General features: G+C 62.5%; 94 protein-coding genes, 2 tRNA genes, 3 rRNA genes and 4 pseudogenes (2 of these 103 only partly in view). 44 read left to right on the plus strand and 59 right to left on the minus strand.

Annotated features, from left to right (window positions below; genetic code table 11):
* From P7C00_RS03835 to P7C00_RS03890, 12 genes and pseudogenes are all read right to left on the minus strand, one after another.
* Positions 1–390, minus strand: partial view of a response regulator gene (locus P7C00_RS03835; protein ID WP_346636314.1) — the 5' portion only. Its footprint begins 2397 nt before the window's first position; only the first 390 of its 2787 coding nucleotides appear in the window; its start codon is at positions 388–390; the stop codon falls past the left edge of the window.
* A gap of 100 nt (positions 391–490) precedes the next feature.
* On the minus strand, positions 491–1780 hold the full coding sequence (gene purD / locus P7C00_RS03840; protein WP_346636313.1) for a phosphoribosylamine--glycine ligase: 1290 nt from the start codon (positions 1778–1780) through the stop codon (positions 491–493).
* Between the two features lie 189 nt (positions 1781–1969).
* Entirely contained in the window at positions 1970–3577 is a 1608-nt protein-coding gene (gene purH, locus P7C00_RS03845; RefSeq protein ID WP_346636312.1) for a bifunctional phosphoribosylaminoimidazolecarboxamide formyltransferase/IMP cyclohydrolase, read from the minus strand.
* 82 nt (positions 3578–3659) lie between these two features.
* The gene (fis, locus tag P7C00_RS03850) at positions 3660–3980 is read right to left on the minus strand and encodes a DNA-binding transcriptional regulator Fis (RefSeq protein WP_003186237.1); all 321 of its coding nucleotides are present in this window, start codon (positions 3978–3980) and stop codon (positions 3660–3662) included.
* Complete coding sequence (gene dusB, locus P7C00_RS03855; RefSeq protein WP_346636311.1) at positions 3977–4990, minus strand: tRNA dihydrouridine synthase DusB; 1014 nt, start codon at positions 4988–4990, stop codon at positions 3977–3979. The genes fis and dusB overlap by 4 nt, the downstream gene beginning before the upstream one ends.
* 196 nt (positions 4991–5186) lie before the next feature.
* On the minus strand, positions 5187–6494 hold the full coding sequence (locus tag P7C00_RS03860; RefSeq protein ID WP_404938161.1) for a DUF3426 domain-containing protein: 1308 nt from the start codon (positions 6492–6494) through the stop codon (positions 5187–5189).
* Between the two features lie 30 nt (positions 6495–6524).
* The gene (gene prmA / locus P7C00_RS03865) at positions 6525–7403 is read right to left on the minus strand and encodes a 50S ribosomal protein L11 methyltransferase (RefSeq protein WP_102862993.1); all 879 of its coding nucleotides are present in this window, start codon (positions 7401–7403) and stop codon (positions 6525–6527) included.
* A 233-nt stretch (positions 7404–7636) separates the two neighbouring features.
* Complete coding sequence (accC, locus tag P7C00_RS03870) at positions 7637–8998, minus strand: acetyl-CoA carboxylase biotin carboxylase subunit (RefSeq protein WP_123726009.1); 1362 nt, start codon at positions 8996–8998, stop codon at positions 7637–7639.
* A gap of 17 nt (positions 8999–9015) precedes the next feature.
* Positions 9016–9471, minus strand: coding sequence for an acetyl-CoA carboxylase biotin carboxyl carrier protein (gene accB / locus P7C00_RS03875; RefSeq protein ID WP_152685916.1), 456 nt, complete (start codon positions 9469–9471; stop codon positions 9016–9018).
* Between the two features lie 24 nt (positions 9472–9495).
* Entirely contained in the window at positions 9496–9951 is a 456-nt protein-coding gene (aroQ, locus tag P7C00_RS03880) for a type II 3-dehydroquinate dehydratase (RefSeq protein ID WP_025130565.1), read from the minus strand.
* A 235-nt stretch (positions 9952–10186) separates the two neighbouring features.
* Positions 10187–10702, minus strand: a pseudogene (locus P7C00_RS03885) (methyl-accepting chemotaxis protein); the annotation flags it as partial.
* Positions 10703–12201: 1499 nt separating this feature from the next.
* The gene (locus P7C00_RS03890; RefSeq protein WP_404938162.1) at positions 12202–13872 is read right to left on the minus strand and encodes a diguanylate cyclase; all 1671 of its coding nucleotides are present in this window, start codon (positions 13870–13872) and stop codon (positions 12202–12204) included.
* Between the two features lie 288 nt (positions 13873–14160).
* On the opposite strand from P7C00_RS03890, the gene P7C00_RS03895 reads away from it, so the two are divergent.
* The 5 genes from P7C00_RS03895 to P7C00_RS03915 all read left to right on the plus strand — a co-directional run bounded on the left by P7C00_RS03895 (position 14161) and on the right by P7C00_RS03915 (position 19525).
* Positions 14161–15228 (plus strand): DUF2333 family protein, encoded by a 1068-nt coding sequence (locus P7C00_RS03895; RefSeq protein ID WP_123726007.1) that lies wholly within the window; start codon positions 14161–14163, stop codon positions 15226–15228.
* A gap of 3 nt (positions 15229–15231) precedes the next feature.
* A complete protein-coding gene (locus tag P7C00_RS03900) occupies positions 15232–15768 on the plus strand; it encodes an NUDIX hydrolase (RefSeq protein ID WP_346636307.1) in 537 nt (178 codons plus the stop codon).
* A gap of 198 nt (positions 15769–15966) precedes the next feature.
* Positions 15967–16338 carry a translation initiation factor Sui1 gene (locus tag P7C00_RS03905; protein WP_346636306.1) on the plus strand — a complete coding sequence of 124 codons (372 nt, stop codon included), beginning with the start codon at positions 15967–15969 and terminating at the stop codon, positions 16336–16338.
* A gap of 222 nt (positions 16339–16560) precedes the next feature.
* On the plus strand, positions 16561–18474 hold the full coding sequence (gene speA / locus P7C00_RS03910) for an arginine decarboxylase (RefSeq protein WP_053148866.1): 1914 nt from the start codon (positions 16561–16563) through the stop codon (positions 18472–18474).
* A gap of 175 nt (positions 18475–18649) precedes the next feature.
* Positions 18650–19525 carry an alpha/beta hydrolase gene (locus P7C00_RS03915; protein ID WP_404938163.1) on the plus strand — a complete coding sequence of 292 codons (876 nt, stop codon included), beginning with the start codon at positions 18650–18652 and terminating at the stop codon, positions 19523–19525.
* Here the strand turns inward: P7C00_RS03915 and P7C00_RS03920 are convergent.
* Entirely contained in the window at positions 19519–20865 is a 1347-nt protein-coding gene (locus P7C00_RS03920; RefSeq protein WP_346636304.1) for an MATE family efflux transporter, read from the minus strand. The genes P7C00_RS03915 and P7C00_RS03920 overlap by 7 nt on opposite strands.
* A 154-nt stretch (positions 20866–21019) precedes the next feature.
* Positions 21020–21313: a hypothetical protein gene (locus tag P7C00_RS03925; protein ID WP_102863000.1), complete on the minus strand. Its 294-nt coding sequence runs from the start codon at positions 21311–21313 to the stop codon at positions 21020–21022.
* A 189-nt stretch (positions 21314–21502) separates the two neighbouring features.
* Here P7C00_RS03925 and P7C00_RS03930 point away from each other — a divergent pair, with 189 nt between their 5' ends.
* From P7C00_RS03930 to P7C00_RS03950, 5 genes are all read left to right on the plus strand, one after another.
* A complete protein-coding gene (locus P7C00_RS03930; RefSeq protein ID WP_123726003.1) occupies positions 21503–21808 on the plus strand; it encodes a MazG-like family protein in 306 nt (101 codons plus the stop codon).
* On the plus strand, positions 21805–22554 hold the full coding sequence (locus P7C00_RS03935; RefSeq protein WP_123726002.1) for a methyltransferase: 750 nt from the start codon (positions 21805–21807) through the stop codon (positions 22552–22554). Before P7C00_RS03930 ends, P7C00_RS03935 begins: the two co-directional genes overlap by 4 nt.
* A gap of 11 nt (positions 22555–22565) precedes the next feature.
* Positions 22566–23174 carry a DUF4136 domain-containing protein gene (locus tag P7C00_RS03940; protein WP_404938164.1) on the plus strand — a complete coding sequence of 203 codons (609 nt, stop codon included), beginning with the start codon at positions 22566–22568 and terminating at the stop codon, positions 23172–23174.
* A gap of 41 nt (positions 23175–23215) precedes the next feature.
* The gene (locus tag P7C00_RS03945; RefSeq protein ID WP_346636302.1) at positions 23216–23773 is read left to right on the plus strand and encodes a DUF4136 domain-containing protein; all 558 of its coding nucleotides are present in this window, start codon (positions 23216–23218) and stop codon (positions 23771–23773) included.
* A gap of 179 nt (positions 23774–23952) precedes the next feature.
* Complete coding sequence (locus P7C00_RS03950; protein ID WP_404938165.1) at positions 23953–25971, plus strand: pilus assembly protein TadG-related protein; 2019 nt, start codon at positions 23953–23955, stop codon at positions 25969–25971.
* Here the strand turns inward: P7C00_RS03950 and P7C00_RS03955 are convergent.
* Together P7C00_RS03955 and P7C00_RS03960 are read right to left on the minus strand one after the other, a co-directional pair.
* Positions 25956–28718 carry an ATP-binding protein gene (locus tag P7C00_RS03955; RefSeq protein WP_404938166.1) on the minus strand — a complete coding sequence of 921 codons (2763 nt, stop codon included), beginning with the start codon at positions 28716–28718 and terminating at the stop codon, positions 25956–25958. The genes P7C00_RS03950 and P7C00_RS03955 overlap by 16 nt on opposite strands.
* Positions 28715–29152 (minus strand): TadE/TadG family type IV pilus assembly protein, encoded by a 438-nt coding sequence (locus P7C00_RS03960; protein WP_346636299.1) that lies wholly within the window; start codon positions 29150–29152, stop codon positions 28715–28717. Before P7C00_RS03960 ends, P7C00_RS03955 begins: the two co-directional genes overlap by 4 nt.
* Positions 29153–29225: 73 nt before the next feature.
* On the opposite strand from P7C00_RS03960, the gene P7C00_RS03965 reads away from it, so the two are divergent.
* Positions 29226–29696 (plus strand): prepilin peptidase, encoded by a 471-nt coding sequence (locus P7C00_RS03965; protein WP_346636298.1) that lies wholly within the window; start codon positions 29226–29228, stop codon positions 29694–29696.
* A 126-nt stretch (positions 29697–29822) separates the two neighbouring features.
* Positions 29823–30611: a response regulator transcription factor gene (locus P7C00_RS03970; RefSeq protein ID WP_346636297.1), complete on the plus strand. Its 789-nt coding sequence runs from the start codon at positions 29823–29825 to the stop codon at positions 30609–30611.
* Positions 30612–30667: 56 nt separating this feature from the next.
* Here P7C00_RS03970 and P7C00_RS03975 read toward each other — a convergent pair whose 3' ends face one another.
* From P7C00_RS03975 to cpaB, 8 genes are read right to left on the minus strand one after another with little or no spacing between them, the layout of a single operon-like run.
* Positions 30668–30934, minus strand: coding sequence for a DUF3613 domain-containing protein (locus tag P7C00_RS03975; RefSeq protein ID WP_346636296.1), 267 nt, complete (start codon positions 30932–30934; stop codon positions 30668–30670).
* A 1-nt stretch (position 30935) separates the two neighbouring features.
* Positions 30936–31670, minus strand: a complete 735-nt coding sequence (locus P7C00_RS03980) for a tetratricopeptide repeat protein (RefSeq protein WP_346636295.1) — start codon at positions 31668–31670, stop codon at positions 30936–30938.
* Positions 31671–31680: 10 nt separating this feature from the next.
* Positions 31681–32565, minus strand: a complete 885-nt coding sequence (locus P7C00_RS03985; RefSeq protein ID WP_346636294.1) for a type II secretion system F family protein — start codon at positions 32563–32565, stop codon at positions 31681–31683.
* 1 nt (position 32566) lies between these two features.
* Complete coding sequence (locus P7C00_RS03990; RefSeq protein ID WP_404938167.1) at positions 32567–33448, minus strand: type II secretion system F family protein; 882 nt, start codon at positions 33446–33448, stop codon at positions 32567–32569.
* A gap of 16 nt (positions 33449–33464) precedes the next feature.
* Positions 33465–34745 (minus strand): CpaF family protein, encoded by a 1281-nt coding sequence (locus P7C00_RS03995; protein ID WP_404938168.1) that lies wholly within the window; start codon positions 34743–34745, stop codon positions 33465–33467.
* Positions 34742–35935: a CpaE family protein gene (locus P7C00_RS04000; RefSeq protein WP_404938169.1), complete on the minus strand. Its 1194-nt coding sequence runs from the start codon at positions 35933–35935 to the stop codon at positions 34742–34744. Before P7C00_RS04000 ends, P7C00_RS03995 begins: the two co-directional genes overlap by 4 nt.
* Entirely contained in the window at positions 35932–37185 is a 1254-nt protein-coding gene (locus tag P7C00_RS04005; RefSeq protein WP_346636290.1) for a type II and III secretion system protein family protein, read from the minus strand. Before P7C00_RS04005 ends, P7C00_RS04000 begins: the two co-directional genes overlap by 4 nt.
* 19 nt (positions 37186–37204) lie before the next feature.
* Positions 37205–38140 carry a Flp pilus assembly protein CpaB gene (gene cpaB / locus P7C00_RS04010; protein WP_404938170.1) on the minus strand — a complete coding sequence of 312 codons (936 nt, stop codon included), beginning with the start codon at positions 38138–38140 and terminating at the stop codon, positions 37205–37207.
* A 330-nt stretch (positions 38141–38470) separates the two neighbouring features.
* Here cpaB and P7C00_RS04015 point away from each other — a divergent pair, with 330 nt between their 5' ends.
* Genes P7C00_RS04015 through P7C00_RS04025 form a run of 3 tightly spaced genes read left to right on the plus strand, consistent with a single transcriptional unit; the run spans position 38471 to position 39412 of the window.
* Positions 38471–38677 (plus strand): Flp family type IVb pilin, encoded by a 207-nt coding sequence (locus tag P7C00_RS04015; protein WP_346636288.1) that lies wholly within the window; start codon positions 38471–38473, stop codon positions 38675–38677.
* Positions 38678–38734: 57 nt separating this feature from the next.
* Complete coding sequence (locus P7C00_RS04020) at positions 38735–38941, plus strand: Flp family type IVb pilin (RefSeq protein ID WP_346636287.1); 207 nt, start codon at positions 38735–38737, stop codon at positions 38939–38941.
* Positions 38942–38998: 57 nt separating this feature from the next.
* Positions 38999–39412, plus strand: coding sequence for a response regulator (locus P7C00_RS04025; RefSeq protein ID WP_346636286.1), 414 nt, complete (start codon positions 38999–39001; stop codon positions 39410–39412).
* 161 nt (positions 39413–39573) lie between these two features.
* On the opposite strand, the gene P7C00_RS04030 is transcribed toward P7C00_RS04025, so the two are convergent.
* From P7C00_RS04030 to P7C00_RS04045, 4 genes are all read right to left on the minus strand, one after another.
* The gene (locus P7C00_RS04030; RefSeq protein ID WP_346636285.1) at positions 39574–41250 is read right to left on the minus strand and encodes a POTRA domain-containing protein; all 1677 of its coding nucleotides are present in this window, start codon (positions 41248–41250) and stop codon (positions 39574–39576) included.
* Between the two features lie 192 nt (positions 41251–41442).
* The gene (locus P7C00_RS04035; protein WP_346636284.1) at positions 41443–42975 is read right to left on the minus strand and encodes a collagen-like triple helix repeat-containing protein; all 1533 of its coding nucleotides are present in this window, start codon (positions 42973–42975) and stop codon (positions 41443–41445) included.
* Positions 42976–43506: 531 nt separating this feature from the next.
* Positions 43507–44361: a MaoC/PaaZ C-terminal domain-containing protein gene (locus P7C00_RS04040; protein ID WP_404938171.1), complete on the minus strand. Its 855-nt coding sequence runs from the start codon at positions 44359–44361 to the stop codon at positions 43507–43509.
* Between the two features lie 2 nt (positions 44362–44363).
* Complete coding sequence (locus P7C00_RS04045; RefSeq protein WP_404938172.1) at positions 44364–45716, minus strand: 3-oxoacyl-ACP reductase; 1353 nt, start codon at positions 45714–45716, stop codon at positions 44364–44366.
* Between the two features lie 133 nt (positions 45717–45849).
* Here P7C00_RS04045 and P7C00_RS04050 point away from each other — a divergent pair, with 133 nt between their 5' ends.
* A complete protein-coding gene (locus tag P7C00_RS04050; RefSeq protein ID WP_346636281.1) occupies positions 45850–47127 on the plus strand; it encodes an acetyl-CoA C-acetyltransferase in 1278 nt (425 codons plus the stop codon).
* An 84-nt stretch (positions 47128–47211) separates the two neighbouring features.
* On the opposite strand, the gene P7C00_RS04055 is transcribed toward P7C00_RS04050, so the two are convergent.
* Together P7C00_RS04055 and P7C00_RS04060 are read right to left on the minus strand one after the other, a co-directional pair.
* Positions 47212–47979 carry a methyl-accepting chemotaxis protein gene (locus tag P7C00_RS04055; protein ID WP_404939905.1) on the minus strand — a complete coding sequence of 256 codons (768 nt, stop codon included), beginning with the start codon at positions 47977–47979 and terminating at the stop codon, positions 47212–47214.
* 138 nt (positions 47980–48117) lie between these two features.
* Positions 48118–49158: pseudogene (locus P7C00_RS04060) on the minus strand (cache domain-containing protein); the annotation flags it as partial.
* A 456-nt stretch (positions 49159–49614) separates the two neighbouring features.
* Here P7C00_RS04060 and P7C00_RS04065 point away from each other — a divergent pair.
* Positions 49615–50511: a PA4780 family RIO1-like protein kinase gene (locus P7C00_RS04065; RefSeq protein ID WP_346636279.1), complete on the plus strand. Its 897-nt coding sequence runs from the start codon at positions 49615–49617 to the stop codon at positions 50509–50511.
* Positions 50512–50558: 47 nt separating this feature from the next.
* Here P7C00_RS04065 and cueR read toward each other — a convergent pair whose 3' ends face one another.
* The 3 genes from cueR to P7C00_RS04080 form a co-directional block, all read right to left on the minus strand.
* Positions 50559–50963, minus strand: a complete 405-nt coding sequence (gene cueR / locus P7C00_RS04070) for a Cu(I)-responsive transcriptional regulator (protein WP_346636278.1) — start codon at positions 50961–50963, stop codon at positions 50559–50561.
* Positions 50960–53356 carry a heavy metal translocating P-type ATPase gene (locus P7C00_RS04075; protein ID WP_404938173.1) on the minus strand — a complete coding sequence of 799 codons (2397 nt, stop codon included), beginning with the start codon at positions 53354–53356 and terminating at the stop codon, positions 50960–50962. The genes cueR and P7C00_RS04075 overlap by 4 nt, the downstream gene beginning before the upstream one ends.
* 151 nt (positions 53357–53507) lie before the next feature.
* Positions 53508–53891: a hypothetical protein gene (locus P7C00_RS04080; RefSeq protein ID WP_123725977.1), complete on the minus strand. Its 384-nt coding sequence runs from the start codon at positions 53889–53891 to the stop codon at positions 53508–53510.
* A 145-nt stretch (positions 53892–54036) separates the two neighbouring features.
* Between P7C00_RS04080 and P7C00_RS04085 the strand changes: the two genes are divergently transcribed.
* Together P7C00_RS04085 and P7C00_RS04090 are read left to right on the plus strand one after the other, a co-directional pair.
* Positions 54037–54234: a heavy-metal-associated domain-containing protein gene (locus tag P7C00_RS04085; protein ID WP_102863030.1), complete on the plus strand. Its 198-nt coding sequence runs from the start codon at positions 54037–54039 to the stop codon at positions 54232–54234.
* Positions 54235–54326: 92 nt separating this feature from the next.
* Positions 54327–55523: a multidrug effflux MFS transporter gene (locus tag P7C00_RS04090; RefSeq protein WP_346636276.1), complete on the plus strand. Its 1197-nt coding sequence runs from the start codon at positions 54327–54329 to the stop codon at positions 55521–55523.
* A 1-nt stretch (position 55524) separates the two neighbouring features.
* On the opposite strand, the gene P7C00_RS04095 is transcribed toward P7C00_RS04090, so the two are convergent.
* From P7C00_RS04095 to P7C00_RS04105, 3 genes are all read right to left on the minus strand, one after another.
* A complete protein-coding gene (locus tag P7C00_RS04095; RefSeq protein ID WP_185073655.1) occupies positions 55525–55701 on the minus strand; it encodes a hypothetical protein in 177 nt (58 codons plus the stop codon).
* A 144-nt stretch (positions 55702–55845) separates the two neighbouring features.
* Positions 55846–56859, minus strand: coding sequence for a zinc-binding alcohol dehydrogenase family protein (locus tag P7C00_RS04100; RefSeq protein WP_404938174.1), 1014 nt, complete (start codon positions 56857–56859; stop codon positions 55846–55848).
* Between the two features lie 30 nt (positions 56860–56889).
* Positions 56890–57183, minus strand: coding sequence for a putative quinol monooxygenase (locus P7C00_RS04105; protein ID WP_346636274.1), 294 nt, complete (start codon positions 57181–57183; stop codon positions 56890–56892).
* A gap of 118 nt (positions 57184–57301) precedes the next feature.
* Between P7C00_RS04105 and P7C00_RS04110 the strand changes: the two genes are divergently transcribed.
* Together P7C00_RS04110 and P7C00_RS04115 are read left to right on the plus strand one after the other, a co-directional pair.
* Complete coding sequence (locus P7C00_RS04110) at positions 57302–58210, plus strand: LysR family transcriptional regulator (protein ID WP_346636273.1); 909 nt, start codon at positions 57302–57304, stop codon at positions 58208–58210.
* Positions 58211–58332: 122 nt separating this feature from the next.
* Positions 58333–59709, plus strand: coding sequence for an MFS transporter (locus P7C00_RS04115; RefSeq protein WP_346636272.1), 1377 nt, complete (start codon positions 58333–58335; stop codon positions 59707–59709).
* Positions 59710–59789: 80 nt separating this feature from the next.
* Here P7C00_RS04115 and P7C00_RS04120 read toward each other — a convergent pair whose 3' ends face one another.
* The 3 genes from P7C00_RS04120 to P7C00_RS04130 form a co-directional block, all read right to left on the minus strand.
* On the minus strand, positions 59790–60743 hold the full coding sequence (locus P7C00_RS04120) for an adenosine deaminase (protein WP_346636271.1): 954 nt from the start codon (positions 60741–60743) through the stop codon (positions 59790–59792).
* A gap of 180 nt (positions 60744–60923) precedes the next feature.
* The gene (locus P7C00_RS04125; RefSeq protein WP_346636270.1) at positions 60924–61889 is read right to left on the minus strand and encodes a 2-oxoglutarate and iron-dependent oxygenase domain-containing protein; all 966 of its coding nucleotides are present in this window, start codon (positions 61887–61889) and stop codon (positions 60924–60926) included.
* A 65-nt stretch (positions 61890–61954) separates the two neighbouring features.
* Positions 61955–63037, minus strand: coding sequence for a BMP family ABC transporter substrate-binding protein (locus P7C00_RS04130; protein ID WP_346636269.1), 1083 nt, complete (start codon positions 63035–63037; stop codon positions 61955–61957).
* A gap of 325 nt (positions 63038–63362) precedes the next feature.
* Between P7C00_RS04130 and P7C00_RS04135 the strand changes: the two genes are divergently transcribed.
* Entirely contained in the window at positions 63363–64451 is a 1089-nt protein-coding gene (locus tag P7C00_RS04135; RefSeq protein ID WP_404938175.1) for a calcium:proton antiporter, read from the plus strand.
* Here P7C00_RS04135 and P7C00_RS04140 read toward each other — a convergent pair.
* The 4 genes and pseudogenes from P7C00_RS04140 to P7C00_RS04155 form a co-directional block, all read right to left on the minus strand.
* Positions 64448–65455: a formylglycine-generating enzyme family protein gene (locus tag P7C00_RS04140; protein WP_404938176.1), complete on the minus strand. Its 1008-nt coding sequence runs from the start codon at positions 65453–65455 to the stop codon at positions 64448–64450. The genes P7C00_RS04135 and P7C00_RS04140 overlap by 4 nt on opposite strands.
* Before the next feature lie 112 nt (positions 65456–65567).
* The gene (locus P7C00_RS04145; RefSeq protein ID WP_404938177.1) at positions 65568–66926 is read right to left on the minus strand and encodes an 8-oxoguanine deaminase; all 1359 of its coding nucleotides are present in this window, start codon (positions 66924–66926) and stop codon (positions 65568–65570) included.
* Positions 66927–67130: 204 nt separating this feature from the next.
* On the minus strand, positions 67131–67814 hold the full coding sequence (locus P7C00_RS04150) for an SDR family oxidoreductase (RefSeq protein ID WP_404938178.1): 684 nt from the start codon (positions 67812–67814) through the stop codon (positions 67131–67133).
* A 25-nt stretch (positions 67815–67839) separates the two neighbouring features.
* Positions 67840–68031 (minus strand): annotated as a pseudogene (locus tag P7C00_RS04155) (MerR family DNA-binding protein); the annotation flags it as partial.
* Positions 68032–68124: 93 nt separating this feature from the next.
* Here P7C00_RS04155 and P7C00_RS04160 point away from each other — a divergent pair.
* The gene (locus P7C00_RS04160) at positions 68125–68562 is read left to right on the plus strand and encodes a hypothetical protein (RefSeq protein WP_346636264.1); all 438 of its coding nucleotides are present in this window, start codon (positions 68125–68127) and stop codon (positions 68560–68562) included.
* Here P7C00_RS04160 and P7C00_RS04165 read toward each other — a convergent pair.
* The 6 genes from P7C00_RS04165 to P7C00_RS04190 all read right to left on the minus strand — a co-directional run bounded on the left by P7C00_RS04165 (position 68559) and on the right by P7C00_RS04190 (position 75085).
* Complete coding sequence (locus P7C00_RS04165; RefSeq protein WP_404938179.1) at positions 68559–69485, minus strand: ABC transporter permease; 927 nt, start codon at positions 69483–69485, stop codon at positions 68559–68561. The two genes, P7C00_RS04160 and P7C00_RS04165, sit on opposite strands and share 4 nt — an antisense overlap.
* Positions 69485–70591 carry an ABC transporter permease gene (locus P7C00_RS04170; protein WP_404938180.1) on the minus strand — a complete coding sequence of 369 codons (1107 nt, stop codon included), beginning with the start codon at positions 70589–70591 and terminating at the stop codon, positions 69485–69487. The genes P7C00_RS04165 and P7C00_RS04170 overlap by 1 nt, the downstream gene beginning before the upstream one ends.
* An 11-nt stretch (positions 70592–70602) precedes the next feature.
* Positions 70603–72168 carry an ABC transporter ATP-binding protein gene (locus tag P7C00_RS04175; protein WP_404938181.1) on the minus strand — a complete coding sequence of 522 codons (1566 nt, stop codon included), beginning with the start codon at positions 72166–72168 and terminating at the stop codon, positions 70603–70605.
* Positions 72169–72700: 532 nt separating this feature from the next.
* Complete coding sequence (locus P7C00_RS04180; RefSeq protein ID WP_404938182.1) at positions 72701–73282, minus strand: IMPACT family protein; 582 nt, start codon at positions 73280–73282, stop codon at positions 72701–72703.
* 5 nt (positions 73283–73287) lie between these two features.
* Positions 73288–73956 (minus strand): TetR/AcrR family transcriptional regulator, encoded by a 669-nt coding sequence (locus P7C00_RS04185; protein WP_404938183.1) that lies wholly within the window; start codon positions 73954–73956, stop codon positions 73288–73290.
* 208 nt (positions 73957–74164) lie between these two features.
* Positions 74165–75085, minus strand: a complete 921-nt coding sequence (locus P7C00_RS04190; protein WP_346636258.1) for a LysR family transcriptional regulator — start codon at positions 75083–75085, stop codon at positions 74165–74167.
* Between the two features lie 124 nt (positions 75086–75209).
* Between P7C00_RS04190 and P7C00_RS04195 the strand changes: the two genes are divergently transcribed.
* From P7C00_RS04195 to P7C00_RS04255, 13 genes are all read left to right on the plus strand, one after another.
* Positions 75210–76559, plus strand: coding sequence for an aspartate aminotransferase family protein (locus P7C00_RS04195; protein WP_346636257.1), 1350 nt, complete (start codon positions 75210–75212; stop codon positions 76557–76559).
* Between the two features lie 73 nt (positions 76560–76632).
* Complete coding sequence (locus tag P7C00_RS04200) at positions 76633–78126, plus strand: CoA-acylating methylmalonate-semialdehyde dehydrogenase (protein WP_346636256.1); 1494 nt, start codon at positions 76633–76635, stop codon at positions 78124–78126.
* A 627-nt stretch (positions 78127–78753) separates the two neighbouring features.
* Positions 78754–80292 (plus strand): 16S ribosomal RNA (locus P7C00_RS04205).
* Positions 80293–80415: 123 nt separating this feature from the next.
* Positions 80416–80492: transfer RNA gene (locus tag P7C00_RS04210), tRNA-Ile, on the plus strand.
* 10 nt (positions 80493–80502) lie between these two features.
* Positions 80503–80578, plus strand: a tRNA-Ala gene (locus P7C00_RS04215).
* 235 nt (positions 80579–80813) lie between these two features.
* Positions 80814–83705, plus strand: a 23S ribosomal RNA gene (locus tag P7C00_RS04220).
* Between the two features lie 148 nt (positions 83706–83853).
* Positions 83854–83969 (plus strand): 5S ribosomal RNA (rrf, locus tag P7C00_RS04225).
* The 16S, 23S and 5S rRNA genes sit together here with 2 tRNA genes alongside, the layout of an rRNA operon.
* Positions 83970–84133: 164 nt before the next feature.
* Complete coding sequence (recC, locus tag P7C00_RS04230; protein WP_404938184.1) at positions 84134–87586, plus strand: exodeoxyribonuclease V subunit gamma; 3453 nt, start codon at positions 84134–84136, stop codon at positions 87584–87586.
* Positions 87583–91275, plus strand: coding sequence for an exodeoxyribonuclease V subunit beta (gene recB, locus P7C00_RS04235; protein ID WP_404938185.1), 3693 nt, complete (start codon positions 87583–87585; stop codon positions 91273–91275). Before recC ends, recB begins: the two co-directional genes overlap by 4 nt.
* Positions 91272–93353 carry an exodeoxyribonuclease V subunit alpha gene (gene recD, locus P7C00_RS04240; protein ID WP_404938186.1) on the plus strand — a complete coding sequence of 694 codons (2082 nt, stop codon included), beginning with the start codon at positions 91272–91274 and terminating at the stop codon, positions 93351–93353. The genes recB and recD overlap by 4 nt, the downstream gene beginning before the upstream one ends.
* Before the next feature lie 116 nt (positions 93354–93469).
* Positions 93470–94051 carry a YfiR family protein gene (locus tag P7C00_RS04245; protein WP_404939907.1) on the plus strand — a complete coding sequence of 194 codons (582 nt, stop codon included), beginning with the start codon at positions 93470–93472 and terminating at the stop codon, positions 94049–94051.
* A complete protein-coding gene (locus P7C00_RS04250) occupies positions 94048–95316 on the plus strand; it encodes a diguanylate cyclase domain-containing protein (protein ID WP_346633727.1) in 1269 nt (422 codons plus the stop codon). Before P7C00_RS04245 ends, P7C00_RS04250 begins: the two co-directional genes overlap by 4 nt.
* 14 nt (positions 95317–95330) lie before the next feature.
* The gene (locus P7C00_RS04255; RefSeq protein WP_015634043.1) at positions 95331–95825 is read left to right on the plus strand and encodes an OmpA family protein; all 495 of its coding nucleotides are present in this window, start codon (positions 95331–95333) and stop codon (positions 95823–95825) included.
* A gap of 44 nt (positions 95826–95869) precedes the next feature.
* Here P7C00_RS04255 and P7C00_RS04260 read toward each other — a convergent pair whose 3' ends face one another.
* Positions 95870–96820, minus strand: a complete 951-nt coding sequence (locus P7C00_RS04260) for a LysR family transcriptional regulator (RefSeq protein ID WP_337154236.1) — start codon at positions 96818–96820, stop codon at positions 95870–95872.
* 148 nt (positions 96821–96968) lie between these two features.
* Here P7C00_RS04260 and P7C00_RS04265 point away from each other — a divergent pair, with 148 nt between their 5' ends.
* Both P7C00_RS04265 and mmsB read left to right on the plus strand, forming a co-directional pair.
* Positions 96969–98495, plus strand: coding sequence for a CoA-acylating methylmalonate-semialdehyde dehydrogenase (locus tag P7C00_RS04265; RefSeq protein ID WP_346633725.1), 1527 nt, complete (start codon positions 96969–96971; stop codon positions 98493–98495).
* Positions 98496–98505: 10 nt separating this feature from the next.
* Positions 98506–99399, plus strand: coding sequence for a 3-hydroxyisobutyrate dehydrogenase (mmsB, locus tag P7C00_RS04270; RefSeq protein WP_404938187.1), 894 nt, complete (start codon positions 98506–98508; stop codon positions 99397–99399).
* A gap of 116 nt (positions 99400–99515) precedes the next feature.
* Here the strand turns inward: mmsB and P7C00_RS04275 are convergent, their stop codons facing one another.
* From P7C00_RS04275 to P7C00_RS04285, 3 genes are all read right to left on the minus strand, one after another.
* Positions 99516–100034, minus strand: a complete 519-nt coding sequence (locus P7C00_RS04275) for an RES domain-containing protein (protein ID WP_346633723.1) — start codon at positions 100032–100034, stop codon at positions 99516–99518.
* Complete coding sequence (locus P7C00_RS04280) at positions 100031–100516, minus strand: antitoxin Xre/MbcA/ParS toxin-binding domain-containing protein (RefSeq protein WP_346633722.1); 486 nt, start codon at positions 100514–100516, stop codon at positions 100031–100033. Before P7C00_RS04280 ends, P7C00_RS04275 begins: the two co-directional genes overlap by 4 nt.
* 125 nt (positions 100517–100641) lie before the next feature.
* A complete protein-coding gene (locus P7C00_RS04285) occupies positions 100642–100986 on the minus strand; it encodes a cupin domain-containing protein (RefSeq protein ID WP_102861021.1) in 345 nt (114 codons plus the stop codon).
* Positions 100987–101261: 275 nt separating this feature from the next.
* On the opposite strand from P7C00_RS04285, the gene kynB reads away from it, so the two are divergent.
* The 3 genes from kynB (at position 101262) to P7C00_RS04300 (ending at position 104545) form a co-directional block, all read left to right on the plus strand.
* The gene (kynB, locus tag P7C00_RS04290) at positions 101262–101903 is read left to right on the plus strand and encodes an arylformamidase (RefSeq protein WP_346633721.1); all 642 of its coding nucleotides are present in this window, start codon (positions 101262–101264) and stop codon (positions 101901–101903) included.
* 105 nt (positions 101904–102008) lie between these two features.
* Complete coding sequence (kynA, locus tag P7C00_RS04295; protein WP_123723289.1) at positions 102009–102860, plus strand: tryptophan 2,3-dioxygenase; 852 nt, start codon at positions 102009–102011, stop codon at positions 102858–102860.
* A gap of 185 nt (positions 102861–103045) precedes the next feature.
* The gene (locus P7C00_RS04300; RefSeq protein WP_346633720.1) at positions 103046–104545 is read left to right on the plus strand and encodes a PLP-dependent aminotransferase family protein; all 1500 of its coding nucleotides are present in this window, start codon (positions 103046–103048) and stop codon (positions 104543–104545) included.
* A 14-nt stretch (positions 104546–104559) separates the two neighbouring features.
* On the opposite strand, the gene P7C00_RS04305 is transcribed toward P7C00_RS04300, so the two are convergent.
* From P7C00_RS04305 to antA, 5 genes are all read right to left on the minus strand, one after another.
* On the minus strand, positions 104560–105768 hold the full coding sequence (locus tag P7C00_RS04305; RefSeq protein ID WP_404938188.1) for a benzoate/H(+) symporter BenE family transporter: 1209 nt from the start codon (positions 105766–105768) through the stop codon (positions 104560–104562).
* Positions 105769–105951: 183 nt separating this feature from the next.
* The gene (locus tag P7C00_RS04310; RefSeq protein WP_233323814.1) at positions 105952–107352 is read right to left on the minus strand and encodes an amino acid permease; all 1401 of its coding nucleotides are present in this window, start codon (positions 107350–107352) and stop codon (positions 105952–105954) included.
* Between the two features lie 79 nt (positions 107353–107431).
* A complete protein-coding gene (gene antC / locus P7C00_RS04315) occupies positions 107432–108454 on the minus strand; it encodes an anthranilate 1,2-dioxygenase electron transfer component AntC (protein WP_346633718.1) in 1023 nt (340 codons plus the stop codon).
* An 18-nt stretch (positions 108455–108472) separates the two neighbouring features.
* A complete protein-coding gene (gene antB, locus P7C00_RS04320; RefSeq protein WP_404938189.1) occupies positions 108473–108964 on the minus strand; it encodes an anthranilate 1,2-dioxygenase small subunit in 492 nt (163 codons plus the stop codon).
* Positions 108965–108966: 2 nt separating this feature from the next.
* Positions 108967–110355, minus strand: a complete 1389-nt coding sequence (antA, locus tag P7C00_RS04325; protein ID WP_404938190.1) for an anthranilate 1,2-dioxygenase large subunit — start codon at positions 110353–110355, stop codon at positions 108967–108969.
* A 336-nt stretch (positions 110356–110691) separates the two neighbouring features.
* Here antA and P7C00_RS04330 point away from each other — a divergent pair, with 336 nt between their 5' ends.
* Positions 110692–111705: an AraC family transcriptional regulator gene (locus P7C00_RS04330; protein ID WP_404938191.1), complete on the plus strand. Its 1014-nt coding sequence runs from the start codon at positions 110692–110694 to the stop codon at positions 111703–111705.
* 208 nt (positions 111706–111913) lie between these two features.
* On the opposite strand, the gene P7C00_RS04335 is transcribed toward P7C00_RS04330, so the two are convergent.
* Entirely contained in the window at positions 111914–112387 is a 474-nt protein-coding gene (locus tag P7C00_RS04335) for an Lrp/AsnC family transcriptional regulator (protein ID WP_102878281.1), read from the minus strand.
* A 188-nt stretch (positions 112388–112575) separates the two neighbouring features.
* Here P7C00_RS04335 and kynU point away from each other — a divergent pair, with 188 nt between their 5' ends.
* Both kynU and P7C00_RS04345 read left to right on the plus strand, forming a co-directional pair.
* Positions 112576–113826, plus strand: a complete 1251-nt coding sequence (kynU, locus tag P7C00_RS04340) for a kynureninase (protein ID WP_404938192.1) — start codon at positions 112576–112578, stop codon at positions 113824–113826.
* Positions 113827–113936: 110 nt separating this feature from the next.
* Positions 113937–114067, plus strand: a pseudogene (locus P7C00_RS04345) (amino acid permease); its annotated part runs 1283 nt beyond the window's last position; the annotation flags it as partial.

Below are 114067 nucleotides of genomic sequence, written 5' to 3' on the forward strand. Positions count from 1 at the left end.
TATGAAGTCGCTGCTGGGCAGGGGCTTTTGGGCTTGCGACTGGCTGGAGCCGGTGTTCACTTGTTCGATCAGCTTGTCGCCGTCGAGCACGTAGAGATTCAGGTGGGACAGGTCGGGGGCGAAGATCCGCAGGATCTGCTCGTGGGTCCCCGGTTGGAGCTTGAAGCGCAACCACAGGGCGCCATCGGGTTCGGCAGCGGTCAGCTTGTCCAGCTCGATGGGGCTGAACTGGTTGGTGTAGCGCGGGGAGCGGATGTCACTGAGCTGCAGGTCGGCCTGTTCGTCGAGCAAAACCGCCCAGCCACTGCCTTGAGCGGCCAGGGCCGAATTCAAGCAGAGCAGGGTCAGCAATGTGACGGTGAAGCCTAGGGCAGTCCTGAGCCAGCGCACGGCGAAATCCCTTCATTGGTTGATGCCTGATTATAACTATGCGCGGCGTAATGACCGCACGGCAAGGGCGCAAGGCCCTTGCCGGGGGGCACTGGCAGCTTTACTCCTGGCCGCGCTCACGAGCAATGGCACGGTAGCCGATGTCGTTGCGGTAGAAGCAGCCCTGCCAGTCGATCTTGGCCGCCAGGCGGTAGGCTTGCTGCTGGGCTGCATCGACGCTGTCGCCCATGGCGGTGGCGCAGAGTACCCGGCCGCCGGAAGTCACGACCTGACCGTCCTTGAGTGCGGTGCCGGCGTGGAACACTTTGCCTTCCAGTGCAGCGGCGGCGTCCAGGCCAGTGATGGCCGCGCCCTTGGCATAGTCACCAGGATAGCCGCCGGCGGCCAGGACGATGCCCAGGCTTGGGCGTGGGTCCCACTGGGCTTCGACCTTGTCCAGGGCCTGGGCCAGGGCGGCTTCCACCAACAGCACCAGGCTCGATTGCAGGCGCAGCATCACCGGCTGGGTTTCCGGGTCGCCGAAGCGGCAGTTGAACTCGATGACTTTCGGGTTGCCAGCCTTGTCGATCATCAGGCCGGCATAGAGGAAGCCGGTGTAGACGTTGCCTTCCTCGGCCATGCCGCGCACGGTGGGCCAGATCACCAGATCCATCACCCGCTGGTGCACTTCGGAAGTGACCACCGGTGCCGGCGAGTAAGCGCCCATGCCACCGGTATTGGGGCCAGTGTCGCCGTCGCCGACGCGTTTGTGGTCCTGGCTGGTGGCCATGGGCAGCACGTTCTTGCCATCGACCATGACGATGAAGCTGGCTTCCTCGCCGTCGAGGAACTCCTCGATGACGACGCGGGAACCGGCATCACCGAAGGCATTGCCAGCGAGCATGTCGCGCACGGCTTCCTCGGCTTCGGCCAGGGTCATGGCGACGATCACGCCTTTGCCGGCGGCCAGGCCGTCGGCCTTGATCACGATCGGCGCACCTTTTTCCTGCAGATAGGCCAGGGCCGGCTCGATCTCGGTGAAGTTCTGGTAGTCGGCAGTCGGGATCTTGTGGCGTGCGAGGAAGTCCTTGGTGAAGGCTTTCGAACCTTCCAGCTGCGCGGCGCCGGCGGTTGGGCCGAAGCAGTCCAGGCCACGGGAGCGGAACAGATCCACCACGCCGGCCACCAGCGGCACTTCTGGACCGACGATGGTCAGGGAGACGTTTTTCTCGGCGAAATCCGCCAACTGTTCCAGGGCCAGGACGTCAATGGCGACGTTCTCGCACTTGGCTTCGATGGCGGTACCGGCGTTGCCCGGGGCGACAAACACTTTCTGAACCCGTGGGTCCTGAGCGACTTTCCAGGCCAGAGCGTGTTCACGACCGCCGCTACCAATGATCAGTACATTCATTTCAAAAACCTCGGATGACGCTAATTCTGTTTTGGAACCTGAAGAGCTGCACGCCTCAGGAGGTTGCAATGGCAGTGGTAGATGCAAGGCGGAGCCCACCTCGATGAGCGCAGTTGCCTGTTGGCAATGAGCATCATCGAGGTGGGCTCCAACGCAGCAGATGCCGGTGTCAGTGCGACCGTTGTCGTATCAGTGACGGAAGTGGCGCATGCCGGTGAAGACCATGGCAATGCCCGCTTCGTCGGCTGCGGCAATCACTTCGTTGTCACGCATCGAGCCACCGGGCTGGATCACCGCGGTGATGCCGACCTTGGCGGCGTTGTCCAAGCCGTCGCGGAACGGGAAGAACGCGTCAGAGGCCATTACCGAGCCCGCTACTTGCAAACCGGCGTGCTCGGCCTTGATGGCGGCGATCCGCGCCGAGTTCACACGGCTCATCTGGCCGGCGCCGACACCGATGGTCTGGCGGTTCTTGGCGTAGACGATGGCGTTGGACTTGACGAATTTGGCGACTTTCCAGGCAAAGATCAGGTCGTGGACTTCCTGTTCGGTCGGGGCGCGCTTGGTCACTACTTTCAGGTCGTCGGCACCGATCATGCCGATGTCGCGGCTCTGCACCAGCAGGCCACCGTTGACGCGCTTGTAGTCCCAGGCCGGTACGCGGTCTGCCGACCACTCGCCGCAGGCCAGCAGGCGCACATTGGCCTTGGCGGCGACGATGGCGCGGGCTTCTTCGCTGACGCTCGGGGCAATGATCACTTCGACGAACTGACGCTCGACGATGGCCTTGGCGGTGGCTGCATCCAGTTCGCGGTTGAAGGCGATGATGCCGCCGAAGGCCGATTCGGTGTCGGTGGCGTAGGCCAGTTCGTAGGCCTGGCGGATGCCGCCTTCAGCGTCCGGGCTCACCGCCACGCCACAGGGGTTGGCGTGCTTGACGATGACGCAGGCCGGCTTGACGAAGCTCTTCACGCATTCCAGGGCCGCGTCGGTGTCGGCTACGTTGTTGTAGGACAGCTCCTTGCCTTGCAGTTGGGTGGCGGTGGCGATGCCGACTTCGGCAGGCTTGGCTTCCACGTAGAACGCCGCGCTCTGGTGCGGGTTCTCGCCGTAGCGCATTTCCTGGGCCTTGATGAACTGGCTGTTGAAGGTGCGCGGGAATTCGCTGCGACCTTCTGTGCTGAGGGTCTCGGCAGCCTGGTTCACGGTGCCCATGTAGTTGGCGATCATGCCGTCGTAGGCGGCGGTGTGTTCGAAGGCCTTGAGCATCAGGTCGAACCGCTGGGCGTAGGTCAGGCCACCGGCCTTGAGGCTTTCCAGGATGCCGGCGTAGTCGCTGGCGTTGACCACGATGGCCACGTCCTTATGGTTCTTGGCCGCCGAGCGGACCATGGTCGGGCCGCCGATGTCGATGTTCTCGATGGCGGTCGGCAGGTCGCAGCCGGGCTTGGAAATGGTGGCTTCGAAGGGGTAGAGGTTGACCGCTACCAGATCGATGGGCTTGATCCCGTGCTCGTTCATGATGGCGTCGTCGATACCGCGACGACCGAGGATACCGCCGTGGATTTTCGGGTGCAGGGTCTTGACCCGGCCGTCCATCATTTCCGCGAAACCGGTGTAATCCGCGACTTCCACTGCGGCCACGCCGTTGTCCTGCAGCAGTTTGAAGGTCCCGCCGGTGGAGAGGATCTCCACACCGAGGGCTTCCAGCTCCTTGGCGAATTCGAGGATCCCGGTCTTGTCGGAAACACTGATCAAGGCGCGGCGGATCGGCAGGCGGGTAGTCTGGTCGGTCATCTCAATTTCCATCAAAAGCAAAGGAGTCAGCAAAAAAGGCGACCGTTTTTTACGCGGGCGCCTTTCTGGTTTGATTGAATGCTTACAACAAATCGTACTGCTTGAGTTTCTTGCGCAGGGTGCCGCGGTTCAGGCCCAGGAGTTCGCTGGCCTTGGTCTGGTTGCCCTTGACGTAGTTCATCACGCTTTCGAGCAACGGAGCCTCGACTTCGGAGAGCACCAGGTTGTACACGTCCGTGACGGCAGCGCCCTCAAGGTGGGCGAAATAATTGTGCAGCGCCTTCTCGACACTCCCGCGAAGGGTCTGGCCTTCTTCGCTGGGTGTATTGAGGTGCTGTTTCAAATTCACGTTGTCGCTCACGGGTGTAGTTCCACTCACTAAAGTCTCGGTCATCATCGTCATGCGGCCACCCCCTCTCCGTCCCCTGTTTCCAGGCTCTTGTAACGTCCGGCAAAGAACTCACGAACGTTGGCGCATTGTGCTTCCGTATCTTCCAAACGATTGAAGTGGGCGCGAAACTCCCTGGCGCCCGGCAGGGTTGCGAGATACCAGCCCACATGCTTGCGCGCAATGCGGACGCCCATGACCTCCCCATAGAAGGCATGCAGCGCGGCCAGGTGCTCTAGCAGAATACGTTCCACTTCGAACAGCTCCGGTGCCGGGAGGGTTTCACCGGTACGCAGGTAGTGTTCGATTTCACGAAAAATCCATGGCCGCCCCTGGGCGGCCCGGCCGATCAACAACCCGTCGGCCCCGGTGGCGTGCAATACCTGCCGGGCCTTCTCGGGCGAGTCGATGTCGCCGTTGGCAAAGACCGGAATCGACACCGCCTGCTTGATCGCGGCAATGGTGTCGTACTCGGCTTCACCGGTGTACAGATCGGCCCGGGTCCGACCGTGGACCGCCAGTGCCGTGATGCCCGCCTGCTCGGCGATCTTCGCCACCGTCAGGCCGTTCTTGTTCTGCCGGTCCCAGCCGGTGCGGATCTTCAGGGTGACCGGTACGTCCACCGCGGCCACCACCGCCTGGAGAATCTCGTTGACCAGGGCTTCGTCTTTCAGCAATGCGGAGCCGGCAGCCTTGTTGCAGACCTTCTTCGCCGGACAACCCATGTTGATATCAATAATCTGTGCGCCCAACTCGACGTTGGCGCGGGCGGCGTCTGCCAGCATCTGTGCATCGCCACCGGCAATCTGTACCGAGCGTGGCTCGGGATCGCCTTCGTGGATCATGCGCAACCGCGATTTGCGGCTGTTCCACAAGCTCATGTCGCTGGTGACCATTTCCGAGACTACAAGGCCCGCGCCCAACTGCTTGCAAAGCTGACGAAAGGGCTGGTCGGTGACACCCGCCATCGGGGCGAGAATCAAGCCGTTGTGCAATGTATATGGGCCGATGCGTACCGCCGACATAGGACTTCCCTGTTGTGGGGCCGGATCATGAGAGTTCGAAAAAGGGTTGGCATGATACCCGCTCTCGATGACTGGATAAAGGCTGAATTGGATAAAATCTGAACAGTTCTTCCGTTATCGCCCGGGGATCAATCTGAGCGATGCAGTCATAAATCTGTCGTCAATCCAGAGTTGTCCGTTAGTCTGATCAGCCGATTCACTCGGGCGAGTGGAAACTCAGACTGTAGTTCACGGCTTTCGGTCCGGGGTCGAGAATATCCAGGGCGATGTGAATCGGCGTCTGCGGCGGCATTTCCGCCACATCCTGCATCTCGCCGCCCAGATATTCCCCGGGTTTGAAGCTGCGGCTGGCAATCAGATGGCCGTTGAGGTCGGCGAAGCGCAGCTCCAGCAGTGGGAAGGGTTGGGAGAAGGGCGCGCGGTTATAGATGATGGCGTCCACCACCAGTGCTCCGCTGAATTCCGGGTGGCTGCGCACCACCAGGTTGCTGCTCTTGATTCGGGCGATATCCACGCGGGACGGTACCGTACAGCCAAATTCCGGGCACAACTCCTGGAACCACGGGCGGTACTGATCCTGGCGTGCGAGCTCGTCGAAGTGATACGCGACGTATTGCCCCACCAGGCCGCCGGCGGCCAGCAGGATCAGCAGCAGCCAGAGCAGGTGCCGGCCCCAGGGGGAGCGGCGTTTCTGCCAATCGAGGTGGATTGGGTCGTCCACAAGGTCCAGCAGTACATCTTCCTGGACTCCGGGCTCGCTGCGTTCGCGGCGTTTCTTGCCGGGGGTGGCGGCTGGTGATGGTTCGTCGTGTTCGGCGGCGTCTGTGTGAGCCTGGGCCTCGAAGGGTTCCAGGTCGTCGTCCTGGCGCAGTTTCGGCGCCTTTGGTTCGTCATCCAGATCCGCCAGGTTGAAGGACAGCGACGGCTCGGTGCGGCTGGGGCGGGCCGGCTCGGGTTCAACGTCGTCCTGATGTGCCTGGGCCTTGAGGGGGGCCGGCTCTGACTCGTCGTGCTCGCCGGCGCTGCCGAACAGGCCGTCGGGCCAGTGGGTTTCATCGGCGTCCTGAGGGTCGCGACGGGCGCTGAGGCTGTCTTCCTGGTGTTCGCGTTCCTGGCCAAAGGCCTTGGCCGGCTGAATCTCCCGCTGCTCGAGCTTGGCCAATTCCTCGTCGAGGTCCAGGTGATCCAGGTCCATTTCGGCAGCCGACCATTGTTTCTGGCTGATGGCGCGCTGGGGAGGTGCCGCCGCAGGCGTAGGTACGGGGGCGGGCTGCTGTTCGGGTTTTGGCGTCGCTGCTACCGCAGGCGCGGTTGCCGGTTTCGCCGCCGGCCTGGATGTTGCGCTTTCCTTGGCGGCGCGCTGCTCAAGCAACTGCCGCGCGGCGTTGAACACCTGCAGGCAGGAGCCGCAGCGAACCACCCCGCGAGCCACGCTCAACTGAGCATGGCTGACACGGAACCTGGTTTGGCAATGCGGGCATTGGGTGACGAAACTGTCGGTCATGCGGCCATCCGGATTATGCAGGCGGCCATTCTAGCGCCGACGGCCGGTGATGCGCACCCAGCCATCGAGGGTGGCGATCGGGTCCAGATCGAAGTCCTGGGCATAGGCGGCAGCCACTTCCTCACCTTGTTCGGCGAGGATGCCAGAGAGTGCCAGGCGTCCTCCGGACTTCACCAGACCCGACAGCTGCGGGGCCAGGGAGACCAGCGGGCCGGCCAGGATGTTGGCCACCAGCACATCGGCCTGGACCTGGGGCAGTTGCTCGGGCAGGTACAGTGGGAACAGTTCGTCGGCAATACCGTTGCGCCCGGCGTTGTCGCGGGAGGCTTCCAGTGCCTGCACGTCGATATCGGTGCCGACCGCTTGCTTGGCGCCCAGCAACAGGGCTGCGATGGCGAGGATTCCCGAGCCGCAGCCGAAGTCCAGCACGTTGCAGTCCTTCAGGTCCTGGCCGTCCAGCCACTCCAGGCACAGCGCGGTGGTCGGGTGGGTGCCGGTGCCGAAGGCCAGGCCCGGGTCTAGCAGCAGGTTGACCGCGTCAGGCTCCGGTGCAGCGTGCCAGCTTGGAACTATCCACAGGCGCTGGCCGAAACGCATCGGCTGGAAGTTGTCCATCCAGCTGCGTTCCCAGTCCTGGTCCTCGATGACTTCGCTATGGTGCTCGGGCAGCGGGCTGCCGGTCAGCAGTTCCAGGTGAGCGAGCACGCTGGCGGCTTCGGTGCCGCCCTCGAACAGGGCCAGCAAGTGAGTGTGGGACCACAGCGGGGTGGTGTTCAGTTCGGGTTCGAAGATCGGCTGATCCTCGGCGTCCATAAAGGTGACCGAGACGGCACCGACTTCAAGAAAAGCGTCTTCATAGGTTTCGGCTTGTTCTGGGCTGATGGCGAGACGGACTTGCAGCCAAGGCATGGCGGGCACCTTTGAAAATATGTGATGTGCAGCCTAGCGGGCCGCGAGAAGCGCGCAAGTTTACGCGAGACGACCCGCAGGAGCGAGGGGGGATGCCGAGTGCTTGGTCGCGATGACGATTGATCAGGGAATGGCCGCTGCGCGGTTCGCGAGCAAGCTCGCTCCTACAGGGCTGTGGGGGCGGATACGACAAGGCCGCTCGAAAGCGGCCTTGTCGGTGTGGCGAGTGCCGATCAGTGTTGCTCGGCCAGCTTGTGCTCGAGGTAGTGAATGTTCACGCCCCCTTTGCAGAAGCCTTCGTCACGGGTCAGATCGCGGTGCAGCGGGATGTTGGTCTTGATCCCGTCGACGACGATTTCGTCCAGCGCATTGCGCATGCGCGCCATGGCTTCGTCACGGGTCGCCCCGTAGGTGATCAGCTTGCCGATCAACGAATCGTAGTTCGGTGGAACCGCGTAACCGCTGTACAGGTGCGAGTCGACGCGCACGCCGTTGCCGCCCGGAGCATGGAAATGCTTGACCGTGCCTGGGCTTGGCATGAAGGTTTTCGGGTCTTCGGCGTTGATCCGGCATTCCAGGGCGTGACCGCGGATAACCACGTCATCCTGGGTGAACGACAGCTTGTTGCCGGCGGCGATGCTGAGCATCTCCTTGACGATGTCGATACCGGTCACCATTTCCGAAACCGGGTGCTCTACCTGTACGCGAGTGTTCATCTCGATGAAGTAGAAGCGGCCGTTCTCGTAAAGGAACTCGAACGTACCGGCACCGCGGTAGCCGATGTCGATGCACGCCTTGACGCAGCGGGCGAAGACTTCCTGGCGCGCAGTCTCGTCGATGCCCGGTGCCGGCGCTTCTTCGAGGACTTTCTGGTGACGACGCTGCAGCGAGCAGTCGCGGTCGCCCAGGTGGATGGCGTTGCCCTGGCCGTCGGACAGCACCTGAACTTCCACGTGACGTGGGTTGGTCAGGAACTTCTCCAGGTAGACCATCGGGTTGCCAAACGCTGCGCCGGCTTCGGAGCGGGTCAGCTTCGCCGAGGCGATCAGGTCTTCTTCCTTGTGCACCACGCGCATGCCGCGACCACCGCCGCCGCCAGCGGCCTTGATGATCACCGGGTAGCCGACTTCACGGCCAATGCGCAGGGCAGTTTCTTCGTCTTCCGGCAGTGGGCCGTCGGAACCTGGAACCGTAGGAACACCGGCCGCGATCATGGCGTGCTTGGCGGAAACCTTGTCGCCCATCAGGCGGATGGTGTCAGCTTTCGGGCCGATGAAGGCGAAGCCGGAGTTTTCCACCTGTTCGGCGAAGTCGGCGTTTTCCGCCAGGAAGCCGTAGCCGGGGTGGATTGCCGTAGCGCCAGTGACTTCAGCGGCCGCGATGATGGCCGGGATGTGCAGGTAGGACTGCGCGGCTTGCGCAGGCCCGATGCAGACGGATTCGTCCGCCAGGCCCAGGTGCATCAGCTCCTTGTCGGCCTTGGAGTAGACGGCGACGGTCTTGATCCCCATTTCCTTGCAGGCACGCAGGATCCGCAGGGCGATTTCGCCGCGGTTGGCGATCAGGACTTTTTCCAACTTCGCAGGCTTCAACATCAAAGACTCTCCGCGGTTCAAACGATGGTGAACAGCGGTTGGTCGTACTCAACCGGCTGGCCGTCTTCGACAAGAATGGATTCGATCACACCGCTGGTTTCAGCTTCGATGTGGTTCATCATCTTCATCGCTTCGACGATGCACAGGGTGTCGCCTTTCTTCACGCTCTGGCCGACTTCAACGAAGGCTGGCGAGGTAGGCGAAGATTTGCGGTAGAAAGTACCGACCATTGGCGAGCGGGCTACGGTGCCGTTCAGCGCAGGTGCGGCGGGTGCGGCAGGAGCGGCGGCCGGTGCGGCTGCGGCAGGTGCAGCTACGGGTGCGGCAACGGGAGCCGGTGCGTAGTACTGCTGGGCTGGAGTCTTGCTGTGGCGGCTGATGCGTACGGACTCTTCGCCTTCCTTGATCTCCAGCTCGTCGATGCCGGACTCTTCCAGCAGTTCGATCAGTTTCTTAACTTTACGGATATCCATGAATCATCAACTCCCAAGGGTCGGTCAGGGGCGTTTAGCTTGTTGTTCAAGCTGCTCTAGTGCGGCCTCCAGGGCCAGTCGGTAACCGCTGGCGCCAAGGCCGCAGATCACTCCCACCGCAACGTCGGAGAAGTAGGAGTGATGGCGGAAAGGTTCGCGTTTGTGCACGTTGGACAAATGCACTTCGATGAATGGGATGCTCACCGCCAGCAGCGCGTCACGTAATGCGACGCTTGTATGCGTAAAAGCTGCTGGATTGATCAAAATGAAGTCCACGCCTTCATCGCGGGCAGCATGGATACGTTCGATCAATTCGTACTCGGCATTGCTCTGCAGATACTGCAGATGATGCCCGGCATCACGGGCCCGCTGCTCCAGATCCTGGTTGATCTGGGCCAGGGTGGTTGCACCGTAGACCCCCGGTTCACGGGTGCCGAGCAGGTTCAGGTTGGGTCCGTGAAGAACCAGTAGGGTGGCCATCGGTTGTTCCTTGTTATCGGGGTGCTGTTGTCAGAACCCGGCGACTATGCCGGAAAGACTTTATGACTGTCCAGTTCTCGGCAATAGCCAGCACGATGACCGATGTTTGCGCAAAATATGTGACCAAGCAGTTAAATCCGGTCATTTGCCTGCAGGGTAAGAGCACTGAACTCCCGGCCAGCCGTTTCACCGATGATCAGGCGTTTGTCGGGGAAAGCCGGGGCAGATGCACAGCTTAGACGCGGAAGGCTTGCACCGCTGTATGCAATTGTCCCCCAAGGTCCAGCAGGTTATCGCCCTGGGCCCGGCCTTCGCCAATGCGCAGCAGGTTGTCGCCGCCCAGTTGATGGATGCGCTCGCTGTGATCGCGGATCTCGCTGACCGCACCGCTTTGCTGGGCCGTGACGTCGGCGATGCGCACGGCGGTGTCGGCAATGGTCTGGATCGCCCCGACGATTTCGTCCAGGGCGCCGTCGGCAGCCTGGGCCTGGCTGGCGGTGGCTTCGGCGTGTTCCACCTGGGCGCGCATGCCTTGCACCGATTGTTGCGCGGCGGTCTGCAGGCCGGCGATCAAGGTCTGGATCTGCGCCGTGGCCCCGGCGGTACGCTGGGCCAGGGAGCGCACCTCTTCGGCGACCACGGCAAAGCCGCGGCCCATTTCTCCAGCACGGGCAGCTTCGATGGCGGCGTTGAGGGCCAGCAGGTTGGTCTGTTCGGCAATGGAGCGGATCACTGTCAGCACGCCGCCGATGGTGGCGGACTCCTGGGCCAGGTGCTCGATCATTTGCGCGTTGCCCTGTACCTCGCCCACCAGGGCGTGCAGCCCGGTCAGGCTCAGGCCTATGACTTTCTGCCCCTGTTGCACCGCAAGGCCAGCGCTGCGGCTGGCATCGGCGGCCTGGCTGGCGTCACCGGCAACCTGCTGGATGGTGGCTTCCAGCTCCCCCAGGGCATCGCGGATCTGGGCGGTGTCGCCGGCCTGGCGCTCGGCGCCGCTGTGCAGGCCGCTGCTGAGGTCGGCCAGGGCGCGGCTGCTGCCGGCCACTTGCTCGGCGTTCTGGCGAATGGTGCCCACCAGGTCCACCAGATAGGCTCGAAGGCGGTTCAGGGACTCTTCGATGGCGTGCAGTTCGCGGTTGGTCTTGCCCAACTGGATCGGCCGGCTGAAGTCGCCTTCGGCCCAGGTCGATAGCGCCGGGGCCAGGTTGGTCAGGACTCGGGCCAGCTTGCGCTGCAAGGTGTCGATGACCAGGGCGATCAGCAGGATCAGGCCAATCATCAGCCCCTGCATCAAGCGCACTTCGCCCTGGATCTGGCCGTGCTGGGCCCGTACCGCGGGTTCCAGCTCGGCGATGGCCTGGCGCACAGCGGTGATCTTCAACAGGGTCGCGGCGCTCAGGTCGGCGCGTTTCTGGATCTGTTGCCGGGTGCGTTCGAGTTCTGCCGGATAACGGTTGAGCAGGCTGTGGAGTTCGCGCTTGAGGCCGACGCCGGCGTCTTCTGCGGCGGCTTTCTGGGTGTTTTCCAGGCCCATCAGGGCAGCAAAATCATCGGTGCCCGATTCGCTGCTGGCGGTTACCCCTAATAAAGGCAGGGCTTCGAGCCGGTCGGCCTGGGCCTTGATATTGTTCACTTCGCGTTCGACATCGGCGGCCAGTTCGCTGCGGCCGCTGCTCACCAGCTTGTCCCGGGCCAGGGACAGTTTGCCCAGGTGCTGTGCAGCGGTGAGCAGCAAGGGCAGGTAAGTGGCGCCTTCTGTGGACTGGGTCCTGCTGGCGTACTGGCTGAGCTGTTCCAGGTTGGCGCCCAGCTCCCGCTCGGCCTGCAACAGCAGGGCCTGGGGATCGCCGGCCAGCTTGCCCGCGGCCAGCAGGTCGGTCCTGCTGAAGTCGTCCAGGCTGGCCAGGCTCGGGCGCAGGCTTTGCGCGAGCTGCGGCGGCAGCTCGGTCAGTTCGCCTTGCAGGGCCTCGATGGCCTGCGCCGCGCTACTCAGGCGCAGAGCGTCACCGCTGGCCAGGTAGTCTTCGATGTTGCGCGCCACCTGGTTTTGAAACTGCTGGGACAGTCCCAGGTAGCGCTCCATCAGCAGATAGGGGCGTTCCAGGGCTCGTTGCGACCACCAGAGCGTGGCCCCCAGGGCCAGGCAGACGGCAACTAACAGCAGGGTATTGAGATTGGTCAGCAGCTTCAGGCGCATCAGGGCTCTACCAACGGCAAAAATGGTAAGCGCCTGAATTTATTGCGTTTGTATTACAAGGTTATGACCGAATCTGTGGATTCGGATGAAAAGATGGCACTTTGACTTGATTGCCGTGCGGCCTGCACCCGGTTGCGTCCGCTGTGCTTGGCGCGGTACAGCGCCTCGTCCGCCTGACTGGCCATCATCAGGCTGTCGGAGTCTTCCTGCATCTCAACCACGCCGGCGCTGAAGGTGCACCACAGGTCCTGGGGCTGGGCCGGGTAATGGATCTCGGCAAAGCGCTGGCGGATTTCGTCCAGCACTTTGCAGGCGGCGTCCTGATCGGTGTCGGGCATGACGATGGCGAACTCTTCGCCGCCGTAGCGGCCGATGAAGTCGGTCTTGCGCAGGCGCTGCTTGAGGAACAGGGCCAGGCTCTTGATTACCCGGTCGCCCATGGGGTGGCCATGGCTGTCATTAACCCGTTTGAAATGGTCGATGTCGAGCATGGCGAAGCTCAGTGGCTTGCTCTCGCGGCGAGCGCGGAAGCTGCAGTCTTCCAGCAGTTGCAGGATGTGGGTGTGGTTGTACAGGCCGGTGAGGCTGTCACGGACCATTCGCGCCTTGAGGTTGCGGGCCCGGGCCGCGCGGTTGCGCACGGTGGTGATCAGGTGCCGCGGCTTGATGGGCTTGGTGAGGAAGTCGTCGCCGCCTTCGCTCATGGCGTCCAGTTGCTTGTCCAGGTCGTCTTCGGCGGACAGGTAGATGATGGGCACACTGACATAGCGGTCGTTGTGGCGGATCACCTTGGCCAGCTCGGTCCCGGTGCAGGCCGGCATGTACATGTCGAGGATGATCAGGTCCGGCTGAAAGTCCGCCAGCTCGGCCATGGCCTGGATTGGCTCGATCAGGGTGCGGGTGACGATTCCGGCGCTGTTGAGCAGGCGCTCGGTATGCAGGGCCTGGGCCCGGGAGTCGTCGATGATCAGCACTTTATAAGGTTCGTACTGGGCGACGCAGGTCAGCACTTCGATCTTTTCCAGCAGGCTGGAGGCTTCCAGGGTGCCGGTGAGGAACTCCTGGCCGCCGGCGCGTACTGCCGCCAGGCGAGTCGGGGTGTCGGTTTCATGCAGGCTGAAGAACAGCAGCGGTAGTTTCTGTTCCAGGCCGACCTGGGCTTCGGCTGCCAGGGTCAGGCCCATGCCGGGGCCGCAGAAGTCTACGTCGATGACGATGGCCGCCGGCAAGCGCTCGACCATGGACGAACGAAAGGCGGCGATGCTGTCCAGGGACTGGGCCGTGAGGCCAAAGAATTCCAGTTGCTTGGCCAGGCGTTCGGCCCGGTCGTGATCCTGCAACATCACGTAGATAGGTTTGCGCAACGGTGGTAGGAAGGTCTGTTCCAACTGGTCGCCGTGGCGCAGGCCGGTGCGCGACAGGCGCTGCATCAAGCGATTGAGATCGGTGATCAGGTTGCTGCTCAGGCGACCGCGATTGGCATCGACCGCTTCCAGCGATTGGCCGATGCTGCGGGCCAGTTGGGTATGTTCGGGCTGTTCGAAGCGTTCAGCGAAACGCAGCAGGCGCAGGTTGGCTTCACACAGTTCCGACATGTCGTTGGTGGACCATTCGCTGCGCTGCAGACGCTGCCATATCTCAAGAATCTGACGTGCCTGATGAATTACCCGCTGGGCAAAGTGGTGCTTGAGGCGCTCACGGCTGGGGTCTTCTGGCTCGGTCATATCCTGACTACTAGTTAGGGTGCATGCTGAGATCGACTGGTGGCTCTATGCTAGCACCACTTTTGTATCCCATGAGTGTCGTACGTCAATAATGTGCAAGGCGGCGTTATTCAGTTCCTGACTGCCTGGTCGCATAGGCTCTGGAGTGTGCTTCATTTATAGTGACCGCCTGATTCGCAATCATTGCGCGGCGCGCATTTGCCGGAAGATTTATCCCGTCAAGGCAAGGCACGATGGAGTAGGGTTGTGGTCGAACCGATGAACCCAAGTGATTGAAAGGACATAGCCATGCTGGATTGGAAGAATCGCGCAGGCAGCGCGCCGGATCGTGCTGCCGAACCCAAGTCGGCGACACGCAGCTATTTCGGTGGCCTGCTGTTCAGTCGTGCCCTGGCCACCTTGCTGGGCCTGTATCTGTTGGTCACTGGCGGCCTGGGCTGGTACTGGAGTCAGGAACCTGCGCTGTTCCCGGTCCAGCAGAACGCCCAGATCGCTGCCGAGAAGGAAGGCCGGCAGATGGTGGTGGGCTACACCACCGTGGAAACCCTGAAGACCGTGGTCGGTACCTTGCTGGACAAGCCGGGTGGCTATATCTCCAACGACCGTTTTCCACCGGGCCTGTGGATGGACAACATGCCAAGCTGGGAATACGGCGTGCTGGTCCAGGTCCGCGACCTGACCCGAGCCTTGCGCAAGGACTTCGCCCGCTCCCAGTCGCAGTCCGCTGAAGACGCCGACCTGGCCAAGGCCGAACCGCGCTTCAACTTCGACAACAAGAGCTGGGTGCTGCCATCCAGCGAGTCGGAGTATCAGGAAGGCATCAATTCCCTTAGCCGCTACCAGGCTCGCCTTTCCGATCCAAACCAGAAGACCGCACAGTTCTATGCCCGTGCCGACAACCTCAACAACTGGCTGGGTGATGTAGGGACGCGCCTGGGCTCTCTGTCCCAACGGCTGTCGGCCAGTGTGGGCCGGGTCAAGCTCAACACCGCACTGAAAACCGAAGTGCCGGCCCCGGGCCAGGGTCCGCAGGTGGATGAAGAAGTGGTGGAAACCCCATGGATGCAGATCGACAACGTCTTCTACGAGGCCCGTGGCCAGGCCTGGGCGCTGTCGCACCTGCTGCGCGCGATTGAAGTGGACTTCGCCGACGTGCTGGCGAAAAAGAACGCCACGGTCAGTGTGCGTCAGATCATCCGTGAGCTGGAGGCATCCCAGGAGCCGGTCTGGAGCCCGATGATTCTCAATGGCAGCGGCTTCGGCGTCCTGGCCAACCACTCGCTGGTCATGGCCAACTATATTTCCCGGGCCAACGCGGCGGTCATCGACTTGCGCCAACTGCTCAATCAAGGCTGATCCATGGTTGCAACCACCAATGAGGCGGCCCATCGCGCCGCCTCCGACGCTGAAGAAATTGCCTGGGTCGATGGCGAAGACCAACTGTTGGGTGCCATGGTCCGCTCGGAGCTGCGCCAGCGCGGCCTGATCGGGCGTGGCACCTACATCATGCTGTTCAATTCCGCCGGTGAGCTGTGCGTGCACCGGCGCACCCTGAGCAAGGCCATCTATCCGGGCTATTGGGATGTCGCCGCAGGCGGCATGGTCCTGGCGACTGAAAGCTATGCCGAATCCGCCGCCCGGGAGCTGGAAGAGGAGCTGGGGGTGAGCGGGGTCGAACTGACCGCCCATGATCACTTCTTTTTCGAGGACACCGGCAACCGTCTCTGGTGTTCGGCGTTCTCTGCCGTGTGGGACGGTCCTCTGCGCCTGCAGCCGGAAGAAGTCCTGGAAGCGCACTTCATTCCCCTGGATCAGGTGCTGCGGGAAATCCACGAAAAGCCCTATTGCCCGGACTCCCTGGCCGCCTTGCAACGCTATCTGGCGCGTCGTCGTTAAAGTTGCATAAATTGACGCTGATTGGCTCTTAGCAACCGGGCTTTTTGCCGTTACACTGCGCGACTTTTCAAGCTGAACCGGCGGCGCTTGTTGCAAGCGCGCCGGGTCAGTAGCGCTGCCCCTGCCTGAGTGGGGCTTCGCGGTCGATGGCAGCGCCATATGCTTCGACCAGTCTTTGTCCTCCCAAGAGGATTGCCGGTGGCCAAAAAAGCCGCATCCTTCGCCGCCCTTGGTGGCCTGGTGTTTTCCACCGACGCAGGTCGACATTGCCCGGACTGTAGCCAGCCGGTGGCCGCCTGTATCTGCAAACAAACCGTGATTCCGGCCGGCGACGGCATTGCCCGCGTGCGTCGCGAGAGCAAGGGCCGTGGCGGCAAGACGGTGACCACCATCACCGGCGTGCCCCTGGCCGAAGACGCCCTCAGGGAGCTTGCCACGACGTTGAAGAAACGCTGTGGCACCGGTGGCGCCTTGAAGGACGGCGTCATTGAAATCCAGGGTGACCATGTCGAGCTACTCTTGGCGGAACTGGTCAAGCACGGTTTCAAGGCGAAGAAGTCCGGCGGCTAGCAGCCTCTGTGAAAACCACCTCTGACTGGACGCTGTCTTGATTGGCTCAGGACGCTGGCGTCGTCTCCATGGTTTTCACAGAGCCTGTTCATGAACGGTTTCTAAACTCAGCACGGCATGCGCGGTCTATTGCGCTTGCAGGCTAATCGTCATTTTCATTCTTTAGACTGCGCCGACCCCGGATTGGGGCGGCGCTCTATGACTTCTTTATAGGGGACTTCGATGTCCGTACGACGCACACGTAAAGACGATGGCAGCCAATGGACAGTTGCGGACAGCCGCAGTGTTTACGGGATTCGCCATTGGGGGGCCGGGTATTTCGCGATCAATGACGCCGGTCGCGTCGAAGTTCGTCCGAACGGCCCGAGCAGTTTGCCCATCGATCTGTTCGAACAAGTCGAGGAGCTGCGCAAGAGCGGCTTGTCCCTGCCTTTGCTGGTGCGCTTCCCGGACATCCTCCAGGACCGCGTGCGCCAGCTGACCGGCGCTTTCGACGCCAACATCGGCCGCCTGGAATACCAGAGCAAGTACACCGCCCTGTACCCGATCAAGGTTAACCAGCAGGAAGCGGTGATCGAGAACATCATCGCCACCCAGAATGTCTCCATCGGCCTGGAAGCCGGCTCCAAGCCGGAGCTGCTGGCGGTCCTGGCCCTGGCGCCCAAGGGCGGCACCATCGTTTGCAACGGCTACAAGGATCGCGAGTTCATCCGCCTGGCGCTGATGGGCCAGAAGCTCGGTCACAACGTGTTCATCGTCATCGAGAAAGAGTCCGAAGTGGGCCTGGTGATCGAGGAAGCGGCGTCCCTCAAGGTCAAGCCACAAGTGGGCCTGCGGGTACGCCTGTCGTCCCTGGCTTCGAGCAAATGGGCCGACACCGGTGGTGAAAAGTCCAAGTTCGGCCTGTCGGCGGCGCAACTGCTGTCGGTGGTGGAGCGTTTCCGCGCCGCCGGCCTGGACCAGGGCATCCGCCTGCTGCACTTCCACATGGGCTCGCAGATCGCCAACCTGGCGGACTACCAGCACGGCTTCAAGGAAGCCATCCGCTACTACGGCGAATTGCGCAACCTCGGCCTGCCGGTGGACCACATCGACGTCGGTGGCGGCCTCGGCGTGGACTACGACGGTACCCACTCGCGCAATGCCAGCTCGATCAACTACGACATGGACGACTACGCCGGCGTGGTGGTGGGCATGCTCAAGGAATTCTGCGATGCGCAGAACCTGCCGCATCCGCACATTTTCTCCGAGAGCGGTCGTTCCCTGACTGCCCACCACGCCATGCTGGTGGTGCAGGTCACCGACGTCGAGAAACACAACGACGACGTGCCGAAGATCGAAAACAAGGAAGAGCTGCCGGAAACCGTGCAATGGCTGGTGGACCTGCTGGGTCCGACCGACATCGAGATGGTCACCGAAACTTACTGGCGCGCCACTCACTACATGAGCGACGTGGCGGCCCAGTATGCCGATGGCAAGCTGACCCTGGCCGAAAAAGCCCTGGCCGAGCAGTGCTACTTCGCGGTATGCCGTCGCCTGCACAACTCCCTCAAGGCGCGTCAGCGTTCCCACCGCCAGGTGCTGGACGAACTCAACGACAAGCTGGCCGACAAGTACATCTGCAACTTCTCGGTGTTCCAGAGCCTGCCGGACACCTGGGCCATCGGCCAGGTGCTGCCGATCCTGCCGCTGCACCGTCTCGACGAAGAGCCCCTGCGCCGTGCCGTGTTGCAGGACCTGACCTGCGACTCCGACGGCAAGATCAAGCAGTACGTCGACGAGCAGAGCATCGAGACCAGCCTGCCGGTACACGGCCTCAATGAGGGTGAGGACTACCTGTTGGGGATCTTCCTGGTGGGCGCCTACCAGGAAATTCTTGGCGACATGCACAACCTGTTCGGCGACACCGACTCGGTGAACATCTACCAGCGGGCCAATGGCAGCGTGTACCACGCCGGGATCGAGACCCACGACACCATCGAGGACATGCTGCGCTACGTGCACCTGTCGCCGGAGGAGTTGATGACCCACTACCGCGACAAGGTGGCCAGCGCCAAGATCAGCGCCGCCGAGCGCACCCAGTTCCTCGACGCCTTGCGTCTGGGCCTGACCCGCTCGTCCTACCTGTCGTCCTGAGGGCCCGGGCATCCCCGGTGATGCCCGTCCCGCCCCCGCACAAAGCCGCGCCCTGCGATGGAGGGCGCGGTTTTTTTTTGCGCGGCTTTCACGTTTGTCACAGAAGAGGGGCCTCCGTCCCATTTGCAGCTAGCCTGCGAAGAGGCGTCCATGATGGGCGCAACGAGGCTTGCTGATGCTCAATACATCCAAGGGCGCCTGGCGTCTGTTGTTCAGCACCCTGGTGCTCAGCCTGCTGGCGGCGTGCTCACCGCTCAAAGTGCTCAATTCCCTGACACCCGGCAGCACCTTTATCAAGACTCGGGACATTGCCTACGGCAGCGATCCCCGGCAGAAGCTGGATGTCTATCAGCCCCGGCAGGTGGTTCCCGGTGCGCCGGTGGTGGTGTTCTTTTATGGCGGCAGTTGGAACAGTGGCTCGCGCAGCGACTACGACTTCGTCGGCGAGGCCCTGGCCTCTCGGGGCATGGTGGTGGTCCTGGCGGACTACCGGCTGTATCCACAGGTGCGCTACCCGGCCTTTCTCGAAGACGCGGCCCGCGCCGTGGCCTGGACCCATGAACATATTGGTGAATTTGGCGCCGACCCGCGGCGGCTGTATCTGATGGGGCACAGTTCCGGCGCCTACAACGTGGCCATGCTCGCCCTGGACTCGCGCTTGCTGGGGCAAGTCGGGCTGACGCCGCAGATCATCAAGGGCTGGATCGGCCTGGCCGGGCCCTATGACTTTCTGCCGATCCGCAACCCCGAGGTGCGCCCGGTGTTTTTCTACCCCGACTCGCCGCCGGACTCGCAGCCCATCAACCATGTCAGCCGGGGCGCGCCACCGGCACTGTTGATCGCGTCCAGCGAAGACTCCCTGGTCAACCCGCAGCGCAATACCGGTGGTCTGGCCAGCAAGCTGCGAGCGGCAGGCGTGCCGGTGCAGGAGTTCTACTTCTCCCGCACGGGCCACGCCACTCTGGTAGCGGCCTTGTCCCGGCCCTTGCGCGGCCTGGCTCCGGTACTGGATCGGGTCAGTGGTTTTGTCGAGTCGACGCCGACTCAGTGAGTTCCGGCAAACCAGCCGTCGCGTCGCTCCAGGTGCCAGGCGAAGGCTGCCAGAGTCAGGCTGCGCAGGAGCATGAACAGCAGAAAGGTCAGCCACAGGCCGTGGTTGCCGAAGCCTTGCAGTGCCCAGGCGAAAGGTAGCAGCAGGAGCACGGTGAGGAGCATGCCGTTGCGCATTTCCCGGGCTCGGGTGGCACCGATGAACAGACCGTCCAGCAGGTAGCTCCAGACGGCGATCAGGGGCAGCACGGCAAGGTAGGGCAAATAGGTGAAGGCGGTCTGGCGGACCTCGGGAATGTTGGTCTGCATTTCGATGAACAGGTGGCCTCCCAGCAGGAACAGCACGGCAAAACCCAGGCTGGCCAACAGCGACCAGCCGCCGGCCACCACCAGCGAACGGCGCAGGGCCTGGCGATCGTGGGCGCCGATGGCGTGGCCGCACAGGGCCTCTACCGCGTGGGCCAGTCCGTCCAGCGCGTGGGCGGTGAGCAGCAGGCCGTTGAGCAGCAGGGCATTGGCTGCCACCGTGGCATCCCCGAGGCGCGCACCTTGTACGGTAATCAGGAAAAACACCGATTGCAGGGCCAGGCTGCGGATGAAGATGTCACGGTTCACTGCCAACAGTGGGCGCCAGCTTTGCCAGCGGCGCAGCGTGGCCCAGACGATCTGCCCCGGGTAGGCGCGCAGGGCCGGACGAGTCATGGCCAGGCCGATCAGGGCGCCGGTCCATTCGGCGATCACCGAGGCCCGGGCCGAGCCCACCACGCCCCAGTCCAGGCCCAGGACGAACCACAGGTTGAGAGCGATGTTCACCAGGTTGGTGCTGAGCAGGATGGTCAGCGGCGCCCGGGCGTTCTGGGTGCCGAGAAACCAGCCCACCAGGGCGAAGCTGGCCAGGGCCGCGGGCAGGCCCAGCAGGCGTGTGTGGAAGAATGCCCGGGTCATCTGGTCCAGGTCCGCCGAGGGCTGCATCAGATGCAAGGCGGCGCCGCTGAGGGGGACACCGATGGCGCCCAGCACCAGTGCCAGGCCCAACGCCAGCAGCAGCCCCTGGAGCAGGATCTGGCGCAGGGCTGCGCCGTCGCCACGGCCGGCGGCCTGGGCAGCGAACCCGGTGGCCCCCATGCGCAGGAAGCCCATGGCCCAGGCCAGGAAGGTGTAGAGGCTGGCGCCAACCGCCACCGCGCCCAGTTGATGGGCGTGGGGCAGGTGACCGATCACCGTGCTGTCCACCAGAGCCACCAGGGGCACGGAAATATTCGACAGAATCATCGGCGCGGCCAGGGCCCAGACGCGACGATGGGTGGGGCGATGACGCCAATCGGTGATCAGGGGGGACATGCAGGCTCCTTGCGAGAGCCGGCATTGTAGCCTCGGCGCCAGGATGCGCCGAGGTTTAAGTCGCGGTTGAGGATCTGCCGCGCTTCGGTGATGCCGCGTTGCAAATCGCTGACCGGCGCTTGCGAGTGGGTGAGCAGGTTCTGACGCCAGCGGATCAGTGGATGATCCAGCTCAGCAGCCAGAGGCCGAGCACCAGCCAGATGATGCCGAGGATGATCGAGGCGCGCATGAAGGCACGGATCGCCGAGTAGAGGAACATCAGGCCGATGATCAGGCCGATGATGCTGACGATGGAGGTGTCCATTCCCAGTGCCCGGGACAGCCCGTCGACGAAGTTGCCACCGGCATGGGTCAGGGTATTGAACAACCCGCTGAGCAGGTCGACGATAAACCGGATGACCGAACCTATGGCCTGGCCAAGCCACTCGAAGAAGCTTTCTACCTGCATGTGTGTGTCCTGATGAAAGAGGGGGCGGGTGCCGAGCTCAACCTTGGGCCATGAATGCCCGCAGCGAGTTCCCTGTTAAGCATAGAAGCTGCCAGGGGCTGCACATTCTGTAGGAGCCGGCTTGCCGGCGAAAGCGCTCTTGCGTCCCACGCCCAACCCCCGGAAGCTATACGCCTTCAGGAGACCCCGATGAACCTAGAGCAACTGACCCAACGCCTGCACGCCATTCGTGACCGTAACGACTGGCAGCAATTTCACAGCCCGAAGAACCTGGCCATGGCTGCCAGTGTCGAGATGGCGGAGCTGGTGGAAATCTTCCAGTGGCTGACCGAGGACCAGTCGCGGCAATTGCCCGCGGACAAGCTGGCTCACGCCGGACAGGAGGTGGGCGATATCGTCCTCTACCTGCTGTTGCTGTGCAGCGAGCTGGGGCTGGACATGGACCAGGTGGTGCGCAGCAAGCTGGCGGACAGTGAACGGCGGTTCTGCTCATGAGCGACCGGCATTTCGACCAGTTGGCGACCCGTTTCGCCGAGAAGATCTATGGCGGCGCCAAGGGTGCGATCCGCCTGGCGGTGCTCCAGGCCGACCTCAAGGAAAGCCTGCCCGAGCGGCCGCTGCGGGTGTTGGATATCGGCGCCGGCTTGGGGCACATGTCCCTGTGGCTGGCTCAGCGTGGGCACCAGGTGACCCTGGCCGAGCCTGCGGCGCCCATGCTTGAGGGGGCTCGCCAGCGCTTTGCCGACGCCGGGCAGCAGGCGACCTTCATCCAGGCACCCTGGCAGGAATTGCTGGGGCAGCTCACCGAACCCTATGACCTGGTGCTCTGTCATGCGGTGCTGGAATGGCTGGCCGAACCCCACGCGATCCTGCCGGTTCTGCACCAACTGACCAGCGCCGACGGCTGGCTGTCCCTGGCGTTCTATAACCGCGATGCCCTGGTTTATCGCAATCTGCTCAAGGGCCACTTCCGCAAGCTGCGCAAGAACGACATGGCCGGTGAGAAGCAGAGCCTGACCCCGCAACAACCGCTTGATCCTCGTGAGCTGGCGGCGCAACTTGAGGGCTTGTGGCGAGTCGAAACCCAGAGCGGAGTGCGGGTTTTCCACGATTACATGCCGGTGGAATTCCAGGCTCGCGCCGAGCTGACGGATCTGCTGGAGATGGAGCTGGCTCACCGCCGACACCCAAGCTTTGCCGGCCTTGGGCGTTATCTGCATTGGCTGTGCCGGCCGGTCTAACGGAGTGCGCAATGAAACGCCGCCTGGGTCTGATCTTCCTGTGTTCCGGGCTTGCCGCCTGTCAGGGCAGCAACCCCTACGTCGCCAGTAGCAACCCGCTGCCACCGGCGCCGCCGCAAGCGGTCAACACCTTCGACCGCAGCGCCTATCCTGCGCCGCAACGGGACTATGGACGCTACCGCAACTGGGCCTGGCTCAATGGGCGCCTGCCCAACGGCTCGGCCTGGGCCGACTCGGCGCAGATCGCCGAGGCGGTCAGCAATGCCCTGGATCAGCAGGGTTTGCGCCCCGTGCATGACTCGCGGCCGGCGGACCTATGGGTCAGCGCCGACCTGCACCTTGAGAAGCGCCTGCGCCAGGTCCAGGACGACTATGGTTATGGCGGCTACGGCGGTTACAACCGCTACGGACCGGGCTACGGCATGTACGGCAGCGTGCCGGTGGTGCGCACCTACGAGGTGGAGGTCGTGGTGGTCCGGGTCAATCTGTTCGACGGCGCCAGCGGCCAGCCGGTATGGAGTGCCAGCGCCGAGACCAGCAGCAGGGGCAGCCTGAGTGAACGTGCCGATTCGCTGCGCGAGGCGGTGCAAAAGGCCATGGCCGCCTATCCTCCCAGTTAGTTGAACGGCGCCCGTTTTTTGTCTTCACGCGGAGAAACAGCATGTTCCATCGAATCGCGTTACTGGTGTGTGCCGCCTTGCTCAGTGCCTGCGCCGCCGACCAGGTCAATCATGACTTTGACGCCAGCCGGGACTTTGGCGCCTACCGCAGCTGGAGCTGGAAAGAACCCGCCCTGCAATATCGCCCCGACGACCCGCGCATCAAGAGTGACCTGACCGAGCAGCGCATCCGTCAGGCGGTGGCCGAGCAGTTGGACCAGCGTGGCCTGCGCCCGGCCCAGGGCGGGAATCGGGCTGATCTGAATGTCCAGGCGTATCTGATCGTCGAGGACCGCCAGCAGCAGGTCACCACCAACTATGGTGGAGGCTGGGGTGGCCCATGGAATGGCTACTGGGGCGGCCCGATGTACAACGAGACCCGTAACATCACCTATAAAGTGGCGACCATCCAGATCGATTTTCTGGACGGCAAGGACGGCAAGCTGGTTTGGCGTGGCAGTGATGAGCAGATGCTCAGCAGTTCGCCCAATCCCGCCGAACGCAGTGCAGCGGTGCGTACCACGGTGATGCGTATCCTGCAGAACTATCCGCCGCACTGAAGCTGCTCCTGAGTTTTTGCGAGGCTCATCGGGAACGCCGCATGAGGGGCTCCCGATGACCCCGCTCACCGCCAGTCAGCCGGGCTATCACCCTGCCAGCATGCCCCTCAAGCGTTGTCTACACTGCCTCATATTCTTGGAGGTAGCGCTCGGCTGCGAGCCGGTAAAGGAGTGCCCCGATGTCTCCCCTGAAGCGGTTTTCCGGCCCGGCTCGACAACGCGGGGCCATTGGCCTGATGGCGGCGGCGACCCTGGGTCTGGCGCTGTTGCTCATGTTGCTGGTGGTGGACAGCGGTCGGCTCTACATGGAGCAGCGCAAGTTGCAACGGGTCGCGGACAACGCGGCGCTGGAAGCCGTCAGCCGTGGCGGCAATTGCCAGGCCGGCCTGACTGCCGCCACCTATGCCGGGCAGAGTGCAGTGCGCAATGGTTTCGTCATCGCCACCGGCAGTACCCTCACCACCACCTGTGGCTCCCTGACCACCGCAGCCAACAGCTTGCGTACCTTCAATGCCAACCCAGCGCAGTCGGCGGCCGTGCGGGTGATTGCCACCAACACCGTACCCATCAGCGTGGCGTCGGGGGTGGGGGCGCTGTTCTCGCCAGGCCCGATCAACCTCACCACTCAGCTCAGCGCCACGGCCGTGGCTGCTGCGCCGACGCCACCGCTGGCGCAACTGAGCATTCGCAGCACCATAGGCACCGTCAACAGCACCAACTCACCGATACTCAATGCCGTGGTGGGCAACATGCTCGGCGGCAGTGTGAACATCAGTGCTGTGGGCTGGAATGGCCTGCTCAACAGCGATATCAATTTACTGCGCTACCTCGATCAACTGGCGATCGACCTGGGCGTCGCCGCCGGCAACTACACCCAGTTGCTCAACACCCAGGCCAGCCTGACCCGGCTGATCCAGACCGCCGCCACCGTGGTCCAGGCCAATGGCGCGACCGCCGACATACTGGCGGCCCTGGGGGCTCTACAAGTAGCGGTGAGTGCCCAGATACCGCAGTTGAAACTGGGGGACATCCTGAAACTGCAGACCGGTGCTGCATCCACCGCGCTGGATGCCAACCTGCAGCTCTTCCAACTGCTGCAAGCGATGATTCAACTGGCCAACAGCAAGAGCGCAGTGGCAGCGGTGATACCGGCCAACCTGCTGGGCCTGGCCAGTGTGACGGTCCGGGTCAAGGTCATTGAGCCGCCTCAGTTCTCCGCTGTCGGTGACCCTCGGCTGGCCATCCTCGATCCGTTGGGGGCCAATCGCATCTACGTGCGCACAGCTCAGGTACGGACGCTGATTTCGGTCAACCTCACAGGCCTGTCCGGGGTGACCGGCCTGGCCAACGCCTTGCTGGGGCTGGTGGGCTCGCTGACTCCGACCCTCAACAGTGTCCTGAGCCTGAATCTGGCCGATACCATCAACTCCTTGGGCTGCCTGCTGGGCGCCGGGTGCCAGCAAGTGGACCCGCAAGTGCTGCCTTCTCCGCGAATCGATATCAACCTGGAGCTGGGGGGCGCCAAGGCCTACGTCACCAACTACAGCTGTCCGACGGGCAACACCGGAACCAAAAGCCTCACGGCGCACAGCGAGTCGTCCCTGGCCGACATCAAGGTGGGGCAGATTGATCCCAACACCGCGTTCTCTTCCTCGACGGAACCTGTGGTGACGCCGCTGCCGATCATCGACCTGGGTATCTGGACCTGTCACAAGATTCTGGGGATCGGCAGTTGCGGGCCGGCGCGCACGGCCTTCGCCGCAGGGGGCATCGGCATCAAGGTCGATAGTTCGCTGGGGCTCAGCCAGACCGGACCGAACGTGGGGCGGGATCTGATCTACTCAAGCGGTGCGCCGGATTTTTCCGTACCGCGCAATGTCAACCAGGCGCCGACCTACCAGAACGCCGCCCCGACCAACAACCTCGTCAACAGCCTGTCGGGCACTATTGCCGGGATCAGCCTGCAGGTTTACCAGCCGGTCAGCGCCAACCTCCTTGGCTCGGTGGTGGCAGTAGCGGGAGGAGTGATCAACGGTGTCACCAGCCTGATCATGCCGTTGATCAGCAACCTGCTGAGCCCCCTGCTCGATCCGCTGTTGAACAACTTGCTGACGGCGCTGGGGATCAACCTGATGGATGTGGAAGTAGGCGCCAACCTCACCTGTGGGCAGACGGGCAGGGCCTATCTGGTGATCTGATCCGCCTGGGCGATCGGCAGCTCGATGCAAAAACGTGCGCCGTCCTGACCGTTGCTGACACTCAGGCGACCGCCCATGTTCTGGATTATGCCGTAGCTCACCGACAGACCGAGCCCGGTGCCGACGCCCACCGGCTTAGTGGTGAAGAAGGGCTCGAAGATTCGCTCCAGCAGCCGCGGGTCGATGCCACCGGCGTTGTCCTCGACCCACAGGCGCACCCACTGTTCGTCACGCTGGCCGTGTATGGCAATCCAGGGTTTGAAATCCTTCTGCTGGCCCAGCTTGCCCAGCAGGGCGTCCCGGGCATTCACCAAAAGGTTGATCAGCACCTGTTCCAACTGGTCGACAAAGCCCAGCACCTGGACCTCGAAACCCAGCTCGCTGATACGCAGTTCCAGTCCCTTGCCGCGTATGCCTTCGGCCAGCAGTGACAGGGTACCCTCGATGGCATTGGCTGGATTGAAGGGCTGTTGCTCCACCTCCGAACGTCGGCCGAATACCCGCATGTGATCCACCACTCGGGCGGCCCGCTGGACCTGAGCGTCGATGCGATTGAGTTTGTCGGTGAGGTAGTCGACCTGGATATCGCCATTGCTCAGGCGCTTTAGCGCATTGACGATGGCCATGCGCATCACGTTGAGCGGCTGGTTGATTTCATGGGCCAGGCCGGTGGCCATTTCCCCCAGGGTGGCCATTTTCGCGCTTTGCGTCAGTTGCTGCTGGGAGCGCCGCACCTCGGTGTTGTCACGGCCCACGGCCTGGATTTCCAGCAACTGCCCCTGGTCATCGAATACCCCGCGATCCGACCAGACCCACCAGGCGTGTTCACGTCCTGGCAGTTGCAGGTTGATCTCTGCGGTGCTGACCGGAAACTCCGGGCTCAGCAACTTGAGCCGCCGTTCGAACCCCTCGCGCTGTTCGGCGGACAGCCACTGTCCCAGATTGCTCCCCGGCAGATCCTCGGCGGCGCACTCCAGGTAGGCTGCCAGCGGCCGGTTGCCGAAGGTCAGGGTCAGGTCCGGGCGGTAGCGGCAGATCATCGCCGGCGAGTCTTCCACCAGAATCCGGTAGCGCTCCTCGCTCTGGCGCACCTGTTCGGCGGCCAGGGTGGCTTCGGTGACGTCCAGCCACAGGCCAACGGCTTCCACCGGCAGGCCCAGGTCATCGCGCAGCAGCCGGGCTTCGTCCAGGACCCAGTGGAAGTTTCCCTGGCGATCCCGGAGTCGGTAGCGGGCGTGGACATTGCCTTCGCGCAGCAGTTGGCGGCAGCGCTGGAAGTACAGGTCGCGGTCCTCGGGGTGGACCCACTCCGCCAGGGTTGCTTCGCGGCAGTCTTCCAGGGTCCAGCCCAGCAGGGGTTGCAGGCTGGCGCTGAAAAAACTCGGTTGCAGGGCGCCTTCCTGGTAGCGCTGGACATAGATCACCGCCGGCGAGCTGGCGATCAGGTTATCCAGGCGGGCATGGGCCGCGGCGGCTTGTTGCTGTTGGTTCTTGATGTCGCTGATATCCAGCATGAACCCCACCAGCCGTTGCTGTTCCCCGCGTCCCAGGGCCTGGCCCTGCAAGCGGTACCAGCGCGGTGGCGCGCTCGGGTCAGCTTCATGCAGGCGTACGCAGAGCAGCAGCGGCTTGCCCAGTTTCAGGGCCTGCAGGCGGCTGCTGAGTTCGGCGCGGTCGGCGGGGTGAATCAGTTCCAGCCAGTCCTGGACGCTGAGTCTGTTGCTGGGGGCGGGCAGTTGCAGGCTGGCGGCCAGTTGGCTGGCCAGCAGCACCTGCGCCGTGTCGGCGCAGAGCTCCCACCAGCCGGCGCCCAGCAGTCCTTGCAGGGCTTCCAGGCGTTCCAGGTGCAGATGATGACGATGTTCCCGCAGGCGGCTGAGCAGTGGTCCGGCCAGGGCCGCGGTGAGCATCAGCCAGTCGCGATCCAGCAGGTTGGGCGCATGTTGCTGCACGGTGTAACAGCCGCACAGGAGCCAGGCGGCAACACCATGGTCGTCCCGGTAGGGCACCAGGAAACCTTCGCGATGACCGAAGATACCCTGCAGCCGCGGGTGTTCATTCAGGCCCTGGATATGATTCAGATGCAGCGGTGTGTTGCCGCTCAGGCTGTCCAGGCCGGTGCCCAGCTCTTGGTCGTTATGCCACAGCCGGGGCGCGTCATGGGCGCTGTAGCAGCTGTGGATGACCCAGCTTTGCTCCTGTTCGTCGAGCAAGGCCAGGCCCAGGCAGGGGATGTGCCAGTAGCGGGCCAGGTCGGCGAGCTGGTCGTGCAGTACGTCCGACAGACGGGTCAGGTTGCACAGGCGGATCTGTTCGCTGATCTGCGCGGCGAAGATCCGACATTGCTCACGGCTCAGGGCCTGCTGGCGTTGTTGAATCAGGTCGCCGATGTCCAGCAGATGCAGCGACCATTGCGAACCCCAGGGCTGGAGCCAGCCGCGCAGGTGCAAGGTCTTGCCACCCAGCCCGCGCAGGTCCAGGTCCAGCACCTGTCCACTCCAATCGGCGGGACGGCCTTCGAGGGCCAGGGTGCTGTCGGGCAGGATGTAGTCCAGCAGATGTGGTGGCTCGGCGGAGGGGGGCAATTGGGCCAGCCCATGGCGCAACGGCCCGCTACTGCTGAGGACTCTGCCCTGCTGGTCCAGTATCAGTTGCAGGCCGACAGCCTGGGGCGTTACCTGGGGCTCGTCGGCGGGAAGTGGCTGGCGACCCAGCAAGCGCCCGAGAAGCTTGTCCCCAGAGGTCAAAACTGCACACTCGAGATAGCGGTCAGGGTGGTGGGCAGGTTGGGCACCGGGCCGACCACCGGCAATACCAGGCTTGGTAGCACCTGGGTGAGTTTCTGGGTGGGGTAGTCGACCCGCACGGTGAGCACGCCGTTGGCGTATACAGCGCTGTAGTCGGTAGCGGCGAAGTTGAAGGCCGGCGGAATCCAGCTGGTCTGGGTCTGCACCACGGTGTTGGCCAGGTTCTGCACCGTAGTGGCGTAGTTGGCAGTATTGGGGTCGACCGCCACGGCCCGACGCACCGCTTCGGCGGTCGCCTGGTTGAAGGATTGCATCATCAGCAGCGGCAGGCTGTAGCTGACCAGGCCGTAAAACACCGCGAAGAAGATCACGAACACCGCAGCGAACTCGATCGCCACAGCACCTTTCTGCTTTCTAGGGAGGCCCGGTTTCATGAGTGCGTCTACCCTGACAACCACTATGTCCATTGAGCATAGGATCAATCCGGCAAAAGGAACGTTCAAGCCGATGCATTTCTGGGTTTTGTGGATCTGGTTGGCAATCTGTGCGCTGCAGGATCTGCATCAGCGGCATATCGCCAACACCTTGACTCTGGGCGCGGCACTGCTGGCCGCCTTCTACCTGTTGTGGACCGGCAGTACCTGGCTGGGTGCCAGTGCCGCACAGGGCGGCTGGGCATTGTTGCTGGCTCTGCTGTTCACCCTGCCCGGGTATGCCATGGGCCGGATGGGGGCGGGGGACGTCAAGTTGATGGCGGCCCTGGGGCTGCTCTCCGACCCTGAGCATCTGCTGGGGGCCTTTATTGGCGCCGGGCTCTGTAGCCTGGTGTGGTTGCTGATTGTCCCCAGGTTCTGGCTGCAGCAGAAACAAGGACTTGAGCCCCAAGGGCGAGTGTCCGGCACAGGCTTGTCAAAAAAATACCCATTTGCCCCCTTTGTACTGGCTGGAATGGTCTTAACTGTGAGCGTGATCCACTAGTCGCCGGACGGATTAATGCTATGTACATAGTCGGAAAGTGGGTCTAGGTTTTAAGTTGTAGCTGCCCGGATCATGCGGGGCAGGACAGGAGTGGCCCGTCGACGATTGGCCAGCACGGAGTAGCACGTGAACAAGCTCACCTCACAGATGAAAGTGCTCGTGGTCGATGATCAGCCACTGATTGTCGAAGAACTTTGCGAGTTTCTTGAAAGCAGTGGTTACCGTTGTGTTCCTTGCGAGTCCAGCCGCCAGGCTGTGGATTGCTTCAACAAGGACGCGGAAATCTCCCTGGTGCTCTGCGATCTGCACATGCCCGATATGGACGGTATCCAGCTGGTGCAGGAGCTGCAGCGCCTGGCCGGCAAGCATCGGGTGTTCGAAGCCATCATGCTCACCGGGCAGGCGGACAAACAGGACGTGATCAAGGCCCTGCGCGCCGGCATTGCCGACTACTATCAGAAACCCATCGACCTGGACGAACTCCTCGAAGGCCTGCAGCGTCAGGAAATCGCCTTGCAGGAGCGGCAGAAGAACCTGCACCTGGGGCATCTGAACCAGAAGCTGCAGTTTCTTTCGGAGTCCATCGACGATCTGTACCAGGACCTGGACAAGGTCCGGCGTACACCCGCCGCCAGTCGCAGCGAGGAGTCTCAGGGCGACAGCGCCGACGCGGATTCCATCGAGATGCCGGCAATCTTCAACCAGCTGTCGCCACGACAACTGGACGTGGCGCGACTGGTGGGCAAGGGGCAGACCAACTACCAGATTGCCTGCGAACTGGGGATCACCGAAAACACCGTCAAACTCTACGTTTCCCAGGTCCTGCGGCTGACCCACATGCACAACCGCACACAGTTGGCCCTGGCCTTGTCACCGAGCAATTCGGGGTTGCGCCAGCGGGTCACTGCCCACTGATCGCGAGCTGTGCATGGCGGCGGTGATGGATTCACCGCCGCTTGATTCCCTCCTGACTATTTGGTTTCCACCTTGCCACCGGCATCCGGGTCGTACAGGTCCGGAATTTCGTAGTGGTATTTTTTCAACCAGCGTTGCAGCGCCAGTTCACGTTCCGTGGGGGTCGCCGTCTGTGGCTGCGGCGAGGCCGCCAGATTGCGACTTTGCAACAGCAGCCAGCCTTCGGTCTCCTGCTGCTGGGGCGAGGCGGGGCCTGCGTCGATGGCCAGTGCGGCCAGGGGCAGCGTCAGCAGAACGGTACAGCAGAGCATGGGCAGTTTCATTTCAGCGCTCCTTGGTCGGCGTGGCCTCAGGCTGCAGGGTGGTGGACCCCTTGGCCACCTGGGTCACGGAGGCGGTGGTGGCCGCGGGTTTCCCGAGCTCCTCGGCGCGGGCCTGGGCCTGGGCAAATTGCTGGGGATTGAGGTTGGCCTGGCTGACCACTTCTGCGGCTTGCTTCCAGTTGTCCTGATAGAGCAACAGGGTCACCAGGTTGATGGCCGCCAACGGCTCGGACTGCTTGAGCTCGATGGCTGTGAGGAATTCGAAGCGCGCCTCTTCGATGCGCAACTGGTTGAGGTAGACGACCCCCAGGTCGTTGCGGATTTTTTCATTGGTCGGTGCCAGATGCGCCGCCCGTTGCAGGTGAGCCTGGGCCTGGCCGTTATCTCCCCGTGCCGCCGCCAACTGGCCCAGGCCATGCTCGCCCTCGGCGGCCAGGCATGAACCCAGCAGGCTGCGGTACAGCGGCTCGGCCTCACTACGGCCCAGCAGACGGTAGACCCGGGCCTTGCGTACCCGCACTTCGGCGAGGTTGTCCGGCAGGTTCTGCAGGTTGGCCAGGCTGGCGTACAGCTTGCCGTCGTTGGCCATCTCATCGGCGAGATTGACCGCCAACTCTTGCTCGGAGCTGAGCTTGGCGCAACTGGTGGTGTTGGTCAGGGTCGCCCACGACACCTGGCCGTTGCTGGCGCATCCGCCGAGCAGCAACAAGCTGGCAGCGACAATCATGGCTTTCATCAGATTCCCTCTAGGAAGCAAAGGCCCGGGCGATGGCGGTGAAGCCCGGCCCGGCCAGTACGATCAACAAGGCGGGGAAGAGAAACAGCATCATCACCACCGACATTTTGGCCGACATTTTCGAGATGTATTCCTGCAGGCGGGTCAGGCGCCGGTCGTCGAGCAACTGCTTGAGGGCCTGCAGGGATTTCATCGCGCCGCCACCTTGCAGTATCAGTTGCTGGAGAATCACGCAGGTGTCGGTGAATTCGTCTACCGCCAGCAGGGTTGCGGTCTGGCTGAGTTCCTGGCCCAACTCCAGGCCCGAATCGACCCGCGCCAGGATCAGGCGCAGCTCGTGGGTCAGTTCCGGCAGCAGCTTCTGGGCTTCGTTGCCCAGAACCCGCAAGGCCTGTTCCACGGCCATGCCCGACTCGAACAGAATGCGCAGCAAGGGAATGAAGGTGGAGATCTCCATGGCGATGAGTTTCTGCCGGCGCTTGGCGGCGTAGGCCAGGGCGCGCTTGGGCAGCAGATAGCCGGCACCGGCGGCCAGCATGGGCACCAGCCATTTGTTCTCGGCCTGGGGATAGGCCACTTCCTGGATGAAGATCGTCAGGCACACCACCAGCAGCGGCGTGGCGATCTGCAAGGCGGCGAACAGCGAGCGCTGGTTGGCCCGACGCCAGCCCAGGCGGTTGAGCAGGACCTGCGTCTCGCTGTCCATGCTGACGGCGCGCTGGCCGAAGCGGCTGTCGCCCAGCAGTCGCAGCCAACTGCCCAGGCGGTTGTCACGGGTCATGTTGCCCTGCAGTCGCTGGGCAATCTGGCGCTCGCGCCGGCGCTGCTCCAGCACGCCGTTGCCAAGCAGCAGCAAGGCGCCGAAAAACAACATCGCAGCGGCCAGCAGAAGCATTTCAGATACTCCTCAACATACGCCACAGCGCCAGGCAGCCGAAGATCTGCAGGCACACGGCAATAATCAGCATCTGTTGCCCGGCAGGGTCGTGCCACATGCCGAGCATGTAGCCGGGGTTGGTGAGCATGAAGTAACTCACCAGAATCATTGGCAGGAGCCCCAAGACCCAGGCGGTCATGCGGGTTTCCCCGGTCATCGCACTCAGTTGCCGAGCCCCTTGCTCTCGCTCGCGAATCAGCTTGATCAGGTTTTCCAGTAGCTCGCTGGCGTTGCCGCCGTAACGGTGATTGACCTTGAGGCCCAGGGCGAACATGCGTAACTCGTCCTGTTCGTAGAACTCGGCAAAATCACTGACTGCGTCCGGCAGGTTGACCCCCAGCTGCACGTTGCGCTGGATACGCCCCATGGCTTGTTTCAGTGGATCGTTGCTGGCCTCGATGGCTCCCAGCACGGCGTCTGCCAGGGTGCGCCCGGACTTCAGGCTGCGCACGCTGTGATCCAGCAAGGGGGGCAGTTGCTCGATCATGCGCTTGAGCCGGCGCTGGTACAGCCAGGCGATATACAGCCGCAACAGCAGCGGTGGGCCGCAGATGCAACCCAGCAGCCCGAGCCAGTCCCCCAGCAGGTAGCCCAGCAATATGAGTATTGCCCACATCGCCAGCCACAGGCCCAGGCGCTCACTGGGCTGGCCCAGGCCGGCGCGGGCGAATGCGCGCTCCAGGCCGGTCCATGAACTGCGTTGCGGGCGCAGATCGGGTTGCCCCTCGGCCAGCCGGTTGAGTACCCGTTCACGCTCGGTCTTGCGCACGCCGTGGTAGAACAGCCAGCCGGAAAGCCCCAGCAGAATCAGGCAGATCAAGGTAAGCAGCAGACCGATCATGGGCTACCTCGCCGGTTCAATTGACGCCCAGCCCGCTCTCGCGGCGCAGTTTGTCCCCTGCCGGATTCAGTGCCTCGCGCAAGAAGCCGAAGCCCAAGCCGTTGCGGCGATCCAGGCGGAACAGGGTATTGGTGACATAGATGTCATCGCGAATGCCCACCACCTCCACCACTTCGCTGACGCAGCGCCGGCCATCGGGCAGACGGGTCAACTGGATCACCACATCCAGGGCCGCGCAGATCATCTGCCGCAAGGTGCGCTCGGCGATCTGGCGACCTGTCAGGCCTACCAGGGTTTCCAGGCGCAGCAGCGCATCCTGGGCGTTGTTGGCGTGCACGGTACTCATGGAACCATCGTGGCCGGTGTTCATCGCGGTCAGCACATCCAGCACCTCCACGCCACGGATCTCACCGAGGATGATCCGGTCCGGGCGCATCCGCAGGGCGTTGCGAATCAGGTCGCTGGCCTTGACCTCGCCATGGCCCTCGGCATTGGGCGGACGGGTTTCCAGGCGCACCACATGGGGGTGTCCCAGTTGCAGTTCGGCCACGTCTTCGATGGTCACCAGCCGCTCGTGGGGATTGATCAACTGACTGAGGATGTTCAGCAGGGTGGTCTTGCCGGTGCCGGTGCCGCCGCTGATCAGGATGTTGCAGCGTTTGCCCACGGCCTCCTGGAGGAACTCGAAGATCGCCAGGTCGATGGTCTGCATGGCGATCAGGTCGCTGCTCTTGAGCATGTCCTTGCGAAATTTGCGAATCGACAGGCAGGGGCCGTCCAGGGCGATGGGCGGGATGATTGCGTTGACCCGGCTGCCGTCCGGCAGCCGCGCATCGACCATGGGTGAGGACTCGTCGAGGCGTCGGCCAAGGGGCGCGAGAATCCGCTGCATGACCCGCTCCACATGGTGGGCGTCGATAAAGCGCAGGTCGCTCTGGTGCAATACACCGTCACGCTCGACGAATACCCGGTGCGGACCGTTGACCAGGATTTCAGTCACCGCCGGGTCGCGCAGCAGCACTTCCAGGGGGCCGAAGCCGGTCAGCTCATCAACGATTTCCTCCGCCAGGCGCTCCATCTCGTAGCGCGAAATCGCCAGGTGCATGCGCGCGATGTACTCCGCCACTTTATCGGTGACGAACTGCGCAAGGTTCTGCCGTGAGCTTTCCAGCAGGTTCTTTCCCGACTCTTCGATGGCATCGATGATGTAGCGATGCAGTACCAGCTTCAGCCCTTCGTGATCGCTGTTACCCAGGGGGGCGCGGGCTGGGGCACCAAACAGTTTTTCGCCGCTCATCTGCCCCCCATGATCCGGTTGAGCCAGCCGGCTTTGGGCTTGGGCAGGCCTTCGGAACGTTTGGCCAGGCGCTCGCCCAGGGTACGCAGGCTTTGCGTCAGGGCTTCGCGTGGGGCCAGTTCGAACAGGGTGACGCCCTGGTTCTTGGCATTCAGGCGAATCTCCGGGCTGTAGGCCAGCACCGCAATCACCTCCAGGCCAAAGGTCTTGCCCAGGGTCTCGGAGTCTGGTGCGACGGCGCGCAGGTAACGGTCCACCAGCAAGCGCGCGTGATCGAGCTTCAAGCCCTTTTCGCGCCAATGGTTGAGCACCGCCAGGTTGCGCCGGCAGTCGAGCACGTTCTGGTCGGTGCACCAGATCAGCTTGTCGCAATGACTGACGAAGGTGCGCAGGGCCTCGCTGTCCGGCTGCCCGACCAGGTTCACCACGATGTGCTGGAAGTGCTGGCGCAAGGCACTGAGCAGCATGTACAGCTCGGCCGCGCTGGTGTGTTCCAGGGGCTCGTCGTGGGGGGCATAGGCGAGGATGCGCAAGCCGGCCTCGGCACTGGTGAAGGCGCTGTCGATCAGGGTTGTATCCAGGCGTCGCAAGTGCCGCAGGGCGTCGCCAAAGTGGAAGGAGCTTTCCAGCCCCAGCAAGGCCAGGCTGTCGCCCCGGGGCAGACCGAGGTCCAGCAATAGGGTCTGCTGACCGCTCTTCTGCACCACCAGCGCCAGGTGCCCGGCCAGGAGTGCGCCATCCCCGTCGCCCTGGACGCCGTAGAGCACGGTCAGGCCACCCAGCTGGGTGTTGGGCGTCACGGCCGGCAGGCGCTTGCTCAAGCGTCTGACCAGGCCGGCGACTTCGCTGGAGCGCGAGCCGTAGGCGACAAAATCCCGCGCCCCGGCGCGCATGGCGTTGAGCACCAACTGGTTGTCCATGCCATCGCCGAGGGCAACGATCGCCAGCATCGGCTTGGCTTCCAGGGCCCCTTCGATCAGCGCGGCCTGGGCCACTACATGCTCGCGGTCGAGGCCGACGAACACCAGATTGGCGAAGGTCACGTCCACCAGTGCCAGCAACTCGTCGAGGCTGCCATCGGCCCCCACTACCTGGCCCAGGGGCGCCAGGGCCCCTTGCAGCCACTCAAGGTCGGTGCTGTTGCGGGTGATGGCAAGAAAGGTCTGGCTCAGGCTCTGGCTCTGGCTCATTGCGATAGCCCGCTGCGCTTGTCGAAGTTACCGTTCTCGAGGAAGAACATGCGATAGAAGTTCGGGTCGTAGCTGCGCAAGCGCTCACCGGGCAAGGCCGGAAGCTTGGCGTCGGCGGCCAGGGGCTGGACCAGGTGCGGAGTGACCACCATCAGCAGCTCGCGCTCCTCGCGATTGATCGTCGAGTCGCGGAAGAACGCACCCAGTACCGGGATGTCCCCCAGCCCGGGAAACTTGTTCACCTGGGAACTGTTGCGGGAGCTGATCAGGCCGCTGATGACGAAGCTCTCGCCATCGGCCAGGGAGATGCTGGTATCGGTACGGCGGATGGTCAGGGCGGGCACTTGGGTCCCGGCGATGGTCACAGCGTTGCTGTAGTCCAGCTCGCTGACCTCCGGGGCCACTTTCAGCGAGATGCGACCGCTGTCGACAATGGTGGGGGTCAGGGTCAGGCGGATACCGAATTCCTTGTACTCGATGGTCACGCTATTGCTGCCGGTGCTGGGCACCGGAATAGGGATTTCGCCACCGGCAAGGAAGCTTGCGCTCTGGCCGCTGAGGGCCACCAGCGACGGCCGGGCCAGGGTGTAGGCGAAGCCGCTGCCTTCCAGGGCGTTGATCAGCGTCAGCACCCGCCCGTTGCCGAAGCCGATATTGAAGGTGCCGTTGTCCAGGGGGATGTTGGTGCGCCGGCCACCGAAGGTCGGGGTGACGCTACCGGAGGTGCCACTGCTGACAGGAGCGGTGTTGGGGGAACCGAACAGGAAGTTGTGCCCGCGGCCAAAGATCGAGGTACTGGCCTCCTTGAGCTTGGTGCGGCTGACCTCGACGAAGCGGATGTCGGTCTGTACCTGGCTGGGCAGCAACGGATCATCGCTGATTGGCAAGCGGCTGGTGGTCATGTCGGCAGTGGCCCGGCCGCGGACGAATACCATGCTCTTGCGCGGAGTGCTGGAGCAGGAGGTCCAGACCATCAGGCTAGTGGCGCCAGGGGCCATGCCGGTGAGGAGGAAGGCCTTGTTGCCGTTGGCGTGGACATCGGCGACTTTCGGATCGCCCACCGCCAGCCGGGTGATGGTCACCGGGGACTGCAGTTCCTGCTGCAAACCTTCGCCGACTTCCAGCACTGTCGGCAACGGCGCCAGGCTCGAGCAGCCCGGCACTGGAGCAGCCAGGGCCTGGTTCCAGAGCAACTGGCCCAGGCTCAGGGTCAACAGTGTGGTGAACAGCGGCATGGAACGACTGCGCATGTAGTGCATCCTTGCTCAATCAGGGAGTTTGTTGAGAGACCTGGTTACCTCGGATGACCTCCACCGCCGATCGTGGTGCGCCACCGTGGGCGACCGGACTACGGGGAGCGTTGCCGAGGGCCAGTTGAGTGAACTGGAACAGGTTGCTGTTGGCGGCATCGAGGTGGCCGATGGCGTCCTCGTTGCCCGCCCAGTAATGGGCCAGGCGCTGTTCCTCGCTGCTACGCACGGCCAGTCGCAGCACACCGACCTGGGTGGCGAGCATCAGCCGGCTCAAGAGCTGCTCGGGAACGGCCAGGACCACAGTACGGGCGGCGATCCGGCGCTGGTCCTGCTTGAGCTTCTCCTCGTTGCTCACGGCAGGGGCAGCGGGCTGTCCGTCATTGGTCAGTCCCAGTTGTTCGCCTACCGCCAGGACCCGCATGGCGGGCACCGCAATCTGTGCCGATTGCTGTGGATTGGTGGTGTCCTGGCGCAGGAACAGCAACACGTCGACATAGTCCCCGGGGCTTAGTTGTCCGGCGGCGCCGATCACTTCATCCACCGCTACCGCCAGGGCTCGCTCATCGCTGCGAATCATCCGTGCCAGGGCGCCACCGGACTCGAAACTCTGGGCGTTGAGCCAGGTGCCGGCGCTCAGTTGCCGCCAGGGCGTACGCCCCACCGCCTGATCAATGGCATTGAGGCTGCCGGCCGGCGCGGTGCGCAGTTTTTCCAGCGCCAGATCCGCGGCGGTGAGGGGAACGAAAGGTGGTACATCGTGCACCAGTACCACCACGGGTTGGCGGGTCTGGTCCTCGGCGTTGCTGGTGGCTTGTTCGACGACAGGTGGGGCCACCGGTTGAGTCGGTGGAGCCGGTTCGGGTTGACGGCTGAGGACCAGGCCCCAGTAACCGAAAAACACCGCACCCAGCAGTAGAAGTCCAGCCAGACCCATGGTGACGCGACTGTTCATGAAGGCTCTCCCTATCCTGCTGCACTACCAGCCCGTGATTCCAAACGAGTTAATTTCGCAATCAGGCAGCTATGAACATGCAACTATTTCGCTATGTGAAGGTAGTAGAGCTAGGACGAAATGCCATTAACTCGTCGAAAAATAGCTAACAAAGGTATGAGTTACCCAACAGGGGGAGTTTTTTTGGCGCCAACCTTCCAATTAATACTTAGTGATTAATCAGTTCTTACAGTTGCTGGGCTGGGCTTTGTTGACAATGCTCAACTTGCACCGGGGAACTTTGTTCCGGTGCGCTTGCATCGGCGCCGTCTGGCGCATAGGAGAACTAGGATGATCCTTCAATATTTGTGGCTCAGGGCGCGCCTGTTTTTTGACCGTACCGATGGCGCTTCCGCGATCGAGTACGCGATTGTGGTGGCCATGGTTGCGGTTGTGGTGGTGGCGTTCGTGACCCCTCTGGGTAATCGGGTACTGGCCATTTTCAACAACGTTCTGGTTGCCTTGGGAGGTGCCGTGGTCACTCGCCCCACTCCGTGAATCAGCGCGCGAGTGCTTAGCCGGCTGTTGCGGCGTTCGATAAATCGGAGGTGCTTCATGCTGATTGAATACCTACTGCTTCGCGCTCGTCTGTTTCTGGCCCGGACACACGGTGCGTCGGCCATCGAGTACGCGATAGTGGTTGCCATGGTAGCGGTTGTCGTAGTGGTGTTCGTGACGCCGATGGGCGATCGGGTCTTGGCCATTTTCAACAATATTCTGGTTGCCATGGGAGGTGCCACGGTTACCCGACCCACGCCTTGAGGCCGGCAATTACTCTTGCTGTGAAGGCCGTCGGACAGTCAGCTCAAGGTAATGTCGATGAATATTGCTTCCCCCCAACGCCAGCAACTGCTTCTGGTGGACGATGAAGAAGACGCGCTGCTGGAGCTCACCGAGTTGCTGGAAGGTGAGGGCTTCTGTTGTTTCACTGCAACCTCGGTGAAGCTGGCGTTGGAGCACCTCACTCGCCATCCGGACATTGCGCTGGTCATTACTGACCTGCGTATGCCGGAGGAGAGTGGCCTGTCTTTGATCAAGCGCCTGCGCGAACACACCTCGCGGCAGCATTTGCCGGTCATCGTCATGTCCGGCCATGCCGATATGGATGACGTCAGCGATCTGTTGCGCCTGCAGGTACTGGATCTGTTCCGCAAACCTATCTATCACGTGCGCCTGCTGGAAACCCTCAACAATCTGTTTCCTCAACCCCGGCTGCATATAGTCGGTCCCTGATCGCCCCCTGTCGGCTCGGGCTGACGCTCATCGAGTGGTCAGGACGCGGGCTGCGCTTTTTTTGAACAACACTCAAGCACCTGATCGCGGAGCCCTCTGCGAGAGGTGTCGTGCGGGCAAAAAAAGGCCTGCCGCTGGGCAGGCCTCGGTCACACCACTGTTCAGAGTTGATAACTGAAGCTCAGGGTGTAGCGCGGACGGCGGTTGTAGGTGTCCAGGGCTTCATCGGACATGGGCTTGGCTGCCTCCAGAGCGATGTTGTAGTGCTTGGCGTCGCCGAAGCGCAGGCCCACAGCGGCTGATGACAGGTTACTACCCCTGACCGGCAACTGGTTGAACCAGGTCTTGGAGCGGTCCAGCACGACGTAGGGTTGCAGTACCCGGACCCAGGGGCCCTCACGATGGAAGCTGTAGTTCACCTCATAGGCCACGCCCCAACCCTTGTCCCCAGTGGCCTGGTCATCGGGATAACCCCGCGCGAAGTTCTGCCCGCCGAAACTGGCCCGTTCACTGTCGGGCAGGTTGTCGTCGCTCCAGTAGAGGGCCGCGGAAAGCACCCCCTGCCAATTGTCGAAGAAACGGTCGCTCTGTACCCCCGCCACCCGCAGGCGGAAGAAATCCAGGTCGTAGAGCTCGTTGTTGGTCTTGGCCCCCATGCTGTCCAGGCCCCGGTAGATACCGGCGCTGAGAATCCGCAGTTGGCGCGGATCGGACTTGCTCCAGTCACCCTCCAGCGCCAGGGCGCGGATATCGGTTTTCTCTTCCAGGGTCAGGGGGCTGTTGCTCACCCGATAGCGGGTCTTGTCGTTCACCGCATACAGGCGCGTACCGGCGGTAAGCATCTCATTGGGCGAGGCGATGAAGGGGTGGCTGACACCGATGGAGAAACGGTCGTTCTCGCGGTGGGGCTCAAGCTCCAGGCCATTGGCCAATTGCACGTTGCTTCGCGGATCACTGCGGTAGCGTGCACCGTAGAGGCTCAGTTGCGTGCCCTCGGAACCCAGCAACTGGCTGTAGTCCAGGCGGTAGTAGTGTTCCTTGTCCTTGCCCGGGGGAAACAGTCCGCTGAGGCTGAGCTGTTCGCCCCAGGCCGTTTGCGAGCTGCTGGTAATGCCCACCAGGGCCTGCAGGCCGTTGCGGTTGTCGTCGGTGCTGTTGAGGGTGGTGCTGATGGGCTTGCGGCTGGCCACGGCCACCAGTTGCGTCGCACCGTCGGTGGTTCCCGGTGGCGGCACCACCGCTTGCAGGGTCACACCCGGTACCCGGCTCATCAGCGTGGTATAGCGTTCGAAGGTTTTGCGGGTCAGCGGGCGTTCGGCCTTTAGCTTGCTCACCAGCTTGTCCAGGTAGGTGGCCACCGGGCCGATGTCGCCCTGCAACTGGTAGTCCCTGATATAGCCTTCCACCAGCACCACCCGCAGGACACCCTGGTCGAAGTTCTGCTGCGGCATGAAGGCGTAGGACAGCAGGTAGCCGTCGTTCTGGTAGCGTCGGGTGATCTCACGAGTGGCTTCGATCAATTGAGCGAAGCTGGTTTCATGGCCGATCAATGGCTGGTAGATCGCCGCCAACTCCTCAAGCGGGTAGACCGTGCCGCCCTCGATCTGTACCTGGCGCACCGTGACCTTGGTGCCCATCATCAGCGGCTGCTGCCCTTGAGGGGCGACGGGTTGCTCGGGCATCTGCAACTGCGGTGTGGCCGGGCGATAGGCGTCCACCGGCAGGTTGGGTTGGGGGAGGTTGGTAATGCTGTCGTTGCTGTTGAGAAAACGGGGAAGGGAGTCGGCGTAAGCGGAGGTACAGCATCCAATCAACAACAAACTGGCCAACGTGCGCATAGGACACTCCATGGTCAAGCCGCAGCGATGCTAAAAGTCCTCATTCCATGCACCGTTCAGGGTCTGAGCCATGATCGGGTGCTGGATTGTCATGCTCTGGATAAACAAAAAGGCGAGAGACTCATCTGAATCCCTCGCCCTCAACCAAGCGTAGGCGCTGTAGGTAAGGCCGTCGAATCGGCCAGGTGCAAATTATTTTTTGCTGCCGCCCAGGGCGCCGGTCAAACCACCCAGCACACCACCCAGGCCACCGTTGAGACCCGCTCCTGCGGAAGCGCTGCCACTGGCGCTGGCGCCGACCCCGAGCCCACCGAGCAAGCCGCCGCTGGGGGCAGTGCCACCGTTGACCAGACCGCCCACCGAGGCCACGGTGCTGCCCACTGCGCCGAGGGTGCCGCCCAGGGCGCCGCCGACCTGATTGCCGCCCGTGCTGCCGGCTACGGTAGTGCCCACATTGCTCACAGCCCCGCCCACTTGGCCCAGCAGACCGCTGACCGGGCCACCCAGACCGCTGGCTGCGCCCACTTGCTGGGTCAGGCCGGAGACCGAACTGGTGATCGGATTCAACGCCGAGCCAAGGTTCACACCGACACTGGCCAGAGGAGCGGTGACCACAAGGTTGGGAGTGCCTGGGCCGCCCAAGGCGCCGCCCACCGAAGCGATCAGGCCGCCCACTGCACCGCCAGCGGCACTCCCTGTGCTGACAGTGCCATTGGTGTTGCCGGTATTGATGCCGTTGCCGAGGTTGGCCACTGCACCGCCTACGACTTCCAGCAAGCCGGTGCCGCCCAAGCCAGTACCACCGCCGGTGCTGCCACCGCTTCCGGTGCCGCTCCCGGACTTGCCGACGTAGCCACCCGCGCTGTTTACAGCGCCGCTGGCATTGCTCAGGGCATTACCCAACAGGTCGGTCACAGGGTTGCCATCACCGGTATCACTGACCTTCTCGCCGGTATCATCCACAGCATCGGTCACCCCTTTGATCAGACCCTTGACCGGAGCGCCGAGGCCGGTGCTGCTGCCGACTTTGCCGGTCAGGCCTTCTGCCATGCTCACTACCGGTACCAGTACCTTGTCACCCACGCCGTCGGTCAGGGTGCCTACCGGCCCGCTGCTGGTAACGGTACTCAAGGTGTTGCCCAGCATGGTTACCCGGGTGCCGACACCGCTGAGTACCGGGGCCACCCTGGTCACCACGCCACCGACTACCGGAACGCTTTGGGTGGTCGCCGCCAGTTGCCCGCTGAGATCTTTGACTCCGGTGCCCACATCGCCGACCACGTTGCCGACGGTGGCGGTGGTCTTGCTCAGGGCCTTGGGATCGCTGCCCAGTTTGCCGAGGCCGTTGGTCAAGCCTTCACCAACGGTGTCCACTACATTGCCGGTAGTGTTGACGGCACTGCGGGCCAGGCTGCCTACCACCGGAACCGCCGCCAGGGAGTCGCCCAGGGCAGTGACACCGTCGCCGACACCGCTCACGGTAGTGCCCACGCCGGACACCACGTCCGCAGTCACCAGGGTGCTGGTCGTGCCACCTGTTCCGCCTCCGGTGCCTCCGCCGGTACCACCACCTGTTCCGCCACCAGTACCACCGCCAGCAGTGGTTGGAGATGAGCTGCTACCGCCACTCTTATGGCCGCCACCGCCGCCGCTGCAGCCTGCCAGGCTGAGGGTCAGGATCATGGCCAGTGCTGTACATGCTTTCCATCCGAATTGAGTTTTCATGAGAGGTATCCCTTGCACCTGTTACAACGTTCGTTGTTTTCGACAGCTCTCCAGTTCTGTGCTGAAGATGCCTTCGTCCGTTGTCTACATAAAAGGCGCAAGCGACTATTTGAACAATTATGAACTTGGTATTAATGACTTGTGTTCTTGGGGTTTTGTTTCTCTATAAGCAACTAGTTTAAAAGTATTGGCTGTGGGTTTATGTTTTTATAAGTTATTGTTAGTTAAGGGATTATTGTGTGAGGTTGGAGTGTTCTCTTTGGGGTTTAAACTAAAGTTGTATATATACAATTAATAGGTTTTATTTTGCTTTCTAGGCAGCGGGCGACAACTGCCGGGACTTTCTTAGTTGGTGTCGAGGGCTTTCAATTCTGCGCAAGCCGATACTGCGCGAGCGAATGGCTGTTGGAGCCTGTGATGCCTGGTCCCATCGGGTGGCTGTTGTGCCTGCCGTTTTTCGCTGGGGACTTTCTGGCCCGGCAAGCCGGAATCCACGCTCAGTTAGCCAAGCAGGTCGGGGTTGATGACGTCTCAGGCGATGGGCTGCCAGCGACCCTGCATATGTTGCAGATCGCCGTTGCCCAGTAGCAGGAGTTCGCCACTGGACCCAGCGGCGCTGGCCAGCAAGCGGACGGTCCCCGGCAGCAGCACGGGCTTCATGAACTGCACCGACACTTCGATATTCGCGGCCGGCAGGTGCTCGCTCAGCGCCGCCAGGGTCATGGCCTTGTTCCACAGACCGTGGGCTATGGCCTGGGGAAAGCCGAACAGACGGGCACTCCAGGCGCTGAGGTGGATAGGGTTGTAGTCACCTGAGACCCTGGCGTAGCGTCGGCCGATGTTGCTTTCGGCCTGCCAGCGGCTCACCTCGTTCAGACCTTCACCCAATGACGGGAGCGGCGCGGCAGGCTCTCCGGGCAACTTGACTGTGCGACAGAGCATCTGACTTTCGGCTTCCCAGAGTGGCCCCAGCAGATCGTCCACGGTGGTCACCAGATCGAACACCGCCCCCTTGGCGTGATGTTGCAGGTTGTCTACCCGGACGCCGATCCGCACGCTGCTGACGTTTCCCATGGGGCGTAACACTCGAATCCGGTTGGCCAGATGGACCAGCCCCAGCAACGGGAAGGGGAAGTTCTGCGCGGTGAGCAGCTGCATTTGCAGCGCGAAGGCCAGCACATGGGGATAGGTGGCAGGGAGCAGGCCGTTGTCGGCAAAACCGCAGACCTTGCGATAGGCCGCCAGCTGTTTGGGCTCCAGGCTGATCCAGCAGCGCAGCCCGTCTTCGGGCAACTCGGTGCCATGAGGCCGTCGTCTCAGCGCCGCTTTGAGAAACAGCGGCGGCAGGAGTGCAGGCAGGTTCAGTTCATGCCAGTGCGTCGTCATCTTCAGGCTCCCAGGACACTTTGGCCACACACCCGCAAGGCTTGCCCGCTGACCGCGCCACTGCCCGGCTGGCCGAGCCAGGCCACGGCCTCGGCGACGTCCTGAGGCAGCCCGCCCTGGCCCAGGGAACTCATGCGGCGTCCGGCTTCGCGCAAGGCGAAGGGCACCTTGGCGGTCATCTGGGTCTCGATGAAGCCTGGCGCCACGGCGTTGATGCTGATGCCCCGGGCCTTGAGCACAGGTGCCCAGGCCTGGGCCAGGCCGATCAGCCCGGCCTTGCTGGCGGCGTAGTTGGTCTGCCCACGGTTGCCGGCGATGCCGCTGATGGAGGCCAGCAAAATCACGCGTCCGTGATCGTGCAGTAGGCCGCTGTCCAGCAGGGCCTGGGTCAGCACCTGAGGGGCATTGAGGTTCACCGCCAGCACCGCGTCCCAGAACTCCGCGGTCATGTTGGCCAGGGTCTTGTCCCGGGTGATCCCGGCGTTGTGCACCAGGATGTCGATACCGTCGGGCAGTTGCTCTAGTAACTGGGCCGGGGCGTCCTCGGCGCAGATATCCAGGCCGATGGCGCGTCCGCCGAGACGGGCGGCCAGGGCTTCCAGATCGGCCTTGGCCTGGGGCACATCCAGCAACAGCACCTGAGCGCCGTCCCGAGCCAGGGTTTCGGCGATGGCCGCGCCAATGCCTCGGGCCGCGCCGGTGACCAGGGCCTTGCGCCCGGCCAGTGGTCGGCTCCAGTCCTGGACCTGGCTGGCACAGGGCTGCAAGTGGATCACCTGCCCGGAAACATAGGCACTCTTGGGCGAGAGAAAAAATCGCAGGGCGCCTTCCAGCTGCTCTTCGGCGCCTTCGGCCACATACAGCAGTTGCAGGGTGGCGCCGTCGCGCAACTCCTTGGCCAGGGAGCGACTGAAGCCCTCCAGGGCGCGCTGGGCACTGGCGGCAAAGGGCTCTGCCAGGGTTCGCGGAGCACGTCCGAGGATCAGCAGATGGGCGCTGGATTCAAGGCTTCGCAATAGCGGCTGGAAGAACTCCCGCAGTTGCTTGAGCTGGTCGGTATGCAGCAGTTCGCTGGCATCGAAGACCACTGCCTTGAGCTTGGGCCCGTGGCCGGGAATCCAGGGCGTGGCCAGGGCCGGATCGGTGCCGTAGCTGTAGACCGAGTCGGTCAGGCGCGGTGCCAGGGCGCTCACCTGTTGGGCCATGGCGCCGCCACCGATCAACAGGGCGCCTTCGATGGGCCGCAGACGGCCGGCCTGCCAGCGCTCCAGACGTACCGGTGACGGCAGGCCAAAGGCCCCGACCAGGCGCTGGCCGATGGACGAATTGGCGAAGTCGATATAACGGTCGGACATGGAACGCACTCCGCAGGCTGGGGTTCAAAGTGTGGACCACGAATGGCCCCGAGTCGTTCGATCTGCGAGAAGCCTCCTACGCTAGTGGGGGACGTACTCACCGAAGTCGCACTCAAAGAATAGGGAGCTTTCCATGACACAGCTGCGCCGCGTCGCGATTATCGGCGGTAACCGCATTCCCTTCGCCCGCTCCAACGGCCCGTATGCCACGGCCAGCAACCAGGCCATGCTCACGGCCGCCCTGGAGGGGCTGATCGAGCGTTACCAGCTCCATGGCCTGCGCCTTGGCGAAGTAGCGGCGGGGGCGGTGCTCAAGCATTCGCGGGACTTCAACCTGACCCGGGAATGCGTGCTGGGTTCGCGGCTGTCGCCCACTACCCCGGCCTATGACATCCAGCAAGCCTGCGGCACCGGCCTGGAAGCGGCCTTGCTGGTGGCCAACAAGATTGCCCTGGGGCAGATCGACTGCGGCATCGCCGGTGGCGTCGACACCACCTCGGATGCGCCGATCGGGGTCAACGAAGGGTTGCGGCAGATCCTGTTGCAGGCCAATCGGGCCAAGAGTACCGGTGACAAGCTGAAGATCCTGCTGCAGTTGCGGCCCCATCACCTCAAGCCGGAACTGCCGCGCAACGGTGAGCCGCGTACGGGCCTGTCCATGGGCGAACACTGCGAGCAGATGGCCAAGACCTGGAGTATTCCCCGTGGCGAACAGGACCAACTGGCCCTGGAAAGCCACCAGAAGATGGCCGCCGCCTATGCCGAAGGCTGGCACGACGACTTGCTCACGCCCTTCCTCGGCCTGACCCGGGACAACAATCTGCGCCCGGACCTGACCCTGGAAAAGCTCGCCAGCCTCAAGCCCGCCTTCGATCGCAGTGCTGCGGGCACCCTCACCGCCGGCAACTCCACGCCGCTGACCGACGGGGCCTCCCTGGTGTTGCTGGGCAGTGAGCAATGGGCCCGGGAGCGCGGTCTGCCGATCCTCGCCTACCTGCGCGACGGTGAGGCTGGCGCGGTGGACTTCGTCAATGGAGCCGAGGGGCTGCTGATGGCACCGGTGTATGCCGTGCCGCGCTTGTTGGCGCGCAACGGGCTGAGCCTGCAGGACTTCGACTATTACGAGATCCACGAAGCCTTTGCCGCCCAGGTGTTGTGCACCCTCAAGGCCTGGGAGGATGCGGATTATTGCAAGACCCGCCTGGGCCTCGACGCGCCCCTGGGGCCCATCGATCGCGCGCGGCTCAACGTCAAAGGCAGCTCCCTGGCGGCGGGACACCCCTTTGCCGCCACCGGTGGACGGATTGTCGCCAACCTGGCCAAGTTGCTGAGTGTGGCGGGGCAGGGGCGCGGGCTGATTTCCATCTGTGCGGCCGGGGGCCAGGGCGTGACGGCGATCATCGAACGCTGAGGTTCGTGGCATTCGCCGGCAAGCCGGTTCCTACAGAGAAATACTTCAAACCCGTAGGAGCCCGGCTGGCCGGCGAAAGGGTCCTCAAGTCTTGAAGCGTCGTACCAGGCTGTCCAGCTCATTGGACAGCCCGGCCAGGCTCTGGGAGTCCAGGCGCGCCGCGTTGGCCAGTTCCGCCACCAATTGCGCATCGCCATGGATCTGGCTGATGTGCCGGTTGATGTCTTCCGCCACTTGATGCTGCTCCTCGGCGGCGGTGGCGATCTGGGTGTTCATGTCGCGGATCACGTCCACCGACTCGCGGATCTGTCCGAAGCTGTTGCGCGCCAGGCCGATGCGGTTCACTGACTGCTGGGACACTTCCAGGCTGGCGTGCATCTGCTGGGTCACGGCGCTGGTGCGCTTGGCCAGGTTGCCCAGCAGCCCGTCGATCTCGGCGGTGGAATCGGCGGTGCGCTTGGCCAGGGCGCGGACTTCGTCGGCCACCACGGCAAACCCACGACCCTGTTCACCGGCCCGGGCCGCCTCGATGGCGGCGTTGAGGGCCAGCAGGTTGGTCTGCTCGGCGATGGAGCGGATGGTGCCGAGAATCGACTGGATGTCGTTGCTGTCGCGTTCCAGTTGCTGCATCGATTGTGCCGACTGCTCGATCTCCTGGCTCAGGCGGTCGACGCTGTGTACCGCGTCGTCGATCTGCTGCTGGCCTTCCTGGGCCTGACGCTGGCCACTGTCCGCCGATTCGGCGGCCTGGCTGCAGGAGCGGGCCACTTCGTTGGCCGTGGCAACCATTTCGTGGAAGGCCGTGGACACCATGTCCACCGCTTCGCGCTGGCGTCCGGCGGCTTCGGCCATGTCGCTGGAAACCTGGGTCGAGGAATGGGAGGTGGCGAGAATCTTCTGTGCCGCCTGGCCGATGTGCTGGATCAGGCTGCGGATCGCCGCGAGGAACTGGTTGAACCAGTTGGCCAGTTGCGCGGTTTCATCGCTGCCACGGATATTCAGGTTGCGGGTCAGGTCGCCTTCGCCCTGGGCGATGCCTTCCAGGCCACTGGCGACACTGCGGATCGGGCGCACGATGAGGCTGGCGAAGCTGGCTCCGAATACTGCGAACAGCACGGCCAGGACCCCGGCGATCACGGCGATGATCCAGGTCAGTTGGGTGGCCGAGCCCATGACTTCGCTCTGCTTGATCAGGCCGATGAAGGTCCAGCCCAGTTGTTCGGAAGGCCAGACGTTGGCCATGTAGTGCTCGCCACCCAGCTCAACCTGCACCAGGCCCTTGCCGGTTTTGGCCAGTTGCGCGTAACCATCGCCGAGGCTGCCCAGGGCCTTGAAGTTATGTTCCGGTTGTTTGGGGTCCACCAGCACCGTGCCGTTGTTTTCCATCAGCATCAGGTAACCGGACTCGCCCAGCTTGATCTGCTTGACGATTTCGGTGAGTTGCTTGAGCGACACGTCGACCGCGACCACCCCGCCTTGAGGGCCCAACTGGTTGGACAGGGAGCGTACGGTGCTGACCAGCACCGCATCGTCGCTGGCCCAGTAATAGGCGTCGGTGCGCAGGGTCTTGCCTGGGTTGGCCAGGGCGGTTTTGTACCAGGGGCGTACACGAGGGTCGTAGTTGGCGAGCTTCAGGTCGGCGGGCCAAGAGACGTAACCGCCGTTGCTCACGCCATAGGACACATAGGAATACGCGGGATGGCTGGCGGCCATGGCGGCGAACAGCTCGAAAATGCGTTTGTCCTGCTCGCCTTCCGGGACCTTCGCGGCATCGGCGCTCATCCAGGTCTTGAGGTCGCCGCCGGCCTGGGTCAGCAAAGGTTGGGCCGCCAGGTAGTCGATGTTCTGGCTGATGCCTTCGAAAAACAGTTGCATGGCGTTGGCCACTTGGCGGATCTCGCGACCGCTGCCGTCGACAAAGGTGTTTTCGGCATCGCTGCGCAGGTTGATCACCACCAGCGTGGCCACCAGCACCACGGGCAGGCAGGCAATGACGGCGAAGGCCCAGGTGAGTTTCTGTTTGATATTCATCCGCGCTCCAGATTTTCTTGTATGACCACGAAGTGCAGGCGACTCGCGGATTATTGGCAGCTTGAAGGGTGGCGCTGATTGCAGTCCCTGAGGCAGAAGTCGAGCAGGCAGCGATCGAACCTTGGCCGGCGGCTGACGTCTTCATTGGATTGTCGGACAAAATCCTTTTGTCTCTGATGACTTCGGCTGGGACGGCGGAAAATTGAGCCGCTGGGAGAAAAAACCTCCTTGCAGACGCCAAGGGCGTGCGACGGATGGCGGCAATCTCTCAAGCCTTGGCGGGCGTTGTTCGCTGGCCGCTCGGCTATGATCTTCGGCGGCGGGGCTTCAGGGATCTGGCACATTGAGTGCATTGCTGTCGTCCGGCGCTCGGCAGCCCTTTCCCGTGGTGGGAGGATTGCCGTATAACGAGTGACTTTCGCGTGTTTGGTAACAAGGGACCCACAATAAAAGCTGATGAAGACTCCAAAACGCATTGAACCCCTGATCGAAGACGGTCTGGTAGACGAGGTGCTGCGCCCACTCATGAGTGGTAAAGAGGCAGCTGTGTATGTGGTGCGCTGCGGCAACGAGCTACGTTGCGCCAAGGTCTACAAGGAGGCGAACAAACGCAGTTTCCGTCAGGCGGCGGAATATCAGGAAGGGCGCAAGGTTCGCAACAGCCGACAGGCGCGGGCCATGGCCAAGGGCTCGAAGTTTGGCCGCAAGGAAACCGAGGACGCCTGGCAGAACGCCGAAGTGGCGGCCTTGTTCCGTCTGGCCAATGCCGGGGTGCGGGTGCCCAAGCCGTTCGACTTCCTCGAAGGCGTGCTGCTGATGGAGTTGGTGGCCGACGAATACGGCGACGCGGCTCCACGGCTCAACGATGTGGTGCTGGAACCGGACCAGGCTCGTGAATATCACGCTTTCCTGATTTCCCAGATCGTCCTGATGTTGTGTACCGGTCTGGTGCACGGTGACCTTTCCGAGTTCAACGTGCTGCTGACGCCGGACGGTCCGGTGATCATCGACCTGCCCCAGGCGGTGGATGCCGCTGGCAACAACCATGCGTTCAGCATGCTGGAGCGGGACGTGGGCAACATGGCGTCCTACTTCGGGCGTTTTGCCCCGGAGCTCAAGCACACCCGTTATGCCAAGGAAATGTGGGCCTTGTACGAGGCCGGCATCTTGCATCCGGGCAGTGTGCTGACCGGCGAGTTCGACGACCCCGAAGAACTGGCGGATGTTGGCAGCGTGATCCGCGAGATCGAAGCGGCACGTCTCGACGAGGAGCGTCGTCAGGCAGTGCGGGCGGCGGACGATGCACCGCCAGGCAAGTCCGAAGAACCACCGCCTCCGCCCTGGATGCAGTGATGGAATAAAAAAATCCGGCCGAGGCCGGATTTTTCATGCCCGCGATTTCAGCCTTCGCAGCAACTGCCGGACGCCAGTTCCTTGAGGATCGGGCAGTCCGGGCGGTGGTCGCCGTGGCAGTGCTCCACCAGGTCCTGCAGGGTGTCGCGCAGTCCGGCCAGTTCGCGGATCTTCTGGTTGAGCTCATCGATGTGCTGGCGCGCCAGGGCCTTCACATCGGCGCTGGCTCGTTGCCGGTCCTGCCACAGGGTCAACAGCTTGCCCACTTCTTCCAGGGAAAAGCCCAGGTCCCTGGAGCGCTTGATGAACGCCAGGCTGTGCAGGTCGTCGTCGCCGTACAGACGATAGCCGCTGTCACTGCGATGGGCCGGCTTGAGCAGGCCGATGGACTCGTAGTAACGGATCATCTTGGCGCTCAGGCCGCTCTTTCGGGCTGCTTGGCCGATGTTCATTCGGCGTTCTCCAGGTCTTTGGGTTTCCAGGTTTTCAACAGTAGTGCATTGCTTACCACGCTGACGCTGGACAGGGCCATGGCCGCGCCGGCCAGCACCGGGTTGAGCAGGCCGAACGCAGCCAGGGGAATGCCGATCAGGTTGTAGACGAAGGCCCAGAACAGGTTCTGGCGGATCTTCGCATAGGTCTTGCGGCTGATTTCCAGGGCCGCCGGAATCAACCGTGGATCGCCGCGCATCAGGGTGATGCCCGCCGCGTGCATGGCCACGTCGGTGCCGCCGCCCATGGCAATGCCGATGTCGGCCGCCGCCAGGGCCGGGGCGTCGTTGATGCCGTCGCCGACCATGGCCACCACGCCGGTCTTTTTCAGTGCCGTCACCGTGGCGGCCTTGTCCGCCGGCAGTACTTCGGCATGCACATCGTCGATGCCCAGGGCATCGGCCACGACCTTGGCGCTGCCACGGTTGTCGCCGGTCAGCAGATGGCTGCTGATATGCCGCGCGCGCAGTTGCTGTACCGCTTGCAAGGCGCCGGGCTTGAGGGTGTCGCCGAAGGCGAACAGGCCCAGTACCCGGGATTGCGGGCTCTGCTCGATCAGCCAGGACAGGGTCCGGCCCTCGTGTTCCCAATCCTTGGCCGCCTGGGCCAGGCTGCCCGGGTTCAGGCCGCATTCCTCCAGCAGGCGACGGTTGCCCAGGGCCAGTTGGCGGCCGTCCAGGGTGCCGGCGATGCCGCGCCCGGTCAGGGACTGGCTGGCGCTGACATCGGCCACGGGCAGTTGGCGTTCCTGGCACAGGTCCAGCACCGCCTTGGCCAGGGGATGCTCGCTACCGCGCTGCAGAGCGCCGGCCAGTTGCAGTACCGCGTTTTCGTCGCCTTCCAGGGCCTGCATGTGGGCGATGCGCGGCGTGCCGGAAGTCAGGGTGCCGGTCTTGTCGAAGACCACCGAGCTGACTTCGTGGGCCCGCTCCAGGGCTTCGGCGTCCTTGATCAGAATGCCGTGGCGGGCGGCCACGCCGGTGCCGGCCATGATCGCAGTGGGGGTGGCCAGGCCCAGGGCGCAAGGGCAGGCGATCACCAGCACGGCCACGGCGTTGATCACTGCAGTTTCCAGGGGCGCGCCGTACAGCCACCAGCCCACCAGGGTGATCAGCGCCAGCACCAGTACGGTGGGCACGAATACCTGGCTGACCTTGTCCACCAGCTTCTGGATCGGTGCCTTGCCGGCCTGGGCGTCTTCCACCAGGCGAATGATCCGCGCCAGCACGGTTTCCGCACCCAGGGCCAGGGTGCGCACCAACAGGCGGCCTTCGCCGTTGATGGCGCCGCCGGTGACTTTATCCCCGGGCTGCTTGGGCACCGGCAGGCTTTCACCGCTGATCAGTGCCTCATCGGCATGGCTCTGGCCTTCGATGACTTCACCGTCCACCGGAAAGCGCTCACCAGGCTTGACCAGCACCAGGTCGTTCAGGCGCAGGGCGCTGATGGCCACATCCTGCTCGCGGCCGTCGATCACCTGGATCGCCCGCTCCGGGCGCAGGGCCTCCAGGGCGCGGATGGCGCTGGCGGTCTGGCGCTTGGCCCGGCTCTCCAGGTATTTGCCCAGCAGCACCAGGGCGATCACCACGGCCGAGGCTTCGAAGTACAGGTGCGGCATGCTGCCGGCGGCGGCCGTGGCCCATTCATACAGGCTCAGGCCATAGCCGGCGCTGGTGCCCAGGGCCACCAGCAGGTCCATGTTGCCGCTGCCGGCGCGCACGGCTTTCCAGGCCGCCACGTAGAAGCGCGCACCGAAGATGAACTGCACCGGGGTGGCCAGGGCGAACTGGGCCCAGGCCGGGAGCATCCAGTGCAGGCCAAAGGGTTGCGCCAGCATCGGCAGCACCAGGGGCAGGGCCAGGAGGATCGCCAGGACCAGGCTCCAGCGTTCGCGGCGCAGGTTCTGCTGCTGATCATTACCGTGCTTGTGTTCGGCCTGCCACAGGCTGGCGGAGTAGCCGGCCTGGGTCACGGCATTGATGAGGAGCGCCGGATCGACCTGGCCCAGCAGCTCGAGGTGAGCCCGTTCCGTGGCCAGGTTGACGCTGGCGCTGCGGACGCCTTGAACCTTGTTCAAGGCGCGTTCTACGCGACCGGCACAGGTGGCGCAGGTCATGCCGCCGATGGTCAATTCAATGGACTGCACCGGCACGCTGTAACCGGCATTTTCCACCGCTTCCAGCAGGGCCGGCAGACTGTCACCGGGGGCTTCGATCCGGGCCTGCTCCGTGGCCAGGTTGACGCTTACCGTACGTATACCGGCGACCTTGCCCAAGGCTCGCTCCACACGACCGGCGCAACTGGCGCAGGTCATGCCGGCAATCGGCAGGTCGAAGGTGGTTGATTCAGGCATGGCTGACACTCCCTGTAAATGTTGCCTACAGGATCAACCTTGCCATGCAGGCAAGGTCAAGCGGGCATTGCCAGGGTGCTTCATTTTGTCCCAGAGGGGAGCAAAAGCACACCTTGCGCTGTAGGGCGCAAGGCGTGTGGAGGACGGTGCGTCAGTAATCCAGGGCGGTGGGCTTGAGGTACATGCCCGAGGCGTTGGTGGCGATACGGAACTTCAGCACATCGCCGGCCCGCACGCTGATGTCCTGGGAACCCGGGGCGAGCAGACCAGGGTTGCAGCCCGGCGCCTGGCCCGGCAGCAATTTCAGGCGCAGGGACACTTTGCCCGGCGGCAAGTTGAAGGAGGCGCTCTGCTCCTGGAACAGCCGGCCGGCGAGCTGGTCCTGGATGTACAGGCCGATCTCGCAGGAGGTGGCGACTTCCAGCCGCTCCCGGGAAATGATCAGTACGCCGTAGTCTTCTCCGGCGGCCAGTACTGGTGGCGTTGCCGCCAACAGACCAAGGAGGCCGACGAGGCTGAAAGTTGACCAGCGCATGGCTGAATCTCCTGCTGTGATGTCTTAAGACGTGCAGCTTGGCGGAGCGCGGCGCCGATTTCCAGCCCGGCAGTTCAATCCGGAACTTGACCTTGCCACGGTGGCAAGGACAAGACTGCATGCATCCCAATACAGGAGAAGCGCGATGCAAGTATTCAATGTTCAAGGCATGTCCTGCGGCCACTGCGTGCGGGCCATCACTCAGGCGCTGCAGAGCAAGGACCCGGCGGCCACCGTGCGGGTGGATCTGGCGGCCAAGGAAGTGGGGGTCGAGAGTCGCCTGTCCAGCGAAGAGGTGATCAATCTGATCAGCGAAGAAGGCTACGCCGTCCAGGTTGCTTGAGTCTTTTTAATAGTTAGCGACCTATCGGAATGTTCAAGGCGTCCAAGCGCAGCTAGACTGTGCGACCGCTGACCAACGCTCGCTTGGATGCCATGAACCTCCGCACAATCCTGATTCTCGGCGCCTTGAGCGCCTTCGGCCCTTTGGCCATCGACTTTTATCTGCCGGCCTTTCCCTCGATGGCCCTGGCTTTCGGTACCGATGAAAAACACGTCCAACTGACCCTGGCCGCCTATTTCCTTGGGCTGTCCATTGGCCAGCTGGCCTATGGACCTGTGGCCGACCGTTTTGGTCGGCGCCTGCCGTTGCTGGTTGGAGTGGGGCTGTTCACCCTGGCCTCACTGGCCTGCGCCTATGCACCCAACCTGGAGTGGCTGATTGGCGCACGCTTCGTCCAGGCCCTGGGCGGTTGCGCCGGCATGGTGATTTCCCGCGCGGTGGTCAGCGACAAGTGCGATGCAGTGGGCTCGGCCAAGGTGTTCTCCCAGTTGATGCTGGTGATGGGCCTGGCGCCGATCCTGGCGCCAATGCTCGGCGGCCTGCTGGTCAACCTCTACGGTTGGCAATCGATTTTTATCATGCTCACGGTGTTCAGCGCCCTGTCGGGATTGGCAGTTGCTCTGGGTCTGCCGGAAAGCATGCCGGCCACTCGCCCGCGCCTGCCGTTGTCCGGAGCGTTGCGCCAGTACGGCCTGTTGCTGGCGGACCGGGTCTTTCTCGGCCACGCCCTGACCGGCGGCATCGCCATCGCCGGGATGTTTTCCTATATCGCCGGCTCGCCCTTTGTCTTTATCAAGCTCTACGGCGTGCCGGCGGAGCACTTCGGCTGGTTCTTCGGGATCAATGCCGGCGGTTTCATCCTGGTGGCGCAGATCAATGCGCGGCTGTTGGCCAAGCGTGGTCCGGCCTTCCTGCTGGCCCGGACTGTGTGGATCTACCTGGCGGCCGGGTTGGCCTTGCTGGCAGTCAGCGCCCTGCATACGAGTGAGCTCTGGCCGCTGTTGCTGCCCTTGTTCGTGTGCATCGCCAGCCTGGGCTGCATCATTCCCAACGCGGCGGCCTGTGCCATGAACGGCCAGGGCGCGCGGGCCGGCAGCGCTTCGGCGATGCTCGGTTGCCTGCAGTTCAGCGTCGCAGCGGGTGCTGCCTATCTGGTGGGTGTGTTGCACGATGGCAGTGCCATGCCGATGGCCATGGTCATCTGCCTGTGCGGTGTTCTGGCGGTGAGCATGGCGGTCATGACCCGGCGTTTGCAGAATGCCCGGGCATTGAAAGCCGCCGAGCTCTGAGTCAGCCGACGGCGCGCTGACTCTGGGGAATCTGGTGAGGGGCTTGCAAGCGGGCTTGCAGGGTCTGGGTGAAAGCCCGGGCCTCGGCTTCGCTGCGGAAAGTCACCGCGTGCTGGTCGAGACGGACTTGCCATTGAGAGCCTTGAGGGTTTGCCAATTCTTTTATCAGGATCTTCATTGCTGACCTCCTAACGGTAAAAGAGTGCGATGCAAGGGCTGCCAGTGTAGACCCGAATACGGTCACAAATATGACCGAAATCAACTCTCGGACTGACGGCGGCCATCGAGCTTTTCTGCGTGATGGCCGCCGTGCGTTCAGCCCTTAGAAACCTTCCAGGACGATCTTGCCCTTGGCCGTGCCGCTCTCCAGCAAGGCGTGGGCGCGGCGCAGGTTGGCCGCATTGATCTGGCCGAAATGCTCGCCCACCGTGGTCTTCAGGGTGCCGGCGTCGATCAGCTCGGCGACCTTGTTGAGCAGAACGTGCTGTTGCTGCATGTCGGCGGTCTCGAACAGCGAACGGGTGTACATGAACTCCCAGTGCAGCGACAGGCTCTTGCGCTTGAGCTTGGTCACGTCGAGGCTTTTCGGGTCGTCGATCAAGGCCAGTTTGCCCTGGGGCGCCAGGGCTTCCACCAGCTCATCGAGGTGGGCGTCGGTCTGGGTCAGGCTGGCGACGTGGGTCACTTGATCGATGCCGATGCGCTTGAGCTCGGTGCTCAGGGGCTGGCGGTGATCCACCACGCCATGTGCACCCAGTTCGCGGACCCAGGCTTGGGTCTGCTCCCGGGAGGCGCTGCCGATCACCTTGAGGCCGGTCAGTTGCCGGGCCAGTTGGGTGAGGATCGAACCGACCCCGCCGGCGGCGCCGACAATCAGCAGGCTCTGGCCCTGGTCGCTGCGGTCCTGGCTGATTTGCAGGCGTTCGAACAGCAGCTCCCAGGCCGTGATCGCGGTCAGCGGCAGGGCCGCGGCTTCGGCAAAGCCCAGGCTCTTGGGCATATGGCCGACGATGCGTTCATCCACGGTGTGCAGTTCGCTGTTGCCCCCGGCTCGGGCGATGGAGCCGGCGTAGAACACCCGGTCGCCAACCTTGAACAGGCTGACCTCGCTGCCCACGGCCTTGACCACTCCGGCCACGTCCCAGCCCAGCACCTTGGCCGCGCCGCCTTCGGGCTGGACGTTCTGGCGGACCTTGGTGTCCACCGGGTTGACCGAGATGGCCTTGACCTCCACCAGCAGGTCGCGAGGGCCGGCGAGCGGCTCTGGCAGCTCGATGTCTTGCAGGGACTTGGGGTCGTCGGTTGGTAGGGATGCGTAGTAGGCGATGGCTTTCATGGTGAATTCCTGTTGAGTGCAGAGAGAAGGTCAGACGATCAGTTGCAGGCGCTTGAGTTCGAAGTGCTCGATCGCTTCGCGGGTCTGGGCGAGGAAGTGCTGGAAGTGCGGGGTGTTGTTGTGAAACTCCAGGGCGGCTTCATCGTCCCAGCGTTCCAGAACGTAGAAGGTGCCCGGCTGTTCGGCGTCCTGATGCAATTGGTAGTACTGGCAGCCGGCTTCGGCACGGCTGGGGTGTACCAGGGCACTGAGTTGGTGCTTGAGGACGCTGTGCTGGTCAGGCTTGGCGATCAGGGTCGCGATGGCGGTAAAGGCTTGGGACATGGGGTTTACCTTTGGGCAGTCAGGTGATGGGCAGATAATTGGCTATTTCTCCTGAAGATAAAACCGGCTAAAAGAGCAGTCTCTTTCAATATTTTTTTGATAATCCAGGGGCCAATTCATGCTGCGATTCGATGACCTGCAGTTGTTCGTGCGTGCCGCGGACCTGGGCAGCCTGTCGGCGGCGGCCCGGGTCATGGACCTGTCGCCGGCGGTGGCCAGCGCCGCCCTCAAGCGCATCGAGGAACACTTGGGGGCGCGTCTGCTGGCCCGTTCCACCCGCAGCCTGCGTCTGACGGCCGAGGGTGAGGGCTTTCTTGAATACGCTCGCGCCGCCTTGAGCAACCTGGATGAAGGGCGGCGCCTGCTGGCCAGTGGACAGGATCAGGTCAGCGGTGTGTTGCAGCTGTCCGCGCCTTCGGACTTTGGGCGCAACCTGCTGCTGCCCTGGCTCGACGAGTTCCAGCGCGAGCATCCCAAGCTCAGCGTGCGCCTGCTGCTGGGGGATCGGATTGCCGATCTGTTCCGCCAGCCGGTGGACATTGCCCTGCGCTACGGTGAGCCGGAGGACTCCAGCCTGGTGGCGCTGCCGATAGCCCCGGACAATCTCCGGGTCCTGTGTGCGGCCCCCAGCTACCTGGCCCGTCACGGCGAGCCGCGTCAGCTGGAGCAATTGGCCCAGCACAACTGCCTGCTGTACATGCTCGACAGCCGAGCCCATGACCTTTGGAGTTTTTATGACGGCAAGCGCGAGGTGAGCCTGACCGTCAGCGGCGACCGCCTGAGTGACGATGCCGATGTGGTGCGGCGCTGGGCGGTGGCCGGTGAAGGGATTGCCTACAAGTCCTGGCTGGATGTGGCGGGCGATGTGCTGGCCGGGCGCCTGCAGATACTGCTGCCGGAACTGCGCTGCGAAGGCGCGTCGCTGAACCTGCTGTGCACCCATCGCGCGCACCTGAGCAAACCGGTGAAGCTGTTGCGGGATCTGCTCCAGAGCCGCTGCGCCGAGATCAGCGCCCGGCGCCCGTAGGAGCCGGCTTGCCGGCGAACCCCCCGCGTCGCTGACGGACGCGAACAGGTCGCCCTCGGCAATCAGTTCCGGCCTCGATCGCGCACACTCCAACGGTCAAGCATTCAACCGGGGGACGGGGCATGGGCATACAGGGATACAGCGCCGCAGAGCGCCTGGAACGGCTACCTATCAGCGGCTATCACCGGGTGATCTTCATCATCATTGCCCTGGCGTTTTTCTTCGACTCCATGGACCTGGCGATGATGACCTTCCTCCTCGGCTCGATCAAAACCGAGTTCGGCCTGAGTTCGGCCCAGGCGGGCCTGCTGGCCAGTTCGAGCTTTTTCGGCATGGTGCTGGGCGCCTCGCTGTCGGGCATGCTCGCCGACCGCTTCGGGCGCAAGCCGGTGTTCCAGTGGAGCATCGTGCTCTGGGGAGTGGCCAGTTACCTGTGCTCGACCGCCCAGAGCGTGGACAGCCTGACCCTGTTCCGGGTGCTGTTGGGAATCGGCATGGGCATGGAGTTTCCCATCGCCCAATCGATGCTTTCGGAGATGATTCCGGCGCAACGACGCGGCCGCTACATCGCCTTGATGGACGGCTTCTGGCCCCTGGGTTTTGTGGCTGCCGGCGTGCTGTCGTACTTCCTCCTGCCACTGATCGGCTGGCGCGACATCTTCCTGGTGCTGGCGATTCCGGCGGTGTTCGTGCTGGTGATCCGCTTCTTCATTCCCGAGTCGCCGCGCTGGCTGGAGCAGGCTGGACGTCATGCCGAGGCCGATCGGGTGCTGCTGGGCATCGAGGACAAGGTGCGAGCTTCCCTGGGTGGCGGCTCGTTGCCGGAGCCAGTGCGCCTGCCGCGAGTCGAGGGCGCGCCGGGGCACTTCTTTTCCGCGCTGAAACAGATCTGGTCGCCCCTGTACCGGCAACGCACGATGATGATCTGGAGCCTGTGGTTCTTCGCATTGCTGGGGTTCTACGGGCTGACTTCCTGGCTCAGCGCCTTGCTGCAACAGTCCGGTTTTGCCGTGACCCAGTCGGTGTACTACACGGTGCTGATTTCCCTGGGCGGGATTCCCGGGTTCCTCATGGCCGCCTGGCTGGTGGAGCGCTGGGGGCGCAAACCGGTGTGCATCGTCACCTTGCTCGGCGGCGGGATCATGGCCTTCTTTTACGGCCAGAGCGCGGTGTTTGGCGGCAACGTCAGCCTGTTGATCGGCACCGGCCTGCTGATGCAGTTCTTCCTGTTCGGCATGTGGGCGGTGCTCTACACCTACACGCCTGAGCTGTACCCGACGTCCGCCCGAGCCACGGGCTCGGGCTTTGCTTCGGCCGTTGGCCGGATCGGTTCGCTGCTGGGGCCTTTGGTGACCGGGCTGGTGTTTCCCGTCACCGGGCAGGGCGGGGTGTTTGCCTTGGGCGCGTTGTGCTTTGTGATCGCGGCAGGGGTGGTGTGGCGGTTCGGGATGGAGACCCGGGGCAAGACTTTGGAGGAGTTGAGCGAAACGGGGAGCTGATAGCGAACGGCGGTGGAGCTGTTCGCCGGCAAGCCGGCTCCTACAGGCTGGTGTAGGAGCAGGTTTGCCGGCGCTGGGCGTTACGGCTTGACCAGTCGTGCATCCAGGCTGTTCTGCGCCAGGCGTCGGGCCTGGTCCTGGGTCATCCCCAGGTCGGTGTACAAGGCGTGGAAGTTCTCGGTGACGTAGCCGCCGAAGTAGGCCGGGTCATCGGAGTTGACCGTGACCTTCACCCCGCGCTCGAGCATTTGCAGGATGTTGTGCTGGGACATGTGGTCGAACACGCAGAGCTTGGTGTTGGACAGCGGGCACACGGTCAGCGGGATCTGTTCGTCGATGATGCGCTGCATCAGTCGTTCGTCTTCGAAGGCCCGCACGCCGTGGTCGATACGCTGGATCTTCAGCAGGTCCAAGGCTTCCCAGATGTACTCGGGCGGACCTTCCTCGCCAGCGTGGGCGACGGTGAGGAAGCCTTCGCTGCGCGCGCGGTCGAAGACCCGCTGGAACTTGCTCGGCGGATGACCCATTTCCGAACTGTCCAGGCCCACGGCGACAAAGGCGTCGCGGAACGGCAGCGCCTGGTCGAGGGTTTTCTGTGCTTCCTCTTCGCTCAAGTGGCGCAGGAAACTGAGGATCAGGCCACTGGTGATGCCCAGTTGCTGTTCGCCGTCCTTCAGCGCGGCGGCGATGCCGTTGAGCACCACTTCGAACGGCACGCCACGGTCGGTGTGGGTCTGCGGATCGAAGAAGGGTTCGGTGTGGATCACATTCTGTTCTTTGCAGCGCAGCAGGTAGGCCCAGGTCAGGTCGTAGAAGTCCTGGGAGGTGCGCAGCACGTCCGCGCCCTGGTAATACAGGTCGAGGAACTCTTGCAGGTTGTTGAAGGCGTAGGCCTTGCGCAGGGTTTCGACGTCGCTCCAGGGCAGGGCGATCTTGTTGCGTTCGGCCAGGGCGAACAGCAGTTCCGGCTCCAGGGAGCCCTCCAGGTGCAGGTGCAATTCGGCCTTGGGCAAGGCGTTCAGCCAGTCATACATGGTGTTTTCTCATCAGGTGCAGGTGGGCGCTGCGAGAAGGAAACTGTGCCACAGCCATGACCCTCTGCGGGGACGTTGCTGGCGGTTCGCGGTTCTCGCCGGTTTTTCACCGGGCCCGAAAAAGCCGCCATTCTACAGCCGGCGGCGCAAATGTTCGGCAAAACCTGACCGAGTGGGCGATCAGGCCTGCTCCAGCTCCCGGCGATAGGCGTAGGTATCGGCAAAACGCGAGAGCAGGAATTCGGCGCAGGTGGTCAGCGGATACTTGGCTGGATGCTCTGCGTCCTGGCAGCCGGGCAGGCATTCGATGCGGGTGTCCGGGTGCGGTTCGGCGAAGAACGGCATCGAGTAGCGATCCACCCCCAGCGGGCTGATGACCCGGTGCGGGGTCGACAGGTAACGGTCGTTGCTCCAGCGGGCCATCATGTCGCCCAGGTTGACCACGAAGGTGCCATCGATGGGCGGCGCGTCGATCCATTGCCCCTGAACGTTGCGCACCTGCAAACCGCCGGCGGCGTCCTGGTAGAGCAGGGTGATGCAGCCATAGTCGGTGTGGGCCCCGGCGCCTTGCTGCTCAGTGCTGCTGGCGGTGTGGCGCGGCGGATAGTGGATCATCCGCAGTACGCTGACCGGGTCATTGAAGCGGCAGTCGAAGAAGTCCCGCTCGATGCCCAGGGCCAGGGTCATGGCCCGCAGCAGGGTCTGGGCCAGGGCCTGCATGTCCTGATAGTGCTGCTCCATCAGGTCTTTCCAACCGGGCAGGTCCGGGTGGCGGTTGGGGCCGCGCAGGGGCTTGTCCGCCAGTACCTCGGGATGGTCGGCGGGCAGATGCAGGCCCATGTCGAAGGTTTCCTTGAGGTCGCTGGGCTTGCCCGGGTCCAGTTGCTCGGTGGCGATGGCGCCGTAGCCGCGATGGTGACGGCTCTGGGTGATGTCGATCTTGAGTTTTTCAGCGCTGGGCAGGGCGAAGAAGTGCTTGGCCGTGACCAGCAATTGCTCGATGCGCTGTGCACTGATCGGGTGACCCTTGATGTAGAAGAATCCCCATTCGCGACAGGCGCGGTCGATCTGCTTGGCGACGCTGTCCCAGCCTTGCAGCTCATCCTGATACAGCGGGCTGATATCGATGATCGGCAGTTGATTCATGAAAATGCTCCCATCCTGTTGGCGGTCCGTCGTCGCTGGCGGGTGCTCCGCCAGCGACGACCAGCTTATTTGGGGATGTCCGCCTTCAGGCCTTCGACGTAATAGTTCATCGAGGCCAGTTCGGCATTGCTGGCGCTGACCCCCGCGGCGATTTTTTCTACCCCGGCCTGGTCCTTGATCGGGCCGGTGAACGGGTGGAACTCGCCACTCTTGATGCTGGCGATGATCTGCTCGGCCTCGGCTTTCACCGGGGCCGGCAGCAGGTCGCTGAGGGGCAGCTCAACCGTACCCTCTTTCAGACCGCCCCAGTAGTCCTGGGATTGCCAGCTGTGGTCCAGCACCCCTTGGGTGGCCTGGATGTAGTGCGGGGCCCAGTTGTTGACGATGGAGGTCAGCACTGCCTTGGGGCCGAAGTGGGCCATGTCCGAGGCGTAGCCCACGGCATAGACGCCACGGCGCTCTGCGGCCTGGATCGGCGCCGGGCTGTCGGTGTGCTGGAAGATTACGTCGGCGCCTTGGTCGATCAGAGCGTTGGCGGCGTCGGCTTCCTTGCCCGGGTCGAACCAGGAGTTGACCCACACCACCTTGATCTCGGTGCCCGGATTGTATTTGTTCAAGGCCAGCTGGATGGCGTTGATGTCACGGATCACTTCCGGGATCGGGAAGGAGGCGACGTAGCCGATCTTCTTGGTCCTGGTCATCTTCGCCGCGAGGAAACCGCCGACATAACGGCCCTCGTAAGTGCGCGCCAGGTAGGTGCCGAGGTTCTTGTCCTGCTTGTAGCCGGTGGCGTGTTCGAAGGTCACCTTGGGAAATTGCTTGGCGACTTTCAGGGTGGGGTTCATGTAGCCGAACGAGGTGGTGAAGATCAGGTCGTAATTGTCCTTGGCCATGTTGCGGATCACCCGCTCGGCGTCGGCGCCCTCGGCGACGTTTTCCACGTAGTTGGTCTTGATCCGGTCACCGAACTTTTCCGCCAGCGCCTTGCGTCCCTGTTCATGCTGATAGGTCCAGCCGTGGTCGCCGATGGGGCCGATGTAGACGAAGCCGACCTTCAGCGGATCGGCAGCGCTGGCGGCGAGACTGGCACTCAGGCCGACAGCGGCGGCCAGGGTGCAGAGCAGCTTGTGCAACGGGCGTGTATGCATGAATTGGAGCTCCATCTTGTTGTGGTGGGGGGCTGGGGCGGCAAGCGCTGGAGGGCAATGCAAATAGCTGACCAACAGGACAACAAAGATGGGGGCGTCGGGCGAGGCGGTTTCTACGGGGGCTTTGGGGCGCGCTTTTCGCTGGCAAGCCGGCGCCTGCGGGAATGGAATGTAGGAGCCGGCTTGCCGGCGAAGCGCTTTTCAAGAGCCATCCCGGTGCGCGGCGCCTGAGCCTGGTGCACTAACATGTAACGAAACGTTAGTGACTCGAAGCAGTCTTTCACTCATCTCCTGTACTCGTTTTTATTTCCGTCAAAGGACTGCAATGCTCACTTCCCTCAAGCAAGAAAAGTTTCTACTGCTTGCGCTGTTGGCCGCCGTGGCCGCCTATCCCCTGGAGCACCTGCTGCTGAGCAGCGGCCAAGGCATCGCGTTGATGGCCGGGCTGGTGCTGATCGGCTTCATCGTCATCGCCTCGATGCGCGTTGCCCACCACGCCGAACTGCTGGCGGAAAAGGTCGGTGACCCCTACGGCACCATGATCCTGACCCTGGCCGCGGTGCTGGTGGAGGTGGTGATCCTGGCCATCATGATGAGCAACGAAGCCTCGCCGACCCTGGTGCGTGACACCATCTATTCGGCGGTGATGCTGGACATCAACGGCATCCTCGGCCTGGCGGCGCTGATGGGCGGCATCAAGCATGGCGAGCAGCCCTATAACGACGACTCGGCGCGTACCTACAGCGTGATGATCCTCACCGCCATGGGCGTGTCGATGGTGGTGCCGGAGTTCATTCCAGAAGCCGACTGGAAGGTCTATTCGGCCTTCACCATTGGCGCCATGGTGGTGCTCTACACCTTGTTCCTGCGGATGCAGGTCGGGCCGCACAGTTATTTCTTCAGCTACAGCTACCCGGAAAAGCGTCGCAATAAAGAGGCCCAGGAGCAGCCTGATGCCATCAACCTGAGCTGGAGCATCGGCATCCTGGTGTTTGGTGTGGTGGTGATCGGCGCCCTGGCCGAGGTGATGTCCAAGACTCTGGACCTGGGGCTGGAAGGCACGGGCGCACCGCCGGTGATCACGGCGATCCTGGTGGCGGCGATTTCTGCGGCGCCGGAGATTCTCACTGCGCTGCGCGCGGCCTTGGCCAACCGCATGCAGTCGGTGGTCAACGTGGCGTTGGGGGCTTCCCTGTCGACAGTGATCCTCACGGTGCCGGTGATGGAAGCCATGGCCCTGTACACCGGCCAGCCGTTCCAGATGGCCATGACGCCGGTGCAGACGGTGATGGTGTTCATCACCCTGATCGTCAGTGCGATCAACCTCAACGACGGTGAAACCAATGCCATCGAGGGCATGACCCACTTCGTGCTGTTTGCGACCTTCATCATGCTGTCGCTGCTCGGCCTTTAAAGCGGCTGCGCTGACTGGATGGCGCAGCGAAAGCTGACACCCGGGGCATTCCAGGCCGCCAGTGCCCCCCAACGCCAACGGCGGACGGTGCTGGCCGAAGGGGAAAAGGTCGGGTCGTTGGCAAACTCGTTGTTGGCGCCCCGTTGTGCCCGATAAATGCCCGTTTCGGGCCCTTGCGGGTTCTCCACGGGAGACTCGCGATAGTAGTGTTTATCGTACCAATCGTTGACCCATTCACTGGCGTTGCCGGTGAGGTTGTAGAGGCCAAGCGGATTGGGTGCAAACCTGTTCACGGCGAAGGTTTTGTTGTCGTCGGGCGCCGGAAAGTTGCGGCCGTAGTCCAGATTGCCGTTGTCGGTCGCGAACATGACCGGCTGGCCGCGGTTGCGCGCCGCATATTCCCATTGGGCCTCGGTCGGAAGATCGACGGGATAGCCGCTGAGCTCTGCCAGCCAACCACAGTAATCCTTGGCCTCTTGCCAGTCTCGTGAAGCCGGGGCGGGCAGGTTTTCAAGGTAGAGGTGCTTCATGTCTTCGCGTTTACGAAGTTCAGCGTCGAATGGCGGCTTGCCTTGCGCCAGGAAGAACAGATCAAAATCGCCCAAGGTGGTTTGCAGCGAGGACAGGTAATAGCTGCTCAATTTGACGGGGTGAACGAAGTCGTCATCGACGTCGAGACTGATCCGGTCCATTTTTGCCGGGGCTACGCCGCAGGGCCATTTGCACAAGGCATGGGGATCGAAGTCATGGGGCCAACCGAAATCGCCCATCTGGAATTCTCCCCCTTCAATCAACACCATGTTGTCCATCGAGCGGACGACCGTGTTAAGCACGGCATCGCGGTTTTGCGGGGACAGGTCCGGGTATTTGCGACTGATGGTCGAAGCAATTTCTGCAACTTTCTCAGGTGACAGCGCTTTGCTGGCGGGCCCTGCAATTTCCTGTTTTTCACAGCCTGAAATCAGCAGCGCGACGCAGAGCGCCAGTCCGTGCTTTTGCTTCACGTAATGTCCCTATAACGGCTCGATTGAGGGCGGCAAATTAACATGTTTGCTCAATCCGCTTGCGCTCAAAGCGCAGGCGAGGGAACCGGCCCCTCGCCGTTGGAGTCGGGGATCAGGTACCGGCGATCAGTTGCCGAGCAGCCTGGCTGTGATCGGCGATCAGGTTTTTCAGGTCCAGCCCTTCGACTTGCCCATCAATCACCCGCCACTTGCCGCCGATCATGACCCGATCCGCCCGATCCGCAGCGCACAACAACAGCGCCGAAACCGGATCATGGCTGCCCGAGAAACGCAGCTCATCGAGCTTGAACAACGCCAGGTCCGCCTGCTTGCCCACCGCCAGTTCGCCAATGTCAGTGCGGCCCAGCAGGCTCGCCGAACCCTGGGTTGCCCAGCCCAGTACCCGCTCCGGGGTGATCTTCTCGGCGCCATAACGCAGACGCTGGATGTACAGCGCCTGGCGCGCTTCGAGGATCATGTTCGACGCATCATTGGACGCCGAGCCATCCACGCCCAAGCCAAACGGCGCCCCTGCATCAGTCAGCTCGATACTGGGGCAGATGCCGGAGGCCAGTCGCATGTTCGAACTCGGACAATGGCAGATGCCGGTGCCGGCAGCGCCCAGGCGGGCAATTTCATCCGGGTTGAAGTGGATGCCGTGGGCCAGCCAGGTACGCGGACCGAGCCAGCCGACGCTGTCCAGGTAATCCACGGTACGCAGGCCAAAGCGCTGCAGGCAGAAATCTTCTTCGTCGAGGGTTTCGGCCAGGTGAGTGTGCAGGCGCACATCGAGTGTGTTCGCCAACTCGGCGCTGGCCGACATGATTTCCGGGGTCACCGAGAACGGCGAGCACGGCGCCAGGGCGATCTGGATCTGCGCACCGTCGCCACGCTCGTGGTACTGGTGAATCAGGCGCTGACTGTCGTCGAGAATCACCTGACCTTCCTGCACGGTCTGCTGTGGTGGCAGGCCGCCGTCCTTTTCGCCAAGGCTCATCGAGCCGCGGGTGAGCATGGCGCGCATGCCCAGTTCACGCACGCTTTCGACTTGCACGTCGATGGCATTTTCCAGACCGTCCGGGAACAGATAGTGATGGTCGGCGGCGGTGGTGCAACCGGAGAGCAGCAGTTCGGCCAGCGCCACTTTGGTCGCCAGGGCGAGTTTTTCCGGGGTCAGCCGGGCCCAGATCGGGTACAGGGTCTTCAGCCAGGGGAACAGCGGCTGGTTGACCACCGGCGCCCAGGCCCGGGTCAGGGTTTGATAGAAGTGATGGTGGGTGTTGATCAGGCCCGGCAGCAGTACGTGCTCGCGGGCATCGAACACCTGTTGGCAAGGGCTCGCAGGCTGTTGGCCGAGGCCCAGCACTTCAACGATCAAACCGTCTTGCACGACCAGGCCGCCACGGGCGTCGAGGGCATTGCCGGTGAAGATGGCCAGGGGATTTTTTAACCAGGTACGGATCGCAGGCATGGTTGCCGGCTCCTCTGAAAGTGGGTTCAGGTTAGCCAGCTCAGTGTTGCCCTGTCTGCTGATCCAGGGTCGCCGCAAGGGGCGAGGTGCGCAGTCTAGCGAAAGATTTACCGGGGGACAAAGCTTGCATTCTGCCCCCCGATCCAGAGCCTTTGCCGCTCTGTGCAAGTGCTGCCTGAGGCAGCCGCTGCAGAGGTTAGGGGTTTACCAGGGGATGGTTTCGCCCTTGTAGTTGACGAAGTGATGGCCGCCCTTGCCGGTGTAGGCGTTGACCTGGGCGATCAGCCCACGGGTGCTGGTTTGCACGTCGATGTCGGCGCCTTCGCCGCCCATGTCGGTCTTCACCCAGCCCGGATGCAGGGAGAGTACGGTCAGCTTTTGTTCCAACTGGGTCACGAAGCTGTTGGTCATGGAGTTCAGTGCGGCCTTGCTGGCTTTGTACAGGGCCAGCTCCGGGGCGTCCGGCATGGTGACGCTGCCCAGCACCGAACTCATGAACGCCAGTACGCCGCTGTCCTTGCGGATCTGCCCGACAAAACGCTGGGCCAGGTTGATCGGCGCCACCGCGTTTGTGAAGAACAACTGGCCGACTTCGGCCTGAGTCGCATGGCCCGGCAGTTGGTTGTCCGGGCCCTTGACCCCGGCATTGACGAACAGCAGGTCGAACACCTGATCCTTGAGCTTCTGGCTGAGGGCGATCACCGCTTGCTGATCGTCCATGTCCAGTTGTTCGATCTGCACCTTGCCCAGGGCTTGCAGGGCCTCGGCCTTGTGCGGGTTGCGCACGGTGGCGATGACCTGCCAGCCGTCCTCCAGCAGGCGTTGTACCAGGCCGAGGCCCAGGCCCCGAGAGGCGCCGATGATCAGTGCGGTTTTTGCCGTGGACATGATGAGGTTCCTTGATAAATGAGGATCACGGATTCAATGGACAGGCTTGCTCGAGCCGTTGTTGCAGTTGCTGGCGCAAGTGGCCCAATTCAGTGATACGGGGTTCGATCAGGGTCAGTTTGTCATGCAGCAGCCGGGTTATGGCCTGATCCGGATCGGCACTCTGCCACAGAGCGCCGACACTGCTGCCAATCTCGCCCAGGCTTCGGCCAGTTCTCCAATGCGCATGTGCGGGTCTTGAAAGGGCTTGACCCTGGAGCATACTCGAGGCTTTAGCCTGCGCGCTCCTTGAATCGATGGAGCAGCATTTATGTGGACGAGCGAACAGTATCGAACATTGGTCCGGGCCAGCGGCTGGTACGACTTGCTGGTGACGCTGGCCTTTGTCACCCCCTGGAGCTTCATGGCATTGCATGGGCTGATGCAGGACACGGCCCTGACCTTGCACCTGCCGGGTAGCCTGCCGCCGTTCGAGCCGATGCACCTGCTGATGGCCAACTTGATGGGCTCGATTGTCTGCGTGTGGTCGGTGCTGCGGATTCGTGATCCGCAGCAGGCGTTTGGCCGTTATGACGCGGTGGGGCGCATCCTGTTTGCCACCTGGCAGGTGTATGCCCTGATGCACGGCGCTACGGCGTTGATCGGGGTGATTCTGTTTTTCGAGCTGGCGTGGTGCGTGGCGCAGTTGTGGCCGGTGAACGGCTCCGCCGGCAAGCCAGCGCCTGCGGAGGCCGTGGCGGTCATTTAGTACCCCGCCTGCCACGGCTGGCCCAGGGAGACTGGTGCATACAGCCGGGTGCGCAAGGCATCCCGGGACAGCAGCACCAGCACCAGGATGGTGGCGGCATAGGGCAGCATCGCCAGCAGGTTGGACGGTATCGCCAGCCCCAGGCCCTGGGCCACCAGATGCAGGATGCTCGCCAGGCCGAACAGGTAGGCGCCGAGCAACAGTCGCCACACCCGCCAACTGGCGAACACCACCAGGGCCAGGGCGATCCAGCCGCGGCCGGCGCTCATGTTCTCGGCCCACATCGGGGTGTAGGCCAGGGACAGGTAGGCTCCGGCCAGCCCGGCCATGGCCCCGCCGAACAGCACCGCGAGCATCCGCACGCGCAGCACCGGCAGGCCCATGGCGCTGGCGGCATCGGGATTTTCGCCGACGGCCTGGATGATCAGGCCGACCCGGCTCTTGAGAATCATCCAGGCCACCACGGCGAACAGCGCGAAAGACAAATACACCAGCAGATCCTGGGCAAACAGCATGCGGCCGATCAGCGGGATGTCGCTGAGCAATGGCAGCGCCAGCGGCTCGAACCCGGCCAGTGGCTTGCCGACCCAGGCCGCGCCGACAAAGCTCGACAGGCCGACGCCAAAAATAGTCAGGGCCAGGCCCGTGGCCACCTGATTGGCGTTGAACACCAGGGCCACCAGGGCAAACAGCGCCGAGAGCAGCATTCCCGCTGCCATTGCCAGCAGCACGCCAAGCCACAAATGGCCGCTGTTGAAGGCGACGATAAAACCTATCACCGCGCCGAACAGCATCATGCCTTCCTGACCGAGGTTGAGGACGCCGCTTTTTTCACAGATCAGTTCTCCCAGGGCTACCAGCAGCAAGGGCGTACCGCAGCGCACCATGGCGTAGAGAATATTGCTCAGCAGATCGATATCCATCACAGGGCTCCGGCGGTAGCGGTGGCGGTGGCGTCGCGGCGCGCCCAACGCAGGTTCAGGCGCGGGCGGTAGAGAATCAGCACGTCGCAGGCCAGGAGGAAGAACAGCATCATGCCCTGGAACAGTTGGGTGATGGCTTGGGGCAGGTTGAGGCTCATCTGCGCGCTTTCGCCACCGATGTAGAGCAAGGCCATCAGCAGGCTGGAGAACAGGATGCCGATGGGGTTCAAGCGTCCAAGAAAAGCCACGGTGATCGCCGCGTAGCCATAGCCGGGGGACACTTGTGGCACCAGCTGGCCAATAGGGCCGGTGACTTCACAGACACCGGCCAAGCCCGCCAGCGCACCGCTGATCAACAACGCCAGCCAGATCAGGCGCTTCTGGCGAAAGCCGACGAAACCCGCGGCGCGCGGGTCCAGCCCGAGGACCTTGATCTGGAAACCGACAAAGCTTTTCTGCAGCAGCACCCAGACCGCCACCAGGGCCAGCAGGGCGAAATACACCCCGGCGTGGACCCGGCCGTCCTCCATCAGTAGCGGCAGGCGGCTGGCGTCACCGAACATGGCCGACTCGGGAAAGTTGAACCCGGCGGGGTCCTTCAACGGGCCGTGCACGCAGTACAGCAACAGGTTCAGGGCGATGTAGTTGAGCATGATGCTGGTGAGTATTTCGTTGGCGTTGAAGCGTGTGCGCAGCCAGGCGGTAAGCCCGGCCCAGGCGGCGCCGGCCAGGGTGCCGCCGAACAGGATCAGCACCAGCGCCCAGCGACTTTGCAGCTCGATGAGGTTGACCGCCAGGGCGCTGCCGGCCAGGGCTCCGAGCAGCAGTTGGCCTTCGGCGCCAATGTTCCAGATGCGGGCCCGGTAGGCCACTGCCAGGCCCAGGGCGCAGAGCAGGATCGGCAGCGCCTTGACCAGCAGTTCCGAGGCGCCGTACAGGTCGCTGACCGGGGCGATCAGCAAGGTGTGCAGGGTCAGCAGCGGGTCGTGCCCCAGGGCCATGAACAGCAGGGCACCACAGCTCAGGGTCAGCAGCGCGGCGAGAAGGGGGGAGCACCAGAGCATCAGGCGCGATTGCCGGCCGCGAGGTTCGAGTGAAAGCAGCATGGACGACTCCGTTAGACCGCCGGGGCGGGGGCAGAAGGGACGGTTTCGAAGTGGCCGGCCATCCAGGCGCCGACTTCGACCAATGAGGTGTCGGCACAGGCTTTGGGCACCGAGAGACGACCGCCGCAGAGGGCGGCAATGCGATCGCTGATCTGCAGCAACTCATCCAGGTCTTCGGAGATCACCAGGATCGCCGCACCGGCATCACGCAGGGCGATCAGTGCCCGGTGAATAGTGGCTGCGGCCCCCACGTCGACGCCCCAGGTCGGGTGCGCGGCGATCAGCAAGCGCGGTTGCTGGAGGATCTCGCGGCCGAGGATGAATTTCTGCAGATTGCCGCCAGACAGGCTGCGGGCCGGGCTCTGGGCGTCACCGGCCTTGACCCCGAAGCGCTGGATGATGGTCTCGGCCAGGGTGCGGACCTTGGCTCTTTGAATCAGGCCATTGTGTATCAGCCCCTGTTGAAAGGCGGTGAGCAGCGCGTTGTCTTCCAGGCTCAGTTCCGGTACGGCACCTTGCCCCAGGCGTTCGGCGGGGACGAAGGCCAGCCCCCTTTGGCGTCGGGCATCGGGGTATAGATGGCCGACGGCGTGGCCGGCCAGGCAGATGCGTTGGGCTTCGCCGGGAGTCAGGCGTTGCTCGCCGCTGAGCAGGGCCAGCAGTTCGTCCTGGCCATTGCCGGCGACCCCGGCGATGCCGACGATTTCGCCACTACGCAGGCTCAGGTCGATGGCCTTGAGGGAGCAGCCGAAGGGATCGGGGTTGTGCCAGCTCAACTCGCGGATCTGCAGGAATTCGGCGCCGCCGCTGACCTTGGGGTAGTCGGCAAGCAGGGCCGCTGCGTCACCCACCATCAGTCGCGCCAGTTCCTGGTTCGAGCATTCGGCCGGCCGACAGTGCCCGGCCACCCGGCCGCCCCGCAGTACTGTGGCGCTGTGGCACAGGGCGCGGACTTCGGCGAGCTTGTGGCTGATGAACAGGATGCTGCAGCCCTCGGCAGCCAGCCGGCGCAGGGTGATGAACAGCTCTTCGGCCTCCTGTGGGGTCAGCACTGAGGTGGGTTCGTCGAGGATCAACAGGCGGATGTCCTGCATCAGGCAGCGCACGATCTCCACTCGTTGGCGCTCGCCGATGGACAGGCTGTGCACCAGGCGCTGGGGTTCAAGGGCCATGCCGTAGCGCTGGGACACTTCGCGGATCTTGCCTTCCAGCTGGCTCGGCGTGCCGGCCGCCGCGCCCATGGCCAGGGCGATGTTTTGCGCGACGCTGAGGGTTTCGAACAATGAGAAATGCTGGAACACCATGCCGATCCCCAGTCCGCGAGCCTGGGCCGGGCTGCTGATGAGCTGGCGCCGGCCTTGCCAGATCAATTCCCCCGAGTCGGCCTGGATCACCCCATAGATGATCTTCATCAAGGTGCTTTTGCCGGCGCCGTTCTCGCCGAGCAGGGCCTGGATTTCACCTGGGGCGATGCACAGGTCGATGGCGTCGTTGGCCAGGCAACCGGGATAGCGCTTGCTGATCTTGCGCAGTTGCAGGCGCGGTATTTGCCCGATGGGCACAGCGGGATTTGGCATGACAGGCTCGGGGGGATTGGAGGTGTTTGTGTGGATAAAGCAATTTCCTGGCCAGTAGGTCAGGAAAGCTCAAGCGCCGCCCTGGACTGCACCTTGAACTGTCGGAGGAGGCGGATGCCGGGCACCACATCGGGGCAAAGTGTTTGAAAGGGCTCTGTTTTTGTCCGCGATAACCTGAGCAAAAAATGACCAGTGGCCTGCAGGCCCTGTGCAATCAGCGGCTGGGGCAGCCTTGCACGGGTTATCCACAGCTTGCTCCACAGTAATTGTGTGCAAGCCTGGAACTTGGGCATAAGCCCGGCGGCCTTGCCTTCCAACCGCGATAAACCACTCTAACTTGCTGTTTTACGTTGCAAAAAAGTCCACTGGCGGAACTTTGGACAAAAAATGAACAAAGCCGGCAAAGCCACGTTACAGAAGGGTTACAGCGCTATGTGCTCAGGTTATCCACAGTCGGGTGCACAGCAGATGTGGGCAACTGCGGGAGGCTCTGCCGGGTTATGCACAAGGTGCTCGGGCCGGGTTGGTGCGTTCAGCGCTGCAAGAGGATGCGTCCGCGACTGAGGTCGGCCAACTGCTGTTGCAGGGTATCGATCTGCGCTTCGCCCAGGGCCAGTTGTAACTCCACGCCATTGGCGGTGAAGTCTTCCTCGACCAGCAAGCCGCCCAGTTCGGCGACCCGCAATTTGACCAGTGCCAGCTCGCTGAAACTGCAGGCGCAGCGCAGCGGTACGCGGTTGACCAGGGCGATGCGCTCGGCGCCTTGCAGGCATTTGTTGGCACCGCCGCCGTATGCCCGGGCCAGGCCACCGGTGCCCAGCTGGATGCCGCCGTACCAGCGGATCACCAGCACGGCCACCTGATCGCACTCCTGGGCCTCGATGGCCGCGAGGATCGGCCGTCCGGCGGTGCCGCCGGGCTCGCCGTCGTCGTTGCTGCGGTACTGATCGGCCAGCTTCCACGCCCAGCAGTTGTGGGAGGCGTTGAGGTCGCTGTGCTGCTGGATGAAGGCTTGGGCCTCGGCCGCGCTGGTGATGGGCGAGGCGAAGGTGATGAAGCGGCTTTTGCGAATCTCTTCGCGGTACTCGCAAAGGCCGGCCAGGGTAAAGGGCATGAGCGTCAGTCTTTCTGGGCGGGAGTTAGGCCACAGCCTTTGAGGATGATGCGGATCAGGTTGTTGCCGGCCTCTTCGAAATCCTGCTTGGTCAGGCGGTTGCGCCCGGTGACACGGCAGATCTGGGTGGCGAAGTCGGCGTAGTGCTGGGTGCTGCCCCAGAGCAGGAAGATCAAGTGCACCGGGTCAACCGGGTCCATCTTGCCGGCGTCGATCCAGGCCTGGAATACATTGGCCCGGCCTTGGAACCAGGCGCGGTAGTCCTGGCTGAAGTATTCGCTCAGGCATTCGCCGCCACTGATGATTTCCATGGCGAAGATCCGCGAGGCCTGGGGCTGGCGGCGGGAAAATTCCATCTTGGCGCGGATGTAGCGGGTCAGGGCCTCGGCCGGGTCATCCTCGGCGGTGAGGGTGTTGAAGGTGCTGTCCCAGAGCTCGAGGATGTTGCTCAGCACTGCGATGTACAGCCCCAGCTTGTTGGTGAAGTAGTAGTGCAGGTTGGCCTTGGGCAGTCCGGCCTTCTGCGCGATGGTGTTCATGCTGGTGCCTTTGAAGCCGTGACGGGCGAACTCGTCCTCGGCGGCCTGGATGATGGCCTCTTCATTCTTCTGCCGAATGCGGCTAGCGGGTTTGCCGGGGTGAGGAGCGCTGTGGGCGGGGACTTCAAAGGTCATGGAGGTTTCCGAGCAAGTCTGTGGGTGCTACCTGTGCGTTGATAGCGCACCCAGGTTGATCAGACAAGCCTTGGCACGACAAAAGCTTCAGTGGGCCTTCAGGCTGTGGTTTTCCGGCGCCGGATTTATGTCGTTTGGCAGGCTTTACCCTCCGGCAGCCGCAGGCACATCAGCAGGGCGGTGATGCCGACCTTGATCAGGCTGATTCTCAGCGGGTCGCCGCCAGGCTCTCCAGGAAGCTTTCCAGCACCAAGTGAGGGCGCCGGCCCTTGCGCGTGACCGATGCCAGGCTCAGGTCATAGAAGCGGGATGTGGGCTTGAGCGCGCGCAACCGGCCCTGCTGTACCCAGAGGGTGGCGTAGTGATCAGGGAGATAGCCGATATAGCGTCCGGTGAGGATCAGGAAGGCCATGCCTTCGCGGTCGGAGGCGCTGGCGGTGCAGTTCAATGCCTGGTAGTGGGCCTGGATTTCCGCGGGCAGGCGGAAGGTCGGGGCAATGGCGTCCTGGTCATTGAGGCGCTGATCGTCCAGTTGCTTGTCGTCCACGTAGAACAGGGGATGACCTACCGCGCAGTACAGCAACGAACGTTCGTCATACAGCGGCTGATACTCCAATCCGGACAGGGCGCTGGCCTGGGGCACCACGCCGACGTGCAGGCGACCATCGAGTACCCCTTGTTCGACTTCGTTGGGGGCGATCATGCGGATCTGGATCTGTACGTCCGGGCCGCGTTCCTTCAATTGTGCCAGGGCGTGGGTGATGCGCATGTGGGGCAGGGTCACCAGGTTGTCGGTGAGGCCGATGATCAATTCGCCCCTCAGGTGACGGTGCAGGCCGTTGACCTCGGTGCGAAAACTCTCCAGGGCGCTGAGCAGTTGCAGGCTCGACTGATAGACCTCGCGGCCTTCTTCAGTGAGGGAGAAACCGGCGCGTCCGCGCTGGCACAGGCGCAGGCCGACCCGTTGCTCCAGGTCACTCATCTGTTGGCTGATGGCCGAGCGGCCAATGCCGAGCACGGTCTCTGCGGCGGAGAAACCACCGCACTCCACAACACTGCGAAAGATCCGCAGCAGGCGGATATCAAAGTCGCTGACTTGCGCCAGCGGGTCGGCTCGACGGCTGCTCATAGTTTAGTAGATGCCAGACTGAAGGTTATTAAAGTTGGATTTCACCGACTTTATAGCCGTGGCAACTTAGTCGCAACAACGCTTTTATTCCTACGCCGCTTCATTGCCTTGCGAGGTTTTGCTCATGAACATGCCGGAAACCGCTCCTCAGTCCCTGGCCAGTCAGCTCAAGCTCGACGCTCACTGGATGCCCTACACCGCCAACCGTAACTTCCAGCGTGACCCGCGCCTGATCGTCGGCGCCGAAGGCAGCTGGCTGGTGGATGACAAGGGCCGCAAGATCTATGACTCGCTGTCGGGTCTGTGGACCTGCGGCGCCGGTCACTCGCGCAAAGAGATCCAGGAAGCGGTATCCAAGCAACTGGGCACCCTGGATTACTCTCCTGGCTTCCAATACGGTCACCCGCTGTCGTTTCAACTGGCGGAGAAAATCACCGACCTGACCCCGGGCAACCTGAACCACGTGTTCTTCACCGACTCCGGCTCCGAGTGCGCCGATACCGCAGTGAAGATGGTGCGTGCCTACTGGCGCCTGAAAGGCCAGTCGACCAAGACCAAGATGATCGGCCGTGCCCGTGGCTATCACGGGGTGAACATCGCCGGCACCAGTCTGGGCGGCGTCAACGGCAACCGTAAGCTGTTCGGCCAGGCAATGATGGATGTGGACCACCTGCCGCATACGTTGCTGGCCAGTAACGCGTTTTCCCGTGGCATGCCGGAGCAGGGCGGTATTGCCCTGGCCGATGAGCTGCTGAAGCTGATCGAGTTGCACGATGCTTCCAATATCGCTGCAGTCTTCGTCGAGCCGATGGCCGGCTCTGCTGGCGTGCTGGTGCCGCCACAGGGTTATCTCAAGCGTCTGCGGGAGATCTGCGATCAGCACAGCATCCTGTTGGTGTTCGACGAAGTGATCACTGGTTTCGGTCGTACGGGGGCGATGTTCGGCGCCGACAGCTTTGGCGTGACCCCGGATTTGATGTGCGTGGCCAAGCAGGTCACCAACGGGGCGATTCCGATGGGCGCGGTGATTGCCAGCTCCGAGATCTATCAGACCTTCATGAATCAGGCGACGCCTGAGTACGCGGTGGAGTTCCCCCACGGCTACACCTATTCGGCGCACCCGGTGGCTTGTGCGGCGGGCCTGGCGGCATTGGATCTGCTGCAGAAGGAAAACCTGGTGCAGAGCGTGGCTGACGTCGCTCCGCATTTCGAGAATGCGTTGCACGGCATCAAGGGTGCGAAGAACGTGATCGACATCCGTAACTTCGGTCTGGCCGGTGCGATTCAGATCGCGGCTCGGGACGGTGATGCAATCGTGCGTCCATTCGAAGCCGGTATGGCCTTGTGGAAGGCCGGTTTCTACGTGCGCTTTGGCGGCGACACCCTGCAGTTCGGCCCAACCTTCAATAGCAAGCCACAGGACCTCGATCGCCTGTTCGATGCGGTTGGCGAAGTGCTGAACAAGCTCGACTGATTCGATCCTTCTTATATAGAAGCGGGCGCGAAGTGTTTCGCGCCTGCGCCTTCCCTTTTTCAGGAGTCCCCGCATGAGTCTGATTCAACACCTGATCCACGGTGAGCTGGTAAGCGACAACGGTCGCAGCACTGACGTCTTCAACCCGTCCACAGGCAAGGCGATTCACAAGGTCCCGCTGGCAAGCCGTGAAACCATTCAACAGGCAATCGACTCCGCCAAATCGGCCTTTCCGGCCTGGCGCAATACGCCGCCGGCCAAGCGTGCCCAAGTGATGTTCCGCTTCAAGCAACTGCTGGAGCAGAACGAGGCGCGCATTGCCCAACTGATCAGCGAAGAACACGGCAAGACTCTGGAAGACGCCGCGGGTGAACTGAAGCGCGGTATCGAGAACGTCGAGTACGCCTGTGCCGCGCCGGAAATCCTCAAGGGTGAATACAGTCGCAATGTCGGTCCGAACATCGATGCCTGGTCCGACTTCCAGCCGTTGGGCGTGGTGGCCGGTATTACTCCGTTCAACTTCCCGGCAATGGTGCCGCTGTGGATGTACCCACTGGCGATCGCTTGCGGCAACTGCTTCATCCTCAAGCCTTCCGAGCGTGATCCAAGCTCGACCTTGTTGATCGCCGAGCTGTTGCATGAAGCCGGTCTGCCCAAGGGCGTACTGAATGTGGTGCACGGTGACAAGACTGCCGTGGATGCACTGATTGAGGCGCCGGAAGTCAAGGCGTTGAGCTTTGTCGGTTCGACGCCGATTGCCGAGTACATCTATGCCGAAGGCACCAAGCGCGGCAAACGCGTCCAGGCACTGGGCGGGGCGAAGAACCACGCGGTGCTGATGCCCGATGCCGACCTGGATAACGCCGTCAGCGCTTTGATGGGGGCTGCCTACGGTTCCTGTGGTGAGCGTTGCATGGCGATCTCGGTAGCTGTATGTGTGGGTGATCAAGTAGCGGACGCCCTTGTGACCAAGTTGGTACCGCAGATCAAGGCGCTGAAGATCGGTGCCGGCACTTCCTGTGGCCTGGACATGGGGCCGCTGGTGACTGCCCAGGCTCGCGACAAGGTCAGTGGTTATGTAGAGGACGGCGTCGCTGCCGGTGCACAGCTGGTGGTGGATGGTCGTGGTCTGAGCGTTGCCGGTCATGAAGAGGGCTTCTTCCTGGGTGGCTGCCTGTTCGATCGCGTCACTCCTGAGATGCGTATCTATAAAGAAGAGATCTTTGGTCCGGTGCTGTGCATCGTTCGGGTCAATAGCCTGGAAGAGGCCATGCAACTGATCAACGATCACGAGTATGGCAACGGTACCTGCATCTTTACCCGTGACGGTGAAGCAGCGCGTCTGTTCTGTGACGAGATCGAAGTGGGCATGGTGGGCGTCAACGTACCGCTGCCAGTGCCAGTGGCTTACCACAGCTTTGGTGGCTGGAAGCGCTCGCTGTTTGGCGATCTGCATGCTTATGGTCCTGATGGTGTGCGCTTCTACACCCGCCGCAAGGCCATCACCCAGCGTTGGCCGCAACGTGCCAGCCATGAAGCGTCGCAGTTCGCCTTCCCTAGCTTGTAAGTAGTGAGGCCACAAAGGCCGGCCCTGATGGGCCGGCCTTTGCTTTTATGGGCTTTTCTGATCGACATGACAGATTTATGAAAATAAGTGTTGACGGCAGATTCTACAGGTCTATAATTCGCCCCACTTCCGGCGCAGTCGAAACGGAAAACTCCTTGAGATTCAACGAGTTACGCGGTTTTCGGCAGCGGTTACGCTTCAGTTCATCGAAGCCAGAAGCAGTTGGTAAGGCAGTGTGTTTTCGCCTTATTAACGATTCGATCCTCTCGGTCGAAAGCGGTTAAAAAGAGGTGTTGACAGCAGCGTGTAACGCTGTAGAATTCGCCTCCCGCTAACGAGAGATCGGAAGCGCAAGTGGTTGAAGTTAAAAAGGAAACTTTGAAAGCTTCTTAAAAAAATCACTTGACAGCAAATGAGGCTGCTGTAGAATGCGCGCCTCGGTTGAGACGAAAGATCTTAACCAACCGCTCTTTAACAACTGAATCAAGCAATTCGTGTGGGTGCTTGTGGAGTCAGACTGATAGTCAAAAAGATTATCAGCATCACAAGTTACTCCGCGAGAAATCAAAGATGTAACCAACGATTGCTGAGCCAAGTTTAGGGTTTTCTCAAAACCCAAAGATGTTTGAACTGAAGAGTTTGATCATGGCTCAGATTGAACGCTGGCGGCAGGCCTAACACATGCAAGTCGAGCGGCAGCACGGGTACTTGTACCTGGTGGCGAGCGGCGGACGGGTGAGTAATGCCTAGGAATCTGCCTAGTAGTGGGGGATAACGTCCGGAAACGGGCGCTAATACCGCATACGTCCTACGGGAGAAAGTGGGGGATCTTCGGACCTCACGCTATTAGATGAGCCTAGGTCGGATTAGCTAGTTGGTGAGGTAATGGCTCACCAAGGCTACGATCCGTAACTGGTCTGAGAGGATGATCAGTCACACTGGAACTGAGACACGGTCCAGACTCCTACGGGAGGCAGCAGTGGGGAATATTGGACAATGGGCGAAAGCCTGATCCAGCCATGCCGCGTGTGTGAAGAAGGTCTTCGGATTGTAAAGCACTTTAAGTTGGGAGGAAGGGCAGTTACCTAATACGTGATTGTTTTGACGTTACCGACAGAATAAGCACCGGCTAACTCTGTGCCAGCAGCCGCGGTAATACAGAGGGTGCAAGCGTTAATCGGAATTACTGGGCGTAAAGCGCGCGTAGGTGGTTTGTTAAGTTGAATGTGAAAGCCCCGGGCTCAACCTGGGAACTGCATCCAAAACTGGCAAGCTAGAGTATGGTAGAGGGTGGTGGAATTTCCTGTGTAGCGGTGAAATGCGTAGATATAGGAAGGAACACCAGTGGCGAAGGCGACCACCTGGACTGATACTGACACTGAGGTGCGAAAGCGTGGGGAGCAAACAGGATTAGATACCCTGGTAGTCCACGCCGTAAACGATGTCAACTAGCCGTTGGGAGCCTTGAGCTCTTAGTGGCGCAGCTAACGCATTAAGTTGACCGCCTGGGGAGTACGGCCGCAAGGTTAAAACTCAAATGAATTGACGGGGGCCCGCACAAGCGGTGGAGCATGTGGTTTAATTCGAAGCAACGCGAAGAACCTTACCAGGCCTTGACATCCAATGAACTTTCTAGAGATAGATTGGTGCCTTCGGGAACATTGAGACAGGTGCTGCATGGCTGTCGTCAGCTCGTGTCGTGAGATGTTGGGTTAAGTCCCGTAACGAGCGCAACCCTTGTCCTTAGTTACCAGCACGTTATGGTGGGCACTCTAAGGAGACTGCCGGTGACAAACCGGAGGAAGGTGGGGATGACGTCAAGTCATCATGGCCCTTACGGCCTGGGCTACACACGTGCTACAATGGTCGGTACAAAGGGTTGCCAAGCCGCGAGGTGGAGCTAATCCCATAAAACCGATCGTAGTCCGGATCGCAGTCTGCAACTCGACTGCGTGAAGTCGGAATCGCTAGTAATCGCGAATCAGAATGTCGCGGTGAATACGTTCCCGGGCCTTGTACACACCGCCCGTCACACCATGGGAGTGGGTTGCACCAGAAGTAGCTAGTCTAACCTTCGGGAGGACGGTTACCACGGTGTGATTCATGACTGGGGTGAAGTCGTAACAAGGTAGCCGTAGGGGAACCTGCGGCTGGATCACCTCCTTAATCGACGACATCAGCTGCTCCATAAGTTCCCACACGAATTGCTTGATTCATTGAAGAAGACGATAGAAGCAGCTTTAAGCTCCAAGCTGATAGCTCCAAGCTAACAGTTACAAGCTCGAAATTGGGTCTGTAGCTCAGTTGGTTAGAGCGCACCCCTGATAAGGGTGAGGTCGGCAGTTCGAATCTGCCCAGACCCACCAATTTTGTTATGGGGCCATAGCTCAGCTGGGAGAGCGCCTGCCTTGCACGCAGGAGGTCAGCGGTTCGATCCCGCTTGGCTCCACCATAAACTGCTTCTGAAAGCTTAGAAATGAGCATTCACTTTGAATGTTGATTTCTAGTCTTTTGATTAGATCGTTCTTTAAAAATTTGGGTATGTGATAGAAAGATAGACTGAACGTTACTTTCACTGGTAACGGATCAGGCTAAGGTAAAATTTGTGAGGCTCTTAATTGAGCAGCAATTGCAAATTTTCGGCGAATGTCGTCTTCATAGTATAACCAGATTGCTTGGGGTTATATGGTCAAGTGAAGAAGCGCATACGGTGGATGCCTTGGCAGTCAGAGGCGATGAAAGACGTGGTAGCCTGCGAAAAGCTTCGGGGAGTCGGCAAACAGACTTTGATCCGGAGATGTCTGAATGGGGGAACCCAGCCATCATAAGATGGTTATCTTGTACTGAATACATAGGTGCAAGAGGCGAACCAGGGGAACTGAAACATCTAAGTACCCTGAGGAAAAGAAATCAACCGAGATTCCCTTAGTAGTGGCGAGCGAACGGGGACTAGCCCTTAAGTGGCTTTGAGATTAGCGGAACGCTCTGGAAAGTGCGGCCATAGTGGGTGATAGCCCTGTACGCGAAAATCTCTTAGTCATGAAATCGAGTAGGACGGGGCACGAGAAACCTTGTCTGAATATGGGGGGACCATCCTCCAAGGCTAAATACTACTGACTGACCGATAGTGAACTAGTACCGTGAGGGAAAGGCGAAAAGAACCCCGGAGAGGGGAGTGAAATAGATCCTGAAACCGTATGCGTACAAGCAGTGGGAGCAGACTTTGTTCTGTGACTGCGTACCTTTTGTATAATGGGTCAGCGACTTATTTTCAGTGGCGAGCTTAACCGAATAGGGGAGGCGTAGCGAAAGCGAGTCTTAATAGGGCGTCTAGTCGCTGGGAATAGACCCGAAACCGGGCGATCTATCCATGGGCAGGTTGAAGGTTAGGTAACACTGACTGGAGGACCGAACCGACTACCGTTGAAAAGTTAGCGGATGACCTGTGGATCGGAGTGAAAGGCTAATCAAGCTCGGAGATAGCTGGTTCTCCTCGAAAGCTATTTAGGTAGCGCCTCATGTATCACTGTAGGGGGTAGAGCACTGTTTCGGCTAGGGGGTCATCCCGACTTACCAAACCGATGCAAACTCCGAATACCTACAAGTGCCGAGCATGGGAGACACACGGCGGGTGCTAACGTCCGTCGTGAAAAGGGAAACAACCCAGACCGTCAGCTAAGGTCCCAAAGTTATGGTTAAGTGGGAAACGATGTGGGAAGGCTTAGACAGCTAGGAGGTTGGCTTAGAAGCAGCCACCCTTTAAAGAAAGCGTAATAGCTCACTAGTCGAGTCGGCCTGCGCGGAAGATGTAACGGGGCTCAAACCATACACCGAAGCTACGGGTATCACGTAAGTGATGCGGTAGAGGAGCGTTCTGTAAGCCTGTGAAGGTGAGTTGAGAAGCTTGCTGGAGGTATCAGAAGTGCGAATGCTGACATGAGTAACGACAATGGGTGTGAAAAACACCCACGCCGAAAGACCAAGGTTTCCTGCGCAACGTTAATCGACGCAGGGTTAGTCGGTCCCTAAGGCGAGGCTGAAAAGCGTAGTCGATGGAAAACAGGTTAATATTCCTGTACTTCTAGTTATTGCGATGGAGGGACGGAGAAGGCTAGGCCAGCTTGGCGTTGGTTGTCCAAGTTTAAGGTGGTAGGCTGGAATCTTAGGTAAATCCGGGATTCTAAGGCCGAGAGCTGATGACGAGTTACCTTTTAGGTGACGAAGTGGTTGATGCCATGCTTCCAAGAAAAGCTTCTAAGCTTCAGATAACTAGGAACCGTACCCCAAACCGACACAGGTGGTTGGGTAGAGAATACCAAGGCGCTTGAGAGAACTCGGGTGAAGGAACTAGGCAAAATGGCACCGTAACTTCGGGAGAAGGTGCGCCGGTGAGGGTGAAGGACTTGCTCCGTAAGCTCATGCCGGTCGAAGATACCAGGCCGCTGCGACTGTTTATTAAAAACACAGCACTCTGCAAACACGAAAGTGGACGTATAGGGTGTGACGCCTGCCCGGTGCCGGAAGGTTAATTGATGGGGTTAGCTAACGCGAAGCTCTTGATCGAAGCCCCGGTAAACGGCGGCCGTAACTATAACGGTCCTAAGGTAGCGAAATTCCTTGTCGGGTAAGTTCCGACCTGCACGAATGGCGTAACGATGGCGGCGCTGTCTCCACCCGAGACTCAGTGAAATTGAAATCGCTGTGAAGATGCAGTGTATCCGCGGCTAGACGGAAAGACCCCGTGAACCTTTACTATAGCTTTGCACTGGACTTTGAATTTGCTTGTGTAGGATAGGTGGGAGGCTTTGAAGCGTGAACGCCAGTTTGCGTGGAGCCATCCTTGAAATACCACCCTGGCAACTTTGAGGTTCTAACTCAGGTCCGTTATCCGGATCGAGGACAGTGTATGGTGGGTAGTTTGACTGGGGCGGTCTCCTCCTAAAGAGTAACGGAGGAGTACGAAGGTGCGCTCAGACCGGTCGGAAATCGGTCGTAGAGTATAAAGGCAAAAGCGCGCTTGACTGCGAGACAGACACGTCGAGCAGGTACGAAAGTAGGTCTTAGTGATCCGGTGGTTCTGTATGGAAGGGCCATCGCTCAACGGATAAAAGGTACTCCGGGGATAACAGGCTGATACCGCCCAAGAGTTCATATCGACGGCGGTGTTTGGCACCTCGATGTCGGCTCATCACATCCTGGGGCTGAAGCCGGTCCCAAGGGTATGGCTGTTCGCCATTTAAAGTGGTACGCGAGCTGGGTTTAGAACGTCGTGAGACAGTTCGGTCCCTATCTGCCGTGGACGTTTGAGATTTGAGAGGGGCTGCTCCTAGTACGAGAGGACCGGAGTGGACGAACCTCTGGTGTTCCGGTTGTCACGCCAGTGGCATTGCCGGGTAGCTATGTTCGGAAAAGATAACCGCTGAAAGCATCTAAGCGGGAAACTTGCCTCAAGATGAGATCTCACTGGAACCTTGAGTTCCCTAAAGGGCCGTCGAAGACTACGACGTTGATAGGTTGGGTGTGTAAGCGCTGTGAGGCGTTGAGCTAACCAATACTAATTGCCCGTGAGGCTTGACCATATAACACCCAAGCAATTTGCTTAAGAAGCGAGTTGCGGTGTGTGAAGACGAAACAAACCGAAAGTTTGCACCGCTCACAAAGCACACAAATCTATTACATACCCATTTGCTGGCACGTTGCATAAGCGACGGTCTGGCTACCGAATTTCTTGACGACCATAGAGCGTTGGAACCACCTGATCCCATCCCGAACTCAGAAGTGAAACGATGCATCGCCGATGGTAGTGTGGGGTTTCCCCATGTGAGAGTAGGTCATCGTCAAGATTAAATTCCGAAACCCCAATTGCGAAAGCAATTGGGGTTTTGTTTTTGCGCGACAGAAAAGCTGCAGCAGTTTCTCTTCCGCTGTTTGCTCGGTCCGGCTGCCACCACCCCGTGACAGTGCTAAGGTTCCGGCCTAGCTTTTTGCATTCTCCAAGGAAGCCTTTATGCCGGACGCTTCGTCCCTCAACCCTGGTTTCATGGTGGTTCACGGTAACCGCCTGGACGAGTTGCGCAGCCTGGTGGTCAGCTGGATGCGGCGTTACCCGCTGGCCCCTCTGGAAAATGAAATCGCCCTGGTGCAGAGCAATGGCATCGCCCAATGGTTGAAGTTGGCCCTGGCTGAAGATCCTGAAGAGGATGACTCCGGCGGCTGTGGCATTGCCGCCGCCATCGATGTGCAGTTGCCCGGCAGCTTCATGTGGCAACTTTATCGCCTGGTATTGGGCCGGGACGAAATCCCACCTAAATCCCTTTTGGACAAAGCCCCGCTGACCTGGCGTCTGATGCGCCTGCTGCCAGAACTGATCGATGAGCCCCACTTCGAACCCCTGCAGCGCTTCCTGACCCACGACAGCGATTTGCGCAAACGCTACCAACTGGCAGAGCGCCTTGCCGACCTGTTCGACCAATACCAAGTCTATCGGGCCGATTGGCTTGAGGACTGGGCCGCTGGACGGCATTCACTGCGTAACGTTCGTGGCGAAGCCAAAGCCCTGACCCCGGCCAACTGCTGGCAAGCCGAACTGTGGCGAGCACTGCTTCTGGATGTGGGTACCGAAGGCATGGCCCAGAGCCGAGCCGGAGTCCACCAACGCTTTATCGAGCGGATCCATAACCTGGACCAAGCTCCCACTGGCCTACCGTCACGGGTGATCGTTTTCGGTATTTCTTCCTTGCCGGCCCAGGCCCTGGAGGCTTTGGCCGGATTGGCCCGTTTCAGTCAGGTGCTGCTCTGTGTGCACAACCCCTGTCGCCATCACTGGGCGGACATCGTTGCTGACAAAGATTTGCTGCGCCATCAGTACAAGCGCCAGGCGCGCAAAGCCGGTATGCCACTGGCCCTGGACCCGCAAACCCTGCACCAGCACGCCCATCCGCTGCTGGCCGCCTGGGGCAAGCAGGGACGTGATTACATCAACCTGCTAGACAGTTACGACGACCCGAACAGTTATCGCACGGCTTTCCGCGATGGCCGCATCGACCTGTTCAGCGACAGCCAGCCACGCACCATGCTCCAGCAACTGCAGGACGATATCCTCGAACTGCGTCCCCTCAACGAGACCCGCGAACTGTGGCCCGAAGTCGATCTCCAGCAGGACCAGTCAATCCGTTTTCACGTTGCCCACAGTGCCCAGCGCGAAGTGGAAATCCTCCACGACCAGCTCCTGGCGCGCTTCAGCGCCGAGCCCGACCTGCGACCTCGCGACGTCATCGTCATGGTCCCCGATATCGACAGCTACGCCCCGCATATCCGTGCGGTATTCGGCCAGTTGGAGCGTGATGACCGGCGTTTCATCCCCTTTACCCTCACCGACCAGGGCCAGCGCGGTCGTGACCCGTTGCTGATCGCCGTCGAACACCTGCTCAAACTCCCGGATAGTCGTTTCCCTGTCAGTGAGATTCTCGACCTGCTGGACGTCCCAGCATTGCGTGCGCGTTTTGGTGTCGATGAAGCCGACCTGCCCACCTTGCACCGCTGGATCGAAGGCGCCGGCATCCGTTGGGGCATGAACGCCGAACAACGTGCCGAACTGGGGCTGCCCCAGGAGCTTGAGCAAAACAGCTGGCGTTTCGGCCTGCGACGAATGCTCCTGGGATACGCGGTCGGTCGTTCCGATGCCTGCGACGGCATTGAGCCTTATGACGAAATCGGCGGCCTGGATGCCGCGCTGATCGGCCCCCTGGTCGCACTGCTGGATGCCCTGCAGATTGCCTACCAGCAGCTCACCCAGCCAGCTGTGCCGGCCCAATGGGGCGAGCGCCTGCAGCACTTGCTGGAGCAGTTCTTCCTGGCCAGCACCGAACATGACGACTACCTCCTGGGCCAGCTCGAGGACCTTCGGGAAAACTGGCTGGAAACCTGCGACTCCGTCGGTCTGCAAGATGAGTTGCCCCTGACCGTGGTGCGTGAAGCCTGGCTGGCGGGCCTTGATCAGGGCCGCTTGTCCCAGCGCTTCCTTGCCGGCGCCGTGAACTTCTGCACCCTGATGCCGATGCGTGCAATCCCCTTCAAGCTGGTGTGCCTGCTGGGCATGAATGACGGTGACTACCCACGTGCGCAACCGCCCCTGGACTTCGACCTGATGGGCAGCGACTACCGCCCCGGGGACCGTTCACGACGCGAAGACGACCGCTACCTGCTGCTCGAAGCTTTGCTCTCGGCCCGGGACCAACTCTATGTCAGTTGGGTTGGCCGCAGCATCCGCGACAATAGCGAACGGCCTGCCTCTGTGCTGATCGGCCAGTTGCGCGATCATCTGGCCGGCGGCTGGCGACTGGCGGACGCGCAGCAATCCCTGCTCGATGCCCTGACCCAGGAGCACCCGCTGCAGCCCTTCAGTGCCCGCTACTTTCATGACAATGATGTCCTGTTCAGCTACGCCCGGGAGTGGCAGGTACTGCATCAGGCCCCGGCAGAAACCGCCGCCACCGAACGCCTCGAGCCTTACGTACAGGATGAACCCTTGAGCCTGGCCCAGTTGCAGGATTTTCTGCGCAACCCGGTACGGCACTTCTTCAGCCAACGGCTCAAGGTGTTTTTCGAGGCCATGGAAGCTCCCTTGGCTGACGAGGAGCCTTTTGTCCTCGACGCCCTGCAACGCTACAGCCTCAGCGACAGCTTGCTGGAGGCTGCATTGAGCGATGCCGCGCACCCGGATCAGGCCTTGCAGGCCCAGGCGCAAAGGCTGCAGGCCAGCGGTCTGTTGCCCATGGCCGGTTTCGGTGAATGCCTGCAGCGCGAACTCATGGAGCCCCTGCCGGACTTGCTGCAGCGCTACCGGCAACTGCTGGATCTATGGCCAACGCCGGTCACCAGCGCATTGCCTGTCAGCCTGGAATTGCAGGGCGTGCGCCTGGAAGGCTGGTTGAGCCACCTGCATCAACGGGCGGATGGCGGGCTATTGGCCGTGACCACCATTCCCAACGGCATAGGTTCGATCAAAACCCGCAAATGGCACCGCCTGATCAAGCCCTGGATCAACCACCTGCTGGCCTGCGCCAGCGGCTACTCCCTGACCACCGCGTTGGTGGCCAGCGATGACAGCCTGTTGCTACCGCCTTTGGAACAGGATCAGGCTCGGGCGATCCTCGGCAACCTGCTGCAGGCCTGGCAATCGGGCATGCGCCAGCCACTGCCGGTGGCCGTCAAGACCGCCTTCGCCTGGTTGGGGCAGACTGACCCGGACAAAGCCGCCGCTGCGGCCCGCAAGACCTACGATGGCGATGGCCAGAACAGTGAAGGCGAGCGTCGGGAAAGCCCGGCACTGGCTCGGCAATTCGCCGACTACAACGCCCTGATTGCCGATGAAACCTTCAGCGGCTGGGCCGAGACACTCTATCGGCCCCTGCTGGACGCTCCCTGGCGTTCGGCCCTCGGCGAGGAGGCCGGCTCATGACTCAACAAGCCCCCCTGGCCCTGGCTTTCCCGCTACGGGGCAGCCAACTGATCGAGGCCAGTGCCGGTACCGGCAAGACCTTCACCATCTCCGCGCTCTACCTGCGTCTGGTGCTGGGCCACGGCGGCGACTCCGCAGGCTTTGGTCGCCAATTGCTGCCGCCGCAGATCCTGGTGGTGACGTTCACCGATGCCGCCACCAAGGAATTGCGCGAACGCATCCGCACCCGTCTGGCGGAGGCTGCACGCTTCTTCCGTGATGAGACCAGCGCCCCCGACAGCCTGATCGTCGAGCTGCGCGAGCAATATCCCGCCGAACAATGGGCCGCCTGCGCCAACCGCCTGGACATCGCCGCGCAGTGGATGGATGAGGCCGCAGTCTCGACCATTCACAGCTGGTGCCAACGCATGCTCCGCGAGCACGCTTTCGACAGTGGCAGTCTGTTTACCCAGACCCTGGAAACCGACCACAGCGATCTGCTGGGTCAGGTGTTGCGCGATTACTGGCGGTTGTTCTGCTATCCGATGCAGGGCGATGCGCTGAACTGGGTGCGCTCCAACTGGGTCGGTCCGGCCCAATTGCTGCCTCGGGTACGCGCGATGTTCGGCAGCGAGCGTCATGAGCCGTCGGAACAGACCCCCAGCGAATTGATCGAAGCCTGCCTGCAGGAACGCCGGGAAGCCCTGGTACAACTCAAGGCACCCTGGCGGCAATGGGCGGTGGAGTTGCGGGATATCTGCCTGCAAGGCGTTGCCAGCAAGAGCGTCGACGGCCGCAAGATGCAGGCCCGCTTCTTCGAGCCCTGGTTTGAAAAGATCATTGCCTGGGCCGAGGACGAATCCGTCGAGCAGTTGGATATTGGCACCGGCTTCACCCGCCTGACTCCAGACGGGATGAGCGAAGCCTGGAAAGGTGAAGCTCCGCAGCACCCGGGGCTCGATGCCATGGCGGGACTCAAGGCCAGCCTTGACGCCTTGCCCAGCCCCGACGCCGCAGTCTTGCAGCATGCTGCGCAGTGGGTCGGTGCGCGTTTTGAAGAAGAGAAGCGTCGCCGCGCCGAAATGGGCTTTGACGATATGTTGCTGCGTCTGGACAACGCCCTGCAAAGCGACGGTGGCGAGCGTCTGGCGACTCTGATTCGCGAGCAGTTCCCGGTGGCCCTGATCGACGAGTTCCAGGACACCGATCCGGTGCAGTACCGGATCTTCGAAAGCATCTACCGTATCGAGGCCAACGACCCCGAGACCGGGCTGTTCCTGATCGGCGACCCCAAGCAAGCGATCTATGCCTTCCGTGGCGCCGACATCTACACCTACCTGCGAGCCCGCCAGGCCACCACGGGACGCTTACATACCCTGGGCACCAACTTCCGTTCCAGCCAGGCCATGGTCAGCGCGGTCAACCATGTGTTCCTGCAAGCCGAACAGCGGCAGCAAGGGCAGGGGGCCTTCCTGTTTCGCGAAGAGGATGGCGAGAACCCGGTGCCCTTCCTGGCGGTAGCGGCTCAGGGCCGCAAGGAACGCCTGCAGGTGGATGGCCAAGCGGTACCGGCGCTGAACTTCTGGCAACTGCCCTCGGAGCAGCCGCTGTCCGGGGCCCAGTATCGCCAGCAGCAGGCCGCGGCCTGTGCCAGCGCCATTGTCGATCTGCTCAATGGCGGTCAGCAGGGCCGTAGTGGTTTTGCCCGCGATCAGCAGGAACTCAAGGGGTTGTTGCCGGCGGATATCGCCATCCTGGTCCGCGACGGCAAGGAGGCCCAGGCGGTGCGCGGCGAACTAGCCGCCCGCGGGGTGCGCAGCGTGTATCTCTCGGACAAGGACTCGGTGTTCGCCGCCCAGGAAGCCCGGGACCTGCTGGTGTGGCTCAAGGCCTGTGCCGAGCCGGATGTGGAGCGCCCGCTGCGGGCCGCCCTGGCCTCCCTGACCCTGAACCTGTCCCTGGTGGAACTGGAGCGGCTGAACCAGGATGAACTGGCCTGGGAAGCCCGAGTCATGCAGTTTCGCGGATACCGGACGATCTGGCGCAGCCAGGGCGTGCTGCCGATGCTCCGACGCTTGCTCCATGACTTCCAGCTGCCCCAGGCGCTGATGGCCCGCAGCGACGGCGAGCGGGTGCTGACCAACCTTCTGCACCTGTCTGAGTTGTTGCAGCAGAACGCTGCGGAACTGGACGGTGAACAGGCGCTGATTCGCCATCTGGCCGAGCATCTGGCGCTGTCCGGGCAGGCCGGTGAAGAGCAGATCCTACGCCTGGAAAGCGACGAGCAACTGGTCAAGGTGGTGACCATCCACAAGTCCAAGGGCCTGGAATACCCCTTGGTGTTCCTGCCCTTCATCTGCTCCACCAAACCGGTGGATGGCAGTCGTCTGCCGCTGCATTACCACGATGCAGCCGGCAAGGCCCAGGTCAGTTTGCGACCGACGCCGGAGCTGATCGCCCAGGCCGACGAGGAGCGCCTGGCGGAGGATCTGCGTCTGCTCTACGTGGCCCTGACCCGGGCCCAGCATGCCTGCTGGCTGGGAGTGGCCGACCTCAAGCGCGGCAACCACAGCAGCTCGGTGCTGCACTTGTCGGCCCTGGGCTACCTGCTTGGCGGCGGTGCTCTGTTGGGCGAGTCCAAGGGATTGCTGCGCTGGCTCCTGGACTTGCAGCAAGGCTGTGAGGCCATCGGTGTCAGCGAGCTGCCTGCGGCCGATGACCAGTGCTTCTACCCGCCGCGCAATGACGCCAGCCTGCTGGCCCCGCTGCAGCCGATTCGACGCGCGGCGGAGAACTGGTGGATCGCCTCCTACAGTGCCTTGCGCATCAGCGATACCTTGGGCGCAGGCAACACCGAAGCGCCGGAAAATCCCCAGGCACAGAAGCTCTTCGACGATGAGCGGCTGGACCCCGAGGCCCCTCGGGAAGTCGCCGCCAGTGGTGGCGATATTCACCGTTTTCCCCGGGGCCCGAATCCCGGCACCTTCCTCCACGGTCTGCTGGAATGGGCCGGGGAGGAGGGCTTTGCCGCAGCCCCTGAGGTGATCGAGGATGCCATCGCCCGCCGTTGCAATCGGCGCGGCTGGCAAGGCTGGATTCCGACCCTCAGCGATTGGTTGCAGCACTTGTTGCAGGCATCCCTGCCGGTGGGGGACGGGCAACCGCCAGTGGTGCTGGGGCGACTGACCCAGTACCGGGTCGAAATGGAGTTCTGGTTTGCCAGCCACAAGGTCGACGTGCTCAAACTCGACGAGCTGGTGCGCCAGCAGACTCACCAGGGCGCGCCTCGAGTCACCGCCGAGCCGGTGCTGCTCAATGGCATGTTCAAGGGCTTCATCGATCTGACATTCGAACATCAGGGCCGCTATTACGTGGCCGACTACAAATCCAATTGGCTGGGCGTGGACGACGCGGCCTACACCGAGCAGGCCATGGAACAATCGATTCTCGACAACCGCTACGACCTGCAATACGTGCTCTACCTGCTGGCGCTGCACCGGCAGTTGAAGGCCAGGCTGGCGGACTACGATTACGATCGGCACATCGGCGGCGCCTTGTATCTGTTTTTGCGCGGCAGCCGCTCCGCGAGCCAGGGCGCTTACTTTGCCCGGCCGCCACGGCAGTTGATCGAACGTCTCGACCGCATGTTCCAGGGCCAGTCCGAGCCGCCCAAGACCGAGCCCGCCTGGGAACAGGGAGTGCTGTTATGACCCAGGATCTGTTTGCCGAGTTGGCCGAGCCGCCAGCGCCCCAGTTTGACCTGGCGCCCCTGTCTCGCGCCGAAGACCTGCTGTTGTTGCTTGAGCGTTGGGTCGAACGCGGCTGGCTGCGGGCCCTGGACAAGGCCTTCGTCGGCTTCCTCCATGAGCTGGACCCCGGCTGCGATCCGTTGGTGCTCATGGCCGCGGCTCTGACCAGTCACCAGTTGGGTCATGGGCACGTCTGCCTGGACCTGTTCGAAACCCTCAAGGAGCCGGATTTCGCTCTGTCGCTGCCGCCGGAAGGGGATTCGCAAGGCGGTGCCACGGTGCTGCCTTCCCAGGTGTTGGCGAATCTGGAGGGGGCTCACTGGTGCAAGGTCCTGGCCGGCAGCCGGCTGGTGGCCCTGTCGGCGGATCACGGCGAGGCATCCCAGCAGCGGCCGTTGGTGCTGTCCGGAAAACGCCTGTACCTGCGGCGTTACTGGGCCTATGAACGGCGGATCGACAACGCCCTGCGCCAGCGCCTGGCGTCGACGGAGGCGACTCCGGAGAATCTGGCCCAACGCCTGGACGGGCTATTTGGCCCGGCCAAGGCTGCCGGGCCCATCGATTGGCAGAAACTCGCCTGCGCGCTGGCTACCCGAGGCGCCTTCAGCATCATCACCGGTGGCCCCGGCACTGGCAAAACCACCACCGTGGTGCGTCTGCTGGCATTGCTCCAGGCTCCGGCGGTGGAGGCGCGCAAACCCTTGCGCATTCGTCTGGCGGCGCCCACTGGCAAGGCCGCGGCCCGCCTCACCGAGTCCATCAGCCTGCAAGTGCGGTCCCTGGCAGTCGCCGACGAGGTACGGGAAAAGATCCCCAGCGAAGTGACCACGGTGCACCGCTTGCTGGGCAATCGCCCGGGCACCCGGCATTTCCGCCACCACGCCGGCAACCGCCTGCCCCTGGATGTACTGGTGGTGGACGAAGCCTCGATGATCGACCTGGAAATGATGGCCAATCTGCTGGACGCCTTGCCCATTCATGCACGCCTGGTGTTGCTGGGAGACAAGGATCAACTGGCCTCGGTGGAGGCGGGTGCGGTGCTCGGTGACCTGTGTCGTGATGCCGAGGCCGGCTGGTACAACCCGCAGACTCGCGCCTGGCTGGAAGCGGTCAGCGCGGAGAACCTTGGCGCCAGTGGCTTGCAGGAAGACACCGGGCATCAGCATCCCCTGGCGCAGCAGGTGGTGATGCTGCGCCACTCCCGGCGCTTTGGCGAAGGCAGTGGCATTGGCCAGCTGGCGCGCTGGGTCAATCAACAGCAGGCCGAGGAGGCGCGGCGCCTGCTGGCGGCTCGCAGCCATGCGGACTTGTACGGCCTGAGCCTCAAGGGCGAGCAGGACCGGGCCCTTGAGCGGCTATTGCTGGAGGGCCACGGCGAGGGGCCACAAGGCTATCGGCATTACCTGAATGTGCTGCGCAGCCAGCGTCCGCCCGCGGACACCGTCCTGGAAGACCGCCGCTGGACCGATTGGGCGCGCAACGTCCTCCAGGCCTTCGACCGCTTCCAGTTGCTCTGTGCGGTGCGCAAGGGACCGTGGGGCGTCGAAGGACTGAACCTGCGGGTCACTCAGGCGTTGTTCAAGGCTCGCCTGATCGACAGCGACCAGCAATGGTACGAAGGTCGTCCGGTGCTGATGACCCGTAACGACTATGGCCTGGGCCTGATGAATGGCGATATCGGCATCGCCCTCAAGCTGCCGGAACATGAGGGGCCGCAAGCCGGGCGTCAGGTGCTGCGGGTGGCCTTCCCGCGCAACGATGGCCAGGGCGGGGTACGCCTGGTGCTGCCGAGTCGACTCAATGACGTGGAAACTGTCTACGCCATGACCGTGCACAAGTCCCAGGGCTCGGAGTTCGCTCATACTGCGCTGATTCTGCCCGATGCCCTGAACCCGGTGCTGACCAAGGAACTGATCTATACAGGTATCACCCGGGCCAAGGATTGGTTCAGCCTGATCGAGCCTCGGGCCGGGGTGTTTGAAGAGGCGGTGCGGCGTAAGGTCAAGCGTCTTAGCGGGTTGATGCTGGAGCTGGACTAAGGCCTATGTCCCGCTCCAGTACCCAGCACCGTTTCGGGGCGCTGGGCTCGCTGCATTTTCCCGGGCTGTGCTATCGTTGCGGCATCATTTCCGTGAAATTCAAAGAGAATCCCTGCATGGACGTGGCTGTCTTCAGGACAGAGCGCATTTTGGGGTGGAGGCAGTGTGTACTGTCGACCATTCTTTGCCTGTTCAGTCTGTTTGCCATTGCGCAGCCAGAATCGTCAGCCTCCACCAGCCTGGCTGAACAGCGGGCCAAGGCGGTGACGCAAGTAGTGCTGGGCATCCTCAGCTACGCTCGCTGGCCGGTGGAACCTGCAGAACTGCGCCTGTGCGTGGTGGGCCCGACCGAATACACCGACGATCTGCTCAAGGGCACCACCCAGGCTACCGGCCGTCCGGTGCTGGTGCGCCGCCTGTTGGCCAGCAGCCCGGCAATCGTCAGTGAGTGCGACTCGATCTATGTCGGCAAACTGAGCAATGATGAACGCACCCGCCTGTTCAATTCGCTGACCGGCCAACCCGTGCTGAGCATCAGCGAGGGTGGCGATCAGTGCACCGTGGGCAGCCTGTTCTGCCTGCGGGTCAGCGACAACCAGGTGTCGTTCGAGGTCAACCTGGATTCAGTGGCCCGCAGCGGGGTGAAGATTCATCCCAGCGTGCTGCAATTGTCGCGTCGTCGCCCGGCGGCCCCATGAGTTGGTTCAAGCCCAACGCCCGCCCCACCCTGCGGTCGGTCATAGGTCGCGGCCACCTGATCGTCGCCCTGCTGGCGATTTCCATGGCCAGCCTGTCCCTGACCTTCCTCGGAGTCCTGGCACTGCGGGTTTATGCCGATCACAACCTGCACCTGATTGCCCGGTCCATCAGCTACACCGTGGAAGCTGCCGTGGTGTTCAACGACAGTGTGGTGGCCACCGAGGCGCTGGCCCTGATTGCCTCAACCGAAGAAGTGGCCGATGCCAAGGTCTATGACAGCCAGGGCCGTCTGCTGGCCAGTTGGCAACGTCCGCAAAGCGGTCTGCTGACCAATCTGGAAATGCACGTTGCCAGTGCGATCCTGGAAAAGCCCATCAGCTTGCCGATCCTTCATCAGAACCGGGAGGTGGGCAGCGTCAATGTCACCGGCCATGGCGGCAGCCTGCTGCGCTTTCTGCTCAGTGGTCTGGTGGGCATCGTGTTGTGCACCGCCTTGAGTGCCTGGATGTCGCTGTACCTGGCACGCCGGCAACTGCGAGGGATCACCGGGCCCTTGCGCAGTCTGGCGGAAGTGGCTCACGCGGCCCGGCGCGAGCGGGCCTTCGATCAGCGGGTGCCGCCTGCGGAAATCGCCGAACTGGACAACCTCGGCAACGACTTCAATGCCCTGCTCGATGAACTGGAAGCCTGGCAGACCCACCTGCAAAGCGAGAATGAAACCCTGGCTCACCAGGCCAGTCACGACAGTCTGACTGGCCTGCCCAACCGAGCGTTTTTCGAGGGCCGGCTGATTCGTGCTCTGCGCAGTGCCAACAAGCTCAACGAGCGTATGGCGGTGCTGTTTCTCGACAGCGACCGGTTCAAGGAAATCAACGACAACTTCGGTCACGCTGCCGGCGATGCGGTGCTGGTAGCGGTGGCCACGCGAATTCGTGCGCAGCTACGCGAAGACGATCTGGTGGCCCGTCTGGGTGGCGACGAATTCGCCGTGCTGCTCAGCCCGCTGCACCGGCTTGAAGATGCCCAACGCATCGCTGACAAAATCATCCACAGCATGGACGTGCCGATTCAATTGCCTGGCAACTTGTCGATCATGACGTCGCTGAGCATCGGCATTGCCGTGTACCCGGATCATGGCGTGACTCCCGGCAGCCTGTTGAACGCTGCCGATGAAGCCATGTACCAAGCCAAGCGCGGTTCGCGAGGCGGGCAACACACAGTGGGGGCGGAGCTCCCTATCGTTCAGGTACAAAACAGGAGCTAATTCCCTTGTTCTCAATGACGCAACGTTCGGTTCGACTGTTCAGCACCCTGGTATTCATGGCCCTGCTGGCCCTGGCGGGCTGCCAGAGTGTGCCGCCCAAAGGTCTGACCCCGAAACAGATCGCGGTACTGAAACAGGAGGGCTTCGAACTGACGGATGAAGGCTGGGCCTTCGGCCTGTCGGGCAAGGTGCTGTTTGGCAGTGATGTGGAAACCTTGAACCAGGCCAGCACCGAGATCGTCCAGCGCATCGGCAAGGCGCTGCTCAGCGTCGATATCCAGAAGGTCCGGGTCGATGGCCACACCGACGCTTCGGGCAAGGAAGCCTACAACGTGCAGCTGTCCGTGCGCCGGGCCAAGAGCGTGGTCAAGGTGCTGACCCAGGTCGGCATGCGTGAAGAAAACATCCAGTTGCGCGGCCTTGGCAGCAGTGAGCCAGTGGCCTCCAATAGCACCGTGGCCGGACGCACCGAGAACCGTCGGGTGTCGATCGTGGTGATCGCCGACTGATCGGCGACCCACATCGTTGCGGTTGTCGTTGCGGCCGCTAAGGATCAGGGGGCGGCGAACAGCATGCTGCGACTGTCCCCCATCAGCAGCGGCCGATTCTGCTCGGTCACCTCGCGGATGTAATCCCACAACAGGGTGATCCGCTTGAGCTTGCGCAGATCCTCCCGGCAGTACATCCAGAATTGCCGGGTCAGGTTGATCTCCTTGGGTAGCACCGGCAGCAGGCGCGGGTCCTGGGCGGCCAGGAAGCACGGCAGGATCGCCAGGGAGCGGCCCTGCTGCGCCGCCACGTACTGGGCAATGACGCTGGTGCTGCGCAGGTTGGCGCTGGCCCCGGGCACTACATTGGCCAGGTACAGCAGCTCGGAACTGAAGGCCAGGTCATCCACATAGCTGATGAATTGATGCTCGCTCAGGTCGCCGGGGCGGCGGATCGGCGGGTGGCGGTCGAGGTATTCCTGGGTGGCGTACAGCTGCAGGCGGTAGTCGCACAGCTTGCAGCACACGTAGGGCCCGTGCTCCGGGCGTTCCAGGGCAATGACGATGTCCGCCTCGCGCTTGGACAGGCTGATGAAGTGCGGCAGCGGCAGGATGTCCACCGAGATCGCCGGGTAGGCATCGAGGAAATGGCTCAGCTGCGGGGTGATGAAGAAGCTGCCGAAGCCTTCGGTACAGCCCATGCGCACATGCCCGGACAACGCCACGCCTGAGCCCGAGACCTGCTCGCACGCCATATGCAGGGTGCTTTCGATGGACTCCGCATAACCCAGCAGGCGCTGGCCCTCGGCGGTCAGAACAAAGCCGTTGGTGCGAGACTTTTCAAACAGCAGGGTGCCCAGGGCAGTTTCCAACGAACCGATGCGCCGCGACACCGTGGTGTAGTCCACCGCCAGGCGTTTGGCCGCGCTGCTGGCCTTGCGGGTGCGCGCCACTTCGAGGAAAAACTTCAGGTCGTCCCAGTTCAGGGTGCTTAGCGAGGTGATGTTTTTTTGCATGATGGACCGGTTTTTATGTGCGTTCTTATTAGGTATTTGCACATCTATACTCCAAAAACCGTCCGACACCAACTCGCGACAGCCCCTCTTTCAAGGCGCTTGCCCGCCTTGGTTCCCTGCATAAGAACTCAAGAAGTCAGGAGACCCCATGAACGCATCCCTCAAGCCCGACGGCACTACCCTGCAACAGGTCAAACTGCTGATCGACGGTGAATGGGTCCAGTCCCAGAGCCAGGAATGGCACGACATCGTCAACCCGGCGACCCAGGAAGTGCTGGCCAAGGTGCCCTTTGCCACTACCGCTGAAGTCGACGCCGCGATCGCCGCGGCCCAGCGTGCCTTCCAGACCTGGAAACTGACCCCGATCGGCGCGCGGATGCGCATCATGCTCAAGCTCCAGGCCCTGATTCGCGAGCATTCCAAACGCATCGCCGTGGTCCTCAGCGCCGAGCAGGGCAAGACCATCGCCGACGCCGAGGGCGACATCTTCCGCGGCCTGGAAGTGGTGGAGCATGCCTGCTCCATCGGCACCCTGCAGATGGGCGAGTTCGCCGAGAACGTCGCCGGCGGCGTGGACACCTACACCCTGCGCCAGCCGATCGGCGTGTGCGCCGGGATCACCCCCTTCAACTTCCCGGCGATGATTCCGCTGTGGATGTTCCCGATGGCCATTGCCTGCGGCAACACCTTCGTCCTCAAGCCTTCCGAGCAGGACCCGCTGTCCACCATGTTGCTGGTGGAGCTGGCAGTGGAAGCCGGGGTGCCGGCCGGTGTGCTCAACGTGGTGCACGGCGGCAAGGAAGTGGTGGATGCGCTGTGCACCCATAAGGACATCAAGGCCGTGTCCTTCGTCGGTTCGACCGCGGTCGGCACCCATGTCTATGACCTGGCGGGCAAGCACGGCAAGCGCGTGCAATCGATGATGGGCGCCAAGAACCACGCCGTGGTGCTGCCCGACGCCAACCGCGAACAGACCCTCAATGCCCTGGTGGGCGCCGGCTTCGGCGCTGCCGGTCAGCGGTGCATGGCCACCTCGGTGGTGGTGCTGGTGGGCGCCGCGAAACAATGGCTGCCGGACCTCAAGGCCCTGGCGCAGAAACTCAAGGTCAACGCCGGCAGCGAGCCCGGCACCGATGTTGGCCCTGTGGTCTCCAAGCGCGCCAAGGCGCGGATTCTGGAGCTGATCGAAAGCGGCGTGAAAGAAGGCGCCAAGCTGGAGCTCGATGGCCGCGGCATCCAGGTCCCGGGCTACGAGCAAGGCAACTTCATCGGCCCGACCCTGTTCTCCGGGGTGACCCCCTCTATGCAGATCTACACCCAGGAAATCTTCGGCCCGGTGCTGGTGGTGCTGGAGGTGGACACTCTGGATCAGGCTATCGCCCTGGTCAACGCCAACCCCTTCGGCAACGGCACTGGCCTGTTCACCCAGAGCGGTGCAGCGGCGCGCAAGTTCCAGAGCGAAATCGACGTCGGCCAGGTGGGTATCAACATCCCGATTCCGGTGCCGGTGCCGTTCTTCAGCTTCACGGGCTCCCGTGGCTCCAAGCTCGGTGACCTGGGCCCCTACGGCAAGCAAGTGGTGCAGTTCTACACTCAGACCAAGACCGTCACCAGCCGCTGGTTCGACGATGACAGCGTCAACGACGGTGTGAATACCACCATCAGCCTGCGTTGAGGAGCCTGACATGAACATTGCATTTATCGGCCTGGGCAACATGGGCGCGCCCATGGCCCGCAACCTGATCAAGGCCGGGCATCAGCTGAACCTGTTCGACCTCAACCAGAGCGTGTTGGCGGAGTTGGCGCAGCTGGGCGGGCACGTCGCTGCCTCGCCCAAGGCGGCTGCCGAAGGTGCCGAACTGGTGATCACCATGCTCCCGGCTGCGGCCCATGTGCGCAGTGTGTGGCTGGGTGAAGACGGGGTGTTGGCGGGGATTGGCCGCGGCGTCCCGGCGGTGGATTGCAGCACCATCGACCCGCAGACCGCTCGCGAAGTGGCCGCCGCAGCTGCCAAGCACGGCGGCGTGGCCATGGCTGATGCGCCGGTGTCCGGCGGCACCGGTGGTGCGCAGGCCGGGACCCTGACCTTCATGGTCGGCGCCAGTGCCGAGCTGTTCTCCACCCTGCAGCCAGTACTGGCGCAGATGGGGCGCAACATCGTGCATTGCGGCGAAGTGGGCACCGGGCAGATCGCCAAGATCTGCAACAACCTGCTGCTGGGGATCTCGATGATCGGCGTCAGCGAAGCCATGGCCCTGGGGGATGCCCTGGGCATCGACACCCAAGTACTGGCGGGGATCATCAACAGCTCCACCGGCCGTTGCTGGAGTTCCGATACCTACAACCCGTGGCCGGGAGTGATTGAAACCGCTCCGGCATCCCGCGGCTACACCGGCGGCTTTGGTGCCGAGCTGATGCTCAAGGACCTGGGGTTGGCCACCGAGGCCGCCCGTCAGGCTCACCAGCCCGTGGTGCTGGGTGCCGTGGCCCAGCAGCTGTATCAGGCCATGAGCCAGCGTGGGGAAGGCGGCAAGGACTTCTCGGCCATCGTCAACAGCTACCGCAAGCCGCAATCGTAAACCGACGGGGGCGAGCGCCCCCGCCTCGATGCTTGCATCAACTCTTCGAACACAGCACCTTCAACAGGGGCATTTGCGGGAATCTGCGTCGGGAAGGTTCCCGCTTTTTTGTGGGTTCAGTTCGGGCGATTGGCAGCGGTGTGCGCAGGAGGGTTGAGACGGGTGTCGAGGCCGAAGCGCTCCTGGATCACCACCTGATACAGCCCTTTGGCCAGCAACGGATTGATCAGGATGTTCCAGCTGTGCCGGGACACCGATGAGGGCACCAGCACGAATGGATGGTCGGCCAGCAACTGGTCGGCGAATTTCTGCTGGCCGGCACTGGGGATGCCCGGAGTCAGCCAGTTGGGATTGGGCAGACTGCGTTCATCCACGCGATAGATGGCCGACGGGTCCTGGATCAGGGCGCCGGTGAGGACATGGGGCACGTTATCGAGTGCGGCGAAGCCCTTGTGCACCGCCACTTCGAGAATCGCCGTGGCGGGGTCGGCGCTGCCATACACGGCCTTGACCCCTTTGGAGTTCCAGCGACCGCCGCACAGCTCGGCACCGATGCCACTGTCCCAGCTGTCGGCGTGCCGGGCGGCGTCCAGTCGCCAGAAATGAATCTCGCTGCTGCCCGGAATACTGATCACTGATAGACCCCGTATTCCAGGCGGGTGAGGAACTCGTCCACCAGTTCGAAGCCGATGGGGTTGGTCAGCAGATCCACCGGTTTATGGCCGTCGAGGCCCATCACCGGCTTGGCCATCCAGTCCTGTGCCTCTTCACTGCTGCCGAAGACGTCCTGGGCCTTGGCCAGCACCTGGGCAAAACGTACCGCGCGGGCACTCTGCTCCGGGTTCAGGGGTTCGTCCGGGGTTTTCAGGCGCCGATGCAGGGTGCGTTCGGAGAGGCCGATGATCTTGGCCAGCACCTGTTCGTCCTTGAGCATGGGCACCGAGGAGACGAACTTGATGATCGCCGTCAGGGGGATGCCTTCTTCGGTCAGGCGATAGATCGAAATGCGGTCGTCAAACCGTGCCCGGCCACCCAGGAGGATGTCCGAAGACTGTTCTTTCAATACCAGTTTGCCCCGCCGCTTGGGGGGGATGCCGGTGCCTGTCAGCGCAACCATGGGTGCTGCTCCTGCCTTTGCCATTTGGCAGTGATTATATAGACATTTGGCGGGGTGCGTTGAGTTGAGTGGCAATGCCGGAAGGGGAGCCCGAGTCGAGCGGGCTCCCGGTGAGTGTGCGGGGTTCAGGCAAACACGAAGTACTTACGCACGGTTTCCACCACTTCCCAGGTGCCTTTCATCCCGGGTTCCACTACGAAGATATCGCCGGCACGCAAGTGGATGGGATCGCGGCCATCCGGGGTGATCACGCAGTACCCTTCCTGGAAATGGCAGTACTCCCACTTCTCATAGGCCACCCGCCACTTGCCCGGGGTGCAGATCCAGGTGCCCATGATCTTGCTGCCGTCCTCGCTGGTGTAGGCGTTGAGGTTGACGGTGTGGGGATCGCCCTCGAGTTTTTCCCATTTGCAGGCGTCGAGGACGGGCAGCGGATGGGTATCGCGCAGAACGGTAATGGGTTGCGACATGCTGTGCTCCTAGCGGGCAGAGAACTGAAGACGCACCCTATAGCGCCCGACGTTCAGGGGGATGTCTGTTCTCGACCTCGGGGTATCCAGAAGCGCAATGCGAGGGCCGCTATCGGTTGCGGATAACGGGCGGCTGACGGTTGAAACATTCCCTCGACAAAGGGCGGTTTTTTAGCAGGATTTGCGAAATATCTGACGATGCCCGAGTTATTTCGCAAGAATCTTTACCGGTATCGCTCGTATCATTCAGTCCGGAGTGACCGAGAGCCGCACGAATGGAAAATACACCACGCTGGTGGGATATCAGCCCGCCTTTGAGTACCGCGACCCCGACCTGGCCGGGGGACACGCCGTTCCAGGAGGAGCGCGTCTGGCAGTTCGGGCCCGAGTGCCCGGTGAATGTCGGGCGGGTGACCCTGTCGCCCCACACCGGCGCCCATGTCGATGCGCCCCTGCATTACCGGCCGGATGGCCTGCCCATCGGCGAAGTGCCGCTGGATGTCTACATGGGCCCGTGCCGGGTCCTGCATTGCCTGGACAGTGGCGCCCTGGTGCAGCCCGAAGCCTTGCTCGGGCGCCTGGACAACCTGCCTGCGCGAGTGTTGCTGCGCACTTATCCACAGGCTCCGCTGAGTGCCTGGGACCCGGACTTTACCGCCGTTGCTCCAGCCACTGTCGAGCTGCTGGCCAGCCTCGGCGTGCGCCTGATCGGCATCGATACCCCGTCCCTCGATCCCCAGCAATCCAAGACCATGGATGCCCACAACACCGTGGCCCGCCATGGCATGGCGATCCTCGAGGGCGTGGTGCTGGATGAGGTTGCCGAAGGCGACTACGAACTGATTGCCCTGCCACTGCGCTTCGCCCATCTGGACGCCAGTCCGGTACGGGCGATCCTGCGTCCCCTGGCCGATTGATTCCTACAATAAATACACAGCTGGCCGTCCGCGCCGTTGTGCATCCCGCCCCGGGTTGCACAGCCTGCGGGTGGTAACCGCTGCCTGAGGCGAGGAGCCCACGCCATGAGCCAATGTCCTTTTTCAAGCAACCCACCGGATGAATGGCATAACGCCGAGCTGAATTTCTCCGATTCCATGAGCTACGGCGACTACTTGGACCTGGGGCGCATCCTCAGCGCCCAGCATCCGCTGTCGCCGGACCACAACGAGATGCTCTTCATCATCCAGCACCAGACCTCGGAGCTGTGGATGAAGCTGATGCTGCACGAGCTCAAGGCCGCCCGCGAGCAGGTGCGCCAGGGCCAGTTGCCCCCGGCGTTCAAGATGCTGGCGCGGGTCTCGCGGATCTTCGACCAACTGGTGCATGCCTGGGCGGTGCTGGCCACCATGACGCCGTCCGAGTACAAGTCGATCCGCCCGTACCTGGGCCAGTCCTCGGGCTTCCAGTCGTTCCAGTACCGGGAAATCGAATTCATCCTCGGCAACAAGAGCGCGGCGCTGTTGCGGCCCCACGCCCACCGTCCCGAGCTGCTGCAATCCCTGGAAGCGTCGATTGCCACTCCGTCCATGTATGACGAAGCGATTGCCCTGATGGCCCGCAGCGGCTTGAGCATCGACCCGGCGCGCCTGGCGCTGAACAGCACCACCACGACTCAGCATGACCCTTCGGTGGAAGCGGCCTGGCGCGAGGTCTACGCCAACCCTTCAGCCTATTGGGACCTGTATCAGTTGGCGGAAAAGTTCATCGACCTGGAGGATTCCTTCCGCCAGTGGCGCTTCCGTCACGTGACCACCGTGGAGCGCATCATCGGCTTCCAGCCCGGCACCGGCGGCACCGAAGGCGTGGGCTACCTGCGCAAGATGCTCGACACCGTGCTGTTCCCCGAACTGTGGCGGGTTCGATCCTCGCTCTGATCGTTCTGTTCACTTAAGCCAAAACGGCGCGCCCTCACCTGGGGACGCGCCGTTTTTGTTGGGCTTGCCTATTGCCACATTCTTCGTTCGCCGGTGGCGAAGGTTGCAGCGGCTGACACGAGAGTCGTTGTACCGATAAAGTGGCCGCCATTTATGCGCCACTTTCATCTGATCAGGCAGACCACATGTCCCGAACCTTCGAGCTTGAAACCCTGAAGATGCGGCTCAGCGACCCTGAGTTCGCGCCCCTGGACCTGCACCAGCGCATTCAGCGGGCCTTGCGTGGCCTGATCCTCGACGGCGCCCTGGGCCCCGGGTTGAAACTGCCGGCCAGTCGAGCCCTGGCCAAGTCGCTGGCGGTATCCCGGGACACCGTGGAGAACGCCTATGTGCAGTTGCAGCGCGACGGTTTTATCCAGCGTCGCGAAGGCTCGGGGAGTTATGTCTGTGAAACCATCGGTGCTCAGTTGCGCGGCTCGGCCCGCCGCCGCCAGCAGTTGCAGGGGCCGCCGGGGCACAGCCCAGAGCCTGGGGCGGGCCTGAGCCGGCGCGGCGCGCTGCTGTTGCAAAGGGGCGGCGTCAGCGATCAGCAGGCCGTCACCGCCTTTGCGACCGGACTGCCGGAAACCCGCAGCTTCCCGCTGGACGTCTGGGAACGCCTGCAACGCCAGGCGTTGAAGGATTACCGCGCCAATGTACTGCTGCATGGCGATCCCCAGGGTGCACTCCCCCTGCGCAAGGCCATTGCCGCCTACCTGAACCTGGAACGCGGAGCCAAGGTGCAGCCCGAGCAGATCCTGGTGCTGAGCAGTACCCGCCAGGCGCTGTTTCTGTGCGCGCAACTGCTGGTGGACGCTGGCAAGCCGATCCTGCTGGAGAACCCGGGCTACTTCGGCGCACGCAAGGCATTCGAGGCCGCCGAGGCGCGGATCGTGCCCATTGATGTCGACAGCCAGGGCATTCGTACCGACTTGCTGCGGGCCGACCGCAGTGGCGCCCGCTGTGTCTATGTGACGCCGTCCCATCAGTACCCCACGGGCGCCACCTTGTCCCTGGAGCGTCGCCTGGAACTGACCCGTTGGGCCGCCGAGCAGGAGAAATGGATCATCGAGGACGATTACGACAGCGAGTTCCACTACGACGGTTTACCCACCGCCTGTGTCCAGGGCCTGGACCCGTATCAGCGCACCCTCTACATCGGCACCTTCAGCAAGACCCTCTACCCGGGCCTGCGCATGGGTTACATGGCCTTGCCCAGCGAGCTGGTGAGCGCCTTCAGTGCTGCCCGCAGCATCATCGACGGGCACACGCCGCAGATCCTCCAGCTGACCCTGGCGCGGTTCATGGAAGAGGGGCACTACAACGCCCATGTGCGGGCCATGCGCAAGCTGTACGCCGGACGTCGGCAAGCCATGCTCGATGCCATCGGGCGGCATTTGCAGGGCATTGCCGTGGCCTTGCCGCCACCGGGCGGGTTGCAGATTCCTTGCCTGCTGGAGCCCGGCTGGAGCGAAGCGTTGACCCAGCAACGAGCCGCCAGGGCCGGTATCCAGTTGCCGGGGCTCAGCCGGCTCTATGCCGGTGAGCAGAAGCAGCAAGGCTGGTTGTTGGGCTACGCCTCGTTGAGTGGCCATGAGATCGAAGCGACCATGGCGCGCCTGGCCCAGGCCCTGAGAAAGGCCTAGTCAGACGCTGGCCTTCAGGGTTTGGCGGCACGGGCGGCCAGCAGATTGACCCGGCCATGGATCAGCAGGTGCACGGTCAAGCCGGCCACCAGTCCCCAGAAGGCGCCGCCGACCCCGAGCAGGGTGACGTTGGCCGCGGTGGCGAGGAAGGTGATCAGCGCCGTTTCCCGGGTTGCTCCGTCGGCCATGGCATTGGCCAGGCTGCCGCCGATGGCTCCCAACAGCGCCAGGCCCGCCAGGGTGGTGACAAAGGCCTTGGGCAGCACCGTGAACAGGGTCGCCAGGGTCACGCCGAAGGTTCCCACGAGGAGGTAGAACACCCCGCAGGCAATGCCGGCGATGTAGCGCTTTTTCGGGTCCGGGTGCGCGTCCTCGCCGGTACAGATCGCCGCGGTGATCGCCGCCACGTTGAAGGCGTGGGCGCCGAACGGTGCCATCAGCAGCGAACCCAGGCCGGTGACCGTGAGCAGTGGGTTGGCGCTGGTGCTGTAGCCGTCATTGCGCAGCACCAGCATCCCGGGCATGTACTGGCCGGTGAGGGTGATGACGAACAGCGGCAACGCCACTCCGAGCAAGGCTTGCAGGGAGAACTGCGGCGCGGTGAATACCGGTACCGCCAGGCTCAAGTGCACGGCAGAAAAGTCGATCCGCTGCTGAGCGATGAGCAGCCCCAGGCCGATGACCAGGATGCCCACCACGGCAAAGCGCGAGGTGAAACGCCGCAGCAAGGCGTAGGACACCAGCAGCACGATCACCAGCAGCGGATCGGCACTGGCGCCGCCAAAAGCATTGATCCCGAACTGCAACAGGATGCCCGCCAGCAGGCCGGCGGCGATGCCCTTGGGGATCATCCGCACCAGTTTGTCGAAGGCCCCGGACCCGCCCAGAACAATGAAGCCCAGGGCCGAGATCAGGTAGGCACCGATCACCTCGGCATAGGGCGTGAACGGCATCACGGTGGCCAGGAACGCCGCGCCGGGGGTGGACCAGGCGGTGATGATCGGTGCCTTGTAACGCAGGCTCAGCCACAGCCCGGTCAGGCCCACGCCCACCGACACCGCCCAGACCCAGGAGGCCGTCTGGGCCGGTGACAGCCGCGCCAGTTCGGCAGCCTGGAACACCAGGACAAAGGTCCCGCCGTAGTTCACCAGCACTGAAATCAGCGCCGCCACGGTGGGCGAGAAAACATCGGTCCAGCGCAGGCTTGCTGCAGTTCTGTTCATAAGCCGCTCTCCATCGAGGAACAGGCTCCCTGGCTCATGTGCCGGGAGGGAGTCGATTCTAGATAGGGGGCGGATTGTTGTTTCAGGCCGCATTTGCCGTAATTGGCAGACCGCTTTTGAGCCGTCGACAAAAAAGCCCGGCCTTGATCAGGCCGGGCTTTGGGGGTGTTGCAACCCTGAGCCTTAGTGCAGGGCGGGCTGCCCGGCCTTGCGGGCATGACTCAGGCGATAGAAGCCCCAGATCACCAGGACCCACACCGGAATCGCATACACCGAGGCGCGAATGCCCGGGATCATCCACATCACGCCGACGATCATCACCATGAACGCCAGGCACAGGTAGTTGCTCAGTGGCGACCAGAAGGCCTTGAACGACGGCACCACGCCTTGCTCGGCCATGGCCTTGCGAAAGCGCAGGTGGGTCAGGCTGATCAGTGCCCAGTTGATCATCAGTGCCGCCACCACCAGGGCAAACAGCAGCTCCAGTGCTTCGTGGGGCGCCAGGTAGTTGACCAGTACGCAGAGCAGGGTGATCAGCGCGGAAATGCCCAGGGCCAGAATCGGCACGCCTTGCTTGTTGAGTTTCATCAGCGCCTTGGGTGCATCGCCCTGTTCGGCCAGGCCGTAGAGCATGCGGCTGTTGCAGTACACGCCGCTGTTGTACACCGACAGCGCCGCGGTCAGGACCACGAAGTTGAGGATCTGCGCCGCCGCATCACTGCCGATCAGCGAGAAGATCTTCACGAAAGGGCTGCTGCTGTAGGCGTCGCCGCCGGCGTTGAGGCTCACCAGCAGTTCATCCCATGGATACAGCGACAGCAGTACCGCCAGGGCGCCGACGTAGAAGATCAGCACCCGGTACACCACCTGATTGATGGCCTTGGGGATCACTTTGCGCGGTTCCGCGGCTTCGGCGGCGGTGATGCCCACCAGTTCCAGGCCGCCGAAGGAGAACATGATGAAGGCCATGGCCATCAGCAGGCCGGTGCCGCCATTGGGGAAGAAACCGCCGTGGGACCAGAGATTGCTCACCGACGCCTGGCTGCCGCCGCTGCCGCTGAACAGCATGTAGCAGCCGAGGACGATCATGCCGACGATGGCCACCACCTTGATGATGGCGAACCAGAACTCGGCTTCACCGAAGAACTTCACGTTCATCATGTTGATCAGGTTGACCAGCACGAAGAACACCGCGGCACTGACCCAGGTGGGAATTTCCGGCCACCAGAACTGCACGTACTTGCCCACCGCGGTGAGCTCGGCCATGCCCACCAGGACATACAGCACCCAGTAGTTCCAGCCCGCGAGAAAGCCGAAGTAACCGCCCCAGTACTTGTGGGCGAAGTGGCTGAAAGAACCGGCCACTGGCTCCTCGACGATCATTTCCCCCAGCTGGCGCATGATCAGGAAGGCAATGAAACCGGCAATCGCATAGCCGAGGATCATCGAAGGTCCGGCGGACTTGAGCACCCCGGCCGAGCCGAGGAAGAGTCCGGTGCCGATCGCCCCGCCCAGGGCGATCAACTGAATATGGCGGTTCTTCAAGCCACGCTTGAGTTCACCTTGCTTCAAGGTCTGATCCACTAAATTGCGCTCTCTTCTAGTTGTTATCAGGACCGATCCCAGGCTGAACAGGACCGATCGCGGCTGAATGCTGACGGAATCAGATATTACTCTCGGTAAACCGCTCGTAATACAGCTGAACGCGGTTAAGTTGCTGTTCTTGCAGCCAGATCCGGATCGAATCGACCATCGGTGGCGGCCCGCAAACGTACAGGTCAGTGTCGTTGTCCCGCAGTTCGCTGCTGTCCAGGTGCTCGGTGATGTAGCCGCGCTTGCCCGACCAATCCGGGTCGGTGTCGCTGATTACCGGGGTGAAGCGAAACGCCGGCAAGCGCTCGCCCAGTGCCTGGATACGCTCCAGTTCGCACAGATCGGCACTGTGGCGCACGCCGTAGTACAGATGCAGTGGTTGCTGGCAGCCCTGCTCGACGATCTGTTCGAGCATCGCCAATAGCGCCGACAGTCCGGTGCCGCCGGCCACCAGCACCAGCGGACGGCTGATCTGGCGCAGGTAAAAGGCCCCCAGCGGCGCCTCCAGCGCAATGCTGTCGCCCACCAGGCAACGCTCGCGGATGTAGTTGCTCATCACCCCGTCGGGTAGCAGGCGGATCAGGAACTGCAGCTGGTTGTCCGCCCCCGGCCGGTTGGCGAAGGAGTAGGCCCGGCTGCTGTCGGTGCCAGGAATTCGCAGGCGCGCGTACTGGCCGGGGAGAAACTCCAGCGGTGCCTCGCTGCTGCCCAGGTCCAGGTGGAGGATGGCGGTGCTGTCCGACACTTGGCGCACATCGATCACCGAGCCTGTGCGCTGCAGCGGATCGGCGCTGTGGCACAGGCTGGAATCGAAGTCGAAGTAGAACGCCGCATCCGACTGCACCCGGGTCTGGCAGGTGAGCATCTTGCGTTGCTCCAGGTCCTGGGGCGAGAGGGCCTCCTCGTCCACATAGTCCTGGCTGTACTGGCCCGACTCGCAACGGCCCTGGCAGGTGCCGCAGACCCCTTCGCGGCAGTCCAGGGGGATCTTGATGCCGTTGCGCAGGGCGGCGTCGAGCAATATTTCATTGGCCTTGACCGGGAAGAACAGGGTCTTGCCGTCGGCAAAGCTGAACGCGACCTTGTGCGTCATGAAGAAATGTCCGTCGAGTCAGAGGTGGTAGAAATCGAGCACCGAGTTGATCGTGTCGTTGAGCAGCAGCACGTGCTTGCGCTGGATCAGCCAGCTGTCGCCGTGGGGCTTGAGGTCGTAGGTGGCGTGGCCATAGAAGTCCTCGGAGGTGGCCAGGCGATAGAACAGCGTGTGCCAGTTCAGGCGCACCTGCAGATGGCCGTTGTGGCCCTCGACGATCCGCAGGTTGCTGACCATGTGCAGGGTGCGCGGCATGGGAATGGTCGAGGCCGCCTTGCCGGTGCGCAGGCGGAATACCCGGTCCTCCAGCCCCGACCGGTTGGCGTAGTAGATCAGTGACATCTCGCGCTTCGGGTCCTGGGTGTAGACGTGTTCCGAGTCCCATTGCGGCAGGTGGAACTCGCTGTCCACGGCGAACAGCTGCAGGTAGGCGTCCCAGTCCTGGGCGTCGCAGAGTTCGGACTTGCGATAGAAGAATTGCTCGATCTGGTACTGCAATTGCGCATTCATGCTTACACCTCACGCAGTTTCAGGGGCTGGCGCTGCAGGCCGTCGAGGAGGAACTTCTGCCAGTTTCGGTGCTGGTTGACGTACAGCCCCTCATGGGTGATTTCGGTGCCGGTCATGGCCGGCTGGATGCCCAGGTTCTCGCTGTTGGCGGTGGGCCCGCTGACCCAGCGGTGATGGCCGCGCGAGACATCGCTCCAGCGCTCCAGGCGCCCCTGGAAACCGCGCTGGGCTTCGCGAAATTCCACCAGGTCGTCCGGCGTGCCCATGCCCGAAACGTTGAAGAAATCTTCGAACTGGCGGATGCGGTTTTCCCGGTCGGCGTCGCTCTCGCCCTTGACCCCGATGCACTGGCTGATGATCTCGGTCTTGTTCCAGGCAATGGGGCGGATGATCCGCAACTGCGAGCTGATCTGGTCAAGAAAGAACAGGCTCGGGTAGATGTTCAGGTTGCGCAGGCGGTGCATCATCCACTCGGCCTTGGCCTGGCCGTGTTCTTCCACCAGGCGCGGCATGATGCTGGCGTAACCGGAACGCACGGCCGGGTTGGGCATCTCGCTGAACAGCACGCTGTGGCCGTTGTTGAAGGCGAACCAGCCGTCGTCGGTGCTGGCGTCGCCGGCGCCCAGCTTGCTGTAGTCCAGGGTGGCGCTGCTGCCGGTGCCGTTGTCGCTGTTGACCTGCTGGCGGTGCTGCACCGTGGCCACGTAGTTGTAGTGAACGGTGCTGACGTGATAACCGTCCAGGCCGTTCTCGTTCTGCAGTTTCCAGTTGCCGTCGTAGGTGTAGGCCGACTTGCCCGGCAGCACCTCCAGTTCACCGTCGGGGGACTGGGCGACCATCATGTCGAAGAAGATCCGTGCATCGCCGAGGAAGTCTTCCAGGGAATTGTCGGCAGCCACGTCCAGGCTGATGAAGACAAAGCCCTTGTAGCTGTCGATGCGGGCCTTCTTCAGGCCACGGGTGGCCTTGTCGAAACCCTCGTCGTATTCCCCTGGCGCCTTGACCTTCACCAGGCGCCCGTCGCTCTTGTAGCACCAGGCGTGGAACGGGCAGGTGAAGGTCGACTGGTTGCCCTTGCCCACCCGGGTCAGGGTAGTGCCGCGGTGCTGGCAGGCGTTGATCAGGGCATTGAGCCGGCCTTCGCCGTCACGGGTGATGATCATCGGCTGGCGCCCGGCACGCATCGTGATGAAGTCGTGATTGTTGGGCAGTTCGCTTTCGTGACAGGCGTAGATCCAGTTCTTTTCGAAGATCAGCTCCATCTCCAGATCGAACAGCTCGGGTTCGGTGAACATCTCCCGGGCGATCCGGAACACCCCGTCCGCGGGGCGAAAATCCAGGCAGCTGTGGATGAAGTCTTGCCACTGCTCGACGTTTCTTGCACCACTCATGAGTCGGTACCTTTTTTATTCAGGCCAATCGGGTGCCGTCATTAGAGAGAGTGCAGGGCGCCGGTGGCTATCCGCTTAGTCGGCCAAGGCCATCCACAAAATTGCCTGGGTAGCCTCTACCCACAATCGTGCGGATAAGCGATCGACGGCTGCATCGCGGGGCGCTGATCGGCTACTGTGAGTCCTGCCAAAGAGGACGAGGGGGCGGGGTTATCCACTTAGTTGGCGATTGCTATCCACTGGGTTGGCAGCATCGTCGGCTGGCGCAAAACTTGCCCTGTCACACAAGACGCGCCGTCAGAGCGCGCTGAATAAAATTGCCGTGGGTGCGCCGTGATGAATAGCAAGGCTGATGGGCTGTTTCGCGAGATTCGGATCGATCGTTATGACCTCGAAGGGGCCAGGAACTGGATGGCGGGCATCTGCGGCCCCCACCGTCTGGAAACCGCGAACCCCGAACGCATCCGTTTTCACCACAGTGCCAATGTGCTCAGGTCGCGCTCCACGACCCTGGGCATCATCGAGTACGGCACCGATGTGGTGGTGGATATCGAGGACACCGAGCGCTTCAGCAGCTACAGCCTGAGCCTGCCCCTGTGCGGCGAGCAGGAGCTGAGCAAGGACGGCCGCCTGCTGCGCTCGGATCGTGGCCAGGGAGTGATCATTGCCCCCAACGAAAGCCAGGTACTGGCCATCTCCGGAGACTGCCGCAAGTTGCAGGTGGTGATCTCCCGGCCGGCCATGAGCGAGGCCCTGGAAACCTTGCTGCAACGTCCGGTGCAGCAGCCGCTGCGCTTCGAACCGGCCATGGATGCACTGCATGGCGCCGCCGCGGCCTGGTGGCGCATGGCGCATCACTTCATTGGCGAACTGGCCCAGGGCAACGAGCTCTACGAGCAACTGGCCTTCACCCGGGAAATCGAAAGCTCCCTGATCAAGGGCCTGATCCTGGCCCAGCCCAACAACTACTCCACGGAGTTGCGGGCGATGCTCGGGGTCAAGCTGCCGCATTACCTGGTGCGTGCCCGCCAGTACTTGCACGAGCATGCCCGGGAGGCGGTGCACCTGGAGGACCTGGAAGCCGCCGCCGGCGTTTCGCGCTTCAAATTGTTCGAGGCCTTTCGCAAGTACTTCGCCCTGTCGCCCATGGCCTATCTCAAGCGCCATCGGCTCAATGGCGTGCGCCAGGACATTCTCGAACACGGCGCGGCGCGCAATATTTCCGAGATTGCCCTGGCCTGGGGTTTTACCCACCTGGGGCGGTTTTCCGCGGAGTACCGCAAGCTGTTCGACGAGGCGCCGAGCGCCACGGCCCAGCGCCACCAGGCGCGGCGCCCGGTGGGGTTCTAGGCTCTGTACGAAAACTACCTGCACTTCGATCAGACTGCGCACTGCGCACTGCGCGCCTTCGGCGCTACGTAGAAACAGGCTCGTGCGCGAGTCCGATCGAAATGCTCATTTAGGCCCCTAAAGTCGAACGCGACCCCGGCCGTTCCTCGCCTGTTTTTGCCTTGCCTGATCTTTGCTCGGCGAGTTTTCGTACAGACCCTAGGACGGGCTACTTGCGCAGCACCAGATCCAGCAGGCCGTCCTGTTCCTTGATCTTCTGCAAGACGATTTCCGAGCGGATGTCGGTGACCCCGGACGCGCGGTTCAGGTGATTGACGATGAAATCCGAGAAGTGCTTGAGGTTGCGCGCCCGGATGCGCAGCACGTAGTTGCTGGCGCCAGTGATCACGTAGGCGGCGACCACTTCCGGCCATTGCTGGACCTTGCTGATAAACGTCTCGTGCCAGCCTTCCACGTCCTGGCGCAGGGACACATGGACGATGGCTTCCAGCTCGATCCCCAGGCGCTCGGCGTTGAGCTGAGCGCGGTAGCCGCTGATGATGCCGTCGCCTTCGAGCATGCGCAGGCGGCGCAGGCAGGCGGAGGGTGAAAGGGCGACTTTCTCCGCCAGTTCCTGATTGCTGATACGCCCATCCTGTTGCAGGAAGTGCAGGATGCGCAGGTCGGTGGAGTCGAGGGTCATGGCTGGCATAAATCCGCGTTTTTTATTGGAGGATTAGAATTTTATTCGAGAGTAGTACGGTAACGCGCTGCACTTTGCACGAAAATTCTCCGCGGCTTCGTCCATTATTTCCTGAGTTTGCGGGTTGCCCAGACCCCGTGCCCGGCCCACGCAAGGCGGGCATGACATTGACCAAGACAGGACTTCCAATGATCGATAAAAACCACTGCCTGCGTCTCGATGAACAGGACCCACTGGCGCCGTTGCGCCAACAGTTCGCCTTGCCCGAAGGCGTGATCTACCTCGACGGCAACTCCCTGGGTGCTCGCCCTGTGGCCTCCCTGGAACGGGCCCGGCAAGTGATAGAGCAGGAGTGGGGCGACGGCCTGATCCGCAGCTGGAACAGCGCCGGCTGGCGCGACCTGCCCCAGCGCCTGGGGGACCGCCTGGCCCCATTGATCGGCGCCGGTAGCGGCGAAGTGGTGATCACCGACACCACCTCCATCAACCTGTTCAAGGTCCTCAGCGCCGCCCTGCAGGTGCAGGCCGAGCGCGCCCCCGAGCGGCGGGTGATCGTTTCCGAAAGCAGCAACTTTCCCACCGATCTGTACATCGCCGAAGGCCTGACCCGGATGCTCCAGCAGGGCTACTCCCTGCGCCTGGTAGACAGCCCGGAACAACTGCCGGCGGCGATCGACCAGGACACGGCGGTGGTGATGCTTACCCACGTCAACTACAAGACCGGCTACATGCACGACATGCAGGCCGTCACCGGGCTGATCCACGAAGCCGGCGCCCTGAGCCTCTGGGACCTGGCCCACTCGGCGGGCGCGGTGCCGGTGGAGTTGAACCGCAGCGGCGCCGACTACGCCATCGGCTGCACCTACAAATACCTCAATGGCGGTCCGGGTTCGCAAGCCTTCGCCTGGGTCGCTCCTGCCCTGTGCAATCTGGTGACCCAGCCACTGTCCGGCTGGTTCGGCCATGCCCGGCAGTTCGACATGGCCACCCATTACGAGCCCAGCAACGGCATTGCCCGCTACCTGTGCGGCACCCAGCCAATCACCTCCATGGCCATGGTCGAGTGCGGCCTGGAAATCTTCGAACAGACCGATATCCAGAGCCTGCGGCGCAAGTCCCTGGCCCTGACCGACCTGTTCATCGAACTGGTGGAACAGCGTTGCGCCGGCCATGACCTGAAGCTGGTGACTCCGCGGGATCACGCCAAGCGCGGCAGCCACGTGAGCTTCGAACACCCCGAAGGCTACGCAGTGATCCAGGCCCTGATTGCCCGTGGTGTGATTGGCGATTATCGCGAGCCGCGGATCATGCGTTTCGGCTTCACCCCGCTCTACACCCGCTTCAGTGAGGTCTGGGAAGCGGTGCAGATCCTCGGTGAAATCCTCGATGAAAAAACCTGGGCCCAGGCGCAATTCCAGGTGCGTCACAGCGTGACCTGATCGGGCTCCTGCTTCCTGGTCGCCGCAGCCTGCGGCGATCAGGACAAGCGGCACAAGGATGGGCCGTCACATCGTTCATACGTGCACACAACAATAAAGAGGCACTCAAAGTGACCACCTCCAACAAGGGTTTCGAAGCGATTTCCAATCGCGAGCACGGCCTCAGGCGTCAGCTGACCGCCGGCCAGATGAGCATGATCGCCATTGGCGGGGCCATCGGCACCGGCCTGTTCATGGGCAG

Source organism: Pseudomonas sp. JDS08PS003 (genome assembly GCF_045013505.1).
GTDB lineage: Bacteria > Pseudomonadota > Gammaproteobacteria > Pseudomonadales > Pseudomonadaceae > Aquipseudomonas > Aquipseudomonas protegens_B.

What these genes read in the sequence shown, in the direction of transcription:
- P7C00_RS04265 (WP_346633725.1), top strand. Translation starts at nt 96,969, where the DNA reads ATGAACGCATCCCTCAAGCCCGACGGCACTACCCTGCAACAGGTCAAA.
- P7C00_RS04080 (WP_123725977.1), bottom strand. Translation starts at nt 53,891, where the DNA reads ATGCGCTGGTCAACTTTCAGCCTCGTCGGCCTCCTTGGTCTGTTGGCG.
- P7C00_RS04090 (WP_346636276.1), top strand. Translation starts at nt 54,327, where the DNA reads ATGAACCTCCGCACAATCCTGATTCTCGGCGCCTTGAGCGCCTTCGGC.
- accC (WP_123726009.1), bottom strand. Translation starts at nt 8,998, where the DNA reads ATGTTGAAGCCTGCGAAGTTGGAAAAAGTCCTGATCGCCAACCGCGGC.
- P7C00_RS04085 (WP_102863030.1), top strand. Translation starts at nt 54,037, where the DNA reads ATGCAAGTATTCAATGTTCAAGGCATGTCCTGCGGCCACTGCGTGCGG.
- speA (WP_053148866.1), top strand. Translation starts at nt 16,561, where the DNA reads ATGTCCGTACGACGCACACGTAAAGACGATGGCAGCCAATGGACAGTT.
- P7C00_RS04150 (WP_404938178.1), bottom strand. Translation starts at nt 67,814, where the DNA reads ATGTCCACGGCAAAAACCGCACTGATCATCGGCGCCTCTCGGGGCCTG.
- P7C00_RS04330 (WP_404938191.1), top strand. Translation starts at nt 110,692, where the DNA reads ATGAATAGCAAGGCTGATGGGCTGTTTCGCGAGATTCGGATCGATCGT.
- P7C00_RS04100 (WP_404938174.1), bottom strand. Translation starts at nt 56,859, where the DNA reads ATGAAAGCCATCGCCTACTACGCATCCCTACCAACCGACGACCCCAAG.
- P7C00_RS04180 (WP_404938182.1), bottom strand. Translation starts at nt 73,282, where the DNA reads ATGCCCTTTACCCTGGCCGGCCTTTGCGAGTACCGCGAAGAGATTCGC.
- P7C00_RS04130 (WP_346636269.1), bottom strand. Translation starts at nt 63,037, where the DNA reads ATGCATACACGCCCGTTGCACAAGCTGCTCTGCACCCTGGCCGCCGCT.
- aroQ (WP_025130565.1), bottom strand. Translation starts at nt 9,951, where the DNA reads ATGGCCACCCTACTGGTTCTTCACGGACCCAACCTGAACCTGCTCGGC.
- recD (WP_404938186.1), top strand. Translation starts at nt 91,272, where the DNA reads ATGACCCAGGATCTGTTTGCCGAGTTGGCCGAGCCGCCAGCGCCCCAG.
- P7C00_RS03935 (WP_123726002.1), top strand. Translation starts at nt 21,805, where the DNA reads ATGAGCGACCGGCATTTCGACCAGTTGGCGACCCGTTTCGCCGAGAAG.
- P7C00_RS04050 (WP_346636281.1), top strand. Translation starts at nt 45,850, where the DNA reads ATGACACAGCTGCGCCGCGTCGCGATTATCGGCGGTAACCGCATTCCC.
- P7C00_RS04175 (WP_404938181.1), bottom strand. Translation starts at nt 72,168, where the DNA reads ATGCCAAATCCCGCTGTGCCCATCGGGCAAATACCGCGCCTGCAACTG.
- dusB (WP_346636311.1), bottom strand. Translation starts at nt 4,990, where the DNA reads ATGTCGGCGGTACGCATCGGCCCATATACATTGCACAACGGCTTGATT.
- P7C00_RS03980 (WP_346636295.1), bottom strand. Translation starts at nt 31,670, where the DNA reads ATGAAAGCCATGATTGTCGCTGCCAGCTTGTTGCTGCTCGGCGGATGC.
- P7C00_RS04005 (WP_346636290.1), bottom strand. Translation starts at nt 37,185, where the DNA reads ATGCGCAGTCGTTCCATGCCGCTGTTCACCACACTGTTGACCCTGAGC.
- P7C00_RS04035 (WP_346636284.1), bottom strand. Translation starts at nt 42,975, where the DNA reads ATGAAAACTCAATTCGGATGGAAAGCATGTACAGCACTGGCCATGATC.
- P7C00_RS03900 (WP_346636307.1), top strand. Translation starts at nt 15,232, where the DNA reads ATGGTTGCAACCACCAATGAGGCGGCCCATCGCGCCGCCTCCGACGCT.
- P7C00_RS04115 (WP_346636272.1), top strand. Translation starts at nt 58,333, where the DNA reads ATGGGCATACAGGGATACAGCGCCGCAGAGCGCCTGGAACGGCTACCT.
- P7C00_RS04105 (WP_346636274.1), bottom strand. Translation starts at nt 57,183, where the DNA reads ATGTCCCAAGCCTTTACCGCCATCGCGACCCTGATCGCCAAGCCTGAC.
- P7C00_RS04015 (WP_346636288.1), top strand. Translation starts at nt 38,471, where the DNA reads ATGATCCTTCAATATTTGTGGCTCAGGGCGCGCCTGTTTTTTGACCGT.
- P7C00_RS04120 (WP_346636271.1), bottom strand. Translation starts at nt 60,743, where the DNA reads ATGTATGACTGGCTGAACGCCTTGCCCAAGGCCGAATTGCACCTGCAC.
- P7C00_RS04200 (WP_346636256.1), top strand. Translation starts at nt 76,633, where the DNA reads ATGAGTCTGATTCAACACCTGATCCACGGTGAGCTGGTAAGCGACAAC.
- kynA (WP_123723289.1), top strand. Translation starts at nt 102,009, where the DNA reads ATGAGCCAATGTCCTTTTTCAAGCAACCCACCGGATGAATGGCATAAC.
- P7C00_RS04165 (WP_404938179.1), bottom strand. Translation starts at nt 69,485, where the DNA reads ATGGATATCGATCTGCTGAGCAATATTCTCTACGCCATGGTGCGCTGC.
- P7C00_RS04125 (WP_346636270.1), bottom strand. Translation starts at nt 61,889, where the DNA reads ATGAATCAACTGCCGATCATCGATATCAGCCCGCTGTATCAGGATGAG.
- P7C00_RS03995 (WP_404938168.1), bottom strand. Translation starts at nt 34,745, where the DNA reads ATGAGCGGCGAAAAACTGTTTGGTGCCCCAGCCCGCGCCCCCCTGGGT.
- P7C00_RS04170 (WP_404938180.1), bottom strand. Translation starts at nt 70,591, where the DNA reads ATGCTGCTTTCACTCGAACCTCGCGGCCGGCAATCGCGCCTGATGCTC.
- P7C00_RS04245 (WP_404939907.1), top strand. Translation starts at nt 93,470, where the DNA reads ATGGACGTGGCTGTCTTCAGGACAGAGCGCATTTTGGGGTGGAGGCAG.
- P7C00_RS04335 (WP_102878281.1), bottom strand. Translation starts at nt 112,387, where the DNA reads ATGACCCTCGACTCCACCGACCTGCGCATCCTGCACTTCCTGCAACAG.
- P7C00_RS04045 (WP_404938172.1), bottom strand. Translation starts at nt 45,716, where the DNA reads ATGTCCGACCGTTATATCGACTTCGCCAATTCGTCCATCGGCCAGCGC.
- P7C00_RS04250 (WP_346633727.1), top strand. Translation starts at nt 94,048, where the DNA reads ATGAGTTGGTTCAAGCCCAACGCCCGCCCCACCCTGCGGTCGGTCATA.
- P7C00_RS04075 (WP_404938173.1), bottom strand. Translation starts at nt 53,356, where the DNA reads ATGCCTGAATCAACCACCTTCGACCTGCCGATTGCCGGCATGACCTGC.
- purH (WP_346636312.1), bottom strand. Translation starts at nt 3,577, where the DNA reads ATGACCGACCAGACTACCCGCCTGCCGATCCGCCGCGCCTTGATCAGT.
- P7C00_RS04000 (WP_404938169.1), bottom strand. Translation starts at nt 35,935, where the DNA reads ATGAGCCAGAGCCAGAGCCTGAGCCAGACCTTTCTTGCCATCACCCGC.
- accB (WP_152685916.1), bottom strand. Translation starts at nt 9,471, where the DNA reads ATGGATATCCGTAAAGTTAAGAAACTGATCGAACTGCTGGAAGAGTCC.
- P7C00_RS04135 (WP_404938175.1), top strand. Translation starts at nt 63,363, where the DNA reads ATGCTCACTTCCCTCAAGCAAGAAAAGTTTCTACTGCTTGCGCTGTTG.
- antB (WP_404938189.1), bottom strand. Translation starts at nt 108,964, where the DNA reads ATGAATGCGCAATTGCAGTACCAGATCGAGCAATTCTTCTATCGCAAG.
- P7C00_RS04160 (WP_346636264.1), top strand. Translation starts at nt 68,125, where the DNA reads ATGTGGACGAGCGAACAGTATCGAACATTGGTCCGGGCCAGCGGCTGG.
- cpaB (WP_404938170.1), bottom strand. Translation starts at nt 38,140, where the DNA reads ATGAACAGTCGCGTCACCATGGGTCTGGCTGGACTTCTACTGCTGGGT.
- prmA (WP_102862993.1), bottom strand. Translation starts at nt 7,403, where the DNA reads ATGCCTTGGCTGCAAGTCCGTCTCGCCATCAGCCCAGAACAAGCCGAA.
- kynU (WP_404938192.1), top strand. Translation starts at nt 112,576, where the DNA reads ATGATCGATAAAAACCACTGCCTGCGTCTCGATGAACAGGACCCACTG.
- P7C00_RS03860 (WP_404938161.1), bottom strand. Translation starts at nt 6,494, where the DNA reads ATGACCGACAGTTTCGTCACCCAATGCCCGCATTGCCAAACCAGGTTC.
- P7C00_RS04280 (WP_346633722.1), bottom strand. Translation starts at nt 100,516, where the DNA reads ATGGTTGCGCTGACAGGCACCGGCATCCCCCCCAAGCGGCGGGGCAAA.
- P7C00_RS04260 (WP_337154236.1), bottom strand. Translation starts at nt 96,820, where the DNA reads ATGCAAAAAAACATCACCTCGCTAAGCACCCTGAACTGGGACGACCTG.
- P7C00_RS04040 (WP_404938171.1), bottom strand. Translation starts at nt 44,361, where the DNA reads ATGACGACGCACTGGCATGAACTGAACCTGCCTGCACTCCTGCCGCCG.
- P7C00_RS04020 (WP_346636287.1), top strand. Translation starts at nt 38,735, where the DNA reads ATGCTGATTGAATACCTACTGCTTCGCGCTCGTCTGTTTCTGGCCCGG.
- P7C00_RS04110 (WP_346636273.1), top strand. Translation starts at nt 57,302, where the DNA reads ATGCTGCGATTCGATGACCTGCAGTTGTTCGTGCGTGCCGCGGACCTG.
- P7C00_RS04300 (WP_346633720.1), top strand. Translation starts at nt 103,046, where the DNA reads ATGTCCCGAACCTTCGAGCTTGAAACCCTGAAGATGCGGCTCAGCGAC.
- P7C00_RS03965 (WP_346636298.1), top strand. Translation starts at nt 29,226, where the DNA reads ATGCATTTCTGGGTTTTGTGGATCTGGTTGGCAATCTGTGCGCTGCAG.
- antC (WP_346633718.1), bottom strand. Translation starts at nt 108,454, where the DNA reads ATGACGCACAAGGTCGCGTTCAGCTTTGCCGACGGCAAGACCCTGTTC.
- kynB (WP_346633721.1), top strand. Translation starts at nt 101,262, where the DNA reads ATGGAAAATACACCACGCTGGTGGGATATCAGCCCGCCTTTGAGTACC.
- cueR (WP_346636278.1), bottom strand. Translation starts at nt 50,963, where the DNA reads ATGAACATCGGCCAAGCAGCCCGAAAGAGCGGCCTGAGCGCCAAGATG.
- P7C00_RS03985 (WP_346636294.1), bottom strand. Translation starts at nt 32,565, where the DNA reads ATGCTTCTGCTGGCCGCTGCGATGTTGTTTTTCGGCGCCTTGCTGCTG.
- P7C00_RS04055 (WP_404939905.1), bottom strand. Translation starts at nt 47,979, where the DNA reads ATGGCCGAAGCCGCCGGACGCCAGCGCGAAGCGGTGGACATGGTGTCC.
- P7C00_RS04305 (WP_404938188.1), bottom strand. Translation starts at nt 105,768, where the DNA reads ATGAACAGAACTGCAGCAAGCCTGCGCTGGACCGATGTTTTCTCGCCC.
- P7C00_RS04185 (WP_404938183.1), bottom strand. Translation starts at nt 73,956, where the DNA reads ATGACCTTTGAAGTCCCCGCCCACAGCGCTCCTCACCCCGGCAAACCC.
- antA (WP_404938190.1), bottom strand. Translation starts at nt 110,355, where the DNA reads ATGAGTGGTGCAAGAAACGTCGAGCAGTGGCAAGACTTCATCCACAGC.
- P7C00_RS03895 (WP_123726007.1), top strand. Translation starts at nt 14,161, where the DNA reads ATGCTGGATTGGAAGAATCGCGCAGGCAGCGCGCCGGATCGTGCTGCC.
- P7C00_RS04285 (WP_102861021.1), bottom strand. Translation starts at nt 100,986, where the DNA reads ATGTCGCAACCCATTACCGTTCTGCGCGATACCCATCCGCTGCCCGTC.
- P7C00_RS04145 (WP_404938177.1), bottom strand. Translation starts at nt 66,926, where the DNA reads ATGCCTGCGATCCGTACCTGGTTAAAAAATCCCCTGGCCATCTTCACC.
- P7C00_RS04030 (WP_346636285.1), bottom strand. Translation starts at nt 41,250, where the DNA reads ATGCGCACGTTGGCCAGTTTGTTGTTGATTGGATGCTGTACCTCCGCT.
- purD (WP_346636313.1), bottom strand. Translation starts at nt 1,780, where the DNA reads ATGAATGTACTGATCATTGGTAGCGGCGGTCGTGAACACGCTCTGGCC.
- P7C00_RS03890 (WP_404938162.1), bottom strand. Translation starts at nt 13,872, where the DNA reads ATGACCGAGCCAGAAGACCCCAGCCGTGAGCGCCTCAAGCACCACTTT.
- P7C00_RS03975 (WP_346636296.1), bottom strand. Translation starts at nt 30,934, where the DNA reads ATGAAACTGCCCATGCTCTGCTGTACCGTTCTGCTGACGCTGCCCCTG.
- P7C00_RS03950 (WP_404938165.1), top strand. Translation starts at nt 23,953, where the DNA reads ATGTCTCCCCTGAAGCGGTTTTCCGGCCCGGCTCGACAACGCGGGGCC.
- fis (WP_003186237.1), bottom strand. Translation starts at nt 3,980, where the DNA reads ATGACGATGATGACCGAGACTTTAGTGAGTGGAACTACACCCGTGAGC.
- mmsB (WP_404938187.1), top strand. Translation starts at nt 98,506, where the DNA reads ATGAACATTGCATTTATCGGCCTGGGCAACATGGGCGCGCCCATGGCC.
- P7C00_RS04190 (WP_346636258.1), bottom strand. Translation starts at nt 75,085, where the DNA reads ATGAGCAGCCGTCGAGCCGACCCGCTGGCGCAAGTCAGCGACTTTGAT.
- P7C00_RS03930 (WP_123726003.1), top strand. Translation starts at nt 21,503, where the DNA reads ATGAACCTAGAGCAACTGACCCAACGCCTGCACGCCATTCGTGACCGT.
- P7C00_RS03945 (WP_346636302.1), top strand. Translation starts at nt 23,216, where the DNA reads ATGTTCCATCGAATCGCGTTACTGGTGTGTGCCGCCTTGCTCAGTGCC.
- P7C00_RS04255 (WP_015634043.1), top strand. Translation starts at nt 95,331, where the DNA reads ATGACGCAACGTTCGGTTCGACTGTTCAGCACCCTGGTATTCATGGCC.
- P7C00_RS03990 (WP_404938167.1), bottom strand. Translation starts at nt 33,448, where the DNA reads ATGATCGGTCTGCTGCTTACCTTGATCTGCCTGATTCTGCTGGGGCTT.
- P7C00_RS04065 (WP_346636279.1), top strand. Translation starts at nt 49,615, where the DNA reads ATGAAGACTCCAAAACGCATTGAACCCCTGATCGAAGACGGTCTGGTA.
- P7C00_RS04025 (WP_346636286.1), top strand. Translation starts at nt 38,999, where the DNA reads ATGAATATTGCTTCCCCCCAACGCCAGCAACTGCTTCTGGTGGACGAT.
- P7C00_RS04095 (WP_185073655.1), bottom strand. Translation starts at nt 55,701, where the DNA reads ATGAAGATCCTGATAAAAGAATTGGCAAACCCTCAAGGCTCTCAATGG.
- P7C00_RS03940 (WP_404938164.1), top strand. Translation starts at nt 22,566, where the DNA reads ATGAAACGCCGCCTGGGTCTGATCTTCCTGTGTTCCGGGCTTGCCGCC.
- P7C00_RS03920 (WP_346636304.1), bottom strand. Translation starts at nt 20,865, where the DNA reads ATGTCCCCCCTGATCACCGATTGGCGTCATCGCCCCACCCATCGTCGC.
- P7C00_RS03960 (WP_346636299.1), bottom strand. Translation starts at nt 29,152, where the DNA reads ATGAAACCGGGCCTCCCTAGAAAGCAGAAAGGTGCTGTGGCGATCGAG.
- P7C00_RS04195 (WP_346636257.1), top strand. Translation starts at nt 75,210, where the DNA reads ATGAACATGCCGGAAACCGCTCCTCAGTCCCTGGCCAGTCAGCTCAAG.
- recC (WP_404938184.1), top strand. Translation starts at nt 84,134, where the DNA reads ATGCCGGACGCTTCGTCCCTCAACCCTGGTTTCATGGTGGTTCACGGT.
- P7C00_RS03915 (WP_404938163.1), top strand. Translation starts at nt 18,650, where the DNA reads ATGCTCAATACATCCAAGGGCGCCTGGCGTCTGTTGTTCAGCACCCTG.
- recB (WP_404938185.1), top strand. Translation starts at nt 87,583, where the DNA reads ATGACTCAACAAGCCCCCCTGGCCCTGGCTTTCCCGCTACGGGGCAGC.
- P7C00_RS03925 (WP_102863000.1), bottom strand. Translation starts at nt 21,313, where the DNA reads ATGCAGGTAGAAAGCTTCTTCGAGTGGCTTGGCCAGGCCATAGGTTCG.